General features: G+C 54.5%; 87 protein-coding genes, 3 tRNA genes and 1 other RNA gene (1 of these 91 running past the window's edge). 37 read left to right on the forward strand and 54 right to left on the reverse strand.

Features of this window, described 5'->3' with window-relative positions:
* Positions 1–325: 325 nt before the first annotated feature.
* The 5 genes from VGL38_09335 to aqpZ form a co-directional block, all read right to left on the reverse strand.
* Positions 326–544: a hypothetical protein gene (locus tag VGL38_09335; GenBank protein HEY3295632.1), complete on the reverse strand. Its 219-nt coding sequence runs from the start codon at positions 542–544 to the stop codon at positions 326–328.
* 360 nt (positions 545–904) lie between these two features.
* Positions 905–1,078, reverse strand: a complete 174-nt coding sequence (locus VGL38_09340) for a DUF1508 domain-containing protein (protein HEY3295633.1) — start codon at positions 1,076–1,078, stop codon at positions 905–907.
* 136 nt (positions 1,079–1,214) lie between these two features.
* Complete coding sequence (locus VGL38_09345; GenBank protein HEY3295634.1) at positions 1,215–2,678, reverse strand: helicase HerA-like domain-containing protein; 1,464 nt, start codon at positions 2,676–2,678, stop codon at positions 1,215–1,217.
* 120 nt (positions 2,679–2,798) lie between these two features.
* On the reverse strand, positions 2,799–3,155 hold the full coding sequence (locus tag VGL38_09350) for a YidB family protein (protein ID HEY3295635.1): 357 nt from the start codon (positions 3,153–3,155) through the stop codon (positions 2,799–2,801).
* Between the two features lie 205 nt (positions 3,156–3,360).
* Complete coding sequence (gene aqpZ, locus VGL38_09355; GenBank protein ID HEY3295636.1) at positions 3,361–4,059, reverse strand: aquaporin Z; 699 nt, start codon at positions 4,057–4,059, stop codon at positions 3,361–3,363.
* Between the two features lie 1,520 nt (positions 4,060–5,579).
* Here aqpZ and VGL38_09360 point away from each other — a divergent pair.
* Complete coding sequence (locus VGL38_09360) at positions 5,580–7,739, forward strand: hypothetical protein (GenBank protein ID HEY3295637.1); 2,160 nt, start codon at positions 5,580–5,582, stop codon at positions 7,737–7,739.
* Between the two features lie 568 nt (positions 7,740–8,307).
* Here VGL38_09360 and VGL38_09365 read toward each other — a convergent pair.
* Positions 8,308–14,547, reverse strand: coding sequence for a right-handed parallel beta-helix repeat-containing protein (locus tag VGL38_09365; GenBank protein HEY3295638.1), 6,240 nt, complete (start codon positions 14,545–14,547; stop codon positions 8,308–8,310).
* 36 nt (positions 14,548–14,583) lie between these two features.
* Entirely contained in the window at positions 14,584–16,128 is a 1,545-nt protein-coding gene (locus VGL38_09370) for an FG-GAP-like repeat-containing protein (GenBank protein ID HEY3295639.1), read from the reverse strand.
* 801 nt (positions 16,129–16,929) lie between these two features.
* On the opposite strand from VGL38_09370, the gene ssrA reads away from it, so the two are divergent.
* Positions 16,930–17,286, forward strand: a transfer-messenger RNA (tmRNA) gene (gene ssrA / locus VGL38_09375).
* A gap of 901 nt (positions 17,287–18,187) precedes the next feature.
* Here ssrA and VGL38_09380 read toward each other — a convergent pair.
* From VGL38_09380 to VGL38_09400, 5 genes are all read right to left on the reverse strand, one after another.
* Positions 18,188–18,739: an AAA family ATPase gene (locus VGL38_09380; GenBank protein HEY3295640.1), complete on the reverse strand. Its 552-nt coding sequence runs from the start codon at positions 18,737–18,739 to the stop codon at positions 18,188–18,190.
* A 579-nt stretch (positions 18,740–19,318) separates the two neighbouring features.
* Positions 19,319–20,320, reverse strand: coding sequence for a hypothetical protein (locus VGL38_09385; GenBank protein HEY3295641.1), 1,002 nt, complete (start codon positions 20,318–20,320; stop codon positions 19,319–19,321).
* Positions 20,321–20,387: 67 nt separating this feature from the next.
* A complete protein-coding gene (locus VGL38_09390; GenBank protein ID HEY3295642.1) occupies positions 20,388–20,822 on the reverse strand; it encodes a DUF4186 family protein in 435 nt (144 codons plus the stop codon).
* A gap of 172 nt (positions 20,823–20,994) precedes the next feature.
* The gene (locus tag VGL38_09395) at positions 20,995–22,455 is read right to left on the reverse strand and encodes an XRE family transcriptional regulator (GenBank protein ID HEY3295643.1); all 1,461 of its coding nucleotides are present in this window, start codon (positions 22,453–22,455) and stop codon (positions 20,995–20,997) included.
* A complete protein-coding gene (locus VGL38_09400) occupies positions 22,452–22,988 on the reverse strand; it encodes a hypothetical protein (protein ID HEY3295644.1) in 537 nt (178 codons plus the stop codon). Before VGL38_09400 ends, VGL38_09395 begins: the two co-directional genes overlap by 4 nt.
* 229 nt (positions 22,989–23,217) lie before the next feature.
* Between VGL38_09400 and VGL38_09405 the strand changes: the two genes are divergently transcribed.
* Entirely contained in the window at positions 23,218–23,352 is a 135-nt protein-coding gene (locus VGL38_09405) for a hypothetical protein (protein ID HEY3295645.1), read from the forward strand.
* Positions 23,353–23,398: 46 nt separating this feature from the next.
* On the opposite strand, the gene VGL38_09410 is transcribed toward VGL38_09405, so the two are convergent.
* The 9 genes from VGL38_09410 to VGL38_09450 form a co-directional block, all read right to left on the reverse strand.
* Positions 23,399–23,797, reverse strand: coding sequence for a hypothetical protein (locus VGL38_09410; protein ID HEY3295646.1), 399 nt, complete (start codon positions 23,795–23,797; stop codon positions 23,399–23,401).
* A gap of 55 nt (positions 23,798–23,852) precedes the next feature.
* Positions 23,853–24,488, reverse strand: coding sequence for a hypothetical protein (locus VGL38_09415; GenBank protein HEY3295647.1), 636 nt, complete (start codon positions 24,486–24,488; stop codon positions 23,853–23,855).
* A gap of 173 nt (positions 24,489–24,661) precedes the next feature.
* Positions 24,662–26,536 carry a 3'-5' exonuclease gene (locus tag VGL38_09420; protein HEY3295648.1) on the reverse strand — a complete coding sequence of 625 codons (1,875 nt, stop codon included), beginning with the start codon at positions 26,534–26,536 and terminating at the stop codon, positions 24,662–24,664.
* Positions 26,537–26,682: 146 nt separating this feature from the next.
* Positions 26,683–27,933: a hypothetical protein gene (locus VGL38_09425; protein HEY3295649.1), complete on the reverse strand. Its 1,251-nt coding sequence runs from the start codon at positions 27,931–27,933 to the stop codon at positions 26,683–26,685.
* Positions 27,934–28,144: 211 nt separating this feature from the next.
* Positions 28,145–28,471 (reverse strand): hypothetical protein, encoded by a 327-nt coding sequence (locus tag VGL38_09430; protein HEY3295650.1) that lies wholly within the window; start codon positions 28,469–28,471, stop codon positions 28,145–28,147.
* Positions 28,472–28,676: 205 nt separating this feature from the next.
* Entirely contained in the window at positions 28,677–29,360 is a 684-nt protein-coding gene (locus VGL38_09435) for a hypothetical protein (protein HEY3295651.1), read from the reverse strand.
* Between the two features lie 462 nt (positions 29,361–29,822).
* Complete coding sequence (locus tag VGL38_09440; GenBank protein HEY3295652.1) at positions 29,823–31,484, reverse strand: T9SS type A sorting domain-containing protein; 1,662 nt, start codon at positions 31,482–31,484, stop codon at positions 29,823–29,825.
* A 71-nt stretch (positions 31,485–31,555) separates the two neighbouring features.
* Positions 31,556–32,440 (reverse strand): hypothetical protein, encoded by an 885-nt coding sequence (locus VGL38_09445; protein HEY3295653.1) that lies wholly within the window; start codon positions 32,438–32,440, stop codon positions 31,556–31,558.
* A 37-nt stretch (positions 32,441–32,477) separates the two neighbouring features.
* On the reverse strand, positions 32,478–32,780 hold the full coding sequence (locus VGL38_09450) for a hypothetical protein (protein ID HEY3295654.1): 303 nt from the start codon (positions 32,778–32,780) through the stop codon (positions 32,478–32,480).
* Positions 32,781–33,921: 1,141 nt separating this feature from the next.
* Here VGL38_09450 and VGL38_09455 point away from each other — a divergent pair.
* Genes VGL38_09455 through VGL38_09465 form a run of 3 tightly spaced genes read left to right on the forward strand, consistent with a single transcriptional unit; the run spans position 33,922 to position 37,212 of the window.
* Complete coding sequence (locus tag VGL38_09455; GenBank protein HEY3295655.1) at positions 33,922–34,404, forward strand: hypothetical protein; 483 nt, start codon at positions 33,922–33,924, stop codon at positions 34,402–34,404.
* Positions 34,401–34,688, forward strand: coding sequence for a hypothetical protein (locus tag VGL38_09460; GenBank protein HEY3295656.1), 288 nt, complete (start codon positions 34,401–34,403; stop codon positions 34,686–34,688). Before VGL38_09455 ends, VGL38_09460 begins: the two co-directional genes overlap by 4 nt.
* On the forward strand, positions 34,636–37,212 hold the full coding sequence (locus VGL38_09465; protein ID HEY3295657.1) for a primase-helicase family protein: 2,577 nt from the start codon (positions 34,636–34,638) through the stop codon (positions 37,210–37,212). The genes VGL38_09460 and VGL38_09465 overlap by 53 nt, the downstream gene beginning before the upstream one ends.
* 627 nt (positions 37,213–37,839) lie before the next feature.
* Here the strand turns inward: VGL38_09465 and VGL38_09470 are convergent.
* The 19 genes from VGL38_09470 to VGL38_09560 form a co-directional block, all read right to left on the reverse strand.
* Positions 37,840–38,385: a toll/interleukin-1 receptor domain-containing protein gene (locus tag VGL38_09470; GenBank protein ID HEY3295658.1), complete on the reverse strand. Its 546-nt coding sequence runs from the start codon at positions 38,383–38,385 to the stop codon at positions 37,840–37,842.
* Positions 38,386–38,421: 36 nt separating this feature from the next.
* Positions 38,422–38,913 carry a TIR domain-containing protein gene (locus tag VGL38_09475; protein HEY3295659.1) on the reverse strand — a complete coding sequence of 164 codons (492 nt, stop codon included), beginning with the start codon at positions 38,911–38,913 and terminating at the stop codon, positions 38,422–38,424.
* A gap of 44 nt (positions 38,914–38,957) precedes the next feature.
* Entirely contained in the window at positions 38,958–40,415 is a 1,458-nt protein-coding gene (locus tag VGL38_09480; protein ID HEY3295660.1) for an SIR2 family protein, read from the reverse strand.
* Between the two features lie 641 nt (positions 40,416–41,056).
* Positions 41,057–41,773 carry a hypothetical protein gene (locus tag VGL38_09485; GenBank protein ID HEY3295661.1) on the reverse strand — a complete coding sequence of 239 codons (717 nt, stop codon included), beginning with the start codon at positions 41,771–41,773 and terminating at the stop codon, positions 41,057–41,059.
* A 48-nt stretch (positions 41,774–41,821) separates the two neighbouring features.
* Positions 41,822–43,330: a hypothetical protein gene (locus tag VGL38_09490; GenBank protein HEY3295662.1), complete on the reverse strand. Its 1,509-nt coding sequence runs from the start codon at positions 43,328–43,330 to the stop codon at positions 41,822–41,824.
* Positions 43,331–43,594: 264 nt separating this feature from the next.
* Positions 43,595–43,762 (reverse strand): hypothetical protein, encoded by a 168-nt coding sequence (locus VGL38_09495; protein ID HEY3295663.1) that lies wholly within the window; start codon positions 43,760–43,762, stop codon positions 43,595–43,597.
* A gap of 93 nt (positions 43,763–43,855) precedes the next feature.
* Positions 43,856–45,349 (reverse strand): SEC-C domain-containing protein, encoded by a 1,494-nt coding sequence (locus VGL38_09500; GenBank protein HEY3295664.1) that lies wholly within the window; start codon positions 45,347–45,349, stop codon positions 43,856–43,858.
* Between the two features lie 275 nt (positions 45,350–45,624).
* The gene (locus VGL38_09505) at positions 45,625–46,230 is read right to left on the reverse strand and encodes a hypothetical protein (protein HEY3295665.1); all 606 of its coding nucleotides are present in this window, start codon (positions 46,228–46,230) and stop codon (positions 45,625–45,627) included.
* A gap of 4 nt (positions 46,231–46,234) precedes the next feature.
* Positions 46,235–47,806, reverse strand: a complete 1,572-nt coding sequence (locus VGL38_09510; GenBank protein ID HEY3295666.1) for a hypothetical protein — start codon at positions 47,804–47,806, stop codon at positions 46,235–46,237.
* A gap of 96 nt (positions 47,807–47,902) precedes the next feature.
* Positions 47,903–48,274: a hypothetical protein gene (locus VGL38_09515; protein HEY3295667.1), complete on the reverse strand. Its 372-nt coding sequence runs from the start codon at positions 48,272–48,274 to the stop codon at positions 47,903–47,905.
* A 24-nt stretch (positions 48,275–48,298) separates the two neighbouring features.
* Positions 48,299–49,165, reverse strand: a complete 867-nt coding sequence (locus VGL38_09520) for a hypothetical protein (GenBank protein ID HEY3295668.1) — start codon at positions 49,163–49,165, stop codon at positions 48,299–48,301.
* Positions 49,166–49,696: 531 nt separating this feature from the next.
* Positions 49,697–54,913: a right-handed parallel beta-helix repeat-containing protein gene (locus tag VGL38_09525; GenBank protein HEY3295669.1), complete on the reverse strand. Its 5,217-nt coding sequence runs from the start codon at positions 54,911–54,913 to the stop codon at positions 49,697–49,699.
* A 965-nt stretch (positions 54,914–55,878) separates the two neighbouring features.
* A complete protein-coding gene (locus VGL38_09530; protein HEY3295670.1) occupies positions 55,879–57,405 on the reverse strand; it encodes a T9SS type A sorting domain-containing protein in 1,527 nt (508 codons plus the stop codon).
* Positions 57,406–57,886: 481 nt separating this feature from the next.
* Positions 57,887–58,129 (reverse strand): hypothetical protein, encoded by a 243-nt coding sequence (locus tag VGL38_09535; GenBank protein HEY3295671.1) that lies wholly within the window; start codon positions 58,127–58,129, stop codon positions 57,887–57,889.
* 3 nt (positions 58,130–58,132) lie between these two features.
* Complete coding sequence (locus tag VGL38_09540; GenBank protein ID HEY3295672.1) at positions 58,133–58,387, reverse strand: hypothetical protein; 255 nt, start codon at positions 58,385–58,387, stop codon at positions 58,133–58,135.
* A 12-nt stretch (positions 58,388–58,399) separates the two neighbouring features.
* Positions 58,400–59,056 carry a ThiF family adenylyltransferase gene (locus VGL38_09545; protein HEY3295673.1) on the reverse strand — a complete coding sequence of 219 codons (657 nt, stop codon included), beginning with the start codon at positions 59,054–59,056 and terminating at the stop codon, positions 58,400–58,402.
* Positions 59,056–59,781, reverse strand: coding sequence for a hypothetical protein (locus VGL38_09550; GenBank protein ID HEY3295674.1), 726 nt, complete (start codon positions 59,779–59,781; stop codon positions 59,056–59,058). Before VGL38_09550 ends, VGL38_09545 begins: the two co-directional genes overlap by 1 nt.
* Positions 59,750–60,889, reverse strand: a complete 1,140-nt coding sequence (locus VGL38_09555) for a hypothetical protein (protein ID HEY3295675.1) — start codon at positions 60,887–60,889, stop codon at positions 59,750–59,752. The genes VGL38_09550 and VGL38_09555 overlap by 32 nt, the downstream gene beginning before the upstream one ends.
* 101 nt (positions 60,890–60,990) lie before the next feature.
* Positions 60,991–61,200, reverse strand: coding sequence for a MoaD/ThiS family protein (locus tag VGL38_09560; protein ID HEY3295676.1), 210 nt, complete (start codon positions 61,198–61,200; stop codon positions 60,991–60,993).
* A gap of 115 nt (positions 61,201–61,315) precedes the next feature.
* Between VGL38_09560 and VGL38_09565 the strand changes: the two genes are divergently transcribed.
* The 5 genes from VGL38_09565 (at position 61,316) to VGL38_09585 (ending at position 67,407) form a co-directional block, all read left to right on the forward strand.
* A complete protein-coding gene (locus VGL38_09565; GenBank protein HEY3295677.1) occupies positions 61,316–63,340 on the forward strand; it encodes a hypothetical protein in 2,025 nt (674 codons plus the stop codon).
* 202 nt (positions 63,341–63,542) lie between these two features.
* Positions 63,543–64,118, forward strand: coding sequence for a hypothetical protein (locus VGL38_09570; protein ID HEY3295678.1), 576 nt, complete (start codon positions 63,543–63,545; stop codon positions 64,116–64,118).
* Positions 64,119–64,292: 174 nt separating this feature from the next.
* The gene (locus tag VGL38_09575) at positions 64,293–65,012 is read left to right on the forward strand and encodes a hypothetical protein (GenBank protein ID HEY3295679.1); all 720 of its coding nucleotides are present in this window, start codon (positions 64,293–64,295) and stop codon (positions 65,010–65,012) included.
* A 258-nt stretch (positions 65,013–65,270) separates the two neighbouring features.
* Positions 65,271–65,957, forward strand: coding sequence for a hypothetical protein (locus VGL38_09580; protein ID HEY3295680.1), 687 nt, complete (start codon positions 65,271–65,273; stop codon positions 65,955–65,957).
* A gap of 505 nt (positions 65,958–66,462) precedes the next feature.
* A complete protein-coding gene (locus tag VGL38_09585; GenBank protein HEY3295681.1) occupies positions 66,463–67,407 on the forward strand; it encodes a tyrosine-type recombinase/integrase in 945 nt (314 codons plus the stop codon).
* Positions 67,408–67,665: 258 nt separating this feature from the next.
* On the opposite strand, the gene VGL38_09590 is transcribed toward VGL38_09585, so the two are convergent.
* Positions 67,666–67,741 (reverse strand) — tRNA-Lys (locus VGL38_09590).
* Between the two features lie 102 nt (positions 67,742–67,843).
* The gene (locus VGL38_09595) at positions 67,844–69,166 is read right to left on the reverse strand and encodes a sigma-54 dependent transcriptional regulator (protein HEY3295682.1); all 1,323 of its coding nucleotides are present in this window, start codon (positions 69,164–69,166) and stop codon (positions 67,844–67,846) included.
* Positions 69,167–69,648: 482 nt separating this feature from the next.
* On the opposite strand from VGL38_09595, the gene VGL38_09600 reads away from it, so the two are divergent.
* Positions 69,649–71,025 carry a TIR domain-containing protein gene (locus VGL38_09600; GenBank protein ID HEY3295683.1) on the forward strand — a complete coding sequence of 459 codons (1,377 nt, stop codon included), beginning with the start codon at positions 69,649–69,651 and terminating at the stop codon, positions 71,023–71,025.
* 9 nt (positions 71,026–71,034) lie between these two features.
* Here the strand turns inward: VGL38_09600 and VGL38_09605 are convergent, their stop codons facing one another.
* Positions 71,035–71,604: a hypothetical protein gene (locus tag VGL38_09605; protein ID HEY3295684.1), complete on the reverse strand. Its 570-nt coding sequence runs from the start codon at positions 71,602–71,604 to the stop codon at positions 71,035–71,037.
* A 168-nt stretch (positions 71,605–71,772) separates the two neighbouring features.
* The gene (locus VGL38_09610) at positions 71,773–73,551 is read right to left on the reverse strand and encodes an ATP-binding protein (GenBank protein ID HEY3295685.1); all 1,779 of its coding nucleotides are present in this window, start codon (positions 73,549–73,551) and stop codon (positions 71,773–71,775) included.
* Positions 73,552–73,798: 247 nt separating this feature from the next.
* Here VGL38_09610 and VGL38_09615 point away from each other — a divergent pair, with 247 nt between their 5' ends.
* The 4 genes from VGL38_09615 to VGL38_09630 all read left to right on the forward strand — a co-directional run bounded on the left by VGL38_09615 (position 73,799) and on the right by VGL38_09630 (position 82,365).
* Positions 73,799–74,884, forward strand: a complete 1,086-nt coding sequence (locus tag VGL38_09615) for a 3-oxoacyl-[acyl-carrier-protein] synthase III C-terminal domain-containing protein (protein HEY3295686.1) — start codon at positions 73,799–73,801, stop codon at positions 74,882–74,884.
* A complete protein-coding gene (locus tag VGL38_09620) occupies positions 74,881–75,414 on the forward strand; it encodes an isoprenylcysteine carboxyl methyltransferase family protein (protein ID HEY3295687.1) in 534 nt (177 codons plus the stop codon). Before VGL38_09615 ends, VGL38_09620 begins: the two co-directional genes overlap by 4 nt.
* Positions 75,415–75,878: 464 nt before the next feature.
* Complete coding sequence (locus VGL38_09625) at positions 75,879–81,281, forward strand: carboxypeptidase regulatory-like domain-containing protein (protein HEY3295688.1); 5,403 nt, start codon at positions 75,879–75,881, stop codon at positions 81,279–81,281.
* A gap of 514 nt (positions 81,282–81,795) precedes the next feature.
* A complete protein-coding gene (locus VGL38_09630; GenBank protein HEY3295689.1) occupies positions 81,796–82,365 on the forward strand; it encodes a cytochrome c in 570 nt (189 codons plus the stop codon).
* Positions 82,366–82,443: 78 nt separating this feature from the next.
* Here VGL38_09630 and VGL38_09635 read toward each other — a convergent pair whose 3' ends face one another.
* The 4 genes from VGL38_09635 to VGL38_09650 are packed head-to-tail and all read right to left on the reverse strand — an operon-like array spanning position 82,444 to position 88,377.
* The gene (locus tag VGL38_09635) at positions 82,444–83,280 is read right to left on the reverse strand and encodes a permease-like cell division protein FtsX (GenBank protein ID HEY3295690.1); all 837 of its coding nucleotides are present in this window, start codon (positions 83,278–83,280) and stop codon (positions 82,444–82,446) included.
* Positions 83,277–83,939 carry an ATP-binding cassette domain-containing protein gene (locus VGL38_09640; GenBank protein ID HEY3295691.1) on the reverse strand — a complete coding sequence of 221 codons (663 nt, stop codon included), beginning with the start codon at positions 83,937–83,939 and terminating at the stop codon, positions 83,277–83,279. The genes VGL38_09635 and VGL38_09640 overlap by 4 nt, the downstream gene beginning before the upstream one ends.
* Positions 83,940–83,946: 7 nt before the next feature.
* Positions 83,947–86,505 (reverse strand): T9SS type A sorting domain-containing protein, encoded by a 2,559-nt coding sequence (locus VGL38_09645; protein ID HEY3295692.1) that lies wholly within the window; start codon positions 86,503–86,505, stop codon positions 83,947–83,949.
* Positions 86,506–86,538: 33 nt separating this feature from the next.
* On the reverse strand, positions 86,539–88,377 hold the full coding sequence (locus tag VGL38_09650; protein HEY3295693.1) for a T9SS type A sorting domain-containing protein: 1,839 nt from the start codon (positions 88,375–88,377) through the stop codon (positions 86,539–86,541).
* Between the two features lie 320 nt (positions 88,378–88,697).
* Here VGL38_09650 and VGL38_09655 point away from each other — a divergent pair, with 320 nt between their 5' ends.
* From VGL38_09655 to VGL38_09670, 4 genes are all read left to right on the forward strand, one after another.
* On the forward strand, positions 88,698–91,316 hold the full coding sequence (locus VGL38_09655) for a sodium-translocating pyrophosphatase (protein HEY3295694.1): 2,619 nt from the start codon (positions 88,698–88,700) through the stop codon (positions 91,314–91,316).
* A 284-nt stretch (positions 91,317–91,600) separates the two neighbouring features.
* Positions 91,601–92,959, forward strand: a complete 1,359-nt coding sequence (locus tag VGL38_09660) for a hypothetical protein (protein HEY3295695.1) — start codon at positions 91,601–91,603, stop codon at positions 92,957–92,959.
* Positions 92,960–92,971: 12 nt separating this feature from the next.
* Positions 92,972–93,349, forward strand: a complete 378-nt coding sequence (locus VGL38_09665; protein HEY3295696.1) for a hypothetical protein — start codon at positions 92,972–92,974, stop codon at positions 93,347–93,349.
* A gap of 1 nt (position 93,350) precedes the next feature.
* Positions 93,351–93,764, forward strand: a complete 414-nt coding sequence (locus tag VGL38_09670) for a hypothetical protein (protein HEY3295697.1) — start codon at positions 93,351–93,353, stop codon at positions 93,762–93,764.
* Positions 93,765–93,913: 149 nt separating this feature from the next.
* Here VGL38_09670 and VGL38_09675 read toward each other — a convergent pair whose 3' ends face one another.
* The 6 genes from VGL38_09675 to VGL38_09700 form a co-directional block, all read right to left on the reverse strand.
* Positions 93,914–95,212 (reverse strand): hypothetical protein, encoded by a 1,299-nt coding sequence (locus tag VGL38_09675; GenBank protein HEY3295698.1) that lies wholly within the window; start codon positions 95,210–95,212, stop codon positions 93,914–93,916.
* A gap of 81 nt (positions 95,213–95,293) precedes the next feature.
* A complete protein-coding gene (locus VGL38_09680; GenBank protein HEY3295699.1) occupies positions 95,294–96,613 on the reverse strand; it encodes a hypothetical protein in 1,320 nt (439 codons plus the stop codon).
* Positions 96,614–96,786: 173 nt separating this feature from the next.
* On the reverse strand, positions 96,787–97,596 hold the full coding sequence (locus VGL38_09685; protein HEY3295700.1) for a metal ABC transporter permease: 810 nt from the start codon (positions 97,594–97,596) through the stop codon (positions 96,787–96,789).
* Entirely contained in the window at positions 97,593–98,378 is a 786-nt protein-coding gene (locus VGL38_09690) for an ABC transporter ATP-binding protein (protein HEY3295701.1), read from the reverse strand. Before VGL38_09690 ends, VGL38_09685 begins: the two co-directional genes overlap by 4 nt.
* 7 nt (positions 98,379–98,385) lie before the next feature.
* On the reverse strand, positions 98,386–99,303 hold the full coding sequence (locus tag VGL38_09695) for a DMT family transporter (protein HEY3295702.1): 918 nt from the start codon (positions 99,301–99,303) through the stop codon (positions 98,386–98,388).
* Entirely contained in the window at positions 99,300–99,569 is a 270-nt protein-coding gene (locus VGL38_09700; GenBank protein ID HEY3295703.1) for a hypothetical protein, read from the reverse strand. The genes VGL38_09695 and VGL38_09700 overlap by 4 nt, the downstream gene beginning before the upstream one ends.
* Between VGL38_09700 and VGL38_09705 the strand changes: the two genes are divergently transcribed.
* From VGL38_09705 to egtD, 17 genes are all read left to right on the forward strand, one after another.
* Positions 99,568–100,812, forward strand: a complete 1,245-nt coding sequence (locus VGL38_09705) for a T9SS type A sorting domain-containing protein (GenBank protein ID HEY3295704.1) — start codon at positions 99,568–99,570, stop codon at positions 100,810–100,812. The genes VGL38_09700 and VGL38_09705 overlap by 2 nt on opposite strands.
* Before the next feature lie 80 nt (positions 100,813–100,892).
* Positions 100,893–101,135: a hypothetical protein gene (locus VGL38_09710; GenBank protein HEY3295705.1), complete on the forward strand. Its 243-nt coding sequence runs from the start codon at positions 100,893–100,895 to the stop codon at positions 101,133–101,135.
* Between the two features lie 50 nt (positions 101,136–101,185).
* Positions 101,186–102,421: a hypothetical protein gene (locus tag VGL38_09715; GenBank protein ID HEY3295706.1), complete on the forward strand. Its 1,236-nt coding sequence runs from the start codon at positions 101,186–101,188 to the stop codon at positions 102,419–102,421.
* Between the two features lie 20 nt (positions 102,422–102,441).
* A complete protein-coding gene (locus VGL38_09720; protein HEY3295707.1) occupies positions 102,442–103,935 on the forward strand; it encodes an OmpA family protein in 1,494 nt (497 codons plus the stop codon).
* Positions 103,936–104,104: 169 nt separating this feature from the next.
* Complete coding sequence (locus VGL38_09725) at positions 104,105–106,693, forward strand: S49 family peptidase (GenBank protein HEY3295708.1); 2,589 nt, start codon at positions 104,105–104,107, stop codon at positions 106,691–106,693.
* Between the two features lie 454 nt (positions 106,694–107,147).
* On the forward strand, positions 107,148–107,309 hold the full coding sequence (locus VGL38_09730) for a hypothetical protein (GenBank protein HEY3295709.1): 162 nt from the start codon (positions 107,148–107,150) through the stop codon (positions 107,307–107,309).
* Positions 107,300–107,374, forward strand: a tRNA-Val gene (locus VGL38_09735). The genes VGL38_09730 and VGL38_09735 overlap by 10 nt, the downstream gene beginning before the upstream one ends.
* 90 nt (positions 107,375–107,464) lie before the next feature.
* Positions 107,465–107,541 (forward strand) — tRNA-Asp (locus VGL38_09740).
* 135 nt (positions 107,542–107,676) lie between these two features.
* Entirely contained in the window at positions 107,677–108,606 is a 930-nt protein-coding gene (locus VGL38_09745) for a hypothetical protein (GenBank protein HEY3295710.1), read from the forward strand.
* 383 nt (positions 108,607–108,989) lie between these two features.
* On the forward strand, positions 108,990–110,024 hold the full coding sequence (locus tag VGL38_09750) for an aldo/keto reductase (GenBank protein HEY3295711.1): 1,035 nt from the start codon (positions 108,990–108,992) through the stop codon (positions 110,022–110,024).
* Between the two features lie 150 nt (positions 110,025–110,174).
* Positions 110,175–110,750 (forward strand): sigma-70 family RNA polymerase sigma factor, encoded by a 576-nt coding sequence (locus tag VGL38_09755; protein ID HEY3295712.1) that lies wholly within the window; start codon positions 110,175–110,177, stop codon positions 110,748–110,750.
* A gap of 26 nt (positions 110,751–110,776) precedes the next feature.
* On the forward strand, positions 110,777–111,115 hold the full coding sequence (locus VGL38_09760) for a hypothetical protein (GenBank protein ID HEY3295713.1): 339 nt from the start codon (positions 110,777–110,779) through the stop codon (positions 111,113–111,115).
* Positions 111,116–111,281: 166 nt separating this feature from the next.
* A complete protein-coding gene (locus VGL38_09765) occupies positions 111,282–111,536 on the forward strand; it encodes a type II toxin-antitoxin system HicA family toxin (GenBank protein HEY3295714.1) in 255 nt (84 codons plus the stop codon).
* A complete protein-coding gene (locus tag VGL38_09770) occupies positions 111,533–111,919 on the forward strand; it encodes a type II toxin-antitoxin system HicB family antitoxin (GenBank protein HEY3295715.1) in 387 nt (128 codons plus the stop codon). Before VGL38_09765 ends, VGL38_09770 begins: the two co-directional genes overlap by 4 nt.
* A 213-nt stretch (positions 111,920–112,132) precedes the next feature.
* Positions 112,133–113,377 carry a patatin-like phospholipase family protein gene (locus tag VGL38_09775; GenBank protein ID HEY3295716.1) on the forward strand — a complete coding sequence of 415 codons (1,245 nt, stop codon included), beginning with the start codon at positions 112,133–112,135 and terminating at the stop codon, positions 113,375–113,377.
* A 390-nt stretch (positions 113,378–113,767) separates the two neighbouring features.
* Positions 113,768–115,099: an ergothioneine biosynthesis protein EgtB gene (egtB, locus tag VGL38_09780; protein ID HEY3295717.1), complete on the forward strand. Its 1,332-nt coding sequence runs from the start codon at positions 113,768–113,770 to the stop codon at positions 115,097–115,099.
* Positions 115,100–115,118: 19 nt separating this feature from the next.
* Positions 115,119–115,343 carry the beginning of an L-histidine N(alpha)-methyltransferase gene (gene egtD, locus VGL38_09785; protein HEY3295718.1) on the forward strand. The gene runs 771 nt beyond the window's last position, so only the first 225 of its 996 coding nucleotides appear in the window; the start codon lies at positions 115,119–115,121; its stop codon lies off the right edge, out of view.

A 115,343-nucleotide genomic window follows, 5' to 3' on the forward strand; every position in this document is an offset into this window, starting at 1 on the left:
ACGGCGAGGGCAGCGATGACAGCAACTGTGCGTTTCATGGAGCGAATCTCCTCCCTGGAGAAAATATGGAAAAAGAGAGTTTCACCTGCCTAACTGTCTCGCAGCGCGACATCGGGGCAGGTTTCCGGTGTGCTTTGCTAATATGAACGTGTCCCAACCCGTGCCAGCGGCTCAGACAATCTGCTCCGTATCCGCGAGCTTAGATTCCGCGACCGGGCAGGGCTTAGTCTTTGATGGAGTATGCGGCCGTTATCGCTGGATCGAGGACACGCACCTCCCCCGGCGCAGGTGGCATATCGCCTCGCACTTGAGTGGACGTCAACTGCTAATGTTGGGTTGACACAGCGTCTTCCGATTCCACTGTCTTGCGCGACTTCCTCCACGCATGGATGAAGAATGCGAAAAACAATCCCGCCATGAAGAATGCTGCACAGACGCCGGCAACCTTTAGTGGTTTGAGCAGAAACAGTGCGCCCACACTGCCCACACCGACGCCGATCAACAAGACGCAAATCACAGCGTAAAAGAAGGACTTAAATCCCATCAAGGCTCCTGAAGAAATGTTAAGAGAGGTTTCTTCTTATTCCGGCTTCCTGGTTCAGTCATAATTTCCTGTAGAACATTCGCGATTACTCTCTGCATTCTCGCCCTGAATCCATAGGAAACCAGGCTTCTGATCGGACCGCGGCAATTCCGTTCCAACACAGCTTAGTCGCTACGCTCCCAGGTTGCCGCCTCCTCACCCGAAACGGCGACGTCCCGCTTCCGCCTCCGGTTCGGGACGACGAAAGCGGGACGGGGGGACTTCACGCCTTGTACCCAAAGTGCGGGCAGTTCGCGGAAGTCTGCGAATTCTGCACGAGGTGATCTTTGCCAACAACCATGAGTTGTATGGGCTGCGCTTTCAGTGGGTGGCCTCGACGGCAGGCGTCTGTTGGCGCTTGAAGTTGTCCACGCAATCTTGCTTGCTGGTGTACCCTTCGGATGAACTGCCAACAATATTGCCATTGGAAGCCTTGCGCCTCCAACGCCATTCACTCTTAGCGTCTTTGTAGTATTCGACAGTGTCTTGAGCCATGATCTTTTCACCTCCTCTCGCGGCTTGTACGCTAAACGAACCTCAGCATTCGTAAGGTGTGTCAGAGAACCTGATCTGCCCCCGGTTTCGGTACCAGGTGCAAGGTTATCGTTCACTCTTTCGTTGCCGCCCTTGACTACCGCCGTGAACGACGTCCACCCAGGAGTCCGCCCAGCAGTCCGCGCACCAGTTGTCCGCCGATTTGGGTCGCCGCGGCACGGGCTGTACTCTTGACAAGCGATTCAAGCAGGGTGTCACTGCGTCGGGCGGACGGGCGTGATTTGGCTTGGGCTGTCGTTGCCGCCGCACTTTGGGCCGCTTGTTCGGCACGTGCTTTCAGGACTTCGTAAGCGGATTCGCGGTCCACTGTCTTTTCATAATGCCCCGCAAGCAATGATGACGAGATGAGTTGCTGTCGCTCGGGCGGCGTTAGTGCGCCAATGCGGCTATGCGGCGGTATTACGTAGCCGCGTTCCACCATCGTTGGCGCCCCCTTTTCATCCAGCGTAGAGATCAGGGCCTCACCGATTTCGAGTTCGGTGATGACCTTCTCTGTGTCCAGTTTTGGATTAGCGCGAAAGGTCTGTGCCGCGGCCTTAACTGCCTTCTGATCGACAGGAGTGAACGCTCGCAATGCATGCTGCACGCGATTGCCCAATTGGCCGAGCACTTTGTCGGGTACGTCGAGCGGATTCTGAGTAATGAAGAACACGCCGACACCCTTCGAACGAATCAACCTCACCACTTGTTCGATCTTGTCCAGTAAGACATCCGGTGCATCATCGAAGAGCAAATGCGCCTCATCAAAAAAGAAGGCGAGCTTCGGCTTTTCAAGATCGCCCACTTCCGGCAACTGTTCGTGAAGCTCCGACAGCAACCAGAGCAAGGTCGTCGCATACATTTTCGGAGAGAGGATGAGCTTATCCGCAGCCAGCACATTCACTACTCCGGCCCCGTTGGCGCCGGTCTGCATCAGATCCGACAGATCGAGAGCGGGTTCACCGAAGAAATGATCCCCGCCTTGCTGCTCAAGAGTCAGCAGAGAGCGCTGAATCGCACCCACACTCGCTGCCGAGACGTTTCCATATTGTGTCTGAAGCTCTTTGCTGTGCTCACTGGTGTACTGCAGCAGCGCACGCAGGTCCTTCAAATCAAGCAGAAGCCATCCATTCGTGTCGGCAACTTCGAACACAATGCTCAAAACGCCGCCCTGCGTTTCATTCAGATTAAGCAAGCGGCCGAGCAGCAATGGCCCCATTTCGGAAACCGTAGTCCGCACCGGATGACCCTGCTCTCCATAGACGTCCCATAGAGTGGCCGGGCAGGCTGCGAAATCAAAATGGGCCATGCCGAGTCTTTGCAGTCGCTGCGCAACTTTCGGAGTGTCGACTCCGTCAGCCGCGATACCCGAAAGATCACCTTTGATATCGGCCACGAAAATTGGAACGCCGATCCTGCTCAGGCCTTCTGCAATCGTTTGCAAGGTGACGGTCTTGCCGGTTCCCGTCGCACCCGCGATCAGGCCGTGCCGGTTAGCCATGCGCGGCAAAAGGACCAGATCCTCCCGGCCGCGTGCAATTGTGACCGCAGAAGCGTTCATACTGAGAGTGTCATTGTAAAAGCGGCCAGTTTTCAATTCCGTGTGAGTAGATCGCGCCCTTCAGCGTAAGGAAGTCTCGCTTGCGCTGGGGGTCGGCCTGAGTGTGGGTGATCAAGTGTATTACTTCGCCGCGTCCGCAACCGATCCCGTGGGAGTCAGTTTGTCCACGACTTTCGGCAGAACTTCGCTCAGCTTGGCGGCCGCTTCATCTGTAGATATACCGAGCTTGGTCGCTATGCCTTCAACTTGATCCTTGCCGAGGGCTTGGGTGACTTGCGCAGGCGAAATCGGTTTATTCTCGCCGGTACCCACCCACGATGACACAGTTTCTCCCAGCCCCTTTGACTTGAACTGCTCGACAAGATCACCCAAACCACCAGCCTTGCTCTTGATCATCCCGAGCACCGATTCCGCCACACCGCCGTGAGCGCCGAACAGATCTCCGGCTTTCTCGGATAGTTTGTCTAAGATACTCATGATACGATCCTTCCGATTAGAAATGTTTTGCTTCCTGTCTAATAACCAGACTTCAGTATAGAATGTTTCAATTCGTAAGCCGGATGAGACTGCCGTCACTTGCTTTCCCGCGCGGAGGACCTCTATGGCTCCTGTCACGCGGCTATCGCTGTTGAACTCAGCATATCAAAGCTCCGGAGCCGAGACTCACTACAGGAGCGATCGCTCATCGCTCTGCCGGCGCCAGCCATTGGTACAGCCAACCGGCCAGAATTGCTCCGAGAATCGGTGCCAGCCAGAACAGCCAGAGCTGTGCCAGTGCCCAGTCGCCGACGAACAATGCCGGGGCCGTGCTGCGGGCCGGATTCACCGAGGTGTTCGTCACCGGAATGCCAATCAGATGGATCAGAGTCAAGGCAAGACCAATCGCAATCGGAGCAAATCCCTTTGGCGCGCGGGTATCCGTCGCGCCAAGGATGACGGTCAGGAAAAAGAACGTAAGCACCACTTCGGCCACAAAGCAAGAGAGCAAGGGATAGCCGCCCGGTGAATGTTCTCCGTAACCGTTGGATGCGAACCCATTGGCGAGGCTGAAGCCGGCGGAACCGCTTGCAATGATGTATAACACTGTGGCACCCAGGATTCCACCGATCACCTGAGCGATGATATACGGCAGTAACTCGGAGGCCGGAAAACGTTTGCCTGCCCAGAGTCCGAAGGACACGGCGGGATTCAAATGACAACCGGAAATGTGGCCTATCGCAAAAGCCATCGTGAGAACTGTCAACCCAAATGCGAGGGCCACGCCCAGAAACCCAATCCCCAAGTTCGGAAATGCGGCGGCCAGTACCGCGGCTCCACAACCTCCGAATACCAGCCAGAACGTGCCCATCAATTCTGCGGCGAAACGCTTGGAAAGAGACATCTGCGGATCCTTTCGATGACGCCCAACGCGGGCGGATCTTGTTTGTCTGTCGCCGACTTCTCGTCGTCATCAACGACCGTTGCATATGCGACAAGTGGTAAGGTGGCAGTGCACGGCAAATCAGTCTCCATGCACCAGGCTGCCAACGTTCATGAAGCGCTTGCGTTCATTCAGCTCGCGCCTGATAACGCGATTCGTACACGTCGATGGCTGCCTCGCGGAAACGGACATGGTTTCTTGTGAAGGCAATCTACGTGAACGGGCCGTTAGTGTCGGATGAGGATTTCGCTGCAGATTCCGTTTCGCTTCTTTCAACGCATGCTTGACTCACGCCGCATGCCCCTACGGCGTTGGGCATAAGCCCAAGAACGGTTGTGCGTCTGCGCTGCGGACTCAAAGTGGGTGGTTAGACGTGAACTGTCTCGAGCCATGCGAGCGGCGCTAACGACGGGTTGCAGGTAATGGTGCTGATGAGCACAGGATAGACCGCGCACTAAGGCGGGTCACGGCCGTAAGTGGTAGTTGACATAGCTACCCGAGTGGTAAGCCAATGGCCGGAAAGAACCCATCTCACATACCATTTATTATTCTATGCATAGCATTCTTTTAATCACATAATCATTGAATATAACAATTATGTTTTCAGAGTCAAGTGTAAGGCGAAAACGAACTGAAAGCAGCGGAAGAGGCGGTCCGATCCGGCATTTCAAGCTCGTGGCAACTCGTTTTTCGTTAAACTGATAGGCAACGCGGATGTTATGGAAAATGGAAAGTGGGAACCATGTACCGATTGCACCGCGGGTTTGCAACGGATTGCCGATCAGTGGTTTGCCATTGTTCTTACTCGACTCGGCGCGAAGGCCGAGACAGCCTTGTGACAGCCGCAATAGCTCTTTGGAGCACAGAAACGCCCCTTGGTTCCAAACGTGAGTAGATGCATCCGGATCGCCAAGATCGAATCATATCTGCCAGTCAAACAAAAAGCCCGTAAGTTCATCACTTACAGGCTTTTCTCTGGTGCACCCAGTAGGACTCGAACCTACAACCCGCTGATTAAGAGTCAGAAGTCGAGTTATGAAAAACAATAATTTGCGGAGATAGAATGACGGTTTAGGGACAGATTCGCGGGCTGACTGTCAGTCAGCACTTACATCGCCCCACTCTTCACTAATACTACGGGGTCAACTGTGCCAAGCCGCTTAGCTTGATCGACGAGGCGGACCGAATGGTCCGCAATTTTAATGGACCGCAAAACGGCTACATAGAAAAGTATCGAGCTATTTTGCCAGAGCAGGTAAATAAATCTGTTCAAATCGCTATGCCGAGGAAAAGCGTTCACGTGTTCGTATCTTTAAAGCTACAATTATCGACCGGGTTTGCAGCCAACCTCTACACTGTTCTTTGCGGCGAGGTCGCTTGACGGTGCACCGCAGGGATCCGATCCGTCCGTGCTGAAAGGCGGATCGGCATACTGAACCTGAACAGAATGAAAAATCTATCAGAGTAGGTAGGAGTTACTCATGAAGATCATTATGTGGGCGCCGCTTCTCGCTTGTGTTTTATTGACGGCAAATTTCGCCTTTGCCAATGGCGGGGACACATGTCCCGGGCCGCTGATTAACAGCATTCCGTATTTTGACAGTACGGGCAATACGACCAACATGAACGGAGACTATGCTCATTGTGGCGCGTTCGCCGCCAGTCGCGATGTTGTCTATTCGATGAATCTGAGTTGCGATTACACGGTGACGGCGTCGCTGTGCGGCTCGTCGCTCTCGAGCGTGCTCGAAGTGCGCACGACCGGGAGTTGTCCCGGCGATTCGTTGGTTGGGTGTAACAGCAACACGGTTTGCCCGACGGGAAACTCGCGCGGCGTGGTGACGTTTCATGCCACGGCGGGAGTCAACTACTACATCCTTGTCTACGGACGGTGCAGCCCCGTGATCGGCTGCTTTTTCGGCAATTACCAGTTGTTTGTAAACGGCACACCGGACGTGCCCGCTAACGACCAGTGCCCCGGTCCGCTGATTTCGTCCGTTCCGTACAACGATCAGGGTGGCACGTGCGGGGCGAACAGCGATTACGCCAATTGTGCCTATCCCACCTCGCCGGACGTGGTGTACACGCTGAATCTGCCGGAATGCCGGATTATCACGGTGTCGCTGTGTGGCAGCAATTTTGACACCCAGCTGACCGTGAATGCCGGCGGATCGTGTCCTGGCACGAATCCTGTCGTGTGCAGCGACGACACAATCTGCAACGGGGTTGCGAGCTTTCAGAGCGTGGTGCGTTTTCTTGCGCAGCGGAATGTCAATTATTACATTCTGGTCAGCGGCTTCGGCTTGGCAACCGGGCATTACATGCTGAACGTAGACGGGCCGCTGTATGTCACGCCGAACGATTTCTGTCCCGGCGCAACTATTCCCGACGTCGCCAATTTCGGCAACTATTTCGATGCCGGGATTACCACCTGCGCGCACCATGATTTTGATTTGACGACCGGGAGTTTCTGCTATACGACGACCTCGGGAGACGTGGTGTACAACTACACGCCTCCGACCTGCCAGTCTCTGACGGCCACGCTATGCGGATCGGGCTATGACACGGAATTGAACGTGCGCGCGGGCGGCGGCTGTCCGGGCGCAGTGTCCATCGCCTGCGACGACGATTACGTCTGTTCGGCCGGTCACACGTTGCAAAGCCAGGTGACGTTTGACGGCTATGCCGGGGTGACGTATTATGTCATCATCAGCGGGTATCAGGGAGCGGAAGGCGGCTATGTCTTTTCTCTGAATTACAACGGTCCGATGGCGACACCGGCGGCGGATGTTTGCCCGGGCGTGCTGATTCCGGCGCTGCCGTACACGGACATCGCGAGCACAAGCTGCATGGTGCACAACTACCACAACTTCCAGAATAACACCAGCCGCGACGCGATCTATAGTTATGCGTCCCCTTCCTGTCAAAATGTTTCCGTATCGTTATGCGGCAGCGGGTATGATACGGGGATCAGTGTGTACCGTGACGGTAGCTGTCCGGGAACGACGCTGGTCGCGGGCAACGATGACAGTTATTGCGGCGGCAATGCAACCGTGCAAAGCAACGTGGCGTTTCAGGCCAACCCAGGGATAACGTACTTCATTATCGTGCACGGCTTTTCGACCGCTTCCGGACCCTATGTGCTGAATATGACCGGTCAGCCGTGCAACGAGCTGGCGCGTGTAGATTCGCTGGTGATCCAATCGTTCTACCCACCCGATCCGGATGTGCAGATCAGTTGGGCCTCGCAGGGGCCGGCGTATTATTATTATGTCTACCGCTCCCCCGATTGGGGCAATTTGCTGAACCCGGCTAACCGCGTGGATTCGACCACCGATCCGTATTTTTACAATAGCGGCGTGCTGAATCTGCCTGGGATATCGATGTACTATGCAGTGACAGCGGCGCCGCTGCCTTCCTTGCTTGCACAGGGCGGCAATTCCGAAGGTACGGCGCAGATTGACAAAGCCACAGCGTCGCCAACTTCCGAAGCCGTCTTTGTTCAAACCTCGCTGTTGCGCGATGCGGAGATAGCGATGGAGAAGGCTCCCGCCCCGCCTGTCTACGAGTACTTCCCCGCTTTGACCAAGTACAACAGCACTTACACCCCCAACCCAAGCAAGAGTTCGCCGCTGAGGTAGCCTTCACTCGCGGTCGATAGCCGATCAGTTGGCGGCCACTGTTCTTGCTCAACCTCCGAAGTCGGAGAGACATTCAAGCCACAGTCATGGTGCGTGCGTGTAGCAGGAAGAATCTTCTTGAATCCCAATTAGTGTATATGAGTCATATGCACCAAAACAGAATCTTTTTGGTGGATCTAACTAACAAGCCCGTAAGTCATTGACATACGGGCTTTTACTTGTGCACCCAGTAGGACTCGAACCTACAACCCGCTGATTAAGAGAAAGTGGGCGAGCGTTGTAAAATAAGAGTTTACAAACGATGAGCGACGATTTAGCGACGGTTTCGACAAAATGCCTTCAGGGTAGGCAGAAGGAGCAGTACCACCCGCCATCGAACCATAGCCAACGTAGTGACCTGTGTCAGTGGCGTTAAGAATTCCGATGCCCTCGCGGCTGGGCGCTGGGTAGAGTGGGGAAGAGATGGACCATTCCACCAACGAGACTCTCGCACCAAACTGCGGCCTACATAAGCAGCAGGCCCCCCCAGTCTGAGGAGCCTGCCTGTGTTTGCGAGCAGTATTAGCTGTCAGCGAATGAGCATCATCTTTTTAGAGTCCACGAACTTCCCAGCCTTGAGCTGATAGATGTAGACGCCCGATGCTACGCTGTTGCCCGACGTCGTCTTGCTGTCCCACATGAACCGATAGGCTCCTGCTGGTCTGACCTCGTCAATCAGCTTTGCCACTTCCTGTCCGAGGATGTTGAAGATTTTCAGTTCCACCCGTACCGCGTCCGGCAAGTCAAAGCGGATCTCGGTGTTGGGATTGAAGGGATTGGGGTAGTTCTGGTACAAAGCGTACTTGGTCGGAATCGCCACACCCTTGCCTTTAACGGCCAGCGCCGGATTATCTAACATTCGCGTCAACTGAATCACTCGATGCACCAGTTCTCTGTGGCTGGCAGTTTTCACCTGATTGTTTCGTGGCTGGACGCTGTGGTCATGCTGGTTGAAGAAGTACACGCCCATCGCATCCATCAAAGCTCGAATAGAGTCTCGTGGTGTCGATGCAGTCTCCATTATCTCCTCCAAACCCGCAAGAGCTTCAACTGGCTTTCCTTCCCTTGCCTTAGCCACCAGAGACAGTCGCTGAGCCAACTTCCGCTGTTCTGGATCAACCAATGAACCTGCCTGCACTGATAGGAATTTGCTGACAGACTGGTCGGCGTCTCCCTTTCGTGCCAATCGAGACAAGTCAACCATAGCCGCAGGAGCCAGCTTTGAGCCCGGATGATCTCGTAGGAAAGTCATCGCGCTTTGAGTTGCCGCCTGTTTGTCACCACTCTTACACAACGCCTTGGCTTCACGCCATTGAGCAAGCTCCTGATGATGCAGCCTAAGCATCTCTGCACGATTCACCGTCTTCTCGGCCAGAGGCGAAATCGCTTTGGCCACAGGTCCTACGGCACTGGGAGCCTTGGTGACGGCTTGGCTGAACTTGCTGGCAGTAGGAGGCTGTACTGTTGAAAGACTGGTTGCGGTTTCAGCACCATCGTTCTTCGGATGATATGAATCCGTACCCGCATGGTCTTCGTTGCCGGGGATAATAAAATTGCTTCCACCGCCGAATGACATCGTGCCGCCTTGATCACAGCCGACGAATGTCGCAAGGGATGTGTCCACTAACCAGCGAGCGGAGTTTCTAGGCCAAAGGTGAGAATAGAAGGCTGTATCCGTTGGTGTGTATGGTGCCCATGTATTCAAGCCGATGTCCCAAGTGTCTGTCGTATCGCCGGACTTCAGGTAGTGTCCTGAGCCTGTAAGCAAGTTGAAGTTGTTTTCGCCGTCACCCAAGTCCACGAAAGAGGGATCGGCGGTGTAAAGGAGCGCACCGCTGCTATCAGAGAACTGGCTGTGTGCACCGACAAGATTCAAGGTAGAGGCGTCAACCCAAGCCTCGGCGAGCGTGTCTCCGTTACAGGACAGTTCGCAGCATTCCAACGATGCATCCGAACCATCCGAGACCACCATGCCGTAGCTTTTGCTGCCGTTCACGGTGGTGTTGCGCATGCTGATGCCAGACCCGTAGCACACCGCTACGCCGACTTCACCACCATGTTCAATGTGGCAGTTTTCCACAGTCAACTGGCCGTATTCCATTACGGTCAATGCAGCCGTGTAGCTATTCCATTGAGCAACGCCGCCTCCCAGGTCCGTAAACAAACAGTTGCGAATGTAGCTTGACGAATCCGTCACGTCACACGTAATGCCGTCGCCAAAAGAGCGGAAGACGCAAGAGTCTGCCTTGAAAACAGGAACATGCGGCCAGTCCCCTTGGCCTGTCGGGTTATTATCGAACACCGCCCAACCCGCGCCGCGAAGTTCAGCGTGTTTCAGTTCCATGTAGCCGCAGCGGGATTCGATATTCGTCCACGTGTTCGCCGTATCCCAGTTCAGGATTACGCGATTGTCCGGATCACCCAGAACATAGAGTTTGGCTGCGGGAGGGCCGGGAGAGTAGCTTGACCAGCCCTGCACCAGAATGCCTGCACCAGACGTAAAGTTTACTACGGGGTTATTGATCCCTGGATACGGCTTGATTACGAGCACGGCTCCTGGTTCAACCGTGATGGAGCTGTCAACCGTGCACGGCGCGTACATTACCACACTATCGGTGATGTCGTACCGTTTCCATTTAGTCAGCGAAGCAATGAGGGAGTTTATGCTATCCTGCACGGCGAGCCGTTCGGCAGTGGTAACACAGTCGGTGGTGTCCACAATCTGCCGGTAAAGGTCGAGGTTCAACATGGCGATTTTGGCTTCCACCTTTGCCGTATCGGTTTGACCACTATTCACCATGCCTTGCAGAATGCTTTGCGCGCTGTCAAGATCAGCAGAATGTGCCAGTGACCACGCTTGGGCGAACTTCGCTTCGGTTTTCAATTCACCATAGAAGGCTGAATCTGCGATGTCCTTGAAGTACTTTGTCGACTTGTCCGGATCCCCGGCCAATAGGTCTGTGCAAAGAATTCTCTGAAGTCCCGAGACCCCGTATCGTGTGCGGCTACCGGAGCCTACCGCTTCCCGGAAGCTGACCCGTGCCTCGTCAAAGCTGCCGTCGCTCAGTTCTGTTGCCCCGGCATCGTAGTCTTGTTCCCACGGCGTGGTAGAACCCGTGTCATTAGGAAAGGTAAAATCGCATCCGCTGGTGTCATTTAGGAACGGCGTGATCGTCACATCGCCCGGCAGGAATGTTAGGATGGTGGCCGTGTCCGTGCGGCCCCAGTAGTTGTTCCGCCAGTCTCGCATAACGGTCAGGATGTCCGTCCGTGGCGCAATAATCCACTTGCTGTCTGAGCTCGCGCTGTTAATAGTATTCCGGCCATTGCGGACAATCAGCGTAGAATGATCCGCTTGAATAAGCGGAGCCTCAGCGGTTCCGTCGTCAGAGATGATATTCCTTCCCCAGTGAGGTGTGGGGTTTCCAGGGTCTGCTAATCGAACCGTAGAATTGTAGACGTTAATCGCGCCCAGACGATTGTTACTGAGTACACAGCACCTAAACTCAATGTCGGCATCCGTTCCACTTACGGCACCTGTCAGGAAGGAAATCCATTCCCAGTCACGCATGGTTCCGCCATTGCGAATCAGTGTGTCCTGGATGAAGGTTCCCCATCCCCCGTTCATCTGAACACCGGCCACACGGTTATTCGAAACGGTTGATTTAACCAACTGCAACATGCTTTGGGCATCACAGCGAATTCCGCAGTCGTTATCAGTGAATTGGGAATGCGAGATCGAGTCCAGCGCAAAGGCGAACATGCTTAGTCCTGTAGCACAGCCCCGGAAGGTGCAGTGGTCAATCTTCACCCAGGGGGTTCGCCCCCAGTACCCCCAGTTGTCTATCCCGGCATTGAGCGTCAACCCAATCGGCGCACCTTGGATCGTCGCGTAATGGAATTCTACCTGGTCTTGCGTATTTTCGCTCACCACAATTCCATCCCAGCCGCTATCCGCGTTAGCGGGCTGGAAGCGCAGTTGCGTGGTTGGTGATCCCATTACATGCAGTTCCGCTCCTTGGAGATGATCTTCGAGTCGAATCCCCTTCCCCTTCCAGAACGTGACTGTCGCCACGCTATCGTAGACCGTACTATCATGATTGGCTACGCGAATGGTGCGGCGCAGTGCCGATGTGTCGGGCAATATCGTCAACGAACCGCCACTGTGGATGACGATATTCTTCATGAGGAACGCCGGTGCATGAAGCGTCTGAGCAGAGTTGATATGCCATGTTGCCGTGTCTGCCAAACTGAAATGTACCAGTTCGGCTTCACCCGGCTGAAGCGTGACCGTAATCACTTTGCCGTCGATACTCGCGTCATTCGCCGCAATGGTAGTCGTGTTTGCCAAGATCTGCTGCACAGCATATTGTGCGTTCTGATTGTAGACGTTGCTAATTCCCAGACTGATTCGCCTGGTCTCATTCACTAATGCGCGCCGATTGACAATCAGGAACCAGTAATCCTCCCCGCTTTCGCCCGGCGTCTTGAAACGTGTCACCTGCACATACCGTTCATTGGGTGCTTCCCAGTTCCACGCCATCGGCATGCCCGGCTTTTCTGTCTGGATGTACTCCACATAGCTTTCGGGATGCCCCGGCTCGTTTGGATACTGCTGCAGAAGATCCTCATGATGCGAGCTGATCCCTAGGTTATCAAGGGTGTCCGAATGCTGTCCGTAATTAACCTGAAAAACGCGGCTTGCGTACGTCTTGATAAAGTCAAGCGACTCCAGCAAAGGTGCTATCCGTAGAATTTCATGGTCCACCTTCTGAGCAGCGAAGTAGCGCTGTGTCCGATACGCATGCTTTGGCACAGTGAAGTTGTGACTGGTATCTATGTGTGAGGAATCCGTGCCCCAGTCAATCAACCCGCCTTGCTGTTGATAATGCGATGCGTCTACATACCCGCGCGGCCCCTGCATACCCCAGTACCACATGATTCCGTCTACGCCGCTTGATAGCGAGAGCCATGCATTCAATATGACTTCGTTCGGAGTCGGAAATCTGCTGACAGCCCTTCCATTCATCACATCATTGATGTCATAGTTGATCGCCTCTTGAGCACCACCTTGGATCAACGCCCAGAACTTGTCGCCGTGCTCGTGCACCCTTTGTGTCTGAGCGACGATCCCTGGAATCAGTGCCAAATCGGTTGAGTCACGCGGTGGCAAAGGGCGCTGGAAGCCTGCCGTCCATAGGAACGGTTCTGATCCCCACAGCCCTACATCAAGTCCGGCTTGAAGTGAGATCTTGCCGTTGTAACGAGTGAAATGCTGGTTTTCCTGTTCCGGCTGCGGACACGCTGTACAAACCTCGGTATCACTATAAGGCACATCTGAATTTGATGTTGTCCACATGCTTTCAGGCATTATTCCGAATTGACTGCTGGGCCAGCAGGTGCTATCCCCTCCATAGGGATAGAATTCGTACATCATTACCGGAATGTGTACGCCAAGCGTATCCAGCGTGTAGTACAGCTTGTGCCTGAAACCGCCACCATACTTGTCAAACCAGTGATCGTTTAAGATGAACGTCGGTAGGCCTGCATGCTGGAGTATCTGATTGGTTTTCGACCAGGCAGGAATAGCGTCCCATGTGAATTCGTCGTAATACCATGCGGCTAACTTTCCGTTGCTCTGAATGCGTTCGTCCGAGAAGGCTCTCGCAATGAGTGAATCGTAGTGCGCAATGGTATCTGTAGGTGCCCGAAACAAACGATGGAATCCTTCATCCCACACCTCAACGTCATAGACGTAAAGCGCGTGGTGGCCGGAAGACTCAATTTTCAGTCGGACATTATTTGACCCGCCCCAACTTGGATTGCCACCGAACGCAAAATAGATAGGATTGTTACAGCACCCCATTGTGTCATCTTGAAACCATCCGTCAATTGGTTGGAAGTCATCGCCGCAGGCGGTGTAAAGCGTATCGGTGAACCGCAAGGTGTCCGTGATTTGACGAAACAGACGATTATCCGGAACAATGACCTTATCAATGACGCTGAAATACGGATAGTCCGGATTCGGATTGAAGTCCGACTTATTAACTGTGATGCCTGGAAAGCGTCTCCACTTGGATCGACCAGTCCAAAAATCCTGCACGTACCAGTAGAGAGTTGCCACATGTTGTGTTGCATCGTTATCTGGGTCGATCTTCGCCCGCAATCTGAAGTGCATTGGCATGACATTCAGTGGCCATGAGCATCCTCTTTGGGCCCATCCGTTCCAATTGCCAACGCCATTTTCCCACAAGGTGGAATCAGTACTTGGGTCATTCGGTATCATGAGCACCGGCACGGAGTTGCCGCCAGGCTCAATCACCATCGAAGTGTCTTCCGCATCTAGACCCGCGCAACCTTCCCAATTGTATGGATCAGAGGGCAGACTAAATGGATGAGCTATGCGGATAGTTCGATCATATGCGTTCAAGTACTTGAAAGCGTCTGCAGGCCAGTCGTTATTCATGATTCGCAGCGAGTGGCTTGCGACCCCACTCCTGCCGTAATCGGCCTCTGGGTTCCAGTAAACGGATAGAATGTTGATCCCCAAGCTGTCCCACCACGAGAGCACTTGGTCATTTACCGCGGCTGCCTGATTTACCCATTGTGTCGTATCCCCATCTCCAAAGTCAGGTCCCCAGTGTTGTGCTGTTCGGACGTGGGATAGCGGGTCATAGTAGGTGCTGATGTCAAATGCGTACGCAATTCGCACCGCAGTGACGGAAAGTACGAAAGTGAGGGCTAGCAAGAAGCGAGGAACTTTCTGCATATGAGCCTCCTTAATAGATGCCTGAATAGAAACGTGCTATTTCAAAACGACCAATTTTTGCATTGTCTGCATGGATCCTGCACTTGCCCGAAGTAGGTAGATCCCGGAAGACATTGCCGTCGCATCCAAGGGGTAGTGTACCGAGCCAATCACGTTGCGCAATGTGCCTTCGTGGACAGCCTGCCCTAACAGATTGAACACCGTGAGCCTTACTACATCGCAAAACCGGGGAATTTCCAGCGAAACTGTAGCCTGGGCGTTAAAGGGATTGGGGTACACCGACATTGCGAGGTCGCGCGATACAAGAGATCGAGGACCCTCAGCGTTGACTGCAAGACCAGAGACAATGACTACGTGGCCTCGCAAACCAGTTGGATTGTTATCCCACGCGCCAACTGCGAAGTCTGCGAGACTGTCCCCGTTGATATCACCTAGTCCTGCAGCGCTCTTGATACCCATCAGATTGGTCGGTGCGGTATTTCCCAGAATTTCCAGCGCCGGGCTGGAGGATGGTGTAGGTCCACCGAAGTAAACACACAATTTCCCCCATGGGTCGTCATCGCAATAATCGGACAATACCGCGAAATCCTTGTAGCCGTCACGATTCAGGTCACCCACACTGGTAATGTTTAGCGGATATTCTGTGCAGCCTGGCCAAGATAGAACTGCATCCGGCGTCGGCGATATCGTCTGTGCGCCCCAGTGGATGTGGACTTCTGCACTGTTTGTTGACACCAGTTCAGCGCGACCATCGCCATTCAGATCGTTGATGATCCGGGCGGGGAAATCGGCGAAGGTGTTCCAAATTGCAGCCGGCGATGTATCTGGAAGCGCCGCCCCGTGGAAGATGTAGAGCATGTGCTGTGTCCAGACGGAATAGGACACGAAATCATCGAACCCATCTCCATTTAAGTCCCCGAAGGTTTGTGCATAAGGCAAGTAATCGTGACCGATACTACTGTTTACCGCCCAGTCAGGCAAGGTATCCATCGGGTTGCCACCGAAAAACACCAGTCCGCGATTCGGGTTACCGTGGACGTAGACATACAGGTCATCAAAACTATCACCATTGAAATCCCTCATAGGCAACAAGTATCCCAAGAGTAGCGAAGGGGCATGGAATATCAAGTTCGGTATTGTATCCATTCCGGGTCCACCATAGTAGATTTCCACAAGATTTGTGTCCCCATTCGCCCGAAGTTGTCGCTGCAGACACAGATCAATGTGACCGTCTCCATTGAGGTCCCCGCTTGCTCCGCCATATACCTCGTACTCGTTGCTTCGTGGACGAAATGTGAGATACGGCAGATTTGACGGCGGATTGCCTCCATGAAATAGTTCGACCCTAGGTTCGTTCGGGGTTCCCGATTGGCCCCATTGTCCGCCTACTATCACGCCCCAGTCCATATAACCGTCATCATCCTGATCCCCCATGGCGAAGACCGAAGCGCCATATAGCGAGCTATCGCCCGCGCCGTTCTGCTGCCAGATCACCTGTGGTGTCCACGGCTGAGCAGTTGCCATAATATCGGTCACGATAACGCATGTGCATAAAGTCAAGATGTGCAGTGCAGTCTTCATTGTTCTTCCTCTGGTCAAGCACGAGCCCATAAGAACAAAAAGCCAACCCTCTCCATACCGCCCAACCGATATCCGAGGATCAGCCATTTCGTCGTATGTATGCATCGTCTTTCGCGCCATCAATTCACGCCACAGTATCAATCTACTGCACAAAGGGCAAATTGTCAAGTGTGCGAATGCTCCACGTTCCGGAAAATCCGTGCGAATGCATGTGTCATAATGCCAATATATGCATGTAAGTGATATCGGTTGCGCGACTGCCTTCCATGCGACTACTTTTCCAGGCTTGTGAGCCTCCGCACAAGCTTGTTATGACCGTGAGCGACAGTGTTATCCTACTGATCAAGGATCAGTTGTCGCGAGTTGTTTCCGCTCAGCTTAGAAACGTAGTGGAGACGGTCTGGAGACACATACTATATCTTGTGGTTAATGTCCCCAAAACAGAGAGCTTCCCATTGCTGAGAAGCTCTCGGCACATTTAAGAGAAAGTGGCCTCGTCTTGGAAAACAATAACTTACGAACCGCGAGCGACGGTTTAGCGACGGTTACAACATGTGGTATGCCAAAAACTCGGCAAGCTGATGTTTTTCAGCGCCATAGTGGGGGAGAAGACGGTGAGCGACGGTCATTTTGTCACTCGTTCGCGTGTGCCAACGCGTCCGAATCCAACATGAAGTCCCTTCTGGCTTGACATCGTCTTCAAGACTGTCTATATTAAGCCTTGAAAACGACTCGGAACAAGTCACGTAGGTTCTGTCGTTGAAGAAGTGATTGGCTGTTACGGTCAAACCGTCTTTCCATGGGGACGACATGGTTTCGACGGGATTCGCGATGGCATTGGGTGCAGGCGGAGGCTGGGACATCCTCCTAAATCATGGCCCAAATCTATAACTGCCAATAACAGTTATGCCCTGGCTGCCTAATTAATTAGCCAGCCATGCTCCCCGGTTGTGCGCGGAACCGCTGCCGGACTGAGCACCAACCCTGTTCCGCTGGTTCTCTGTCTGCCGTGTGCAGAGAGCGAGACCCCGATGCGGCTGGCTGATTGCAGGTTTGTCTATGGCCCTGCACCCAGCAAGAAACAACCATAGTCTATGCCTGTAGTACCCGGTGTGGTCTGTTTCTCGGACGTGGGTTCAATCCCCACCGTCTCCACACAAAAGCCCTTGTTAACTACGATGTTGACAGGGGCTTTATCATTGGTATCCTTCCATAATCATAAGAACGGGTCTTGGATGGTTTAACATCATCTAAGCGCGTAGACTTGCTAAGGTATTCGCTTTGATTTCCAGCTCGAAACAGCACACATTTCAGCCAAGTTCCATCCTGCCGCAGTACAGAATGGTGTCTTGAAATCATCGTGAAATGCTTCATCGAGTCTACTCGAATTCTTCAAGCCATAGGAGACGAAATGCGAACGCTACTTACGGCCAAACAAGCAGCCGAGTACTTAAACGTGCGGCTGAGCACTATTCGGAAGTGGACTCATCTCGGTTTCATTCCCCGCATCAAATTCAGAGGAGCTGTTCGCTACGACCAAGCGAAGCTCGACACATGGATTGACAACCGCTCTTCGGCTGGGCGTACGAAGATCCGCGATTTATCGTCTCAAGTGAGAGATAAGCGCATGCAGGTGTGACGCTACAAGCAACTGCATTCGAGCAGGAATCAAAGGTAGCCCCGTGATGTCATCATCGCGGGGTTACTCTCTCCTCGATTGAGTGATGCCACGAAGCCTTTATATTTCCACGCTGCCTGCCCTGTGGCGCTCTCTTCACGCGCCGACCCGACAGAATTCCCATTCGCTTGCAGCATCGCCTGTATGGCCGTAGAATGGCTCGTAGGGGAGTTCTGCTAATTCTTAATGCTAACTTTAGTCCTAAAGTTAGTTGGTCTGACGTTGACTCCGCCACTAACTCTGTGGATGGTGTTAATAACCCATCCGTAGCCAGGTTACTTTTTCGGGGGATTGTCTGTTCCACCCCCTGACTTGGGCCCTGCAACCGCACTCGGCTTCCCTCCTGGGCATTTTTTTCCTTTGCTATCGTTGTGCCCACTGTCATGCAGATGCGTCCTGCTTCTTGAGCCAGTCCATTACCTGTTCCACGCAGGTGTCTATCGGCAAGGTGGTATCAATGGTGACATCGGCGTGTTGTCTCAGTATTCCATGCGACTGAGCTTCTGCCCTATGCTCGCCTTCGCCATCGGACCATTCAGTATCACCCCTGAGCCTCCGCCTCTCCATTCTCACTTCCTCTGGCAGCTCTGTAAGCACTAAGAAGACCGAACCAGGATTTGTGAGTTCTCTCAACGCCTGAAGGATTTCAAGGTGACGAATGGCCTCGATAACCAGTGAATCTCCAGGACGCCATTCAGCATGCTGAAGAAGCGATCTTGCGAATCCCGTCACGTCAGTATCAACCCAGGTTTGTCCCAAGTCCTGAAGTTGCGCACGAGTGGGCTGAACGATGCCACGGCTCACAAGTTCTGCTCGCAGCAGTTCCACAAATGTGACCCGTTTCCATCCCAGCCGCTCGGCCACGGCGCGAGACAAGGCACTCTTCCCACTACCGATTTCGCCTCCGAACGTCAGCAATGTGGGCTTATTCATCAGCATGACTCCCTGAATTGTCTGTAAAGAGGTTTACCCAACCGCGTCGATCCTTCTTGGCGATCCTAATCGGTCTCAGTTCCCGCACCGTCGAGATCATCATCAAGGTTACGTAATTTGCCCTTGACTTCGATTCCCAGAATTCGGGGTCGTCAGCACAAATCCGCTTTGCGAATGTTCTCCGGATGTCATCTATGCTATTTCCGGTCAACTGATAGTGCCACACGCGATGCACCGTACAGATTCCGCAGACAGGACCGGAAACCTCCTTCAAAACCAGAAGATCGCCGTTACACACTGTGCCATAAGGAGCAATTCGATTGACCGAGAATCTACTTTCAACAGTCTTTCGTTTCTGAAGGATGTAGGTGAGAAAAGGCTCTACGAACACACCCAGATGAATGGAACGAGTTCTGTCCTTGCCATGACACTCGTCAAGCAGCGGTGTCCATAGCTCGTCATCCCGAAGCTGTTTCCGGATTGCCATCCACAGTTCACGTGACCAATCTGGGTGTGGCTTCTGCTCCATATTCTGCTGCATAATACGTTTGCCGGAGAGTGCTTGATGTTCCTGCGGGATTAATTCCGTATTTGGTGACTATAGATGGGTGCGGATCGCTGGTCGAAGGTAAAGCGGTCCGTGAGCTCATCCATCCAAGCCGCTGCAACGTCCATTTGGAGAAGGAGCGCTTTCTCCTGCTCACTTCCCATGCGGCGTCCAGTGGGTGTCCATCGTTGAATCTTCAGCGGTACGGTTCGCAACGGGAAGAGGGGATGCACCTCTTGGAGCTTGTCTACGAAACCTCGCACTTTCGATTGGATGTGATCATGCCGATCCGTGGTAAAGGTGGCATAGCCGTAGACATCGAAGCCCTGGGCGACGAGGCGTTTCATGAGCTCAAATTGCCGAGCAAACTCTTGAGGTGCCGCTCTCGTATTGAATGAGAATGAAGACTCGTCGAACCCTTTGAAGCAGCCCACACGTCCGTAATTGGTGTATCTGCTTAGGCGATCAATCTCCTCCGGCGCGAGATACTTCCATAGGTAATCGTTGCTCAGATTGTCATCCGTCCATAGATAGGTTGTTGTGTGCAAGCCACGATGGTGCATCGCATCGGCAAACCACAGTGTCCACTCCGGAATCAAGTCTGGCTGCCCTCCTGACAGGACGATCACTTGTGGTCGGTTGGCTTCCAATTGGTATGAGTCGAGGAGTTCGTCTGGGCTTTTGAAAGCGGTGTACAAGGGATGTCCGCTCAGGACCTCCGAATCGACAAAGCAATACCAGCATCTCCAGGTGCAAACGGCGCTTTGGAACAACTGCACCCGGAGTATGTTGGCTGGCGGAGCGCCGAGCCAATGGAGCGCAGGGTCAATAGGCAAGGGGTTTTCCGGCCAGGATTCACCATAATCGCGTTGAAAGTGGCGTATCCGACCAAAACCGCCACAATTTGGCGGCTCTTTCAGGTCGTTGGCTTGGAGTGTCTTTTCAAAGGATGCGTGGAGAACCTTTCGGTTGGCGAGATCCAGCCCTTTTCTGCGCATGATAGCCGACAGCTTCTCCGTATCTACGTAGGACATGTTTCTACCCGGTGAGTTCGATTGTCATCTCTTTCGTTACTGCGAGGTCCTTGGCGCACGAATCTGTCTATTTAGCCTTGTTGCCCTTGCGAATAGACGGTACGGGAATCCCTTGTTCAGCCAAATCAGGCATACGCAGGTCAATGTACTTCATCACCAGCGCAGTAAGGTAGCCGAGTTCATCCTCAGATAGTGTTCGATCTTGGGGAATAGCGTGCCAGTATTCTACACACTTGCGGCAGCAGGTCGCCGTGGCGTGTTGAGCATAATAGATGATATTGCCTTCCTTGGGCGTCTGACGACCATCCCAAGCATCGGGTTCCTTCCCGATGTTTTGTCTAAGGATCTCATGCGCTCGTGCCTCAATTTGAACCCGCCCCTTGCGTCGTGCATAGTTCACCGCGTGTTGATCAATGTCCTTGTGCCACCAATCATGCCGCCAGCATTCTGTCTGCAATGAGGCAAAGGTATGGTCAACGTCGGCCACTTCACGCTTGTGCACACGTCTCCAATCTACTAAGTCAGCACCACAGTCGCGGCATTTCCCCACCGGATAGGGGCTGTTCTTGCGCCCAGCGGCTCCGTAATAGTGGAGTCCAATCTCGCACCGCGTAGACGAACAGGACAATTCGAGTTTGGGCAGAACCTTTGGTCGCGCCATACTCTTTTCCTCCCTAAGCTTCGGATAAAGCTCTAATGAAGACATCTTCGTTTGATTCATCCATGCAGGAAGATCGCAAGTTCCTGAGTAGGACTGACCGAACCGTGCTCCAAGGATTGATGTCCGTAACCTGGAGAGCATTAGCGGTGGGCCACCAGTTAGTTCCTTGCTGCGACAAGCGGTAAGCCAAGTAGTTTGCCAGCACTCCAACATCAACCTGGTTGCGTTCAGCGACCTGTGGCACGGCCCGCTTCAGCCACGGCACTTGCCCTCTCGCTTCAGTAACGCATTCCTGGAGAAGTTCTTCGGGACGTCCATTAAGCATTACGGCTACGGCAAACCACGTGGCATCGGCCTCTTCTTCAGACTCAGGTGTCTCGCCTGGCATGAGAATATCTTGCTGCTCTATTACCGCAACATCGGGCTCATCCGTATGGCTTGCTGCATGGTAGTACTCATGAAGGAGATCGATCATCCATCGTGAAGCGGAGACGACATTTTGCTTTACGACAGCGATATCACGCCCATCAATCCTCCAATACGCACCGTGGAAGTATCCGGCATCTTTCAGCGGCAGAACAGCTAACCCACAATCCCAAACGTACTCTGTAATCGATGCTAAGTCCAGGACTCCGTACCGCGCCAGAATGCTCTCATGAACTTCTACCGGATCCAACGACCTTGTCGCTATCGGCGTACTATCTGTGCACTGAAGAGCGAGCATCGCCAGATAGTGGGCGTAGACAGTATACAGGCTTACTTGCTGCTCCGTGACATTGGACGCCTTCTTATACTTCGTTCCGAAGGATAACGCGAGTTGAGGTTGCAGTGGCCTGTTACTGAAAATATCCTCTGAAGTCCAGTTGAAGATTCTACTGAGCCAAGATGCGAATTCATGGGCAACCGTATCGGGCTGTGCCTTTAGCCGCGCTGCATCGCTAATCTGGTTTTGGAGCCAGTTAGGAAGGAGCTTATCGACGACAAAGGATTTGCTCAGTCCAAGTTCACTCAACCGTTTGAAGACGAACCCCACAGATGCATGCGGCGCGGGCAGCAAAAGCTTCTTTTCTATTTTTATTCCGAGAGCGTCGACTACTTGCTGGATGCGTTCAAGGTTTGCCCCTGCATAGTCCGTGGCTTCGTACCTCTGGACTTGTTGCTCTTTGATTCCCAAACGGTCAGCAAGTTCTTGTTGACTCAGGCCGGATGCAATCCTGGCCTTGATCAGCGCTTGCGGCAATTCATCGAACGAATGGACTTCGATTACGCCTGGACTGGCGGCCTTCAGCGCCTCGTATTCAGCCACTTCCTCTCTAAGCTCTTCAATTTGATCTCGAAACGACTCGTTCTCTAAGCTTGTCAGCCAGCTCGGTTTCGGGCCTTCCGTCTGAGCCTGCGCGTTTGCTTTCAGAGCGTCTTCAAACTTAGCCAGTTCAGACTTTGTTATTCTGTATTGACGATCATTCTTGATCATGACAAATCTCCCAAATTCAGCTTTACGATTCCCTTCCGGTTGCCAGTGTTTCGGTCTTGCTGGAAGAAATCGAGGTATCGGTTTCCGGCGATATCTGCTGTTGCGGATGAAGGAAATATCTCTCCACCGAAGCGGGTCTTTTGATTAATTCGTCGCGGACCCGGATCCAGAATTTCAGGAGCGAGCTTCCTCAGAACGTCCGGGTCCACGCCAGTTGGATCAAAGCAAGCATCGAAATCCCTTGGAAACTCCTTAGAAGTCACGTAACTTCCGTCTACACATATGGATGTGCCGCCAGCTTGCGCCAAAGCCGCCCCAAGCTGTTTCAGACCGTCAAGTTGCTTCCGGCGGTGATCATTGTAACCGAACCTCTCCGTGAATTCAGCCCATGTAGCGGCGTGAATCCCTGGCGGAAGGTTCCCATTATCTTCAAAATCAGGTATTTGATTCGGCATGCGGATCGCATATCGCTGTTGATTGGAGGAGTCTACTGAGACAACAATATAGTTGTGTTGCTGCAAAAAGTCAAGCACCTGCTGCCGCTATCGGATGCCAAGTCATGCATTGGGTGGCAGCATAAAATACGTTTCGAAACTGAACAGGCTGACACTTTAGTCAGCCTGTACGGAAGTGTGCAAGACCTGATACTATGTTGATACATACGCGTCAAGCAGCAATCATAACGAACGCCAAGTAATTCAGCAGGCTGTCAATTTACTTCTTCGGCGGATTGTTATCTCGCCCACCACCTGACGGCTTCCCTTGATTTCCACTTGGGAAGCCCGCAGACCCTTTGCCACCGCCTCCACCGCTGCTGCCTTTTCCACCTCCACCTCCGCCTTTGCCACCACCACTTCCCTTGCCCATTGTTTTCTCCTCGATTTTGTGATTACCTGATCATGTCTGGGCTTGCACTAAATCCTACATGAATGCCGCTATAACGTTAATGCGTTCTTCCATGCCGCGCATGATGTCTTTGCGGATGCTGCGCATGCCTTCTGGCCGCTGCTTCAGCATTCTCCAGTTTATCTTTCGCCTTTGCGGCTTCCTTGGTCTGAATCTGAAGATTGGAAATATCATTTGTGCCGCCGTTCTCCAGAGCGACGATATGATCCACAACGTAGTTGTGACGCTGAGACCACGGAACGCCTGCACGACGAAAGGCCTCTCTCTTCTCGGCAGTTGTAACGCTTCGTTCAGTATGGTAGGCGGAGTCCCGGTGATGAACGGCGTGGGCGCTGTGGTGGGTGTAGCTGCGCGAGGAGTAGTGGTGCCCGCCTCTGGCGAGAACATCGCTTGATGAAAGCACCGTGATGCACAGGAGAATCGAGAGCAGCCTCATTGTGGTCCACCTTTCTCCATGATAGCCCATTGCGTCTTGCTCTTCTGACCTTCTTTTATGAAGTGCTCGGCCACTGCCCAGTACGAATCTTCTTATAGCCTTCCGCAGAAATACAGTATATTATGTCTTGGTTCAGCTCCGCGTTTACAGCCCTGACTATCTCATTGATCGAGCCCCCAGCAATCCACTTCCGATATAGACGCATATTTATGTCAATCGCATCTGCAACGCCTAGATCGTCCTTTGGTCCGATAAGCCCAAAAAATGGATAAGTGGTATCCCCTATCGAAACGGATTTGACAGCATGAATGCCTCTACACGTAGTCATGTTCAGAATAAGACTGCCTGACATCAATTCGTTCATTGGAACCAGCGCCTTTCGAAGCTCACTCCAAGTCAGGAAGTCGAATTCACCGATTCCGATACCGTCCTCGCTCCCGTGACCAACAACATGAATGAAGAACTTCTCGCTCTGCGCTGAACACGTCAGTCGGCTAACGGCATTCTCAAATGCGCTAATGTTCGCGCAGTCAAAACGTCTACACGAGATTGATTCGTGTTCAAAGAGAGACTTGATCATTCCGCTCAAATCGAACCGCTCGCGGTCCTCATCCGGAAGAAGATCAATAATAGCTACGAAATCATATTCGACATCAAGCGCTGGTTGGTCATAGCTGAAATCACTGGTCATAACACTTGCCACGGTTGGTGTACGGTGGTACATGTACTTCGAAGGTCATTAGACCGGAAGGCGCGTATTCGATGCAACGAAGCTTGGGGACTCTTTGCCGTCGAGATTCCACATGAAGCAGCCGCATTCAAGGATGTTTCAATGCATGGTCACAGGATCTGAGGGTATCCAGATTAGAGTAGCTGCCGAATCTCGTCCACGAATGGGGACAAGCGGACGTACGGAATGTGCAGATACTCCTGCGCCCTCGTCATTGCCACATAAGCCAGCCGTCTTTCAGTCTCGACGTTTCGGTTGTTCCGGGGCATGGTATCCAATCCGACGAAGAAGACTACCTTGAACTCAAGCCCTTTGCTGGATTCGATAGTGCACATCTTCGCGCACGGCGAGGTCACGTCCATATTGTGTCGTGATTCGTCGTTCTGATTAACCCAATAGAGTCGGTCCGTCTCCTCGAAATTGAACCGCTTGTAGAATGCTGCGTTGAAGGCCATCGGGAACTCTTCATACTTGTTGGCATACAGAATCCCGATATCAGACCAAGCGCAGGCTCCAGTTCGCACATAGCGATGAATCTCATCCATGATATACTTGCACAGTTCGGTCTCGTCAGCCAACTGGCGCATCACAGGTCGTGCCCCGTGTCTATTAACGCTCTTCGGCACCAGGACCGCTTCGAGGGATATTGCCTGCTGGGCCGGGATCTTCGAGAACTTGGAAGCGAGATCTATAATTTCGGAAGTGCTCCGGTAGCTCGTGTTTAGTTCAATAGGTCGTTTTCCCTGTACTTTCAGCCCCGCATCCTTCCACCGGGGAGTCTCCCGTCCGAAGACGTTCTGCGAAGGATCGTAGCAGAAGAGCAGGCTATCCGTTTCTTCATTCAGCAGAGAAACGAGACTTCGAACCATGCCAACAGTGAAGTCCTGTCCTTCGTCGATGAGAATGGCATCGTACCTGCCGATGTTGCGATCATCATCGGTGTGAGCACTGGCTAACCCTAAACTGCTGACTTCTTCGAGATAACCAGTAATCCGTTCTTCCCACTTGTCAAAGGGCTCATCCCACGCCCTGCGAAGATCGGTGTTCACGACGCTCTTCACAAGGCCAGTGAAGTGAAAGACATCTATGTTTGAGACATCAGACAGCCCTCCCGTAACTTCTACCAGCTTCCGGAGGTACTTCGAAAGGGAAGTATTGTAACACACCAGCAGAATTCGCCAATCGGGATGGCACTGCTTCAGGTACTTGGCACGAGCGGCAACCACCAAAGTCTTCCCGCTGCCAGCAACACCTTTCAGAATGCGATGACCGGAACCAATGCTCTTGGCCACGCGCTCCTGGTCGTAGTCCAAGGTACGCAAATCCACTGATGCTGATGGGGCACCAGTGGTGCGGACATCGTTAATTCGGACCTCCGGAAAGATCGCATGGCGAAGGATCTTGAGATCCTTTTGCTCTAGGGGCTCTCCCTTGAACTGAACCGTAATGTTGAAACTCGGCTTCAGTCTCTGGATGAATGCCTGCTGTTGGGACTTCTCAGTGGGGTCGAAGGATATCTCGTCGGCGAACAGGCATTGGAGTGGCGGCAGTGCTTCGGTGATACCCGCTTTGACCGCCGCGTCCCGTGTGATTTCCGAAAACACGGCGCAATAGCCTATCGGAAATCGTGGCTGCCCTTTATGGTTACCATCCGGATGAAGGAGCGAAGGATACTTCTTGACCTTATCCATCAACTCGCGGTACGCTTTTCGTGCCTGCGTGAGAGGGCTATCGCATTTCTGAATGTTACCGGAAAGGTCAACCAGAAACTTGTCCGGGTTCGCCTCCTTGATCTGCCGCAGGGTCCAGTCCTTGACCTCGATGATTAAGAGTCCAAGATACTGACCATAGACAATGAAGTCCGGGTGTTTGCTGCCGACAGTGAGGTCATACCAGACAATAAAATCATCGTCCGGCTGGAGCGCCTCTCGCAATATGTGAAACAAGTGCTTCTCACCCTTCGTGGCGCTGGCACTTGCACTGATACTTTCGGGAATCATTTCAGCCATTCGGGCTCGATAGCTCCTTAAGGACAACCACTCAACTCACCCTCTTACAGTTTTCTTCGTAAGCTTCTGGCTATGCATCAAATGGGTCTGAGATCTGGACGCTGATGAGCGGAGTGTAGGGCCAAGCTCAGGAGCGATACGCAATCTCATACCGATTCAAGGCTCTTGGAGGCTTGTCCAATGACTTTCAGCATGCTTGCTTTGAACTTTTCCAGTTGCTCGATTGCCATCTCCACACTGCTCAGACGATACTCATCAGCGATGAAACTCTCCATGAACTGACCGTCCGCTTCAATCCTGCTGATGGCCCGATCCAGATCCTCGGCACTCCTTTGTACCTTCATGGCAAAGAAGAAGGAGGCGAAAATCGCGACCAAGAACAGTGCCAGGAAGGACTCCACCATAGAAACAATCTGAGAGAGCATTCCAACCGGGGTGATCTCTGGAATCGAACGAAACAGTAAGCCGTTGAAGCTGTAGTAAAAGAAACTGTACAGTGAGCCGCTCGATGTCATTTGAAACTGCTGGTGCTCACACTTGTAGAGCCCAAGGTTGATCGCAGCGAAAGCTAAGGATGCCATGACGATGAGAACCATCGCACTGGTGACGTGGGACGCTATGTGGATTCCGCTATTGTGATACTCCCGCAAACGCTTCGCAGTAAGCAAGCAGAGGCGGTTTAGGAGAACCAGCATTTGGAGATTCGATGTCCATTTCTCAACCTTCTTCTTGTCACATGTGTCTATCGCTTCGGTTTGTATGCCGTCCTCCGGCTTAAACTGCGACACAAAGTGCTGCCGCAGGTAGGTGAACGCCTCAACATGAGCCCCGAACTCATTGACAGGTTTCAGAATATGCACAAACCGATGAACCATCGTCGTTAGGAGTAGAATCAGGATTGCCGCTGTCGCGGGCCAGAGAATAATCCCGTTATCCGAACTCAGGATCAAGACAAAGGCGATAACGAATAGACATGATACCACGAACTTGAATTTGAACGAGCGAAAGAGAGAGATAGTCATGTTGACGAGCGCTATTGCAAGCGTCCAACTCTTCTCTCTGTAGACAAACGCAGGCACTTTCCAAAAAATGACGACCAAGGGGAAGAACAGGGTGTAGAAGGTCCACCCAAGGATGTGCCTGCTTTTCGTAAGAACACACAGCAGGGCTGCCGTACCAATCAATAGCAGGAACTTGTAGTGCAGAACCCAGAGCCACGAAGGCGCGAATCTATCTGCCAAGAAGGTATCAATGTCAAAGACGAAGAGCTTAATCGGGACATAGAGCCAAAACATCATAGCAATCAGGTCTCTGGCTACCCGAAAGATCGACGACGCCAGCGAGTGATTGGTAGCGCGAATTGATGCCTTGGGACTGGAGACAATGGATTCTGTCATGTGTCGGAGTATGATTGCTGAAAGAACCGCAAGCCCATATCAAGTTCAGTTCTGCGAGCCAACAACGGAATATGCGTTCGATGATTGATCGCGGGAAGCGATTCGTGCATGACTCTCGCTTGCGAAAACATATAAATGGTGATCACAAGTCATCACTATGCCACTCTGTATCGGGGCACATCGCCATCGCGATTCGTAGGCCATGACGTGGTTAAAGCACAGTCACGAGCACCTTGGATTGCTTCAAAGCCAGCAAAGTGAATGACCTTTCCACAATGGCATAGCCATCGTCTGCCACCAGGGTAAGACCTGTGTTTCCCAATTTCAATTGAACTTCGCCTTCAAGAATGTGAACAAACACATGCTTGGTGCTCGGAGCATGGGTCCACACTTGTCCCGTGTCAATTGCATACGCGGTTACAGATGTTCCTTCGTGGTCGATGTAGATTTTTGTGCCAATGGAATTCTGCTTGTACGCGAGGGCTTGGCGGATTTGAATCACTTCTTCCTGAGAGTGGGGACTTCCGACTCCGGTCATGATAGTAACCTCTACTGAATGTTATGACGGCATGATATTTAGGTGCATTGGCAGGCGCGCACCAGTGGGATAGCGGAGAGTTGTGGTTCCTATACTGTTCCCTGCGGTGGGGCTGAAGGTTGGGATTGCGGCTGCGGGGCTATGGCTGGTTTTGACGGTTCGATTAGCTGGCGGAGGCGGTCAAGGAAACAGGTCATGTCAAGGTCTACACGGCTTTGCCTTCTTGCTTGCCCGGTGCGGTGAAGGCGCGCTTCACCTTCTCCAGAAGCGGTGCATAATGCGGCGCAAGTCTTTCGTCGAGAGGGATCTGCTTTACGTGTAGGATGGGGAAAAGAGGTACACCTTGTGCGGTCAACCTGCTTCCACAGATCTTCAGAAAGGGAGACGTTCCTTTCGAGGCATAAATGCCTTTCGCGGCATCCTTTTGCCGTGGTTCGGCACCAGCCAGATACTCAGCCACCGCCTCGCAAAAGCCCAGCTTCTGAAGCCAGTAGTTCACCTGCTGCGACATCGCAAAGATGGACTCGAACTGATGTTGGGCGACAACTCCTTTGAGGGCATCTACGCCGCGCAACGCACAGTCTTCCGGAATGTAAACGACCTTGCCTTTATTGTCGGACGTTCGCCTCAGACGTTCATTGCAGAGGTTCGTGACGTAGATGTCTTCCGGTTTGTATCTGCCGTTGCTCAGGCAGTAGATGTAATCGTACATGGCCTTGGCAAGGTCATACTTTGCCCGTTCCGATCCGGAAGCTGGAAGGGGGCCAAAGTACATGTCCGCAAAGAAGGCGTAAGATGCCTGCGTCGCCGATCCTTGCAGAGCGGGATCGTGCCCGATCACTAAAGCTTTGGCCGTGTCCAACGGGCCGAAGGGAAGAGTCGCTGTCATGGGTGCCTCCATTCAACACTCAAAAGATTAGCCTTGGCATGCTCATAATTTGCATAATCACAGGGAAATAGTCAAGGTAATTTAGGGACATTTGAAAGGCCGTTAAAGTTCCCAGAGTGTATCCGAGACTGGATGGCAAAACCGAGTGAAAGATGTGGATGCCGGAAGCTTCCTTCGCCAGCACTAATAGGGCTGCGGTTGTCAGCCATAAGTGGTTATTTATTATTGCCGTAACCAGAGACATGATCTCGTAGGCATTACTCCATAACTCTCCACTTTTTATCCTAATTCGTGGTCCGGCGAGGCGCTCCAATTTGAACGAATCGCCTTAATGTCTCTGGCACGTAGTTGCACGATGACAAGTTAGCATCCAGAACGTCAAATCTTGACGAACTGGCTGCTTTGTAGGTAAAGAAAAAGCCGGGTGGAGTGCCCGGCTTTTCTCGTGTCTGCCGAAAAATCCTACTTCAGAAGGAGTAGCTTCGTCGAATGGGTTGTAGCAGCGGTTTTCATCTGCGCCACATACACGCCGGACGGCAGCTGTGCACCGTCAAATGTCACGCGGTGAATGCCTGCTGCAAAAAGCCCGTCTGCAACATCACATACGCGTCTTCCTGCCACATCGTAGATAGTAACCTGCACGTGCTCTGCTATGGGCAAGGAGAAAGTGATCGTCGTGGCCGGGTTGAACGGATTCGGGTAAGCGGCCAGGCTATAGCTGGTGGGAATGCCATTGTCTGCGCGAACGGTTGCGGATCGCGTCAGGTCCTTGTGTTCGGTCCGGTTCCCTGAAATGTCCACATCGGCAAGGTAGTACCAGTAGGTCTGCTCGCCAGTAACGGCGCGATCCGTGAAGTCGTAGCTGTGCGGGGTCGCGGAATTCCCTTGCGAGGCGATAGCGGTGAGTAGGGAGAAATTGCTGTTCGGCGTGGTGCTCCTCCAGATTTCAAAACGATCATTATCGGTTTCCGAAGCGAGAGTGAAGGAAAGGCGAATGTTGCTCGATGCTGGCACCGCAGAAAATGAAGTCAATTCGACAGGCAACGTGGAATCCGATGCAGCTCGCTTCCACACTTGGATCGTAAGCCCGCCCGAATTGTCCCAGTAAGAGTCTGGGTCGCTGAATGAGAACACCTCCGCCTCACCCGTGCCAATGAAGGGATAGTAGTAGACATGATCCGGAGTATAGACATCCGGTGTCGGGCGCACATGCCAATTGTTGTTCCACATCCAACACCATGTGGGGTCACCGTATTGATCCGAGGCCAAGGGAGGTGTGCAGATCCCCCAACAGTAGGCCGCATCGAGCCAAGACCACCCATGTGCGATCCCGTAGTTGCCTATGACCTTCAGATAATACGGTTTGCCGGATTCCAACGGCACACTCTGCACTTCAGAGTACTGGGTCATCGAGAGGCTGTACTCTCCAATCAACAAATCGGTGGTCGAATCGGGTAATGCCACACTACACTGCGCATCCACATTGTCTATCCAGTGCCACGAGTGGCAATTACCACCTCCCGCGCTGAATACGAAGACGCCGTGACTGAATTCCACAGGCAAAGTTGCGGATAGCAATAAGGTGTCGTTGACGAAAACGGAAGTGGATCCGTTCTGAAAGCGTACTCGGACATGATGCCATTCAGCATCCCCCATCTGCGGATACGAACAGGAAGCAACCTCATTACCGACCCCGTGCGTGACAATCGCCAAAGTGCCGGACAGGGTATGGAATTTTATCCCCTGACCGATAACGTCGGACCAGGCCCAACCGAGTTGATAACCGCCATAGCCTCCTACAGGACCCGGAAAACTCAGATCCGGATACCACCAAAAGACCATACCGTCGCCGGGGCACCTGTCAGGAATCGGAACTGATCGAAAATCGAATGAAGCTTCAAAGTCCGTGACATCGAACGAGGTCAGGCACGCAATCCGACCAATACCTCCAATCCGGAAAGCGCTGTCCAGATGTGCGGCATGGTCGTCGACACTCTCGATGCTGTACGCCGAAGAGTCAAAGCCGCTGCCAAAATCTTCCTGCCACTGTGTTGGCGTAGTCGTTGTTGCTGCGAAGACACTACTGGCTATCGCCAGCATCAAAATCACGAGAAGTCTGTTCATCCCCATGTCCTTTTTTGTGTAATGCGGTTTCTGCATTTCTATTCTTGAATCGGGATTTCCTGTGGAAGCGATCATTGCGCTGAGACCAGCAGTTTGCGCGTGACAGCCAGACGAACGCTGTCCGATTGCAACTCAAGCTGCTCGTATTGCAGGATAGATTCCGCTTCATGCATAGCTCTGTCGAAAGCGTTCAGCTTGTCTTCCGCAGAAGCGACCCGATCTCCGGCCATGCGTATCATGCCCTCATAACCCAGAGTCTGAAGGGAAATGGGGCTAAGAACGATGTCTCCGTCGGTCACGTCTACGACGGCATTGTCCAGTGTGCTCATGGCCTCGGAGAGCTTCTTGTGGGTGCCTTGAAAGTAGCCCCATGACTTGCCGGACCACTGACGTTCCACGTCACCGAGGCTGTCCGCAAGCATTTGGTAAGGAAGTGAGGGACCTGGCCGCTTTCCCAGCCTTCTGCTGATAATGCCGACGAGGTCCAGTCGGGAAAAACCGTTTATCAGATTGCAGAATTTTCTCACATGGTTGGCATAGTAGTTGGCAAGCGATTTGGTTGAGGTGTAATCGAAGTCGAAGCGTGCGGAAAGGTCATTGATGTGGCGCAGCACAATTTCGCCTGCTACCTTGGAGTTAGGTGCTTTGGAAAGTATGGTAGCGGAATCGCCCACAGCATACAGAGATTCGCAGGCCGCCTCACAGTAGACCGACTTAGGGAATGAATCCAGCACCATGATGAAACTGGACGTCTGCCGCCGCCGAAGGAGTTCCAGTGCCAGGGAATCTTGTGCCTGCTTCACAAGAATGATGCAGTCGGCCTCTTGGTAGCGTGGCTCGTGCGTCAGTCTTCCGTACTGGCGGTTTTGGAAAAGCTCCAGTGCGGCCTCACGTCGACTTTGGCAGCCGATTAATAGCAAGGAGAGGAGGAGAAGGGGTGGGAAAAGTGCTCGCATTGGCATATTCCGGTTTGGTGAAGAATTCCATGCTGCCTTACTCGGATTGTGATTTGAGAATATCCTGCTTTGCAGCTTCTATCTTAGTGCGTTTGGCTTCTCTCTTGATTTCTTTCTTTGCAGCTCGTTTTATGCTGTTATCTCGTGCTGCGTCTCTGAGGTTAGCCATTGCGTCGGCATTCTCCTGCGATCCGAAAAGGAAGGTGCTCTTCAATTCGCGTCTCTGTGCCACTCTTTGTGCAGAGTTCTTGGTGGTCGGCTGATTAAGTGCTTTCCAAGCAACACGAACCAGAGTACCGATTAAACCCGCAATGAACACCGTGATCATAAGTCCGAACATAGTTATCTCCTTTTAGCCTCTTATGCCAGGAACACGTGTTGATGATATGGCGCTATCGCGGAAACTGCGAGATTCAGATCGGCTGATTCGAGAGCAAAAAAGAGCCCTCGATTATGCCGTTTCTGACAGCGCTCTGCTTGTCCTACCAAGCGGGAGTTACTGAAAGACGTACAACAACCGAGGGCCTCAATCCAAAAGTGGAGAGAGGCCATCAGTAACGGCATATGTCTTTCAGAAGTTAGATAACTTCCGCTTGGTAGGATGTGTGAATATAGCTTTGAAGATGCACTTAGTCAAGGCTTGAAATAGGTCGTTTGCATTATTTTGTGGATGGCAGTAGGGATGGTTCGTGGACGGTGAAAAATACGGTGAATTGGATGAGCTGGGAGGGGCGATCTCCATCGGGAGAGCCGGAGAGGCTGGGAGGAGGGGTGAGAGTTAAGGGTCTGAGAAAGCGGGAGTTACCCAACTCGCGGGGGCTAACTCTTTGATGGTAAGCCACACATAAACAGCAACTTACGCTAACTCCGGGAGGGTCGCCCTAAGGGGTTCCGGGCACCCGCCTAATTTTAGGGCCACCAGGCTAACTTTGGAAGTTAGCGATTATCGCGTTTTTCGATTACTTCGCTTAAAAGCAGATTACGTCGGGAACTTTTGTCGTGGTTGTGCGTTTAACAGGTGTAGTGGGAGCAAGTGGGCGTGGCCCCCGATTTTTCGAAGCGTTCCGGACCGAAAATGCTGGAAAACGCGATGTTCAAGTCAATCGTCCCCCACCTGTTTCACCAATAGTGAACGACACAAATCCGACTTGACAGTTTTCGATTATTGCTTATATTATTAACATGACACGACACGATTTACTGACTTAGCGGGGTCTGACCTCGCAAACCCGTCGCTTCGGCGACGCCCACAAAAACTAAATGCGGGATTTGATCCCGCAGTAGAGTTTATCACCGTTAACCCGGACAGCGTATTGGAATAATTATCGAACGAACTGGCGAACAAACCACCATCACACGACGACTATTCTATATGCGCAGGGCTACGGGTCCGCGCTTTTTTATTGCGCGAAATTCGGGTTCTCTGCTTTTCAACCCAAGATCAAAAAGCAGAACAGTATCGATTTATGAAAGGACTTATCATGGCCCACAAATTATTTTCTGGCCGGGATGGACATCGGGCAGAAGATATCTACAACTACTTCCTCAGCCAAGGCGGGATCATTTACTCCATCCAACCGATCCCTCCCAAAGGCGAACCTATTGAACAGCACACCTGCTTTATCTGGTTGGACACTTTCAGTTTTGAGGTGACGGACTATGACCGAATTTGCACCTGGCTTAAATACCTAGGGCTGATTTCCCCCCGATGGTGGTGGGACATCCGAATCACAAAATTCTTTCTGGAAGGGCTTCTGGACAAAGCTCGCCACCGAATCATAGTCGTCAACCCAGCAAAGGAATTGGCGGCCTTCGATCTTCACCAGGGCTATATGCGTTGGTGCGACCCCAAGGAATTCGCCTACAGACGCGGAATGCGCGCAAAGAATGCCGCCCAGCCTTATGTGCAGGCAATCCTGAACGCAAAATCAACGACAACGAAAGGACAAAAACAATGTTCATGACCAAAGACTTCGGACTTATTGTAACACTGAACACTCTCGGCTACCAGTACACCGATTACCAGGTAGACCAGTGGGGCAGAATCTTCTTCCGCTATCCCGATGACCCCGAAATCATAGCCATCGAAGAAGGGTTTTTTAGAAATACCGTGTCGGTGCCAGTTCAGGATTTCCTGAACGCCCACATGAAAATGAAGACACTCGTCTTCAAGATTAAAGAAAAGGAAATGGCAAATGGGAATAAATCATTCGGCAGCCGTACTGCCACTACAAATTGCACAAGATAGTCACGTCAGCAATACTCAAGATATTAATTTTGATTTTACGTTATCGGTATCACCACTACAAATCTTTACTAAAGCGGACGGCAGATTCGTCGTCTATTTCGAAAGCAAGACTTTCAATTCAGCCGACACAGACGCGCTGAACGAACTTTTCACAACACACTGCTATTCAGCAAACAGCTGGTATGGCACGTGTGCCAGCGAACACTACGCAGGGATGACAGGCGTTGTCTTAGATATTGACGGTGGCCTGGCCATCGAAGAAGCGAAGATTCGCTTCCAAGAATACAACTACATTTTACACACCAGCACATCGCATCAGGCGAAAGAACCGCTTTCGGACCGTTTCCGCGTATTTCTTCCCTTTGCGGCTTCTGTGCCGCGCTTCACTTCGGAAACGGAACATCAGAAGGTGTACTGGAAGGTGCTGAAGGAAAATCCGGAAGCTGATTCTGCCTGCGGTGATGCGGGCCGTAAATTCTTCCCACATAGTGAAGAATTAGGTTCGCCATTTGTTGTGCATGTAAACAACACTGGGAAATACTTCGACGTTGATATTAGTGATGTGCCGGATTCTGTGCTAAAGCCGAAGCGGATGGATTGTCTTCCATCCGGTGAATTAGGCACCAAAGAAGAATTGGCACGGGTCATCAAGTTCTGCCCGTTCATCCAATGGTGCATAGCAAATGCAGCTAAGGGACTACCAGAACCCCTATGGTATGCTATGATTTCTAACCTATGCCGCTTTGAAGGCGGCAGGGATCTAATTCATCACATCAGCAGCCAAGACCCCATTCCAGGCCGTTATGATTTCGACGATACCGAAGACAAAATTCAAAAGGCTTTGGTTAGCAGTAACCCTATTGGCTACGAAACTATCGTTGGCTGGGAATGGCCGGGTAAGGCACCCGAAAGACCCTATTCACCAGCTGGGTGGGGGAAGCTGGGCCAAGTTCGTGGGCGTAAGGGATTGGGTGAAGATGGGGAAGTCCCGGTCACCTATGACGACCACCTGATCGTAAACCTTGACGGACACTGGCAGGTCACCAATTTAGAAGCGGTGAAGAACGACCTTCTTGCCCGTCAGCGGGAAATCCGGGCCGTTTGCCCGTTCTGTGACTGCGATGATGCAGTGTTCAGCGAAAACGTCTATTGCTTCGCCAAGTTGGAATGTCCAAAGTGTCAGAAGACCTACTTCGAACACCCGCTGGCACCCAACATCTTTTCCTATAAGAATCAGGTAATGCGGATCGAACAGCGGTATGGCAAGTTCAGCAGCATGGAAATGCTTAAAGAAGATAACTTCCGCAACGACGCTGCATACTGCTTTGTTCACAAGGTGCTGGTGAACAGCCGGAATCGTCGTTTTTTGGACGATAACTTCCAAATCCGCAAGATGGGCAGCGGCGACTTTGAAAAGTTAAGTTATGAATTCCGGATCGAAGAAAACGCCGTGCAGTACCACTACCCCGCGTTACCGCCGAAGATCCAGGATAACGCCTTCATTGACGCATTCTTGGACCGGATGTTTGGGCTGTATTCGGGATTTATCAAGGATTGGATGGCACTGTACAGTTACACCAATTACATTGGGCTCCCGGTGATCGTGCTTACAGGTCCACGCGGATGTGGCAAAGGCACCTTCGCACAGATGATGGCGGCGATCTTTCCGTCTTTGGCCGGACTCTGGGACGGTGACTCGAATCACTTCAACGAAAACTACACCAGCAAACTTTTGTTCGTAGATGAAAATCCGAATGCAGACAAGGCTTCGCAGTACACGGAAATCAAGAAGATCACTGGCAACAAAACGATCATGATCAACGGGAAGTACAAGCCGGAATATTACGTGCCGAATAACATCAAGATTATTATTGCGACTAACGATCCCAGGCCAATGTTCTTGAAAGCTAGGGAAGAACCGAAATCCGAAAACAACAACAACTTTTTTATCTTCGAATGCCCGGACGTGGATCCATCACAGCTAAATAATCAGTTGGGGCAGCAACTGGAAGATAGGCTGGGCTACTATGTACGTACAGCACTGAAGGCGAGATATCAGAGATTGGCCGTCAGTTTCAGCACGAATGCTCGGTATACGCTGCCAACACCCATTACGAACTTTGCCAAGGAACTGTTCTGTTCAGCGAAGACATTGATCGAAACTGAAGCAGACGAACTGGCAAGGTACATCGTCCTGGGAATAGACATGAAGGATCCGTACAACCCGTCAGGACCTGTCATAACTTTGGATCGAACCCCCAACGGCACTGAATGGTACGTCCAGCAGAAGGACATTCGGCGGCTGATCGAAAGGCTGCGCTTCAAAGGTAACTCGAACCCGAAAGCGTACATCAACGAACTGCAGAACATGGGTGTGATTAGTCATAAGGACGACTATCGAAACAGCTTGGAACGTCTGGGTTACCGGATTCTCCGCGATAAGTCCCACTATGACAATGAACAAGACAACACCAATGAAGAACCGAAATCCAATGCATCATTGGATCCTGCGGATAGCGATTAGGCTTGACGGCCTCGAAGACTAACCGACTTCGAATGACAAATTTGACAAAATGGGCGGTGGCATTTCGAAAAATGTCATCGCCCAACCCTACACTTTTACAAATACTTAGAATGCTTTATGACAAAATGACAAAAATGACACTGACTTCAAAAACAGATTTCAAAGGAACCAAGACCGCTGGAAGGAACTGGCTCAGGGAAAAACGAAAGTAGATCGGCTGTCATTTCCGTCATTTTGTCATTAGTGTCACAGCAAGAGGCGCTCCCGAAAACCCAAGCCACTACTTCTATACTGGCGTGTCGTCCACCAAACTTCTCGAAAGGAACATTATGATACCCAACCACTTAATGCAAAGCTTACGCAAGCTAAGAAGATCCGATCCCGAATTCGTGGCCCTTTTCAAGCCACAGGTGGCCCGAAAGGATCCAACCAACTACAACAGTGCCGCAATCCAGCTGAAACGCGATCTCTGCCTATTTGATGATCCCGTCGAACGTAAGGCCCCAACCGCAGCCCAGATCTTCTGGGATGATATTATGCGGATGTTTTGAAAACAGAAAGCCCAGGGGTGAGACTCCTGGGCTTCTGAGTGTCCACTTCTAATACCTCCCCAAACTCGTCACGCGACTAATAGCCTCTTGCCGCCCTTTGCCGCAACCAATCCCCAGCCCCGGGACTGTAACTACTCCCCGCAGCAAACATGCTGATAACTCCAAGCTGGGAGATTTGAATCGACGGGTAGAGCAGGATGTATTCGCTTCCATGAGTCTTCCCGTATGCATCATCGACGGGGACTACGAAGATATTTTCGCGTGCCTTGAAACCGTCCGCTATTCCGAGTTCCCACGGGACCCAACGTGATGCTAATCCGTTCTGAGTGGCTAACAGCATGAAGTATCCGCACTCGCGGATCTTTCCTTTGATTTTGTCCGCTGTTGCTGCCGTAGGCGGCGGGGTCATCTCGTGATCCTTCCAGTCGATGTACAAATCAACGCCTTGCGAAGCAAGAAAGTTCTTAAGGCCCTCCGCCAGCTGATGGTCCTTGTGGCTATGCGAAAGTAATAGAGAGATCCTTGCCGAAGCTGCAAAGGACTTCTCGAACCTGCTTGCTGTAACCCGTATCGAAGGATCAGCAGCATAGGTTCGCAATTGATTCTCAGAAAGAAATGCCATGTTTTACGGTCTACTTTGGCTGCTGAAGTTGAGGCACTAGTTGTCATTACGAACAGTGATTGCGTTCTCAACCCAGCTTGCGAGATTGTCCTTGATATGGTCGTACACGTACGTACTGGTTGAGTACGGCGGATCGTAAACAGGCACTAGGCTGTACAGGGATTTGCCGTCAACCGTTAAGCCCCAGAATGGACTCGATCCTTTGGTGCATTGATCGCCACCCTGGTTCTTCAGATTATGGACATAGATTCCAAGCACACCTTTGCCGTCTCTCCATGCTTTCTCGATTTCGTACTTAACCCATGGTCGCCCAGACGTGTTAGTGCCGATCAGGACAACTGCACACGAGCGACCTGACATCTGCTCGTCGATCCACTTCTTAATAGCGGCATCGCCCTTTTTTGTGACGGTTTCCCAATCATTGTCGGAAACCGGAGTGTTGCCTTCGACTACTCCAGCATTTCTGACTTGACTAGCACGCCAGCAATCTGGTTTGTAATGGAAGCTGAAAAATACTCGTCTTGCCACGATCAAATCTCCTGTCTCTTGTAACTACTGTCTATTGTGAGTCCTCAACGGCTTCGTGCTACTTTTACCTTCTCTGCAACGGAGAAGACCGCTTTCAGCAATTCCTGATCTGACAACTTGGCATCACCCAGCGCCTGAAGTTCAGTACTGACGTTCGCGTTGCCGTAGAATCTGGCTTGGTCACCTCTTACTTCATCCCAAATCTTCCGCGCAGCCCAGCCCGTCGCTCCGATAGGAATTGGCACCGCTGTGAACGCCTGATTCTTAGCGATGTCAAATTCCTCGATGACGCCATCAGCCATTATCACTTGGGCCTTGGAGTCTCGCTTGTTTCCCGCCAAAAAGATCGAAAAACCTGCTTGGGAAATCATAGACTGTCGCCATTCGGTGAAGACTTGTTTGCGCTTAGCCGGATCAATAGTAATCGGAAATGGCCGCAACATGAGTCGCTCTTTTAGATGTGAAGGAGAAGTGTAAGCTTTCTCAAGAGCGCCTGCGAGAATGTCGCTCCCGATGCCGAGGCCGTAACCAGAAATAATGTTGTAACCTTTATCAATGATCGCTGTGCCAAGCTTTCGCGCAAATAATTCCAATCGAGCCTTGTCAAAATCTGCGACGCCTTCTTCTGCGCTGCCGGAGACAAAGATATTCTTGGCAAACGCGCTCTCGTTGATTTGCCGAAGGATCTCCGTGACCTCCGAATAGTCGTCAATAAGTACTGTTTGGATTCCAAATCTCTTAAGGTCATCGATCCGCAAGGCAAGTTTGGTTCTAGCGTAGTCGTACTTCGCAATTTCTTCTGCCGATGGCTGTGCTGGCAGTTGTGGGGCTCGCATGAGACAATAGTGCGGAGGAACATCCTTTTCAAGCAGCAAGCGCACACGACTCAGTATATATTCAATGTTGGGGTCATCGAAGCTGAATCCCAAAAACAGAAACGTCTGAGTGATCAAATCACTTCTCAGCCTAATTGAATATGCGCCGCGAGTTTGTTCATATCTTTCATAGTCATCCTTCGTGAGCACTGCTTCATTGGGAAGCAAAACGTCGCCATGCATCTTGTATATGGTTACGTCTGTGCCGGGCAGATAGGTCGCCAGACTTTTCGCCGTGATCTTGGCGTCAACCTGCTTTTCCTCGCGCTTGAAAGCCTCTTCAAGCAAGTGGTCATAGTTGGTTGTCCACACTGTCCGCACAGGCAGTCGGGCAATCAGCGTGTGGTTATCGTTCGCCGCAGCGTTCTTCGTAAACTCGTGAAGCAGTTTTTCGTTAAGTTTGGCTCGACTTCGCTTTCGATTTTCGTGATACTGTGCCACAGCTACGAGGTCGTGCTCAATGTCAACGTCAAGACCCAAGTCGTCAGCAACCTCTCGCAGCAGGTCGCGCCAATTTACGTAGCCTACCGAGCACGACATACCTGCACCGATGAAGAGCGCTGCTGTACCGTCGGCGAGCCTTCGACTGTATTCGCGGAGGAATTCACGTTTAGGTGTGGGGGACATGATATTGGTTTATCAGGTGTTTGAGGACACGAAAATCAACACAAGATTAGTACCAGAGTAATGTACAAGTAAGATTGTAAAATGTCAAGTTGGATGATGTGTGCGCAGGTTTACCAGATTGTCAGCCAAATCTGGTAAACTGCACCTGTAAGATGCTGTAATGTAATAGGTAAGGGATGCGGTAATTCGATAGGTCATCGAAACGCGATTTCTGATAACGAGTTAGTTACCTCGCTCAATGAATGTCTCTCATACGTGCTTGTTCCACGCTCCATAATGGCCCCTTCCCTGCGATTGGCATCAAAAAAGCATTCTTCCCCCAAACGGCAGTCCTTCAACTAAACCCTGCCAGTATCCCCTACACAACTGATTCAAAGGGTCCTTTCGAAACCTAGGCAGGAAACGCCTTCGTAAATTTTTTTTGGGAATTTTGGAAGGTCACTGAATACAGGATCGTCTCAATACTGGGTGCTACCAGCCATGAAGCCTTGATATTCGCAACTCGCTGACATGCATTTGAAAATTTCTCAGTTCTGCCAGAATGACTCAAAGATGGCTGTCATTGTGGCATATACCTATAGAAGAAGCCCGCGTGAACGGGCTTTTACATTCTTGTGGAGATACTGTCATGGGTTACTTCTTCACCGTAGCTTGGTCATCTCGATCAGATCGCAGATCTGTTTTGCCGTGGATTCGAACAGTGCCGGAGTGTAGGGATGCCCACCATGTACTTGATCGCCGGGATGACGGGTTGCAATTAGACGGCACGGCTTGCCATCAAGAGTTATCTTCGCGAGATCAATAACTATGGACTGGCCGTAGTCGGGTCTATTCCATTTCTTCGCGAAGGGCGCAGTCATACCAGCGTCAGATAGCACTTCGCTAACTCTCTTCACTGGTTCCTTTCCGAAGATGATCACCCACCGAGGGTGAAAGAGTCGAAAGAGGTCAAGCAGGATCTTTCGACATTTCTGCTCGACTTGGTAAGGAAGTTGTTTCGCTGAGTCCTTATCCAGCCCTGGATAGCAATATGCGTTGGTTTCGAGTACCGACGCTCCCCCCGTCGAAATAGACAGGCTGCGGGTCAGCTCTTCAAAGCGGCCTCTGGAGGTTGATGATGCGCCGATCAGTTGCTTTAATTTCAAGTAGTCGTAGCACGATTTCGCGACCTCTTCGAGCGGAGTAACTTCAGGAATCGGGTTCTTCGGACTAAAGCCTACGTAGAAAATCCCGATGTTATTGATGTCCCCTTCGCAGGTGAAAGGCCGAAAGAAGGTCCGGTCTGGTGCAACGGGACGGCACCAGCCAAGAAGAGTTTCGAACGAGATGGGCAGTTGAACTGAAGGCGTCACGGACATTCGGCGAATCCTCTCGTAAGGTTCCAGATGTAGGCACTTTCAGGAGCATTAGGCGAAAAACGATACAACGAACACGATGATAGCCGCCGTTGATCCGATCAGGATCCCGATATGGTCCAGCACCTTCATGTCATCGCGGCGCATTGCTCCTAGCAACCGAATGATGAAGTTGTGAACCCACTTAGGGATGAATCTAACAATAAGCGCAGGGAATGTTGCAACTATTGCAGCCATGGTAGAAAGTGTGGATCCGACGACGAGCCAAGCCATAAACCGTCCAGCAAGGGGGTCGAATATCAACGGTGACAAGTACCAGATTACTAAGCCGAAAGATGAGAGCCAGAGTAAAACTAACCCAGTTCCAACGTGCCCCAGTACCTCCGTGATCTTCTGCAGACGCTGACGATTGAGGCGAAGGATTGTCTTGGCAACGAAATAGATGACCGGACTGCTCTCTTTCAGCTTTGCCCCAGCTTCTGCTATTCGTGTAGGTGTAAGCGTTGTTGAACCAGTGCGCCCTTTGCGAAACCCATGTGTGATTGCCTTGCTCTCGCCGTCTACGGCAGTATCTTCTACAGTCTGCAGAACGTCAGCGGAATCGTCTTTATGGGACTTAGCCACTTCGATGATCATATGTAGCATAGACCCTAACGCAGCGAGAACGATCAGCGCGGCAAAGACGAAGAACACGAGCATTAACAATAGCGGCAAATAGAACGGAAATAGGTTCAGGCGGACCGTCTCAATAACACTTGCGAACCTGCCCGACGTCAGCGCCATGATGAAGAACGGGATCCACAAAAGTATTGGATATCCCATCAGCTTGCTAAACTTTCGAAGCGCTGCAGGTATGGGTTTCATGTCGATCACAGGGCGAGTGATTAGCCACGTAAGCGTACCGAATAGTAAGACATCGAACGCGCTGTTCAGCAAGCCGATCATGGGATCCCGCATGAACCAGAAGTAAACGCTCTTCGCGACAATCCAGATGACAGCCGCCAGAGTCACAACTCCCACTGACAGCGTAATCGTGAGGAAGCCCGCGTTTCTCGCAGTCCTGGCGACTCCGATCAGGAAGAGGGTCGCGAGAAGGGAGTAAAGATCCAGCAGCGTTAGCTCAATCGTAGCACCGCCAATTTGCCAAATGCTTGGACTTATGCGGAGTGCATGGACGTATCCTTCGCTCCAGAACGTTGAAGGCACTTGGGCGAGGTTGACCTCACGGTAAATCGGCATCAAGTAGGCACCATCAATCGAAAAATAGCCCGTGGCTTGAGAAAGCGTTAACGCATGCAGCAGTACGAAACAGAGAACCAAGGTCGGCAAGGCGTAGCGCTTCGCGATGAGCATTATGAAAGATGCAAATAACCGCCGATACACTGTCTGAAGAACTTCAACCAGCCCTTTCGAGACCAATGAATCGTGCCCATGCGCTATGACCTGTCGAAGACTCGCGTCTCTGTCGGCATACACCAGCCCCAAGTACTTCAGTGTACCGACGACGAACCCGAACACTATGACGGCCAATTCCAAATGTGGCAATAATTGGTTTATCATAACAACCGCTGAAGAGCAATCCGCCAAGGATAGTATGAACACGCATTGAATCGCTTTGCATCTAATTTATGCATTCAGAGCGATAGAGTCAACAAGAGAACCACTTAAGCCTCACAACTCATTGCCCATACGAAGTTTAGTCGGTTAGCACCAGCGAAGTCTTTGCTCGTTCGCAATTAGTTAAAAAGCTCGTCAGGGATTCCTGCGAGCTCTTTTCTTGATCCCATGCGGCTTTCTGATCTAATTCCGCAGGTCGAGAATCCGTCATCCAACAATCGCAGGCGTCCGAGCCAGCATCATGCTGATTAGACGCAGCACAGCGATCAAACCATGTAGGTAAGCCCGCAATGCAGCCCACAGTGCTGGCAGTTCAAGAATTCGCTCACGCAGATATCCGATGAAGCTTTGAATTCCGGCAAGTATTTTCTTCAATAGAAGTCTCCTGGTAAATGATAGGCGGGCCGACCTGTCATCTTATGCCAGAGAATCGGAGCCGTACCCTATTAAAACCAGGCAATCTCGCCGTCAGCCATTCTCCCGTTTCAGGCGAGCGAAATATGCTGCGGGATAATTCTGATTTGCGTAAAGAGCCTCTTTGCGTCGTATCCGCCCTGCATTGATCGCCGCTGAACATCCCAGTGCCCCCAGCCACAAGATGTTACCGCTCACAATAGTTTGTGTTATAGATGCCACAATCTCTCTGCCGAGCGTGGCGAGGCCACTGACCTGTATGCGTCGCCACTCCTCTTCTGCATGGCGCATGGTGTCCGTAAGCTCCTCAGCCAAAAGCTTTGCGTTGGCATTACTCATGACGTTGTCTGAGCGGCTCTGGTGCCAGAGCTTCCGCAAGAATTGTCTAACATCCCGCAAGCGTTCATCCTTACGAACCTGAAGCGCTGAATCGAGAGAGACATTATTCAAGAACTTGAACTCTGTGGCTTGAAAAGCCTTTGCCACAGGTTCCCAATCATCTCCCGAAAGGTCATTATGCTTTCGGTCTAACTCAATCTCCTTCCACCGGATCGCAGAGTCAGTAACAAGATGTGAACCTGTAAGGGCACACATGACTTTTGCAACTTCGTGGTTGGTTCCTGTGGTTGTAATAATGAATTCACTCCAGGATTTCGGGCTTTCACCGTTGGGCTCAGGCAGAGCAGTGCAATAAGGGTGTGCATCTCGCAGCCTTCGGCACCCCTGCAAATACTCTTCAACTTTGGCTACGTCGAAATGAGGGTGCATCTCTTTGATCTGCCTACGTAGGCTGCTATCGGGCACTCTGAGAAACAGGAATTGCCGATACTGCTCGAAGACCTCGCTGTTCTTTGTTTCATCAAGCAATTGGGCTCGTAATGCCAACAATTCCGGTTCTGTCTGATAACGTTTCTCTTCGACGTCAATACTCTGGCAGAATAGCTGATAGTCAAAGTCGCTGGGTGTTCTGACGAACTTGATGATGTTCGCTGCAATCCACGGCTGAAGCTTTATCCATAACCAGAGATTCATCAAGGTATTTGAGACATACTTCTCCGGATACTGGAGCGGATTGAGTTCTGGACTGACGCCCATTACATAAGGGAAAGGGTCTACAAGCAAGATGCTCTCGTCATATAGGCTATGGCGCGTTATCCCCCTCAGAATGGCCTCCGGATTGTACGTTCCAACATATAGTCCAGATGCTCCACGCTTTTCCCGCTCCAAGCAATGCACGAGATCTTCCTTGTCGGGCCACAATTTCGAAATCATGTAATGTATCTGCTGTACAATCTTGGGCGTACAGGCTTTCTTGATCGCAGGCCAAGGAATTCCCTTATCAAACCGATCCAACTGAAACAGACTACCGACAAAGTCAAGGAATTTCAGATTCTTCCCGCGCACTGAGAGACTTCGGACGTAGACATCATCGCTCGCGACACCGGACAGAATCGAAGGCCAATCGATATTGCCTTCACAGCAGACATTGTATTTGTCCCCGCTGCCGCACGGACACAGTTCATTTCGGCCAACGTGTGGTTGCGCCAAGTTTACGCTCCTCATATTACCGTCCACCACTTCACGAACCACAGCAGAGCCCCTGCGGCTCGCTGAATCCAAAATAGGCTCTCACACTGGCAGTTCAAGATGTCGCGCAATTGCCTTACCCCCAGGGCTGTTGATGAGGGATAGGCTTGCACCTCGAACCGAACTCCCAGTGAATACGACTACGTTCTTCTTTCCGGCCAGCTTCTGCACACCCCACTCTTTGCATTTGCGAATCGCGATCAGTAGTGCTTCGCCGCGCAGGGCTTTCGGGACGACTACTTCGTGCACGTATTGAACCGCGAGCCTATTCGATTCCAGTTCATCGGCCAAGCTTCGCGGAAATTGCAATGACGGGCCGTGATACGGCCAGTATTGAATGACCGCCAACCGCTTGGAGAGAATGCTAAGTGCCTCCCAATAACTGATGCCACGACTCCCCTCAATTCGATGTAGGATCTCCGTTGCTTTCCTTCCCAGAAACGGAATCCGCCATGAAACGCAAATGCCGGATTCAACCAGATGAACGGGTAAGCCCGGTCCAAACGCTGTTGCCGTAAGTTGCATTCCAATGCTGATTGCAAAGCTGCATCATGCTCTTCAGCGTAGTAATCCGCAGCACTCAGTCCGGGATTCATCATCAGAACGAAGATATCCGCACGGCTGAGATCGCCCATGTAGGGCGTCGGTATCAAGCCCAAATGTGCCGTGTGATCACTTTCCTGCCCAAAGGCATCGCTGCGAATGTACTCGTCAAACGACGTGCAGGTGGTCACGCAGCGGTCATACTGAAGGTCTAGAAGCACGCTATCTTGCGGGAGGAGAAATGGCGCGCTGGTCAATGGGCATTGACGCCAAGCGTATACAAGCTGGTGAACAGGCACGGCGTCAGTCTCCGACCTTCGAGGAGTCCGCAGGCAGAAAGTGATTCGACAGCGCTTCCAAGAGCCATATTGTACGTCGTAGAATCATTGCAAACGCCTTCGTAAAGCCAATCTCGTCCACCTTGAAGTATGCAGCACCCCGTGCGTATCTCTCGCCTTTTCGATGCCCTGCGCCATCTCGCAGATCTTGCATATTGCGAAGAACCTTCACTATTTCGACTCTATCCGCCGCTCCATTGGATTCAAGGAACTGATCGAGCACGCTGATCGTCGCGCTCTTGGGCTTCAATTTAACCCTCTCCCCAATCGCCGCGACATTGATGGACTCGATCAGGCACTTTGCCAGCGACATGACCTGTTCGTCGAACGCTTTTTGGTTATTGTGCAGCGGGATCGTCAACGAATCCAGATTATGCGCGTCTTCCGAGCCAAGTGGTTTGAAAAGTGGCCAACCGTACGCTTCCGTCCAACGACTGCCGAATAACCGCAACCGCTGCTTAAACAACAGATCGGGCTGCTCTGGATTGGTGAATTCCGCCATGATTGCCCGCTTGAAGGTAACCGGGCTGATCCCACCGTCGTGAGCAATATTGAAGCTGCGCCAATATGCACGTTCAGATGCAGGGAGGTACTTTCCCAAATCGCCCAAGAAAACGACTACGAAGTCAGGGTGGTTGTTATCAATGCGCAAACTCCATAGGCTTCCACAAATGATTTGGCCATCTTCCACGGTATACCGTTGAGTGTCTGCCAAGTACTTCGTGAGCACTTCACGACGGAAGAAGACGGGAGCAAAAGCGTTCGGTGAATCAGGTGTGCAGGGGAGCAGGATCGGTCTGCTGTCGGCATCGGTTCCGACGATGAACTCTTGCTCTCCTTCCCATAGATCTCCATTCAACGCAGATCGGAATGTTGGAGGAGCAGTTATGAATCGCTTTCCGCAGAGCCTGGCCCTGGACTTATGCGTGACAGACGAGTCAACTGGCCAGATGTCAAGACAATAGCACCATTGCTCATTGGAGACGACATCATTGCTCGGTCTTAGATTCAACTCATCGAGAGATTTTCCAGAGCGTCGGTGTTCATCGAAGTACAAGATCAGGGTGAATTGCTTGGCGGCCAGAAACTCCTTCAGGCAATCCGCTCGTACAAGAACGCGGTCTTCCGCGATGCGAGCGACGGTTTGTTCGGTCCCGTCATCCAGGAAAGTGACATACTCTCCGCGCCGTGAGTCAAACCACAGGTTGTAGAAGAGCCGAAATTCCTCGCATAACTCGATCCACGGTTCTCGCAATTCGTTGTAATCCCAAACGATGACCAAGGGCTCCAAACCTAATTTGCCGCCATTCCGATTGTATGCCTGATATCCGGCTCTCCAATCTTCGACATTGGGCAAGCCAGTTTCCGTGTGCGTGTCCCAGGAACAATCGCCGATCAGCAGCGGAACGACGCTATTCGGCGCGAGGATACAGGTGAACCCGTTTGGGGAGTAGACGGTGATCCATTTCTCGCTCTCGATGCCTTTCTCAAGGTGTGCGATAACATCGGAACAATCTAATGGCGGCTCATTCTTCATTTCGGGAGTCATGATTCGGTGAAAGGTTGATGTTCCAGTGGTGCGCAATGGACGTCGTGACGTCGCAGTGCAATAAGTGCTTTGCGGGGTCACCTCTTATGGTTGCTTCAAGAAGAAGTCCATCGCAGTAAGCTTAGACCAGGCCGTAGCCTTAATTATCAGACACGATGCATAGTGTTTTGCCAGCCTGGTAGGCACGCTTTTCTTGGGAGCCTTGCGCGGTGGCTTCATTATGTTCGGTTTTCGAGGACCACCCGTCGCTTGACTGGTAAACAGGAGATAGTCACCGTCCAGATCGCGAACCCAGCCACTGGAAAAGCGTCCTAAATATCTTCCAGAATACGCATAAACACATTGGCGGTCCTTATCGAAGCATGCAACAACCTGTCCGTCGTAGAGAAAGATGTTTTCACCGTCTTCGCAATAGGCGATAGCATCACCGTTCTGGTCGTAGAATGAGAGTTCCATGCGTTTCCCGATTTGTGCAGCGGCTTACCAGACCGCAGGATTTGCTTGGAAATATAAAATGAGCTGGTAGACTCGGCTTATATATTCGGGAAACACCCGGAGGTTGAGGAAGACATCGTCGCTGCTGATATTGCCCAGTAATTCGGGATGCCCGGCGGCATTCCGGTGCCTGCGGATCAGTTGAAACAGCCCTGGAAGTTCACCTTTCACGATCTCGGCGAGAGCCTTGTCGAGCTTCTTTGCGGCAACCATCTTCAGGAGACGATCATGCAACTCTGCAAAGTGAGAGAGAATTGTCCAGTTTGTCGCTTTCTCGAAGTTCGCCTTTTCTGCCGCTAATGTAATCGCATTCAGAAAAGTGTCGTACAGAACGAGAATCGCTTTCTCCGAGGCAGCTCCCACCATCACCGCCGTCGATTTTGGGCAGTTGGCATTGAAAGCGACAACGGCCTCAGTAACGTAGTCCAGAATCACGGGGTCCACGTTTGGATTCTTCGTCAAGAAATCTCGTAAGAACCCGTCTGGATCGTACGGCTGCGGTCCTCCTTGACCGACAACGAACTCTCCATATTCCGTGAGCGTGTAGAAGGGCCAATTCTGGTTGTCTTGATCCTTGCCGAAAACAATGATTCCTTGAATTAGTAATCGCCACATAACGTGCCGAATCAACTCAGGTATGCGTTGCTGGTCCTCTGGCTTGAGCAGAAGTTTGAGTTCGATCACAGGACCTGCATACCTTGTGGTAGGGGCGGGATATAGGCGCTTGGCAACAGCCAACTGGATTACTTCAACTACCGCCTTTTCAAATCTGCGATCTTCCATATTGGGTTTCGTTGAGAGGTACTCCAGTAGAAGCGAACGTAGCATTTGCGTTGAAAGAGGTGCAGCCATTGATTTGCTTTCCTTTAATGTCACACTGACAACCATACCTGCGGTGTCAGCAGGTGGTAAGAAGTCTGCCGTTGAACTGTAACTACCAATATACGACTTACGCTTGCAATGTCAACGGTGATCGGCAATAACTGATGAAACTCGTCTTGACTCATCAATATGCGAGTTTGATCTAAGCGCCAAATAGTCAATGTCTTAGTGACATCGCCTTGGGCATGCGACAGTTTGGCAATCGCTTACGCCACTGATGCCGTAGCGGCACAAAGGAGTCCGTTCGTAGTTAGCGTAATGTCAGGTCAAAAAGAAGCCCGCATTCCACTATTTCCGAAAACTACGCCATCTTCGGCCACTCTCGCGAAGCACCAAAGAGGAACTCGGTTGGCTTGAAGGAGAATTTGCATGCCTCGAAGAGGCTGAAGATAGTGTTCTCTGCTGATTTGGGCGTAGCGGCGAAACACCTGCCAATTGGAGGAAAAGAAGCCTGAGCAATCGCCCAGGCTTCTCTTTTGGGTTTCGACCATAAACGCCTTACTATCGAATGAGCATCATCTTCTTGGCGTCGGTGAACTTTCCAGCCTTGAGCTGGTAGATGTAAACGCCGGAAGCTACCGTCGTACCCGCTGTGGTCTTGCTATCCCACATCACGCGGTAAGCTCCGGCTGGCCGTACTTCGTCCACGAGCTTGGCCACTTCCTGACCCAGAATGTTGAACACCTTTAGTTCCACTCGTACCGCATCAGGCAGATCGAATCGAATTTCGGTATTGGGGTTAAAGGGATTGGGGTAGTTCTGGTACAGAGCATAAGTCAACGGCACTGCCGGGCCTTTGTTCTTCGCGATCAGGGCCGGATTGTCGATCATGCGGGAGATCTGGGTCACCCGCTGAACCAGCGAACGAATGTCCGCACACCGGACTGCTTCATTTCTTGGACGCACGGATCGATCATGCCGATTGAAGAAACACACGCCCATTGCATCCGCCAAAGCCCGAAGTGAATCTCGCGGGGTCTGCGCCGTTTCCATCATTTCCTCTAGGCCCGAAAGCGCTTCGGAAGGCTTCCCTTCTGCGGCCTTGGCGACAAAGGAGAGTCTCTTGGCAAGCTTCTTCTGCGACGGTTCAATCAACGAATTCGATTGCGCCATCAGAAACTTGCTGACGGTCTGATCCGCATCACCTTTACGTGCCATGCGCGTTAGATTCACCATCGCTGCTGGAACGAACTTCGAGCCGGGGAATTGCCGCACGAAGTTCATGGTCGCTTGGGCTGCTGCAACCTTGTCCTGATTCTTAGTTAGAACCTTGACGGAGCGCCACTGGTTCAGTTCCTGATGATGCATCCTTAGCATCTCCGCACGGTCCGGTGCTGCCTTTGCAAGCGATGGCGTCTTGGTGGCTGATAGGTTGGCGGAGTTCACTTTCGTAGCACTCGCCGTCATACCAGTGGAGGAAAGCTTGGTCGCCTCAATAGGCACGGTGCTGGAAACAGCGATTACATCGGCTCCGGCGGGTCCGCTTCCATGCCACGAGTCTTCTCCCGCACGGTCATTATCCCCAGGGATCAGTAGATTAATCGCGCCGCCTCCGACAGACATGGTGCCGCCTTGATCACAGCCCACGAACGTCACGAGGGATGTATCCACCAACCAGCGACCAGGAGTATGCGGCCATAAGTGCGAATAGAAAGCCGTGTCTAAAGGTGTAAACGGCGTCCATGTGTTCATGCTGATATCCCACGTATCCGTCGTATCGCCGGACTTCAAATAATACCCGGTTCCACCACCCAGCTTGAGGTAATTCTCGCCGTCGCCCAAATCCACCATTGAAGGATCGGCAGCGTAAATCACCACACCACCCGTATCGGATAATTCCGTGTGGCCGCCGACAAGATTCACCGTACCGTCCTCTACCCATACGTCTGCCGTTGTGTCTCCATTGATAGATACGTCGCTGCATTCCAGAGACAGGTCTCCGGTCTCCCAATTCAGGATACCATAATTCTTGTTGCCGCTGATGCTGCTATGCGCAATGTCCATATCGGAGTAGTAGTAGTTGAATACGCCTACCCCGCCACCATTGATGATTTGGCAGTTATCCAGCCGCATAGTGCTGTATTCCATATTGGTCAAGGCAGTCCCAAAGCCATTGTATGAGACATCGCCGCCTGCACCCATATTCTCCAGCAGACAGTTGCTCAGATAGCTGGTGGTGTCGTTCCGTCCCCAAAACCAGAGTCCCTCGGAGAAACTCCTGAAGGTACACGAATCGGCTCGGAAGATCGGAAAGCGATCAGGGTTGTCCATTGGATTATCGTTGCAACTTACCCAGCCTGCTCCTTCGAGAACGGCATGTGAGAGAACTATTTGGCCGCAGGTGGACTCGATATTGGCCCAACTCGATGTGGTGTCCCAGTGCAGCGTCACCGGACTATCGGCTTCGCCCTGGACATAGAGTCTGCCGCGTGGGGTCGGCGTGTTAAAGCCTTCCACCCAGATATCCGCGCCGGGCTTGAAGGTCACCACCGCTGGCTTGATGCCAGGCGTTGGTTTGATCACTAGCACTGCACCCTCGTGAATGTCTATTGCACTGTCCACGGTGCAGGGAGCATACATTACGACGCTATCCGTGATGGAGTAGCGCGTCCATTTAGATAGTGAAGCGATCAGGTAGTTGATGCTGTCCTGCGTGGCGACCAGGTCCAGGGCGGCAACCGAATCGGTGGGACTGCTGGCTTTGCTCATCAGGCCGAGATTCAGCAGTTCGATTTGCGCTTCCACCTTCTCTGTGTCTGTCAGCGCGCTGCTCAGCATCGTTTGCATCCGATCATTCGCCTTGTCCAGATCACCCGAAAACGCCAGTGACCATGCATCTCCATACATAGCAGCTCTGTACATTTGCCTTGACGTCGCGGTATCTGCGATGGACTCGAAGTACCCCACGGAGCTTGCAGACTGGTGCGCCAGAATATCTGTGGCAATGAGGTCATGGCTGACCGATTGCGTATACTGGCATGGACCGCTGTTTACAATCACGGCTTGGTACTGACTTCTTGCGGTAGCGAATTGGCTGGATAGCTCCGCCGATTTGCCATCCACATAATTGCCTTCAACGGCGCACGCGGCTTCGCCTTGCGAAGAGGATTGGCAACCACTCCAAGTGTTCAGCGGATAACGCAAGGTTACGCCGGAGGGCAAGTGGTTATGGATACTGCCTGTGTCCGTCAGCACCCAGTAGTTTTGCCGCCACACGTGCGGGCAGTTGGCCACATTGGGGTAATAGATCCATTGCAAATTGCTGGGCTGAGTCAAGCCACTGATACGATTTTGTCCATTGTCCATGATAAGCGCCGAGGAGGGAGCACTGATTTGGAGACTGTCTCCGGCGTTGAACTCGACGCGATTCCAGCCCCAGCGAGGGGTCGGCTGGCCGGGGTCAGCCATGCCAACCGTCGAATTATAGGCTCCGATACCGCAGCGGTGATTATATACTACGTTGCAGCATTTCAACCATACGCTTGCGCCCCAGGCCGTGATACCTCCGGCGACGGTCCAGTTTCCGATGCCTACCTCGGCATTGCCCGCGATAGAATCTTGGGTTAAGTAGCAAATCGCATTGCTGACCGCATAGACACCCGCGCCCTTATTGTTCAGCACTTGCGAGTGATTCAGTTGCAGCGTACTGCCAGTGTTGGAAACGCCATAGGAAGTATTGGTGGCGAAGGTCGAATAGTCCGCGTGGACATTAGCTCGACTTCCCAGAGCCAGGCCAATGCCGCAGTTACGGAAAGAGCAATGATCCACCACGGCATACGGCGTATCCCAATAGCCGTTTCTTACGCCTCCTGTGATCGCCAGTCCTGCAACGGGAGCATTCTGGATATCTACGTACCGGAACTCAATGTTGCCCCGGATCGCTTCAATCGCCTGCACTCCCGCCCAGCCAGCATTCGCATCAGCAGCCTGCAAACGTATGTGTGTGGTATCACTGCCGAGAATGTGTAGCCCCGCAAGGCTGTCCGAGCTGTGCTGGACTGTACGAATGCCTTTCCCTCGCCAAAACGTGACCGCGGCCACGCTGTCGTAGCGGTATTGCCATGTGCTGCCGACCAGGAAGCTGTCGCGGAGCGCCGACATCCTGGGCCCAATGGTAAGGTTGCCATTTCCCTGTACGATGATATTGCGATGGAAATAGGCGGGTGCGTAGATCGTTGTATCAGTCGTGATTACCAAATCCGTCGTGTCGGCCCGGTAGAAATGGAGTAGGTCTCCCTCGCCGGGGCCGAGAGTAACCGCGATTCGGCGTTCCGAACTGCCGCCTGCGGGAATGAACGCTGCCCGTGCACTTTCCGCCAGCATTGCTTCATAGAAGTACGGTTCGCTGGGATGGCGCACATTGTCAATCGTAAGCCATGCGATGCGATTCTCGTCGTGAAGTGCCCGTCGGTTGACCACGAGAAACCAGTAGTCCTCCGCCAAGGGGTCAGCGCCTGCGGCCATGAAGCGACTGACTTGGATATAGGTGCTGTCCGCATCTTCAAGATCGTCGTCTAAGTGACTCGGCGGAACGTGATCGTCCGTCTGGATCTGGGAGATAGTCGAAGGGTTGGTCTGGCTAGCGATTAGCGTGTCGCGTGGATTGTCCATCGAGCCGTAATTCTGCTCGTAGCGCCGACTGGCATAGGTCTTGACATAGCGCAAGGGCTCCAGCACCGGAGCAATTCGTAGCACCTCCGAATCAGCGTGCGCTGCTGCCCAGTAATTCGGAGTGCGCTGAAGGTTGACAGGGTTTCTGCACAGCGCGCCGTTCCAGCAATTTGCACAAAGCGAATCCCAAACCAGAGTGCTTCCGCCGGGTCCAAAGGGGTAATAGATGATCCCATCGGCATCGCACGCTACTGATAGCCACACTCCAAGCTTAACTTCGCCAGGGACCGGAGTACGAATTGGCGCAAAATACCCCCCTGCTCCTGTCGAATCGGTGTTATCCACGGCTGTCGCCACCATGCCCCATGATCTGTTTCCGTGCTGGTGATCAAAGCGAATTTGGTAATCCAAAGCAAACCATGAGGAATCAGCCCATAGCACGTCGGCGGGTATGTCCTCAATAAGATGATCGGAAGAACCTGTGGGGTAGCGCCTGTAAACTGGACCATCGCCCCATATGTTAACATCTAATGCGCACTGGAGCGATTTGTGCCCCTCCCAGCGGGCAATAGAGGCGCCTTGGTAGTTGCAAAAATCTGCAAAGTTCACGTCAATATATGCACCGTTTGACGTCGAGTCCGTTTTCAAGAACTCGACCGAGCTTCCCCCGCAGACAGAAGGTTGAACTGTGCCGTTTCCCGTGAAATAGAATTCATTCATCTGGATCGGCATGCTAACATTCTGCAGGGCCATCTCCCGGTAGAGATCATCGCGTGCGAGTGTCCAGTAAGGGCGAGGATTGGTTGGGCTGTGCGGGTTCCCATTCATAAATATTGTGGGCAATTCCTGCGCCTGAATAATCTTGTTCACCTTCACGATGGAGCGAACCTGAGTATCTATGTGATGCGAGTCTCCCGACGGCCACTCATCGTAATACCAGCCCGCCACCGTGCCTTGAGAGCTGTCCCAATTCGCTTGAAAGGCCTGCCCGATGGCGTTCTGCACGGCGGCGGAGTCGGGAGACACCATCATGCGCCAATAGCCTTCATCGTAGACGTCAACCTTACGGATATAAACATCGTGCGCACCGTAATAGTGGATCTTCATGCATACTTCGCGAAACCCGTCAAAGCGATGTATGAAGGTACTGTCGAACATTGCCGTATTGCAGTCGTAATTCCAGAAAGTGTGTGCTTGACTGGTTGCAGGATCAATAGTGAACTCGCGATTCTCAAAATCGTTACCGAGTGATGAGAAGTCGCTGAGGCGAACTACGCATTCAGGATAGCTCCAGAACCCGTCTTGGTTGTGCCGCTTATCGGAGACATACCATGTTACCCCCAGAATCGGGTCGTTTGAAGATCCGCCGTGCTGCGTGGCGTCACACCACACGCGAATATGCCAACGCATGTTGGCGCTGTCGGGGTTTGGCGACAGTAATCCGTCCCGGTCAGCCCAGCCCCGAAACCCGCCCAGTTTCATCGTCGGAACCCACATGTCGTGGGCGTTTCCGGTTGAACCCTGGACAAATGGCCCGCTTGCGAGAACAGCAACATCGTGCCAATTGGGATTTTGAGTGTACTGTCCCCACCCAAAGTGCTCCGGTGCCACCCATTGGTCGGCAACATCGCCAACGAAGATTTCGCGGTAGCCGGACTCAAGATACTTGAAGGTCTCGCTGGGCCAGTTCCAGTTCACGAGCTTCATGTCCCCCGTATAGGCGGCGTGGTTAGCGAAATCGTGGTAATCCTGCACGTAAGGATAGTTTACCATGATGTGCGACACGCCCATGTCTCGCAACCAGCTAAGTGCTTGAGTCTCATTACCGATGCGACTGATCGTCAAACGGCTTCGGTCGTACTGAGACATGTTGGACGGGTAGTTCGGGCAATTCCAATACTCTGATAACCGAACAATCTCTGAACGCGGGTCGTACGATACCATGATGTCAAAGGACAGGGCACACTGCACACAAAACACGAACACGAATGCGAAAGCAAATGACATACGTGCAAAAAGAGCTGGACCAAATCTCATCGCCAATCCTTTCTGCAAGACTTTGTAAAGATCTGTTACCGAAGTACCATGAGTTTCTGCGTGGTTTGCGCTGCACCGGCTTCAGCGCGGAGAAAGTACACGCCTGTCGTAAGTGGCGTGGCAGTGCGCTGTGAATCGAAGTGATAGGTCAGGGCTTCACCGAAGGCCGGGAGCGTGGTCTGGAAGGCCACTTGCCCCAGCACGTTGTACAAGGTCAACGTGACTTCCCGCGCCGAGGGAGGAACCTGTAGGGCAATGTTGGCTTCCGAATTAAAGGGGTTGGGGTACACTATCACTTGAAGCAGCTGCGGAATCGCCGCATGCGGCTGAGCAGCGTCGGCCCGCCACGCACTATCGCCTCGGAGAATCAACGCTCTTCCCCGCCAGCCGACATACGCGAGGTCATCCCACGCTCCGATACCTAAATCGTCAATGCTGTCTCCATTGACATCGCCCAGATTGGCTGCCGTCTGAACGCTGATGAGGTTGAACGGCGGGCTGTCCCCATAGATCGAGAAGGCCGGTTCCGAGTAAATCCACGGATGCCCTAAGTACAACGACAAAATGCCGTTGGGAGAATTGTCGCAGTAGGAGCGGATCTGCACGAAGTCCTGATAGCGGTCATGGTTGAAATCCCCGGCGCTGATCACCTCTGTCGCTCCGCTGCTGCACGGGAAGTTGACGGTAACGTCCGGTGTGGAATGCAAGACCGGCCCGCCGAAGTGAATCTCCGCGCCGCCGATTGTCGTCACAATCAGTTCGTCGCTGCCATCGCCGTTCAAGTCCTTGACAATCCCGCGTGGCGGGTACAGCATATTCGGCCACGTGTATGCGGGAACCGTATCGGGATGCGCTCCTCCGACAAAAATATAAGCCGCATCTGTGAGGTATGAGTAGCCTACAAAGTCCGCACAATGATCACCGTTGAGATCACCGAAAGAAAGAGGGATCACTTGCTGCGGTTGCCCTACGGGGCTGCGGTGCGTCCAGTTCGGCATAATGTCAGGTGGATTTCCGCCATAGAAAACATCCAGTGCGTCCGCGAAGTAATGATACCAATACAGATCGCTATAGCCATCCCCGTTGAAATCGCCTACCGTGCCGAAGTAATCCGCCCACGGGATGCGCCAGGTGAGAGCAGCAGTGGTGTCCGCGTTAGGGCCGCCCAAATACACATTGACGCGGAAGAAGCCTGTGGTGTCATACAACTTGATAAACCAGTCGGTGTAGCCATCTCCATTCACGTCACCCAGGTCTCCAACTTGTCCCCAATGAGCGAAAATGCCCTGCTGGGTAAGATAGGGCAGCATTGAGGGTGGATTGCCTCCGTGAAAGAACTCTAAATGGCACTGAGAGGTGTCGTGCCCAGCACCAGCCGACAGCACAGCCCAATCGTCGAAGCCGTCATTATTCTGATCTCCTAATGGCAGAAGGGCGTACCCGTATCGGCTGCTGTCCGCTGCACCTACACGGCTCCAGATTAAGTGCAGAGAATCGGGCTGGGCCTGAATTGCAGCCGATAGACTTAACACTGCCATCAGCGCCATCGTAAGGGATTTCATCTGCCGCTCCAAACATTAAAGCCCTGCTTCGGACAAGTCAAAGCAAGGCGGCTAAGTATCTCGGACGTAGGAATCGAATCAGAATCAAAGTGGTGATGACAGCCCAGTCCCATGACAGTCTTCACTTACCGCTGAACGATACCGAAGTTCTTACTAATCTTCTATTTCCCTTCCCACTCAATATATACTAGTTCGGATAACATTGTCAACGGCAAGGTCGGGATTATTTTAAGTAAGGTGAAACATCAGCTTAGAATTCAGTGTACCAGTTTTGGGTCGAAATTAGGTACAGTGAGCTATCTTAGAATATTACATTTACGCATGCTCGTCCAAAACTCGTGTCAGAATGCGTTTCCGCGCATATTGGTGAACCGAAGCGGTCCAAGCCTCTGTGGATAAGTCTTAATAACGAATAGGGTTGCATTTCAAAGATCACGGGCCAAATGATCTAAAAGGAAAGCCCGGAAGGCTCTCCTTAGCGTCATCGCCTGAGTAGTCGCCTCAACCTGCGTTCACTCTCGATTACCTTCCCAAAGTCTTCATCCGTCACACGAACAACGCGGTGGATTTCCTGCCGTGGAGAACGCTCTCGAAGCTCGCAGGTGTGATATTCAGCGTCTCCAGAGAGAATCCGCTTCATGGCGTCTTCTGGGTTGTCAGCTTCTGCGCGGTAGTGAACACCATATTCCCATCGTTCAATCGTCTCGATCTCGAAGGTCGGCATCGGCTAATCCTCCACACGCTGGCAAATGCACAGGGCAGTTGAATGCCCACATGCAGGACAGCGTTCATCCGCTTCAATGCGGTCCAACTTCACCTGGCCGACAATCAAGTCAACGAGGTAATCCTTCGGGGATCGCTTCAGAAAGTGTTGCAAAGCCTTCTGGGCTTCGTCTTCGGTTACGTCACCTGGCTTCTTGCAAGCACTCTTGAAGTCAACGCGAATTCCGAATGGCTGGAAGAACGCTGTATATTTAGGCATCAGCGTTCTCCATCACGTCATCAATGTGAAAGTCGCCAGATCCAGCACGATCCGTTGCGGAATCTGCTCTTCATTCACGTATCTTTTCACTAGGTTGCAGAGCACAGCAGCAGCCATCAAAGGCGTGTAGCACACCGTCCTTGCCGTACACGGTTCAGCGAGTGAATCGGCATCTGTATGCAGCGAATCCCAATACCGACTCCTCTCTTCACGGACTTGAGGATGCATAGTGTACACGATAAGAGTATCAAGTCCCATGCGCGCATCCAGGTACAATTTCACTGCTGGCTGACCGCGTACGGCACGAAAGATCGTGTTCCGAGAAACCATCGAATCCACAGCCGAAATGACTACTTCGGTTAGTGGCTGGTCTTCATACTTGGCAGCAATTGCATTGGGAGTGTGTCCACCGAACTGCTGCATGACTTCCGACAAAGCTGTGCATTTCAGTTTGCCGATGTCTTCATCGCGGTAGAGTTGGTTCGACCAGTTATGTTCTTCAACGTAATCCGAGTCGTAGATCGTAAGGCCGCAGGCACCCATCTTGCCCAGGAACACAGCCGTGGTGCTTCCGATTGCACCTGCACCGATGAGGGTGATGCCGAGTCCGGTAAGACGGGACATGTTGACCGCGTCTTGCTGGCGAAGGTGGCGAAGATCGTTGTCCATCAGAACGGCCTTTCCAGTTCATCTGCTTCTCCGGGGTAAAACCAGTCCATTTCTTCTTGAAGCTCTTCCATCGTCAACGCGCCTCGGTCATGTGCGGCCCGGAGGTCAGTCACATGGTCTTGCGTGTCACGAGCCAATTGACGATGCCCGTTGAAGCCATGCGCTTCTTCCAGCACCTTGGCTTTGAATTCGGTGAGACATTGTTCGGCCAATCCGTCAATCAAGGGGTAATGCACCTCCCAGACTACGTCCGTTAAGAATAAATGTGCCGGATGATACTGGTCAAGCCGCATCATCGAATCGCGCTTCCTGTTGACCACAAGGCTGAGTAGATAATCACCGTTAGCCAGGCCCGCGATTGTATCATCGTCTGTTCCTGACCAAAATACCGACATATTTGCGTGAGAATGTGCGAACATTCTTAACTTACGGCTGTCGATGCCCTGAGCTTCGAGATCAAGCATCAGCTGTGCTACTGCCGCCGGATCCATCGTTGTCTCATCAGCTGAACACCTCTGCTTCAAGAGGAAGAATTCTGTTACTAGCAGGGTCGATACTGCGCCAGAGTTGGCGTCGAGGATTTCCTCGACCAAACCCAAAGCCGAGACTTCACCCTTGGCAATGTCAACCCACGCCCAGAACTTCGCCATTGCCACGGCTTCCACCTCTACACGGATTGACAATTGCACGGGATCACGCCGCGACTTGTTCTGCCACTGATTCATGGGTGACCTCCTCGGTTGTATCTTTCGGACGGTTAGGACAGTCTTCTTCGTCGTGGTCTACGTATTCATTGCAGTGATCGCACCACCAGCAGCTATCACACTCGCTTATCGTATGACCATAGTCGTCGCAGTAGCTGCAATAAGGCTCTTCATCATCGCTGGGTTCTTCGTAGTCAGGATCCCAGCGTTCAATCTTTTGGTAAGGATCAGCGCTGTTGTACGAGGAAAGAAATTGGTGCACCAATTGGAATAGACCAAATAAGTCAAGCTCTCCGGACAATCGGCTTACAAGATGGCCGCAGTTGCCCCAACAGATGTTTGATGGCTCGTCTGTCACATGCGGATGCACATAACCGTTTATGTTTGTTCCGCCTGATATCCGAGTCTTCCCTTGTCGAAGGTTTACCTCGACCTCATAGGGGTCGAATCTGTAGTCGTAACCGTCATACGAAATCACGATCTCATGCGTGACACCAACCAGTGACTCGTCTTCGATTCTGAAGCTGGCGTAAGTGCTCGGTACGAGCTTCATCAGATCTACGAATGTGTGGTTTGCCCGGCGTCTTATCCACTCCGGGTCGTGTCGGAACATCTCCAACAACTGCCTATCCGTTTCCAGCTTGCGGGAGAGCTGCATGACTTGTAAGGACAGGCGCTCTAACTCGTATGAGTCTTCGCGTATGGACGCTTGTAGTTCGCGCTTACGATCCGACACGCAGCCAGCGATGCTCTCGATCAATGCGTCCTTCTGCTGATGGCGATACGCTCTACAGAGCTTCGGTAAATGCTGATCAATCAGCTTACGAACGAACGACAACGCAGACGGATTCTTCGGCCAGATCAGAAATACGAGCCACTGCTTTCCGATTCGAGCCACAGGAACATCGTCGCACACAATGAGATCACCCGGCAGAAATTTGGCAAAGCCCGGTTCGTGTAGCACTACCATATCTGAGACGTGTTTCGTCGTCGAGACGTTGCCTGGCAATGCAACCGCCAACCCAGTGCGGTCCCAACTTTCTGCTTGCCAACTGTCCGTCAGGTCGACAATTGGGCAGTGATACTTCTGCGCATAGAAGCGTAAGAGATCCTGAATCTGTTGAATCATAGATTGTTTCCTCCGGAGGAAGAAGAGCCCTGACAGATTACTCCATCAGGGCTCCTCTTATGTCTGGTAGCGGTGTAGGACGGACCGCCAACAGATCCTCCTTAGATTCCGCCTTTGACCTGCGGCACCAGCGTCAAAACGCTGCCGTCGGTCAGCACGTCCGAATCGAACGCGGGCGAGCCGTTGACGTGGCGCGTATAGCTCGAATCCTTCGGGAAGCCAGCCTGCTGAATGGCGGCTTCGACGGTGGTGCCTTCTTCAATTTGGATCTCATTTGCGGATCGTCCTAAGCACAAAACCTTGACTTTCATGAGTTTTTCTCCTAACTTGTGTGAAGCATGCCATCTACACATTCACTGGTCTTAGTTCTTATTCCCGATACTGTTCTGTCTGAACCTGTGTAGAGTTTCAACACACAAAGATAAAATGCCATATCGTGAACGTACGTCGCAGACTGAGGCGCTGCCTTCGGTTGATTTCGTAGATTTACAGACTGCCCTGCATGAAATTGAACTGCATCTGGAAGGCGGTGCTCCGCCTACAGGGTTTGGTCATCCTGCATCAGTCCTGACGAGTTCGTTTGCAGGCTACCTTCCGAAACTCCTTCGTCTCCTGTGCGCCACTGATGATAGACACCGAGCTCTAAAATTTGCGGACGGTTTGCGCCGTGTTCGCGATCAACTCCTGACTCGGAGATGCACGTACAGTCTTGCAGTGCTCTACGTCAAACTCTTGAGGCAGGTGGCTCATTACATATACGAATCCGACGCTGAATTCAGCAAAGCTGTGGCCGACCAGTCAGCTGATACACTCGGCACGTTGCTACCCGCTTACGTTCCCGCTGTTCGTCAATTATGCGCCCAATTGCGTCACACAGACGCCGCAAAGGATGCTTTCAAGACGCTTCATCTCGGAGCACTTATCCTGCAAGAGCTCGACTATCCAGTCTCAATCATGTCCCCTCGAGAGCAACAGACCGTGGCTAAGCTCAGAGCAGACACAGAAAAGATTTTGACTCCATGCCTATTGGAGTGCGAACGACAAGCTGGAAAGGCCGTCGTCAAATTCTATATTGCTACAGAGAAAGGTCGCCATGAGGACTTGACAAACTTACGCGATGAGATTGAATCCCTTGAACACATGCTGAGCCAGTACGGATTTCTGTTTCATTCCAAACACGTTCAGGTGCACACCAGCAGATTGCGCTGCGCACGACTTGCCATTCAAATGACGTATGGCCTCTGGCCAAGTAAGTGGCTCCTCTCGAATGATAGAGCTGATGACGGTATCATTACGAGACGAAATCTGGATCGTCTTGATGGGCGGATGGGCGCAGAGCACTTACAGAAGATTGCGGAATCAGTGAACCAGTTGCTCGCACTTCACGAAAAGGAATTAGGCGACTTCTACCATGCGAAGGAAATTTGTTTGTTGAGGAGCTTCTTCAATTCGCTGGCACCATTCCGGAATGTCATCCAACTGAAGTTTGTCGCTGATTTTACCCTGGCTGCGCATCTTAATTATTTGGTGAGAAGGTCGAAGGGGACTCTGGAAGAGTTCCTGTCGGCATATAGCGGCGATATCCGGGCCGTAAGTGAAATGCTGGCGAGCATTAGAGATGAGGATATCACGGACTTCGCACTGTACGTCGCGAACAATAAGGAATCTGTGGGCACTATGCAATTCGGAACACTGGTTGCCGTGTTGCTCCGGCCCCGAATCGACGAGGAGCTTCCCTCAGCGGTTAAGTCGGCGATCAACCACTTGGCTCAAGGTCTGTCACAGACAGCAACTGCCATGCCCAAGGTTGACCTCTTGGACAACTTGCGGCGTGCCCTATGCAGTTATGTGCAGTCGCACCTCGCAAATAGAGGTTATTGGGCGAAGACTAATGCGCCGATACGACAGGACAAGCAGGATTTGGATAGCTATCCGGCAGAGGCTCGCTTCAATTCGAAGGACAAGGAACGTGATTTTTTCAAAGCTGTAGCGCGGTTGCGAGAACAGTCCTCGCAGAAGTGGATCGAAACAATAGAAGATGTCGTCAGGAAAGCAGAGAAGTTAGCGCAACAGCTACTTGACCTTCATCGAGGAGCCGAGGAGAAGGGTTGGGACACCAAGAAGGTAGTAATCACAATGCGGAAGTCAGTTCTTAACGGGCACAAGACCGTGCGCGATTATATTGATAAGGAGCTGACCGAGTCATCCCCGCATGAGAAGAAGGGATTCTCCTATCTCGTTGGGCGGTACGCTGTGCTGAAGCTAGCTACCGTCATTAACAACGACTCGTCGCTCGCGGTCTACTTTGGGCTCGTGGACGAGTTTTGTGAACCGGAAGGACTGTTCAAGTATCTAAACCTCCTCGGCCTACTACGGGACGACATCTTCGGTGATCATCGGTTCCAGCGGCTGAGTCAGCGCGAAAAGAAGTTCTTGGGGCTTGAAGTTTGACCTAACTCCTGCCTCATCCCGATTCTCACACTGTCCCAGGCAATGGCCTGGGATTTTTTTGTCTCTGGATCGGCCAAATCATTCTCGTTCCCTGGGGTGGCAAAGGAATGGGATAGCCCTATCTTAGTGGTTACAAATTGCACACGTAGGGCATAACATCGGCAACGCAGCGTTTCTGCGGACACAAGCGAAGGAGAACAATATGAGAAAGGCTGACGATGCACCTAGGCGTTGGTGTCTGCTTGCAGACGGTGCCAAGGCGCTGGGTCTGAAACTTACGGACGAAGCTCAAGACTTGGCAACACAACATAAAGCCATTAAGATGGTAGATGGCGTGTTCCTCGTAAACGTTGAGAAGATCCGCAAGGCGCTGGAAAAAGCGGCGAGCAGCCGAGGGGCTAAGGGAGGGCGACGTGGCGGGGGCTTCAATCCCTTCCGGAAGCATGTTGGGCGGATCGAAGGCACCATGCGGCGTAATAAATCCGCACTGGCAACTGCTGAGGCGAAGATTTCGGGTTTACAGGCTCGGCTGGCTGACCGCTCTCTGACCTTTTATGATCAGGAGACGGTGCTCTTGGCTATCAAGAAGCTTGAAACTGAAGTTGTGCATCGTCGCAAGCGTGTCGACGAGGACCAAGCCGAGATCTCGACGCTAAAGAACCTCGATACTGCGGGTCGGCAAGCGTGGCTCGCTGAGAATGCCAAATCGAAGGGCGCGGCAGCCGACGCCGATAAGGCTACCAATATCTCTTCGGAAGATTCTTCGGTCAGCAAGTGAATGGACAACCTCCTATGCAAGTGTCGCGTTCTCCGCCCTGATGAACGTGGCTTTTGTGACAACTCAAGCCCCAGCGCCACCGCGTGCACGACACGAACGTGGACGGAAGACAGGGTGGCGCGGGGCAATCCTTCACGAGCAGAAGCCCAAAACTTAACCTTGAGGAAGTTACACATGACAGACCTTCTCACTCCTTCTGATTCCGACGATACCGAGAACATTGGTATCTTTCCGCTCAACATCGACGATGAGGACGAGTTGGCGACCATATTTGACCGCCCAGCACCTAACGACTATATGGTGGTATTGACGTTACTCTGCCTTGATCCTGATGCCGAAGGCTTTGCCCGTGATTGGTTAAAACGTGTTCTGGACGATTCGAAGAGCAACGTACCGAAAGTCCAGCTTCCTGCTGGAACTCATACTCTGATGGCCGTCGAAAAGGTGCCGAGTTACCTCGATGATGTGATGAGCGAGGGACAGAAGAAATGGATTTTCAAGGGGGTCTATGTCCAGTGTGGGTTCGTCAGACACGCGCTGATTTATGAACCGCATCTGGTGCGGGGAATCATGGTGGCGATGTCCTGGTACGATGCTCGCGTCGAATTACTTGGATCGTTAGATCCCAGTGAGATGAAGCCCACCGGATTCCTGGGCGAATACGAAGGCGACCCCATTCCTCGCACGATTGCGCGGACATTTCGGCTTACGGTGAATGACCTCTACCGCGAGGGCGTGGGCGTCTGGTGCCGTGACTTGATTAACATCAGAAATGAGATTCTCATCAAGTACCGCGCATCTCTTACGGGAACTGATCCGGAAACCGAATGGAAGCGTTTCCAGTCGGCGCGTATGAAGTACTTCCTCGACACCGCTTATCTCGATCTTCCGTAGGCAACGGATTGCGTGGTGCCGGATCGGGATGACATTTGTGCGAGAGGTCAAACCTATTCACATAGTCGAATCCCTTCCCCGATAGAAACTACGATGTTTTTCCCGTCCGGTGCAGCGCTTAATCTCATAACGCATGACTGAATCGACTATGATGAACGAAGAGTCGGCGGGGCTGATTCAGCCGTTCTACACGGCGTCGACTAAAGAGCGCGAACCGAATCACTTCAAACCATAAACCACTAACAGAAGGAACTCCCTTTGAAGAAACTCTCACCGAAGAACGGGCTGCTGATGCCCTTAAACTTGCCAACCATGGCCGACTATGCAACCGAATACCGTCGGCTGTTGCCTGATCCGCTGCACGTTTCGCTTATCTTTTGCCGCATGCCTGACAAATGCGCGCACTGCGCTATCGAACAGTACGAGAAGGTCCATGACGGGCTCCTCGCACTGGCGACTGATGTGCCGACCATGGCACAAAGTCGAGGGATCACTGCCGCCGTCATCGTGGATCACGGACTCGACCAAGATTCTGATTGTGGATGGCTTATGGATATTCCTTGGGGACGGGACTGGGCGGTGGATGGCCTTTACGCCCAGGTCGTCACTCGCAAATACCGGGATGACGCCCCTGAGTCAGAGATTGCTGGGGGACTCGCAGCCATGCACAACATTGACATGCATATGGCAGCAACCAGCTCCTACGAACCCAACGCGCACAAGCCCTTTCCTGCGGATTCTGAACTCGTTGTCGAGTTCTCCACCACAGTTGGGGATATGTATCTCAATGGTCGTGGGGTGTGGTCGGAAAGTCTCGTCGGCTTTCGCACCGCAACCCTGATAAAGATGCGCGCCCTCCTACTCGACCTTGACCCTGATAGCGAGTATGATCGCTTCGTGAAGGTCGGCGGAGGATTGCCTGTGGATTATCTGACGATGAAATAGCATTTGACACCGATTTGGTCGATAGCGATTGCAGTGGTGCCGAGGTGCACATCGGCACTGCTGGGTCCTCGTGACAATCTATCCCCCAAGAATCCTCACCTTAGTATCGGGTATAAGTAAGTAGTGGAAGACGAAGACGGAATCTTGAGAGAAATCATGTCAATACTGCAAGAGATTCGTAACGGCCAGAACACTGTGCGGAAAGTGTGGCTGTCGCCGGACAATGCCGCCCTGTACTTAGGTGTGTCAGTTACTCGGATCTACCAATACATTCGCGCTGATGGGATTCCGTTTCATCGGTTGCCAGACTCGAACTTAGTCCGGATTCACGTCGACGAGCTAGATGAATGGGTGCGAAAGTCAGAAAAGTCAACGCGAGGCGCAGCAATGGAAGCGCTCAGGAGGTTGTGAGAACAGGATGTCAGTAATTATTCGCTCAAGGAAGGGACGAAAGGGCGAGACCATCATCTACTTGGACATTTACCACGCGGGGAAGCGCAGGCGAATGAACCTCAAGACGAAAGACATGCGTGAGGCAAGGCGAGTAAGAGCTGAAGTAGAACAGAAATTGATGGCGGAAGGGTGGAGCAAAGAGAAGAGTTCGTCGGTCATGCTGGATGATCTGGCTCGGAACTACGTCGAATACGCCGAAGCCACGAAAGCACCTAAAACGGCGAAGATGGACCGCGACACGCTGAGAGACTTCATGCGGGTCATCGGGAACATGAAGCTCGGTTCCGTTACGTCAGAGCATGTCGAGAAGTTCCGGCTCGAACGGCTGAAAGAAGTCTCGCCTGTTTCGGTCAACATTGGGCTTCGACACCTCAAGGCGGCATTTAACTGGGCAGTCGAACACAAGCTGCTTAGAATCAGCCCTGCGGCCAAAGTGCGCCTGAACCGCGTTCCGAAGAACATGCATCCCCGGTTTCTCACCGAGGAAGAGATTCAACGGTTGCGGGAGGAAATCGAGGGGGATATTGCTCTTTCCCAAGTAGTAGATGCAGCTCTTTGGACTGGAATGCGGCGGAACGAAATCGTAACGCTGCAATGGTCCGACGTGGACTTGGTCAGGAACGTGCTCACGGTGCAGAACAAGGTTGGCTTTCGGACGAAGTCCAGAAGATCGAGAAGTATCCCTATTAATGGACCGTTGCGGGAAATGTTGCTGGCGATGAAGCCTGCCACGTCGAGACCCGACGACAACGTGTTCAGTGTTACCTATTGGACCCTAGGCAAGAAGTTCTTGCGGGCTACAAGGGCGGCGAAACTACACGGCGATGTTACCTTTCATACCCTGCGGCATACTTTTGCAAGCCATCTGGTGATGCAGGGCGTGGATCTTCGTTCAATTCAAGAGATCTTGGGTCACTTCGATGTAACTGTCACGCAAATATACACCCATTTATCCCCAGAACACCTTGCGAAGACCACAGGGAAGCTGCCTTACTGACAGGGAGCCCGGAATGTCCGGCTCCCTTTCTTTTGCATAGATTCCTGATGTAGAGGCTGTCCAGGCCACTGCGTCTGGTACTACTTCCAGAACAGTGAATCAGTGGGATGAGATATTGGGATGTGCGACAAAATGTGCGACAAATGAGCGACAAAATTGGTGCAGCAACTTGCAGAAATCTACACTTACATCGGAACATCAGTTCAAAGTCAGGCCAAAGAAAATCCCCGTAAACCAAGTGTTTACAGGGATCTTAAGTGGTGCACCCAGTAGGACTCGAACCTACAACCCGCTGATTAAGAGTCAGCTGCTCTACCAATTGAGCCATGGGTGCTCGTGTCGCGTGGAAACCTTAATAAAAGGCTTTTGAACAACTTTGTCAAGCCGACCCGCCAAGTCCGCCAGCGGTGGCAAAGTGTTCATGCTGCCTTACATATCATAATATAATGTGATAATCATCCATTTTTTTGCGCAACGTGGGGCGGGTAATGCCCAGGACCTCACAGGCTTTGCCGAGGTTTCCTCCAACGGCGGCCAGCACGGAGATGATATGCTCCTTCTCGACCTCATCTAAGGAGCGCAAATCATGGCGGGCGGGCTCAAGCGAGGGGCTATCCTGCACGAAATCCAGATTGAGGGTATCGCCTGCGGCTCGCAGCACGGCCTGAGTCAGCACATTCTCCAGTTCGCGCACATTGCCCGGCCAGGGGTTTTGCGTGAGCCGCTTCATCACGCGATCCGGAACGCGCGTCACATTGCGGTGCAGTTCGCGGTTGATTTTCTCCAGAAGATAATGCACCAGGTCGGGAAGATCCTCGCGCCGTTCCCGCAGTGGCGGCAGGGTGATGCCCAGCACAGCCAGGCGGAAGTACAGATCCTCGCGGAACTGCCCGGCTTTGATCATTTCGCCCAGGCCGCGATTGGTGGCGGCAATCACCCGCGCTTCAAAGGGGATGGACGCCGTACCGCCCACGCGTTCGAAGCAGCGCTCCTGCAGCACACGCAGCAGCCGGGTTTGCAGATCGAGACTCATGTCGCCGATCTCATCGAGAAACAGCGTGCCCCTTCCTGCGACCTCGAGTTTGCCGATCTTCCGCTGATGCGCGCCGGTAAACGAGCCGCGCTCATGGCCGAACATCTCCGATTCCATCAGCGTGGAAACGATGGCCGAGCAATTGACCGCCACAAACGGCTCCCCCGGCGTGGTGTTTTCATGGATCGCCCGCGCCACCAGTTCCTTGCCTGTGCCGCTCTCACCTGTGATCAGCACATTGACGCGCGATTTGGACGCGAGCCCGATCTGCTTATGGATCTCCAGAATGGCGCGGCTCTTTCCCGCAATGCGCCCCGGTTTCCAGTCGTCGATGACCGGCGTCGCGTCCGACCGCCGCCGGGCGCGCACCTGCTCGGCGGCCTTCTGCACGATGATATCCAGCTCATCGATATCCAGCGGCTTATGGATATAGTTCAGCGCGCCGCTTTTCATAGCGGCAATCGCGTACTCCATGTCATGATGTCCCGTGATCATGATCACCAGCGCCTGCGAACCGCTCGTGATCTGTTCATCGAGCAGCTTGGTGCCGTCGCCATCGGGCAGTTTCAGATCGAGAATCACCATGTCCGGATCATGCCGGTTCCACAGCGTCCGCCCCGAGGCAATGGTGTCCGCGCTGAACAGTTCGAAATGCTGCTCAGAAAGATGCAACTCCAGCGTCCGCCGGATAGCATCGTCGTCGTCAATGATGAGAATAGATTCCATGCTCTTAAAAAATTGCTGAAAATCTGCAAGGCTGAAATTGGATGGTAGACGCGCGATTTATCGCGCCAGCTTAACAGAAAAATGTATTTTGACCAAACGAACTGGCTTACCCGCTAAAAATATTCGGCTTGGACCATGGGCGACGTGATGGTGCAAGCGTAACGGCCACTGCAAACCGTCTTATGTTGGATGATGCGGTGGTTGTGTTGATGTTTCACTTGAAGGGGTCAGTTAGGTTCGCCTGTTTGCTCCCGGACCACTTCTAATATATGAACGAATGTACAGGAAATCAAGAGCAAAGGAAATCACAAAAACAACATCTTGCGACAAAGGATACAGTTGAGAGGAGCGGTAGTCGCCAGCAGTTTACCTCAACGTTCGAGCCCTATTCGTCGGCACATCATGAAATGTGTTGCATGTATGACGTTCAATGGGTAAATTCCACCACAAATTCTCCCGGCATCGCTTTGCAAAGGTGGCTTATGGATCAACTGTTCGCGTACGATGTCTTCATCAGTTATAGTCACTTGGACAAGGACATCGTTCACCCACTGGTGTTTCGACTAAAGCAGGATGGAGTACGCGTGTGGATGGACGATTTGGAGATTCAACCAGGCGACTCGATTCCCAGCCGTGTTCAGGAAGGCATCCAGACCTCCCGTGTGCTACTGCTTTTTATGTCGAGGAATGCTCTGGAATCCAAATACGTTGAGATGGAGCGGGCGTCTGCGCAATTCCGGGACCCGATCAATAACGACCGCCGCTTTGTTCCGGTTCGCCTTGATAATTGCACCATCCCGGACACTCTTAGTCACTACTTGTATGTTGACTGGCGTTTGAATTCAGAAGAGCAGTACGGTAAGTTACTCGCGGCTTCCCGTTGCGCGCCCGACCTTGACTTGGATGGTGAGGAACGCGCACCGGTTGCAGAATCAGTCCTGACTGGACACAAAGGTACCGTGCTGTGCGTATCGATGACTCCAAATGGGAGATGGGCTGTTTCTGGTGGCAAGGACAGAACTGTCCGAAGTTGGGATCTTGTCCACCGTATCTCTACAGGAGTTTTGCAAGGACATGCCGATGACATCTTGTCGGTCGTGATTACGAAGGATGGGCGTCGCGCAGTATCCGGATCGGCAGACGGAACGGTTCGCGTGTGGGATCTCGAGTCCAGGCGGTCTCAAGTATTGTATAAGGGGCAATGCCCAGTGTCATCTATAAGCGCGACGCCGAGTGGTGACCGGGTATTGACGGGTGACGCGGAAGGCATGATACGGCTATGGCATCTCGATGCAGATCCGCCGAAAGCGATGCTCAATCTCGGCCCCTGCAAATCATGGGTGTGGACGCTCGCGATGTCGGCTGACGCTTGTTGGGCTGTGTCCGGAGGACGCGAGCGAGACGCTCACGTCTGGGATTTGAGGAAGGCCAAACATATGAAAGTGCTCAAAGGTCATTCGTCCTGGATATGGTCCGTCGCGTTGACTGCCAATGGGGGAACTGCTGTGACGGGATCGGCCGACCGCTTGATCCGCTGCTGGGACATGAGAACCGGGACATGCGTCAAAGCCTTGAAGGAACATACCAGTGACGTTTTGGGCGTCGCTACGACAGCCAGTGGTTCAGGCGTGGTTTCAGGGAGTGCGGACCGTACCGTTCGATTTTGGAATCCCCAAGGGAGCTTGGGTCCGAAGTCGAGAGTGGGCCATACGGCCGAAATCACGTCGGTTGCCTTGGCAGAGAGACAAGGTGCGCACTTGGCCGTAAGCGCATCGCGAGATGGAACCTTGCGCGTTTGGAATGCGAACACAACCGGAATGTCAACTCCGGATCCACAAGGAACAGACCTTGAAAGGTGAACTTGTGCGTTACGCGTATTTCACCCGCAAGCGCTTGCGCAAGACGTAATAAGGCAACTCCAGCACGACCCACCCCCACACCAGCACATGGGAAGCAATCACATATCGGTTTTCGTAGACGGTCATCGGTAAGTATGCCACTAGCGCACTAAATAGCGGCAGTATTACTGCCCACGCGCCAATCGGAAGCAAAAATCGCTTCTTAGGATTCGAAAGAATATCGATGTGATATCCCCGCAGTTTCGCCAGTAACGTACTGCGTACGGCCATCGATGCTACCAATACGAAGATCGAAATCTGACACATCTCGTAGATCCCTACGCTCATTATGTTCCAGAACGCCCAGCCGGTGCCACTCATCTGAATCTCCGGCATGATCCGGTAAATCATCGTCGTCACGACCATGATGAGGATCGTCATAATTGTTGCCTTGTTGAGTTCCCCAGAAAGTGCGAGAACCCACGCCACTACGGCAAACCCATGCGTCACCATCAACCAACGAGCGTCCCATCCCGAAAAGAGTCCACACATGAGGCAAATGTCGAACGTCATGTCCGCCAACATCGGAAAGCATGCCATTCGCCCAACCTTCGGGGCGAGAGCTATATGCGACCTCGGTCTGCAAGGCCATTGAAGGGCTATAGCCAAGACGAATGCTATGTAGTAAATGAAATCTAATGTGTGCATCTGTGCATTTGCGGGTAAGGATTGAGGTAGGGTGAGTGCTGGTGGCTTTTGCCACCTCATTCATTTTTGCCTATCAGATTCTACATTTGGCAGCGGAGTTTCAATCCAAGCATCCGTACCATTGTTCAGCCTGCTTCTAATCTGGATTCTGCCGCCGTGGGACTCGACGATTTTGCGGGCGTTGGGGAGGCCGAGGCCGGTGCCGTTTTTGCGGGTGGTGAAGAAGGGTTCGAAGATGTGTTTCAGGTTTTCTTCGGAAATGCCCTGGCCATTGTCGCGCACCGAGATGCGCAGTGCATGATCGGCTTGCTCGGCGGTGATGGTAATGGTGCCGCCGCCGTTCACGGCCTGACGAGCATTCAGGAGCAGATTCAAAAGCACTTGGGCCAGACGCTCGCGGTCGGCATTCATGGGGGGAAGATTGGGCGGCAGTTCGGTGGTGACGCTTATGCCGTCGGGTAAGTCAGACTTGAAATGGGCGAGAGCATCCTCGATGACGGCCTGCGCACTCACGGGGCGGCGATTGAGGGTGACAGGCTTGGAATAGTCGAGCAGCTCGGTGAGCATGGACTCAAGGCGCTCGGTCTGGGTGCGGGCGAGGGCGAAATGCTCGGCAACGATGGGATCGGTGGCGCACTTGGATTCGAGGATCCGCAGATTCATCTTGATGGCCGAGAGCGGATTGCGGACCTCATGCACCACACTGGCGACGAGTTCTCCGATGGCGGCGAGCCGCGCCGACTGCACCAGTTGCCGCTGCGATTCGCGCAGGGAGTTGACCATCAGATTGAACCGCTGCGCCAGATCTCCCAGCTCATTGTTGAGACGCACGGCGACGGTGCGGTCGAAGTTGCCACGGGAGACATCGAGGCTGGCATCGGCCAGCTTTTGAATGGGCAGACTGATGGAGCGCGAGACCCACGCCACCACAATCAGAATCGCGCCCATGGTGAGCAGCGCGACGATAATCGCATTGCGGCGCAGTGCGGCGAGAGGGGCAAAGGCTTCATCGGCATTCATCTCGGCGATGAGCGCCCAGTCCTGCCTGGGCAAATAGGCCCACGCGCCCAGCACCTGCTGGCCCTCGAAACTGCCGTGGGCGCTGTGGCCTTCAAAGCCCTTGTAGACTCCCGCACCGCTGGCTCCGGCAAGGGCGCGGCGAATGCCTTCGGTGTCCATCGTATGCGAGAGCGGGGCGGGATGATTCATGAACCGCGAGGGCGTGAGCATGACCTTGTTCCTGTCCACAAGGTACGCCTGGCCTGTCTGCCCGAGGCCGGTGGTGTCGAGGATGATGGGATTCAGAGAATTGGAGAGGGCAACCGTAGCGTATAGACGTCCAATTCGACGTCCATCGGAGTCGTGTATGAAGCGAGCGAGTTCCACAACGGCGCCATAAGGTGCTCTAAGGTGAATATGGCTAATCCAGAATTCGACGTCCGGTAATGCTCGCGTCATCTCCTGTTTGGAATCTTGTGTGTCATCACCCGGTGGAACCATGAACCACCTGCGATTTACATCCGCCCGGATCCATACGTACGACGGCGACTTTTCATGTACCGCCTTGAGCAGAGCAACGACGGCGGCGCTGTCAACGGGAAGCGTGGTGAGCAGAGGGTCCGCGGCGAGGATGTTCATGTCTTGCTCGCGCTCCTCAAACCACTGTTCGATGGCAAGCTGCTTGGAATGCGCGACGGTCTCCATGTGGCGCATGACCTCCTGCTCCACCGCGCGGCGCGCAAAGTAGTAGCCCTGATAGCCCATGAAGAGCAGCGGAATAAGGGCGACGAGCAGAAACCAGCCCAACAGCCGCCGTCCGATTTTGCCGAAAAGCCTCATGCCTCTCGCCTGTAGTGTCTTGGATAGTGTATCATCGCATCAAGGTACCATAGTTTGACTTAAATGTCAAGCCGCTGTATTTCATGTTAATAGGCTGAGAGCGGCAGAAAATGAAGTTCCCGGGAGTTATACTCACCGTATCATCGAAAGGTGCCCATGTGCGATAATGCGCGGTTGTTTTTGTTGAATCTCCGCCTATATTACTCTTCATTCATCCGCAGAGTAGTTACCGCGAAAGGACACGCACGTGCCACGCATATTATCGATTGGGACTTTCGACCCGCCCCATCTGATCTCACAGGAAATTGCCGTTGCCAAGGCCAAGGAGCATTTTCAGGCGGGCTTTACGGATGTGGCGCGGCTGCTCTCCATCTTTCGCAATACGGAAATTGCCTCGCGGCATTTTTCGGTGCCGCTGGAGTGGTTTCTGGTGGATCACTCGCTGCAGGACCGCAATGATACCTATATCAGGCTGGCCACCGACTTCAGTATCGAAGCGATCCACGCCTGCTTGCAGAGCGAATTTTTTCTAAGGGAGGAGATTCCCTGCCAGGCAATAGATGCCATCTTCTTTATGTCGACGACGGGGATGTCGACGCCGAGCATTGAGGCGCGGGTGATGAACCGGCTGCCGTTCTCTTCTCATACCAAGCGGATCCCGGTGTGGGGGCTGGGCTGTGCGGGGGGAGTGGCGGGGCTGGCGCGAGCCAATGAGTACTGCACGGCCTTTCCGAAAGCGCGGGTGCTGGTGATCAATCTGGAACTGTGCAGCCTGACCTTTCAGAAGCAGGACCTGTCCAAGAGTAATCTTGTGGGGGCATCCATCTTTGCCGATGGAGTGGCATGCACGCTGGTGACGGGAGATGAGGCAAGAGTGGAGAGCAGACTGGATGCCGTGCCGGTGATGATGGCCCATCAGACCACCTTGATGCCCGATTCAGAGCAGGTGATGGGGTGGGATGTGAAGGACGGCGGGCTGTTTGTGGTGTTCTCGAAGGATATTCCTACCATCATCCGCACGTGGCTGCGGGGGAACGTGGAAGAATTTCTGGCGGAGAACGGCATGGCGCTGTCGGCCATGCAGCACTTCATTGCGCATCCGGGAGGGCGGAAGGTGCTGGAAGCTTACCGCGACGCTTTGGGGATCTCCGAAGAGATGACCGCTATTCCGCACCGGGTCTTGCAGGAGCATGGCAATATGTCGTCGCCGTCGGTGATCTACGTGCTGAAGGAGTTCCTGCAGAAGCCTGTCGGAGCGGGGGAGACGGGGTTGCTGACGGCATTGGGTCCGGGGTTCAGCTCGGAACTGATGCTGCTGCGGTGGGTAGCGTGAGCGGCTTCTGGTGGCTGCTGGGCTTTGTGGTCTGCCAGCGGCTGGCGGAGCTGTGGATTGCCCGGCGCAACGCGGCGTGGATGAAAGAGCGTGGCGCCGTGGAATCGGGACAACGGCACTATCCGTTGGCTGTGGCCTTGCACACGGCCTTTTTTGTGTCCCTGACCCTTGAGGTCCTGGCACTGCACCGCCAGCCGGCGTGGTGGTGGCCGGCGCCGTTTGCGCTGTTTGTGCTGGCTCAGGCGCTACGCTATTGGTGCATCCTGACGTTGGGCCGGTTCTGGAATACCCGCATCCTCGTTTTACCGGGAGCCCCGCTCATCCGGCGGGGGCCATATCGCCTGTTGCGTCATCCGAATTATCTGGCGGTGGCTCTCGAACTTCTCACCATCCCGCTGATTTTCCACGCCTATTTCACAGCCCTCCTGTTTTCTCTCCTGAATCTGGTGTTTTTGGCCATACGTATCTCGCGTGAAGAACAGGCACTTTCTGCCGGGGTCAATAATTCCGAATTTATTCATCTCAAATAGAACAGTTTAGACAGCTTCTCCAGTTCTTTCCTAAACGCAGTGTTCTACTTGGGATAAAATTCGTGACCTCCGTAGGAGAACTGCCTCGGTGTGCACAGTGCATAGTGGCAGTGCGCACCATTTGCTTTAAGTCTATCTAACTATATCAAACAGGACCTTTGTGTAAAAAGGTGCAGAATTGTGCTAAAGTTGATCCAACTCCATGACGATATGGACGGGGATCGAATCAGAGGAAATGCCTCGGATCAAGCTGCGTGGGTATGCACCTTTTGCGCGCGAGAATGTTACAGATTCTTAAAAACAAGGAGATAAATCCTTCATATCGATTTTGACTTGTTTTAAAAAGAGCCAGCGCAGTCTTGCGCCGGTCAATCGTAAAGATATACATTAATGCCTGTGCGGTTAATTACGTATATGCGAGTCTATCAGGTCAAGGGAACAGTCAAAGATGAGGTGACTTGTCCATGAAAGCAAGGATCAGTATTCTGTTGGTCATGTTGCTCCTCGGGGCGGGATTATTCGGGCCGAAGCTTATGGCGGCCGAATTCTCGCCGACGTTGGAGTATGAGCTGTCCAAAGCCCATAATACGGACTTTGTCAGCGCGATTGTGATTTTGGAGAGCCCGATTGACATTCGTGCGCTGGATGAGCGGTTGCACGTGGAGAAGGCGAGCAAGCTGAAGCGGCACACGGACGTGCTGGCGGCGTTGCATTATAATGCCGAATCCACGCAGCCGAAGATCCGCGCGGAGTTCGACCAGGCGATCAGTGACGGCGTCATGCAAGGGTACACGCCGTACTGGATTGAGAACGCCTTTATTGTTTATGCGACCCGGGACTTCATTGAAGGCCTGCGGACCCGTGGCGACATCAAATATGTCACGGAGAACTTCCGCCCCGTCCTGATCGATCCCATTCGTCCGGCCCCGAACGCCAAGCAGGATGACAGCCAGCGCCACGGGCGCAATCCGCTGGACACCCGTACGTTGGCGGTGGGTATTCAGGAAGTCGGCGCCCTTCGTGTGAACGAAGAATTGGGCATCACCGGTAACGGCGTGCTCATCGGCGACTGCGATACCGGCACGGATGGCACGCACCCGGCGCTCGCGTCGCGGTGGCGCGGTAACTTCGCTCCCTGGTGGCAGTGCTGGAAGGACAATATCAACCACAACACGACGTTCCCGACCGATAACGGCAGCCACGGTACGCACACGATGGGTACCATGACCGGCCGCGGCGTTGTGGGTACGGACACGACGTGGGTGGGTTGCGCGCCGAATGCGCGGTGGATTTCCAACAACGCCATCAATATGAGCGTTGGCCGGACGCTGGACAACGAAATTTTCGCCAGCTTCCAGTGGTTTACCGATCCCGATACCGTCGCCCATTCGCTGGCCGCGGTTCCGGACGTGATCAACAATAGCTGGGGCGTCTACGCCAACATCGGCGGCGACCCTGTCTATACGCAGTGCTTTGATTACTGGAATACGGTGATTCTGAACGCGGAAGCGGCTGGCATCGTTGTGATCTTCGCCGCCGGCAACGAGGCCTCCAGTGGTCTTCGCAGCCCGGCGATCTATTCGATGAACGCCACGCAGATCTTCTCGGTGGCGGCTGTCGACGGCACCACCAATCCGGTGGCTCCGTATCCGCTGGCCAGCTTCTCCAGCACGGGCCCGACGCCCTGTACGCCGGCCAATCCGAACAACATCAAGCCGGAAATTGCCGGGCCTGGTGTCAACGTATTGTCCTCGGTCCCCGGTGGCACCTATCAGAACACGTGGAGCGGCACGTCGATGGCCACGCCGCACATTTCGGGTATCGTTGCCCTGATGCGTGAAGCGTGCCCCAATTGCGATCCGCAGACCATTAAGCAGGCGCTCCTCAACACGGCCATCCGCACGGGCTATGTGACGCCGCCGGCCACGGAGAACAATCAGTTCGGTAACGGTTTCGTGGACGGCTACGCCGCCGTCGTCTCCGTGTCCAACCTCGGACACGTGGTCGGCTTGGTGCGCGACGCGTCCAACAACCCGATCGTGGGTGCGACGGTCAGCAACGCCAACGGCGTGCAGAGCGTCCAGACCGATGCGACGGGCCATTATGACCTGCCGCTGTCGGCCGGCACGTATACCCTGCACTTCGCCAAGTTTGCGTATGTCGCGCAGAACATCCCCGGCGTGGTGGTGGTGACGGGCCAGAATACGACCCAGAACGCCACGCTGCAGCTTGCCCCCGCGGGCATCGTGCAGGGTACGGTCACCAGTTGCAACGGCGGCCCGGCTGTCGGCGCCACGGTGACGATTCTGAACACCCCGATTACTCCTGCCACCACCGACGCTGCCGGTCACTATTCGATCAGCGCGGTTCCGCAGGGCACGTATGACATGAGCGCGGCGGGCGCCGGTTGCGGCCCGCAGACGGTGAACGGCGTCGTGATTGGCGCGAACACCACCCAGAACTTCACGCTCACGGTCGATCCGATGTATATGTGCAGCACCCCGGATGCGGACAACTATATCGCCTGTGAAAACGGCGATCAGAACGGTCCGACCTACAACTGGGTTGAAATTTCCCCGAATGCGGCCGGTCCCGGTACGCTGGTCACCGGGTTGTCGGATGACAACTTCGTCGGCCCGTTCACCCTGCCGTTCACGTTCCGCTTCTACGATCGTAACTTCACGCAGTTCTATATTGGCTCGAACGGTTATCTGACCTTTGACTTCGGCTACGGCGGTATCGGCCCGTTCACGCTGCCCTCGGCGTTCCTTGGCCATTCGATTCAGATGTTCTCGCGCGACCTTTATCCGCCGATTGGTGGAGACGTCAGCACGTATTATCTGGCGGCGCAGAATGCCTTCATCATCGAGTATCACCAGATTCAGCACTACTCGAGCGGCAGTCCCGAGACGTTCCAGGTGTGGCTGTACAACTTTGCCACCAACCCGGCTCCCAACGGCAACAGCCAGCTCCTGTTGCAGTACAACACGGTATCCGACGCCTCCAACTGCGGCGTGGGTATCCAGGACAGCACGCGTGCCTATGTGCACAAGTACAACACGACGTATGATCCTCATGCTCAGCCGCTCGTGAGCGGCCGCGCGATCTGCTTCGGCGGTTGCACGCCTCCGGTGACCGGCACGATGGCCGGCACGATTACGAACTGCACGGGCGGCCCGGCGGCCAACGCCACGGTGTCCTTCCCCGGTTCGTTCTATCCGTCCATCACGGCGGATGCCAATGGCCATTATTCGATCAACATGGTCGCGGGAACGTACAACGTCCGCGGCGACAAGGTGGGTTGCACGTTTGCCGAGCAGGACAACAACGTGGTCAATAACAACCAGACCACCACGGTGAACCTGACGCTGCGCGCTCCGACAGGCCTCCAGGGTACAGTGACCAATTGCACAGGCGGCCCGGCTGTCGGCGCGATTGTGACCTTCCCGACGTCGACGCTGGCTCCGTGCACGACGGATGCGTCCGGCCATTATCTGCGCTACAGCGATGCCGGCACCTTCACGGTGCATGCGGCCAGCAGCAGCTGCTCGGATGTCGATTCCCCGAACCACGTGGTGGCTCTGCTTCAGATGGTCACGGTCAACGTGACCCTGAACGCGGCCGGCACGCTGTCCGGCACGGTGACGTCCTGCAACGGCGGCCCGGCAGTAGGCGCCGTCCTTACACTTATCGGTACCGGCCGTCCGACCGCCACGACCAACGCGTCGGGCTTCTACTCCTTCACGGGTCTTCCGGCTGCCACGTACAACGTCGCGACGGCGTTTACCGGCTGCTGGCCTGACACCGGTCTGGGGATCGTGGTCACGTCCGGAAACACGACTACGCGTAACATCACGTTGATCAGCAATCCGGCTCTGCAGTGCTCGCCCGCCGACGCCTATGGCTATGTGGCTTGCGAAAACGTAGATCCCAACGGTCCCGTCTACAACTGGCGCGGAATTTCCCCGTCAGAAGGCGGCCCCGGCACACAGGTTACGGGTCTGGCCGATGACAACTTCGTCGGTCCGTTTACGGCTCCGTTTACGATGCGAGTGTACGGCGTGGACTACACGCAGTATTTCGTCGGTTCCAACGGCTACATGACCTTCGGCACGGGCTACGGCAGCATTCCGGGCGGCACGATCCCTGTGCCCGGCTATCCGGCGGGTTACTATCCGTTCGGCGCTGACATGTATCCTCCGGGTGGCGGCCAGGTGGCGACGTATTACGATGCCGCCCAGCACGTCTTCATCCTCGAGTACTATCAGACCAACCATTGCTGCAACTCGACGACTCCGGAGACTTTCGAAATCATCGTCTATGATCCGCTGTACTATCCGACGGCCACCGGCGACTGCGATGTGGTCTTCCAGTACAATGCTCTGACTCAGCCGACGTTCCCGAGCCAGGTTGGTGTCCAGAACAGCACCGGCACTGTTGGTAACAACTACCAGCATTTGTCGACGCTGCCGACTACCAGCATGGGTATCGCTACGGGCCGCGCGGTGCGCTTCAGCACGGGTGTCGGCTGCCAGGGTTCGCCCACGGCAGTGATCACGCCGAGCAGCATCACCAAGAGCGTTCCGTTGAATGGAACGGCTACGGATTCGGTGCACATTTGCAACACGGGCATCTGCCCGCTCAACTGGACGATGGCCTACCACCAGATTACCCCCGCCTTGACCCTGTTGGACGTTCAGCCGAACGCTTCGCCCAACATGTCGAAGGATATGGCGGAAGGCCGCTTCACGATGGCTGTGAAGGCCGACAAGACCCACGTTTCCGAGGGTGCTCGCGGCCGTAATCAGCTCGATGCACAGGGTGGACCGGACGTCTTCGGTTATCGCTGGATCGACTCCGCCGAGCCGGGTGGACCGACCTTCAACTGGGTGGAAATCAATGCCACCGGTATCAACACCGGTCTGCATGCGGATGACGCCGGAACGGCCCTAACCCTGCCGTGGCAGTTCAACTTCTACGGCACGGCGTACAGCTCGGTCTGGGTATGCACCAATGGCTTCCTTCAGATGGGAACCACGGGCGTAACGCCATGGGGCAACACAACCATCCCCAGTGCGTCGGCCCCGCTGACCATGCTTGCCCCGTTCTGGGAAGACCTGAATTCTTCCACCTCGGGTAACATCTGGTACTACAATGACGTCGCCAACAACCGCTTCATCGTGGAGTGGGACGCGGTCCCGCACTATGACGGAACCGGCAACGTGACGTTCGAAGCCATCCTCTATCCGGACGGCCATTGGGTTGTGCAGTTTATGTCGATGAACGGCACCAACAATGGTTGCACCGTTGGTCAGCAGAACGCGACCGGTACGGACGGCTTGCAGGTTGTCTACAATGCGGCGTATGTTCAGAACAACCTCGCGGTTCGGTTCGCGGCTGTGCCGCCGGTTCCGCAGTGGCTGAGCATCACTCCGCCGACCGCCGGTCAGGTCATGCCGAACACCTGCGCGTGGGTTCACCTGAACTTCAACTCTGCAGGTCTGACGGCCGGCCAGTACTTGGGCACCTTGACGGTCGCCTCCAACGACGTCGCTCACAATCCTGTGACGATTCCGTTGACCTTCATCGTGGGCGTGTTGAATCCGCCGACGCAGTTGACCCTGGCGTACGATCCCGCTCTCAACCAGCTCATCCTCCGTTGGGCCGGCACGGGCGCTCCGTCGTACAGAGTCTACTCTCGATCCGTATGGGGCGGTGCGACTACCCTCGTGGGTTCGACCGCCAACGGCACCTTGAGCATTCCGTTCAATACGGCAAATGCCAAGTTGTTCTACGAAGTCACGTCCTGGGACGGCACGTTGGCAGAGTCTGCCCCGTCTCAGCCGGTTCGTCTCGGCGCCCGCTGAGCCGAGAGCTATCCATTTGGATGCAGAACGCCCCGCGAAAGCGGGGCGTTCTGTTATCCGGCCTGACCTGTCTTACTCCAACACCCTGCGCGCGAAGGAACGCTGGAAACGCGAGCATCGACACGGGAACATGAAGCGGGCGGTTCGCGTCCTCAGAACGGATGCTGGTTTACAGGAAGGCGGGGCCGGACTTGCGATCCGTTTTGCTATCTATGTCTATCCTGCGCCCCGGTTGAATGGGACTCAGTTGACAAGTACGAACGAATTTGTTATCTATAGTCCGACATCCGGCCCGTCGGCCATGCGCACCTCTCTTATGCCAACGTCTACTCCTCAAGAGGGTCACCATGCCAAACGGTCTCGATGCCAGCCGCCGGGCAAAGAAGCGGAAACTGCGCACTATCCTCCGCGAAGGGCGGCGATCCCAAACCGCGCAATACACATCTTACGGATAATCGTGGCCGAATAGCCGTCGGGGCTTGCCTGTCATTCGGCCTTTCCACATGGAAGACTTATGAGAACATTTATTGTCGTGCTCGTGGTGGTGGTGGCTGCCGCAGCGGTGGCGTTTTACGCGCTGCATTCGGGACTTTACGATGTATCGGCCCTGCGCCCGCACAGCCGGATGTTTGTAAGGATGGCGCACATTGCCGCGGACAACTCTGTCCGGCGTCAAGCCAAACAGATCACGGTGCCGCCGCTGGGCAGCACGGCGCAGCTTGCCAACGGGTTTCTGCACTTCCATGAGATGTGCGTGGTTTGCCACGGCGCGCCGGGAATTATGCGGTCGGAAATCGGAGAAGGGCTCTATCCGCCGCCGCCGGACTTGAAAGAAGCCATTGCCGACTGGACGCCGGCGGAACTCTACTGGATCATCAAGACGGGTTTCAAGGACACGGGAATGCCGGCCTTTGGACCCACCCATTCGGATCAGGATTTGTGGGCGATGACCGCCTTCGCGCTGCGGCTGCCGAATATGACTCCTTCGCAATATGATTCTCTGCGGGTGCTGGCGGGACTTCCCAAGCCCGGCGAGCATGAAGACGACGACCACGGCGATGGCGGCCACGGCGAGCATGAATAGCGGTGGATGGAAGGATTGTGAAATAAGCGAAAGGGCGCCGTTGTGGCGCCCTTTTCGCATAGTTCTGTGTGTCGCCGCTTACACGCGGCGCACGGAGAAGATTCCGGCCAGGAGACCTGAAAGCACGGCGGCCAGCCAAGCCATGCCATAGAAGCTCAAGGGCAAACTTACCTCCCGCAGAAACAGCCAGCCATAGATTGCGGTCAGGCCGTAGAGCAGGGCGGAGGCGGCAATTCCGGCAAGGGCTCCGGCCAGCGCGCCCTGCACGAAGACCGACAGCCGCAGCGTGCTGCCGGATGCTCCGGACAGGCGCAGGAATTCCCACGTAGCGGCGCGGTTGCGCACCTGAGCATGCAGACAGAGCCCGACAAGGCCGATGGCGGCAAGAATGAAGCCCATTGCGGCCAGTCCCAGCCCGCCCTGAAAACGTTCGATGAAGCGGTCCACATCCTGCCACAGGCTGCGGGGATAGACCACCTGCGAGACTTCCGGCCAACGCCTGGCGGCCTCGGTGAGGCTGTCTACCTGCGCCAGCGTGATGCGGCCAAAACGCACGCGGACCATCGGCGGAAACGGATTGCCGCCGAAGAGCGAGACCAGATCCTCGCCGGTCTCTTTCTGAACATCATGCAGCGTCTGCTCGGCAGGAATGTACTGTACGAATTCCGAGGACGGCCAGGCGTCGGCGCGGGACATCACGGCATCGCGCATGGCGTCGGAATCGCTCACCAGATCCAGTTCCACCGACAGGGCGGAGAGAAAGTCCCGCTGCAGGCCGTGCAGCAGATAGACCGTGCCCCACAGTCCGGCGGCCACCGCCGCACCGAGGGAGATCAGAATCACCGCGAGCATGGTGAGGGCCAGGCGCGAACGCAGGGTGCCCCAGCCCAATTGAAAGGCGAGCCGCAGGTTCATACTAAAATGCCGCCTTCCAGCCGCACGCGGCGGGCGTGTTCGGCCAGCCGTGTAGGACGGTGAGTGGTGATCACCAGCGTCGCGCCGCGGCGGTGCGCGGTTTCCAAAAGGTCCTCGGCGGCTTCGGCGGAATCGGGATCGAGATGGGCGAACGGTTCGTCGGCCAGCAGCAGATAGGGACGGTGAATCAGGGCGCGGGCAATCTGCAACCGGGCCTGTTCTCCGCCCGAAAGCTGCGCGGGCCGTTTGCGCGCGCTGTTGTGCAGGGCGGTATCGAGCAGCGCGCGCGCGCCGTCCGTGCGGCAGCGCCGCGCCCTTTCTCCGGCAATAGCCAGCGGCAGCGAGACGTTGGTGAGCACGGTCTCCTGATCGAGAAAGCGGGGAATCTGAAACACGACGCCGATTTTGCGCCGCAGGGCGGTGAGATCATCCTTGGCGGCGCGGGCGAGGTCGGTATTCAGCACGTGGGCATAGCCGGAGCGCACGGGCAGCGCACCCAGCAGCAAGCGGATGAGCGTGGTTTTGCCCGCGCCGGTGGCGCCTTCGATAATCACGGCTTCGCCCTTGGTGACCTTGAGCGTCACCCCTTGCAGCACGGCCCGCTCGTCGAACCCCGTAAACACATTGACCAGATCTATGACTGGCGACTGATCATCCATTCGAAACTCATTTCAGCAACATGATTTTCTGCGTCTGCGTTTGGCGGGCAGAGCGCAGCGTAACAAAATAAATTCCGGAGGCCATTCCCTGCGCGTCCCAGCGAACCGAGTGCGCGCCCGCTTCCGTCATTCCATCGTGCAGCACCGCCACTTCCCGACCTAAAAGATCGAACACCTTCACCTCAACATGGCCGCTCGTGGGCAGTTCGTACGTCAGCATGACGGTGCTGTTGAAGGGATTCGGGAAACAGGAAAGGCTAAGCGCTAAGGGATAAGGGCTAACTGAGCGTCTCGCATTATCAGGAATCGTATCGCCGGGAAGGGCATAGCAGAGGATGAAGCCATATTCCTCATCATCGCCGGGCCAAGGGTACTGTCGAATCAACGCATTCGGAGTGGTTGGCAAGTCATTGCTTTTGGTGACTCCGCAGAGCCAGACTCCCCGCCCCGGTTCCCACAAAAAGCCGCAGGGACGGGTGTGGTTGCTGCCGCCAAGGAAGGTGCTGTATTCAAGACGGCGCAGATCGCGGCTCATGCGGCTGACGGAGATCTCGCGGAAGCTGCGGACCTCGGCATCGGGCGTGACCGGAAAGTTCGCGTCTTCCGGGCGTCCGGCTACCAGCACCGAGCCGTGCCGATCCAGTGCGAACCCGTGGGGCGTTGTCCAATCGCCTCCAAGGAAGGTCGAGCGGACCAAGGTGTTCGGCAGCGCGAGCATCGTCAAGAAGATTTTGGGATGGTCTGACACCGGGGCAACGGTATCAAAAGCGTCGGACGTGAACGGAAAATCGGCACAGGAGGTCATGCCGCCCACGATGATCGTGTCCCCGCCTAAAGGCAGTACTCTGCACGCCAGCTCGTTGCCATAGCTGGGTGATGATCCACCGAGGTAAGAGCTGTAGACGAGGCTATCTGCCTGCAGGTCGATCAGGGCAACGAAGGCATCCTGATCTCCGACCAACTCTCCTTGAAAGGCGTTATCCGTAATCGGGATGCCACCGTGCCACGAATTACCGCAGAGCCACACCCGACGATTGTTCCCCAAAGTTAGCCCGCTTGCAGACGCTGAACCATCCGGACCTGCGGGGAAAAGGGTAGAGTAACGCAGCGTCGAACTCCGGGGGTCAAAGACCGCCAAGAAGCCATTTCCCCCGCCCAAGCCCTGAGGATAAAGAGCGTCGGGCGTCACCGGAAAGCCTGTTGGGCTGGCATTCCCGCAGAGGTAAACGTCTCCTGTGGAGTCCATCGCCAAGTCCCGGACATAATCGCGGTCTGAACCACCGATGTACGAACTGAACTCGAGAGACGTGCCGTCGGCAGAAAAACGGGAGAAGAATCCTTCCCCCAGACCGACGGCCGTGGTGTCAAAGGCATCTGCGGTCAGGGGCACGGAACCGCCGTAGGAAAGATCGGCATCACCCGCCACGTAAACCGACCCTTGAGCATCGCCGATCACACAATAGCTCCATTGCTCTACACCGCCCAGGAAGGTGGAAAACAGCAGACTATCCCCGGCGGCATTGAATTTGGAAAGGGCTCCCACGCCGTATTCTCCGGCGATGGTCTGGTAGGCTCCGGGAGTGATCGGATAGCCATCATTGCCAAAATACAGATACACTGCTACCAGCTTATGATGCTGAGGGTCCTCGCCGATGGCATAGACCTCGTCTAAGCTCCCTCCACCCCAATAGCTGCAATACACCAGTGGATCAATCACCACCTCCCGTGTCATATCATACGAGCCCAAAACGAAGTGATAGCCGCCCTCAGCGGTCAGTTCGTAGCGGCAAGGGATTTCGATTTGGGCGTGGTTGATGTTCTGGTAGGCAAAGGGCGCCTGTTCCTTGACGGTGCCCAGCGAGGTAGACAAGAGCAAACTGCCGTTTGCATCTACGGTGATTGCGCCATCCTGCCCTTCGTAGCGCAGTTGAATCAGGGATGCATCGGCACTGGGGTGGACGTGGTAGACGGTTTCGACCCCTTGGGCGGCGATGCGGTATTGGACGTCAATCCCCGGCCAGACATCCTGGGCGGTGACGGTGCGGTAGTGGCCCACACGGGATCGCCAACGGCAGCTATCCTTGGACAGGAAGTAGTTGCTGTAGCTGGGGAGTTTGTCTTCGCCGGTTAAGATGGGGGTGGGGTTGGCGCTGACATACGAGAGCTTCAGGACGTGGCCTTTTACTGTGCGTGGTAGCGGCGAGTCCCCGAGAGATCCTGCATCTCGCAGACGGGCTGCAGGATGACAAGTGAAAGGGTAACGGGCTGCAGGTCGTAGACTCCGGTGGAGTCCACGGACTCTAACGAGATGACAATCTAAGGGGGCGGTGCGGGGCTCGGGGGAATGCAGGTCCAGCGTCAGGCCGGATGAGTTCAGGAAGTAGGTGGCGCCGGGGGCGTCGTATTTGAAAGAGAATGCGCCGTCCCACTGGCCTTCATTTTGGACAAAGAAAGCTGTCTGCGTCAGGGGTGTGGTTGCCCACACGGGAAGCGTGGCAACGATGATTGCAGCACACCCAATGGCCCATGCTCTGATCCACGTGCTCGCTATGCGTGACAGTCTCATGTAAGTTGCTGGCCTATGTCTGTTCACGATCATTTACTTTAAGAGCATCATCTTCTGCACCCGCGTGGCCGATTCAGTCCACAGTGCGGCAAAGTACACGCCCGAGGACAGATCCGAACCGTCAAACCGCTGCCGGTGTTCTCCGGCAATCATTCGCCCCAAGTTCTGGCGATAGACACTACGGCCCAGCACATCAAACACTTCCACGGTGACCACCGAAGCCGCCGGCAATTCAAAGCGCAGCGTAGCCGTGCTATTGAAAGGATTCGGAAATGCCGAAAGACTGAAGGCTGAAGGATGAGGGATGAAGGAACCCTTCTGGGCTGCAAGGAAACCGCTGGAATCCCAGTGCAGGGGATAGCGCGGCATAAGGGGTGTGGTGGCGATGGAATCCACCGGGACGCGCTGATAGATGAAATCATTCAGCGTGGCCACGCCTTCGCTGTATGACACGGCACCTGCATCCCGGTCCAGCACATAGGACAGATGCAAAGCCCCATCGCTCACGGTTTCGGCCACAGTCGGCTCGCGTTCGGACAAGCATTCTCCGGACGGAGTGGGAATGAGTGCGGGCCGTGTGCGGGTGACGTTGGTGCCGGTGCTCCATGCGATGCCGTTATCGGTGGAGACGGAGATCCAAACATCGGAGTTGAAGTATCCGCCTTCGGAGACCTGCGCGGTGTCATAGCGCGCGTACGAGCAGTAAAGATAACCGTTGGAAGGATCAACGGCTAACGATGGACGGCAGACCATCCTTTGCCATGCACCGGGAAGGTTCGGAGCGGCGGCGATCCACCCATCCGCCACGAGGCTGAATTGGCCGGTGGCTTCGGACCAGTGCCAGATAAGGCCTTCACTGGCGCTGTAGCGCCCCTGCGAATGCCCTGACGCCCATGTCCAGTAGCCCGTCGTGGTGAACGCCGCGTGCAGGCCGTTGGTGCGGTCGAACAGCAGGCTCAGATCCGCATGTGCCCAGAGAGTGTCCCGATTGCAGTGAAGGGTATCGTGAGTCGCCGCGAGACACGCCGTATCGCCGGGCGTAAACTGGGTGATATTCAGACGCGGCCCCCATGTCTCTCCACCGTCGCCGGACAAGCTCAGTTCCACATCTTTCCATTCTGTCTGATAGTCTGCCGCCGGATCTCGATAGTAGGCGCGCAGCCATCCCATTGCCACGCGCGGTGACGTGCGGGATGCGGCAATAACATAGGATGCCACGCCGAGCGTGTCTATGGACTGCAACACGGAACCGCCATTCACCGGTTGCCATGTGTACTCGCAGAATGAACTGTCAGGAGCGGGCGCACCCTGTGCATAATAGAATTCGTAATTGAATCCGAGGAAGCTGTCATCCCGGTTGGCAAGCACATGGACATGGTTGTTTACATCCACCACGACCTTGGGCCATACCAGCCAGCCATTCCGGGGGTTGGGAAGCAGGGTTATATCATCGCAGCCGATCCGGCACAGGGCCACGTGAAAAGCTGTGCCGCTGGAGTCCGTCATCACGCCGTGAAAGGCGGCGAGGGGATAGCCTTCGCGATCCAATGTCAGGTTCACGTAGCCACCACGGCGGAACGTATCCACCTGCAGGCCGGAATCGTAGGCGAAGCGGGTAAATTGCGGCCCCCAACGATTGTAGTAAACATGCCGCGGGCCGTAATAGTCAGACGTCAGACCGTTCGTCCAGACAACGTGGACATTACCGCTGTCATCCACGGCAATCATTCTGCCGCAGGAAGCATTTTGCTGAGTGTCCCACCATGTGGTCCCCGCCACGTGGGTTTCGCCAATGGGCTGCGCCTGCGAAGGGCCGCTTTTTGCAAGCAGGAGGACAAGGGCGCAGATGGCATAGCATATGCGGTAATTCACGGATGGCCTCCTTGACGAAGGGGTGAAAAATGTGCGATGAGGGATGAATGGAACATCCAAATCAGCAATCCCGTTGAAAGAAGATCGGCACCGTGAAAGCCAAAGTGAGCCCTTTGACCCTCACCCGCTTGAAGGCCATTATGTGTGATTGTTGTAAATTATGCTTTTGTGAAAACAATCACACTTGACCTTCAGGGAGAGATTGCTTATATTCTAAGCTTGTCAGACGTCAATATATTGTAAAACGTGGGTATCCGAACTCGGATCGGCAGAATCCGGTTACAAGTAACCGAATTTGCCCCACAAAATCAAGGAGGAGTATGCGCACAGCCAAATCTGCCTTCCGTGCCGGCCGCGCGAAGCGGAAAGTTAAGACTTGGTTTCTCAGCCTGATGGTCATCGCTCTGGCCGGTCTCATGTTTGCCGGACCGCGCCTGTTTGCGCAGGCCCCCAGCACCACCACACCGCCGCAGGCAACGGCCGCTGTGGGTGGTGAGCATGGTGGAGAGGCGATTCAACTTCCCTTTGGCGATGAAGCCTGGCTGCCGCTGTTCATTGTGCTCGGTGGCGCGCTTGTGGCCCTGGCCTTTGGTGCCTACTGGTGGCAGAAGACCATGAAGGCCAGTCCCGGCAGCGACCGCATGCAGGGTGTCGCCTCCGCTGTTCAGGAAGGCGCAATGGCCTATCTTGCCCGTCAGGTCAAGACCATGGCTCCCGTGGTGGCAGTGCTGGGCATCGGACTGTTCTTCCTTTACAAGAATCAGTATGCCTTTATGGAGGCGGCGGAACCGGGGATCTCGACGACCCTCGGTCTCGGCGTCGCCATCGCCTTTTTGCTGGGCGTCACGGCCTCCTATCTGGCCGGTTACGTGGGCATGGGTGTGGCCGTGCGCGGTAACGTGCGCGTTGCCAACGCCGCTCTTTCCAGCTTCAAGAATGCCCTCGAAATTGCCTTTCAGGCCGGCGCGGTGAGCGGTATGTTCACCGTGGGTCTGGGTCTTTTGGGTGCGACGATTACCTTTATGGTCTTCCAGCAGAACGCGATGTTCGTGCTGGTGGGCTTCGGCTTCGGCGGGTCGCTGGCCGCGCTCTTTATGCGCGTCGGCGGCGGTATCTTCACCAAGGCCGCGGACGTAGGCGCCGACCTTGTAGGCAAGGTGGAAGCCGGTATTCCCGAAGATGATCCCCGCAACGCCGCGACCATTGCCGACAACGTCGGTGATAACGTGGGCGACTGCGCCGGTATGGCCGCGGACGTGTTCGAGTCCTATGAAGTGACTCTGGTGGCCGCGATCATTCTGGCGGCGGCGGTGGGCAAGACCCTCAGCAACGCCGGGTTCGGCGGAGTGCTGGCGGCGGGCTCCTTCACCAGCATCTTTACGCTGAAGCTTGTCATTTACGCGCTGCTCGTGCGCGCCGTGGGCGTGGTGGCTTCGATTATCGGCGTGATGGCCGTGCGTGGCAAGGACGATCCCAATATGAACCCGATGACGCCAATCAACACCGGCTTCTATGTGTCGGCAATTATTGCCTCGCTGGGTTTCCTGGCGGTGTCCTACTGGGTCTTCGCCGGGCAGCCGGTGCCGATGTCGCCGCCCGATCCGTCCGCGTCCAACATCAGAGATTTCTCGTTGATTCGCGGCGTCATTGAAAACTTCTGGATTCTGGCGTTCTTCGCAACCTTCTTCGGCATCGTGCTGACGCAGATCATCGGCAAGATCACCGAATATTTTACGGCGGTGGAGCACAAGCCCGTTACCGAAATTGCGTCCTCGGCCCGCACAGGCCCGGCGACGCTGATTCTGGCAGGTCTGTCCGAAGGTCTGGAATCGTCCGTGTGGGGCATCTGTGCCATTGCGGCCACCATTTACGGCGCCTTTATTCTCTTTCCCGAACCGGCGATGGCGGCCTATGCCATTGCGCTGGCGGGTCTCGGTCTGCTGGCGACGACCGGCTATGTGCTGGCGATGGACACCTACGGTCCGATTTCCGATAACGCCAACGGCATTTTCGAAATGTCGGGCGCGCTGAAGAATAAGGACGGCAGCGAAAACAAGGCCGCGCACAATATCGTCTCGCGCCTCGACATGGTGGGCAACACCACAAAAGCTCTTACAAAGGGCTTTGCGATTGCCACGGCGGTGATTGCGGCGGTGTCGCTCTACCGTTCGTTCCTCGATACCGTGGCGGTCAAGGATCCGGATATTCTCTTCAAGAATATTCAGGTCAATTTGCCCGACGTGTTCATCGGCCTGCTGATCGGCGGCGCAGTGCCGTTCCTGTTCTCCAGCTTTGCCATCCGCGCGGTCTCCCGTGCGGCGGTGCAGCTTGTGGAAGAGGTGCGCCACCAGTTCCGCACCATTCCCGGCATCTGGGAATATACCGGAGTAGGGGAGAAGGGCAAGCCCAACTATGCCAAGTGTGTGGAAATTTCCACCGCCGCGGCGCAGAAGGAACTGCTTGGACCCGGCCTGCTGGCGGTGTTCTCGCCGATTTTGGTCGGCTTCTGGCTTGGCCCGTACGCGCTGGGTGGTTTCCTGGCGGGTGCAATTCTGGCCGGACAGCTTATGGCTGTGTTCATGTCCAACACCGGCGGCGCGTGGGACAATGCCAAGAAGAAGATCGAAGACGGTTTCCTCGGCGGCAAGGGCAGTGAAGCCCACAAGGCCGGTGTGATCGGCGACACGGTGGGCGATCCGCTGAAGGATACCGCCGGTCCCGCCTTGAACCCGATGATCAAGGTGATGAACCTCGTCGCGATTCTGGTGGCCCCGAGCACCGTGATGCTTCACGGCACGGCGGGCGGCTGGGTGATGACCTTCATCGCGCTGGCCATCTTAGCCGGTGCGGTCCTGTTCTCCAAGCGCGGCGGCGTCCAAGCCGGCAGCGACGCGGAAAGCTCGACCGTGCAGCGCGCACCGCAAAAGACGGCGATGTGAAGCAAGGATGAAGGCGGAAGGATGAAGCACAGACCTCATCCCGCTCTTAGATCGGAATGACTAACGACGACGAAAGAAGGCGGCTCCGTTTGGGGCCGCCTTTTCTTGATGGCCGCGACCACCAATTCTGAGGTGAGAACCACGCCCCCCCCAATTATCCGGTAGTCGAGTAACTTGTTGAAAGATGCATGAGGTATTGACTCTGAACACATAGATTATTATACTTATCCTTTGTGGTTCTCGGGTCATCTATGAACCTTACCTTGAAACACTTTGGTTGACTTATGACTTTGGTACGGCCTCGCCTCACAGACTGCTTTAAGATTCCAATCACTCAAGACGAGGCCGATTTTGCTATCCCGTTCCTTGACGAGGACATTCCGCTTTGCGTTGATCCATTCTTGCTCTACAAATCACCGTCGCAGCAGGAAAACGCTTTGCATTCACTCATCGTTAATTCATTCAATCACCTTGGGCACACGTTCAGCACTGATAGCAAGGACAAAGCAATTGACCTTCTGATCAATTGCTCTGAGTGCGATGAAGCCGGTCTCGGCAACTCAAAGACTCGTCGAGGTGTACGAATTGGACGTGATCTTGCAATAGATATTCTTTCACTTTTCAAGATCATTCCTCAAATCAAGAAGTTCGGATTTGTGCATGTGGAAGAGATTCAGCTTCTCGTTGACCAAGTCTCGCGTGATCGCATAAGTGACATTACATGTAACCTTGCGAAATCTTTCTTGGTCGATTACACGCTGTACCAGTCTACCAAGGTAGGATTACCGGACCAAAAGGCGAAGGTGCAAGTTTATGACGACAGGACACTCAGCTTTAAGGAAGAGGAAATCAACCTTCCATATAACCCGGAATCCAACCAACCTGTAATTCTTGTCCCCAAACGATGGCTGCGGCGGCTTCCGTGGATCAACCCGGAAGAATACCGGATACGCCTGCCAGAAGATATCCGCGTGTCGAATCCGGCCCGCCTTGCGATTCTGAACTACAGTCGATTAAACTATGGTGCGGTAAAAAATTATGTTGAAGTCAAAGAACGTAGGCAGGCTGACTGCGTAAACGACCCGCTATTCGAGCCCATCCCGGTGCTGTCGGCCAAGCGCAAACTAGCGACTATTCAAAAAATACCTTCTGGAAAGGCCGGAAATGCCGACAAGATCTATGAGGACGCGATTTGTCAATTGATGGCGTCGCTACTGTATCCCCACTTAGACTTTGCAGCGGAACAGGTTCGCACGGATTCTGGCGCTCAGATTCGAGACCTTATGTTCTACAACAATAGATCATACGATTTTCTTAGAGATATGTATGACACATACGAGTGCCGACAAGTCGTCTTCGAATTGAAGAACGTGGCCGCCTTGGAGCGCGAGCACATTAATCAGATCAATCGATACTTAGCTGACCAGTTCGGCCGTTTCGGAGTGATCGTTACCAGGAATCCGCCGCCCAAGCCGATAGTTCGAAACATCATTGATCTGTGGGCTGGTCAGCGAAAGTGTATCTTGGTTCTGGATGACTCCGATATTGCTCTCATGTGTCAAGTATTCGATAACAAGCAGAGGTTGCCCATCGAGGTCATCAAGAAGAAGCATGCTGAATTTGTCAGGGCTTGCCCCTCATAAGAGGTGAACATCATGAATCCGAACGATGCGGAGTGTTTCAATGCGGCACATGCGCAACTGCATGCGCTTCACGACGAGATATCGATACTTGCCAAGAAGTCGCCTAATGACTTGATGAACAAGTTCAAGATCTCGTATGTCAATCAGGTGCTTTCTACCTGCAACGAGATCCTTGGCGCGGAGCAAAGACCATTTGTAGGCTTCACATCATTTGACGCGGACGTATTACCATCTACTAGCGATGTCGTAATGATGCTGTCTCAGTATTGCGCTGCCATGGACAGGATTCACACGGAGAACGTCAAGTGGAACGAGACTCAGCAGAGTTGGGTGTGGTTGGTGGATGGCAAACTGTCCAAAATCAAAACTCATCGACCAAAACGGAAATGAAATGCCATCCAAAAAAAGCATAAAGGCGGCGCTGCCATCGAACCACGATACCGAGAGGTTTGATGTTCTCTACCCTTTGCTGCAGCAGCAGCTTTTGGAGATTCGTGAACTGTCGAAACGGAAACAAGATGTGCAACTGAACAAGCTAAAGGTTGACATGATCAACCGTGTATTATCAGAGTTGAAAACTTTGCTGGCAGGACAGCCGATGGATGAGTTTCTCGCCCTTCTTGATTCGGAAACGCTTCCGACTAATAGCGATGCTGTGCTAGTGCTGGCACAATTCCTGACCGCATCGCAGCAGTGTAAGAGCACTTATTACAGATTCGACGAAGAACAACACGAGTGGCGATGGTCTACCAAAGAGAATCCAATTAGAAAGCTCGGCAACGCATGGTCACCTTCCGATGATTGACTCTTTTGAACGCTCCTACATCGGTAGAAGCTAATCTGGAAATAAACCGCTTCGATTTTTTGATTGCAGCACTGTAAGTGGGCTACCAAGATACGAACACACAAAAGGGCGACCGTAAGGCCGCCCTTTGCTATGGGACAAATTGTACTCTATTGGACGAATTGCCGCGTGTGCGGTAGCGGGGAAGACACTTCCGCGCGGCTCAAGGGCAGGTCTGCGGTCACGGCGCGCGCGTAGCTGTAAGATCCATACTCGGTGCGCGACGCATCGCCCGAAAGGCTGTAAAGCGCAGGAAGATAATTCTCCCAGCCACTCACGTCATCGTAGTTGATGATGCCGATCTGGCCGGAGAAATGAGCCGCAGAGTCCGATCCCACCAGAGAGCGCAGCGATGAAGGCAATACGGGCCGGCGGATAGTGGCGGATGCGGGATCACAGTACACGGTCCACTGACTGGTCTTCCCTTCAGAAGTGATCCATCGCCAACTCCCCCACAACACATCCGCCTCGCCGTTGACGGTCACTGCCCGGTAGTCACTCGGCGTATAAAACGTGGCGCTGACGAAACTGGAAGGGATCTCCACCTGTGCAGGCACCTGAGAATAGGCCTTGTAGAACTGGAACTGCTCGTCCTGGCCATAGTAAGCGGCTTCAATGTTCCAGTTCGACACGGGGAAACCGGCCCACGGCATGGAGAATGCCGTGCGCCCGTCGCGGTCATACGCTTCCGATAGCGGATACCACGAACCGGACTGTGCGCGGTAGCCACGCAGATTCAGAATCTGAACCGGGCGTGACGTGGTGATCGCGCGCGGATTATATCCACCGTAGACGGAGACCGTATAGGAATTGTTCTGCTGCAACTGGAATGACTGGCGCGTGAGCCAGCCAAAAGCGGTTCCACTCTCGCCGGAGACTCTCACCAGCAGGCTGAAGCGATTGTCCCGCTCAAGATTGTAAACGTTGCGGAGCACGCGAGTCTGGGCCGTGTCCTGCGGCGAGAGGATGCCGCTCCACGTGGAGCCCGGCCAACTGATCCGGATCTGCGTGTAGTCTCCCCATTGGCGGGGCACCGTGACTTCGACCGTGCCCAGGGAGCTGCTTGCAGGCGCATGACTGAACTTCCACTTGCCGCCGCGCGTGTTGATGTAGGACGAGATGTGCCAGCCGTCACCGAGCGAATCCAGAAAGGTCACCGTGACATGGTCGCTGCTCACCGCGCCGAAGTCATACGATCCCTCATGGGTCACCTGCTGCACCCCCAACACGGAGTCACCGCTGAGGGTATGCAGCACAATCCAACGGTTCATCTGGTCCCAGCCACTGCCGGAATAATGCACGATGAAGGTATAGTTTCCGGTGCTGGAACTTGTCTCATCGGTTGAGCAGCCTGCAAGGATGAACAGCAAAGGCAGCAGCAAGGTGAGCAAAATGCGGGGAGATTTCATGTATCGTCCCGTGAATATACGGCTGGGCACGGCGCTGTGCCGCGTCTCGCAGCCTCTGTAGTTGCGTTTCTAATCAGTGGCCTATCCTCTGCCGGGCAGACTCCGGCGAACGGTATTGGGAGGAGCGGTCTGCTCGAAGCCCTGATACTGGCGCGCATAGCGGTACAGCCGGTTGCAGTCATACTTGCCCCACTCGGCGATCCGCGCGGAGCGCACAAAATCCTCCCAGCCATGCGCCTGATCTGAGTCTTCCAGTTCCAGCCAGTCTCCCGACAGAATACTTGAATCGTAATGCAGAGCCGACACGACCGAGTCCGGCAGGGTGGGGCGGAAGACCGCTCGATATTGTGGCGCCGCAAACACCGCCCAGTCGAAGAAGTTCCAGCCATTGTCGCCGCTCCACACCATAGCAATACAGTCAGCCTCGCCTTCCACGCTCAGGTGGGTAAAGCCGGGGAGCGCGCTGTCGTATATGCCGTTAACGCTGGCATCCGGAACCGCAAGGTCCGCCTGCAAATCGTTCATCCACCAGTCCACGTTGAAGTTCTCCGGGTACCATCCCCCCATTCCCGAGACATGATATTCCTCCTTGGGGAATCCCATAGCCTTCCACAGGGAGAAGGACAAACGCGGATAGATTCCGCCCGGATTATCGCGTTCCACTATCGGATAGGCGTCAGCGCGATTATTCCGCAGCACTTCTACGGTCTGCAACTGAATGGGTAACGATACGTGCAGTTCCGCCTTCTCGTCGCGGTGGTCCAGACTTATCGAGTAGCGGTTGACAGCGCCGGGTTCATAGGGCTGATCGAGGGTCCAGCCCACATAGCGCACGGTATCGCTCTGCAAAAAACTCAGGATGCTGACCTTCCGGTTATCATCCAGCCAGCGCGAGTCCAGATTCCACAGGTGAGTCGTCGGCACGGAATCGGAGTCGTACGTGAGCCACAGATTCCGCTGGTCCGAGCCGATCAGTTGATACCAACTCAAATCCGGCGGCACGGCGGGAAAGGTAACGGTGAGTTCAATCCTTCCGGTCGAGTCTGTCGCGGCCACCGTCCCGTTCCCCGCATCGAACACCCAATCCCCCACCGCCACGTCCATGTAGCTGACCATATAGCCGGTGTTGCTGGCAAAGGTGAGGGTGATCCTGTCCCGGCCCGGATCGGCAAACTCGAGGGTGCCTTCTCCCACCCGCCACTGGTAACTGATCGGCGCGCCGGTGTTGCGTTCGTGTACAATCACATAGGTGGTATGACCGCGCAGCGCCGTGCCTTTCAGCGTTACCGTGAAGGCGCGATCCGGCGGTGCCAGGCTGGAGTTGTGCCGTGCACATCCCGCCAGAGTCAAAGCGGCAACCATGATCAGCAGGGCTCGTGATGATAACTTTGGGAAAATCATGGATCTGCGGTCTGCCATCGGTGAACGTTCGTCAATTCATTCAAGGTAATACGGCTTCCCGACAAATGCAAGGGTCACACACCGATCTTCTCCAAACCGGACAACCATATCGGAATCTATCGGACAAAAAAGGCGGCTAAGTAGCCGCCTCTATCAGAGTCATTCTGCCGTGTCTATTTCCTGTACGGCCCCGCGATGCGTCCCACTAAGAAGATTACCATCAGGGCCAGAACAATCGTGGCTCCTGCCGGGGCATTCAGCATGATCGACAGCAGAATTCCCAGCAAGGCTCCCGAGAGGGCAAAGACCACGGACAGACCCGCGACGCGGCTCGGACTGGCGGACCAGAATCCGGCTGCTGTGGCCGGGATCACCAAAAAGGCTCCCACCAGCAGAATGCCGACAATCTTCATCGACACCGCCACAATCAGTGCCAGTCCCAGCAGCAGACTGTAACGGATGACTTCCACCGGATAGCCCGCCACCGCCGCGCCTTCAGGGTCAAAGGCAAACAGCAGCAGAATTCTCCACAGGGCAATCCCCATCACACTCAAAAACACCACCAGCGCGCCCAGCCCGTACAGATCCGCCGGCAGCACCGTCACCAGACTGCCGAACAGGTAGCCTTCCAGATTGGTGATATAGCCCTGTTTCAACGACACCAGCACCAGCCCAAAGGCCAGAAACGCCGATAGTGTGACGCCGATGGCGCTGTCTTCGGAGACCTGTCCGCGCCGCGTAATCCAACCCACACCCACACTCACAAACACGGCAATTGCCAGCGCCGGCCAGAACACGGGCCAGCCCAGCAGCACGCCGATGCCCACTCCGGCCACCATCGAGTGCGCCACGCCGTGACCCATAAAGGCCAGTTTGCGCTGCACCACAAAAAACGAGAGAATCCCGCAGCCAATGCCCAGCAGGGCCGCAGCTAAAATTGCGCGCTGAACAAACGGTTGAGCTAAGAGTTGACTAAGGTTCACGGGTGATGGTGTTCTCCCAGAACAATGTGCGGGAAGCCATGATTATGGAACAACACTTCCGCCGGGCAGCCATATGCAGCCTCAATTGCATCGCCGCTGAGCTTGTCCGGGCGGTCGTGGAAAAACAGCCGCGCGTTCAAACAGGCCAGCTTATCGGCCAGCGGGGCAATTACTCCCACGTCATGCGTTACCAGAATGATCGTAATTCCGCGCTCCTTTCTCCAGCGGGCAATCCACTCCAAAAGCAGGTCCTGCCCTTCGGCATCCACTCCCACCGTCGGCTCATCTAAGAACAACAATTCCGGTCTGGACACCAGAGCCCGTGCCACCAATACCCTCTGCTTTTGTCCGCCCGAAAGCTGCCAGAGTGGTTTGGCTGCATAAGGCGTCGCGCCCACAAGGGTCAAGGCTTCATCGACACGTACGGTACGCTCGGCATGGCCCAGCTTGGGCGCGCCGATAATACTCAGCCCCAAAGCCACCACTTCCCGTGCCGTAATCGGAAACCGTGGAGCCACGTCCCGGTGCTGCGGCACCACTCCCACCCGCCGCCGCCAGGCGTTCCCCGCCGAAGGAGTCTCGCCGAATACGCTCACCTTCCCTTGGTAGCCGCGCTCGAGCCCGAGCAGAATTCGCAGCAAGGTGGTCTTACCGCCGCCGTTGGGACCGATCACCCCGAGAAACTCGCCGCTTTCTACCCCAAAGCTCACATCCTGCAAAACAGGCTGCTCCCCATAGGAGAAGGACAGATGCTCAACGTCTAAGACATGGTGATGGGACATGGAAATCCTACGCCTCCTCCGGCACGACCGGAACGTCCCGTTCCAGTACAATCAGCAGAATGCAGCCGATAATCACCGCCCCGCCCACCAGGGTCCAGGGGGAAGGAAACTCATTTAAGAAAATCGCCGCCAGAATGGTCGCACCCACCGGCTCGCCCAGAATCGCCGCATTGACCACAAAGGCCCGCAGATGCCCCACGGCATAGGTCAGCAAAGAGTGCCCGACAAAGGTCGGCACCAGTCCCAGCAGAATCAACCCGAACCACGTCTGCGACGAGTAATACCCGACATTGGTTCCGGTGATCGCAATGATAATTCCTAAGAAAATTGAGCCGGACAGATGCACGATGCTCATATAGGGCACCAGCGGGGTGGTCTGTCGCAGTCTGCGCGCCGCGAGGGTATACAACGATGCCAGCAGGGCCGCCAGCAATGCCAGCAGATTGCCCCACAGCGCATGCGCATGCGGAGCGCCTTCGGAGGGCCGGGACAGGGTAATGATCCCCATGCCGAGAATCGCGCCGAAAATCGCCAGCCAACTGCGGGCGCTGACCTTCTCCCGAATCAGCATCCCGCCCAGCAGCGCGGTGAAGATCGGCTGTGTGCTGGTCAGAAAGGTGCTGGCCGCAACCGAGGTCAGACTCAGACTGGTGATAAAGCAGATCTGATGGGTGGCAATCACGGTGGTTGCCGCGGCAATCAGCCAGAATTGCCCGGCGGCTACCTCACGCAGTTGCCGGAAGTACTTGGGAATCAGAAGAATCGGCAGAAAAAGCAGCCCGGCAAGGGCTCCCCGCCAAAAGGCCGCTGCCAGCGGGGGCGCATCTCCCAGCGGAGCAATTGCAAAACGCACGAACAGCGATGCCGTCGATACCGAAATCACCGCCGGAAATAGAGATGCACGGGCACGGGCAGTGAGATTCACGGAATGATGTGCTCCGCTGAATAGGTAAAGTCAGAACCCTGCGGGAACGGCATTTGCTTTGATTGAAGGCGCGATCCGTTGGCTGCCGGGATGTGCTGGGAAATCATGTTCAATGTGTTCATGTGGATATGCAATATACAAAAAGCCGTTCTGCCAAGCAACCCACGGCCCTTAACAGTGAGCCTGATCCTCTTGCAAATGGCTAAATATTTTAGTAGTTTGCCCTGTCTAACCGTGGTGTTGGCACCGAAAGTGAAGGTTTTCATGACACGCATCGGCCTGGCCCTTTTCTGTCTGCTTCTCGCCCTTAGCCTGGCGCCGCAAACCGCGCCCGCCCAGAGTCTGTCCCTTCAAGGTTCCATTGAACTCCCAGCCTGCACAGCCGTCGATGCCGTGGGGCCGATGGTCTATACCGCATCGGCCAGCACCTTTGCCGTGATCGATGCATCCAATCCCGCCGCTCCGGTGGTGCGTGGCCAGGTTGCCAACAGCTATGGAACCTTCGCCCAGATCGCGGTCAGCGGCGGCTTTGCCTATTGCGCGGCTCATGGCAACGGTATGGTCGTCTATGACGTCTCCGATCCGGTGCATCCGACCTTTGCCACCCGGCTGGCCTACGCTAATTCCGTGGAGGGTGTCGCTGTGCGCGATACTCTGGCGGCCATGTCATCTGTCGCCAGCGTGGCGCTGCTGGGCATTCGCTCGCCCGACCATCCGCACATTCTGGCGACGCGTCCGATGCAAGGCGCGTGGGTGGAATTCGATCCCGCCGGTGGCCGCCTGCATGTCGGCAGTCCGGCCGGGGTATCGGATCTGACCATTGGGACCAGTGTGATCAACGGCGACACCGTTTTCAGTCTGGTCAATCACCATCACTACGGCACCGGCGTGGCAACACCCCTTGCCTTGGCAGGTGACTATCTCGATGCATCCACCGGCGCCTCCATCATCACCGTGCGTGCCAGTGATTATACTTATCTGTCGACTACGCCGGCGACGGCCTTCATCCGCGCGGTTACCGCCGTCCCCAATTTCCTGTTTCTTGGGATCGGCACAGGGACGGTCACCATGTATTCGCAGCGCCGCGGGTTGCCGGAATACCCCGTGTCGGTAGGAATTCCCGCCCAGCCCACCGGCCTTGCTCCCGGCCAGACAGACAGTCAGCATTTTCTGGCCGTCTCGCACAATGCCGGCCTGTCCATTGTCAACTATGACACTGCCGCGGTATCCGCCGGGCCTGTCCGGCCTTTGCCCGCGCAGTTTTCCCTGACCGTTTACCCGAATCCGTTCAATCCGGTGGCTACGCTGCAGATCATTCCGCCCGCCCCCGGACGCTATGTGCTGATGCTCTATGATGCTTTGGGCCGTGAACTGCAACGGGAAAATCTGACTCTTTCCGGCGAAATGAACCGGCGGCTGGATTTTTCGCAGCGCGCTCCCGGGCTGTATTTCGCGCGGCTCTCCCGCCCCGGTTTCTCTACCACCTCCAAACTCCTTTATTTACCCTGATGTCAGCAACTATTCTTCAGCTCATCACTGAAACTTTGTTGTACTACGTTGCGTGTATGATTGTAGCACGGAGTCGCGAAATGGCGCCCGGCTTCATCCGGGTGCTCATCACCGTGCTGATTCTGTCCTTCATTGCGGGCGGTGTCCATCTCGTCATTCACGGCCTCTGGAGTTCCGGCGTTCTGCTGTTCATCCTCGGCTTCTTTGTGCTCTGGATCGGATTGGGCATCGGCTTCTTCCGTACCATCATCGCCGCTCTGATAGTCTCGCTGCTGCATACCCTTCTGGAAAGAGTCTTCGCCAACGGTTCGTCGCTGGTGTGACGTCCGCCGCCTTCGTACCGACGGAGAAGAAGATACTCTCGGCTTTTCCTATGCCCACTAAGATCCTGCTCCTGCTTCTGCTGATTCCGTTGACAGCCTTGGCCGCCGAGCCGTGGCTGTTGCCGTTTCCCGATATTTCGACCGACTCATCCCATGTCTACTTCACCGGAGAACGCTGGACCGCGGTCTATGCTCCCCCGGCCAAGGGTCTGACCATTCGCGCGCGCGACGCTATCAAAAAACTGCCGTCGCCGCTGCGCAATGCCGACCATGTCTTCCTCGGTGGAATCAGCTATCGTGCTCAGGATAATACTCTGATCAGCAGCGTGGCGGGCGCGGGAGATACGGTGCGCACGCTTCCGGATCCCACCAGTGATGCGATTGCCTGTCTGTCCGCAAGCGGTGGGCCACGACCCAATCCGGCAGCCGTGCGAGAAGCCATCGGGCCGATTGGGGCAGGAGGTAACCGTGTCTGGTTCGGATTGACTCTGGGCGATGTGGGCCGGGGGTCCCTCGATGAGCATAGCACGGCGCGCGTGGTCGGCGGCATTGGCTGGTATGATCCCATCACCAACCGCTTTGGCAGAGTCTACAGCCCTGCGCTGCTCGATTACCGGCCGCAATGGGTCGGTGTCCGGCAGGACTCGGTCTATCTGCTGCTGTCCAAACCCGGTGAAGGCAAGACGTGGCACAGTAAATTCATGGCCTATGCCATTCGCGGCAGTGCGCTGGTGGAAGTCAATTTGCACCGTGCGGGTATTCCCGGTGACTATGTGCTGAATGCCGCCATGTGGGCCGACACGCTACTGCTCTCCACCAATCAATCGGTGGTGATGTGGAAGCCGCGCCGCAAGGCTCAAGTCTGGGAATCCCGTGCCTATCAGGCACCGGAGACTCAATGGCTCTATTTGAAAACATTCCCCGGCGGTGACGCTTCCGCATCGCCGCCCGTGGAGTTTATGCCGTTCAAGTCCAATTTGCCCCTTGAAGTCAAAGCCAAGGTCGGCGATTGGCTGCAGGTGGTTTCACCTATCGCGGTCGATGGGTACATCAAGCCGGAAGATTGGGAAAAGCACTCCGTGCTCTGGTCGCTGCATTCGTGGAACTGCGGCGACAATCTGTGCTTTGCCCGTGTCCGCGTGGAGATCGAGGACAAGCTGGTGGAGGCGGATTTTATGAATACCGCCTTCAAAGAGCAAGGCCGCGACCGCGACGGCGTGAAGGTTAATTTCCATGCCGGTTGGGCACGGGAAGAGGATTTGGTGCCGGTGATGCTGGCGCCCTAACTTGTAGAAAGTCCGTGATCATGACGAAATCTGTTTCCGCAAAACCCTCGCACATCCGCTCCGCATGTCTGTTTTCTGTTTTTTGCTTTCTGCTTTTCGCCCTGCCCGCTTTGGCCCAAACGGCCACCTCTTCGCCGGATCTGGATTCTCTGCTGGCCAAGACCGGTGCCGCACTGGCCGACGCGCGCAGTCAGGGACTGGATCTGCTCTCACCCCGCCATTTCGAGAAGGCTCAGGCCGCCTATGATGAAGCCCGCTCCCTGATTGCCAAGAAGAGTCAGGAAGACCTGACGCATATCCGCCTGAAACTGGCGCAGGATGAACTGGAAAGCGCGCGCACCACGGCGTCGTCGGCCCAGCAGAAACTGGGTGACGTGCTCGATGCGCGCTCCTCAGCACTTGCCGCCGGCGCAGATACTCTGAGTCAGGACCTGTGGCGCAAAGCTGATGACCGGTTCCGCGCCGCCGTTCGTGACTTTGAGAAGTCTCCTTCCGGCAACATCAAGGCGGGAGACCTGATCGGGTCCTATCGCAAGGCGCGGTTGGAAGCGTTGCGCAACGGAATTCTGAAGGGCGCGCGGGAAAAGCTCGCGCAGATGGACCATAAGCGCGCCGAAAAGGACGTACCCGTGATGGTGCTGCGTTCGCAGCAGGCCATGAGCCGCGCCGAAGCCGATGTGGCCAAGGACAACCTTGATGCCGCCCGCATCGATGCCCGCATCGCCGAGCGCGAAGCCACCCATGCGCTCTCTATGATCGACTATATCGAAAAGGTGCGCAAGACCAAGCAGCCGTGGGAAACCGCTGTGCTGCCCTATGATGATTTGCTGGACAGCGTTGCATCCTACCTCGGCGGCAGTATGGACTACTCTCGTGGCGTCGGGGTCTACAGTCTTTCCCAACTGATCTCACTCATCCGTTCCCGGCAGGACTCGCTTCAGGCCCTGACGACCCACCAGCAGCAGACGCTGAAGTCCCTCGAAGCATCTCTTTCCGATGCTCAGACCAAGCTGGCTGATGCCACCAACCGCATCAGCGAGATGCAGAGCCGCCTCGGTATGGCCACAACCCCCGCACAGGGAGCCGCCGCCACCGAACAGATGGCCCGGGCCCAGTCGGTTTTCCGCTCCGGGGAAGCATCCGTCCTGCAAGGGGAGAACGGCAGTGTGATTATCCGCCTGGCCGGCAGCCTGTTCCCCGCCGGTGCAACAAAGTTGGATAAGGCCCGTCAAAAGGTATTAGACAGGGCTGCGGACGCCATCAGCCTGTTCCCCGGCGCGGCTATCCGTGTCGAAGGTCATACCGATTCTGTCGGCACTGCCGAAAAGAATCAGACGGTTTCGACCGAACGCGCCCAGTCGGTGGCCAGCTATCTGGTGGCCAAACTCAAGGTGACGTCGGATCGCATCCCCGCGCAGGGCTACGGCAGCACCCGGCCCGTGGCACCCAATGCCACCCCCGAAGGCCGCGCCCGCAACCGCCGCGTCGACATCGTATTGACCGTCGCCAAATAGCGCTTCCTTATCAACGACCCCCTTGGTCCCCCCTTATTCTAAGGGGGGAGACTCTGATCCTTCCCCCTTTGAAAAAGGGGGAATAAGAAGGGAGTCGCTTTTCCCGAAGGCCTGTACCTTCTTACTATTGCTTTACCAGTTTATACCTATATGAACATGAGGTGCTCTCATGCAGCGTTTCTCAGCGGTCTTGGTGGCGTGTGTACTCACGCTCGGTCTGTGCCTGACGGCACTGGCTCAAGGTAACCGTTCGGACTTTCCCAATTACGGCGCGGGCAGTGAAGTCCTGAGCGCCACACCGTCCACACAGGGCGGTGCCGCCGCGGGGTTCTGGAATCCCGCCGCCTTTGCCGCCATGCAGAAGATGGAAGCTGCCTTCAGTTGGAATGACCAGCACTTTGTGCGCGGCCGTTTAAACAACTGGGGCCTTTTTTTAGGGGGCAGTGGCGTCGGCTTCAGTGTGCGCCGTAACGACTTCTTCGCGCCATCCAGCACGGCGCTGACCGGCCTCAGTGCCCAGCATGTGGATGATTACCAGATCGCCGTCGGTGGCGGAGACCCCGGGCAGTATTGGGGTCTTTCCTATAACTGGGCGCGCGGCGCGGGACGCCAGTTCGAATCGCGTGACGAGTTTTTCAGCCTCGGCAACATCTATCGTCCGTTCAATTTTTTGTCGATTGGCAATACCGGCTCCCTCGGCATTCATCACGGCGATTATCGCGGCATCAGTGACGTCGGCATCCGCCCGCTGATGAACCACCGCCTGACCGTCTTCGGCGACGCCGCCTATGCGCACCATGATACATGGAGAACCTTGCAGTGGGGCGCGGGCCTCGAACTGTGGCCGGTGAACGGCGTGCGGCTGGCCGGAAAAGTCAGCAAGCCTTTTGCCCATCAGCAGGACAAACTGTACACGCTGAGTGTCGGCCTGTCCCTGGACGGCATCGGCTTCCACGTCGTGCCCCATTATGTCCGCCAGACCAACACGGCGGCCAACGGCACCACCAGCAAGAAGACTGAACGCGCCTCCGTCGATTACATGCTCCGCCTTGGCCAGCAGGAACCCGGCCTCAATACGCAACGTCTCTTCGAGCGCAACAAGCGTGTCGTCTCGCTGCCACTCAAGGGCCGCATGACCTATCAGAGCTTCGTGCTGTTTGACAAGGAACGCTTTCCGCTGCTTGAGATGCAGACCATGATCGAGAAGGCCAAGCATGACAAGACCGTCAGCGGCATTGCCATGAATCTTTCCGGCTTCTCCGGCCCCTCCGAGATGCTGTGGGAAGTGCGCGAAAAGCTGCAGGATTTCAAGTCCAGCGGCAAGAAGGTCTACGTCTACTTCGACCGTGCCGGCATGGCCGAATATCAGTTTGCCTCCGTCGCCGACTATGTCTGGATGGATCCGCAGGGACAGATTGCCATCCCCGGCTACGTCGCCAGCCGCACCTACTATAAGGGCCTGCTGGAGAAGATCGGCCTCGGCGTGCAGGAATGGCGCTTTTTCGCCTACAAGTCCGCCTTCGAATCCTTCTCCCGCAAGAACATGTCCGAGAAGGACCGTGAGCAACGCCTGGCGCTGATTACCGACTTCTACAATCAGTGGCAGGGGGCCGTCGCCGAAAGCCGCCACCTGTCGCCCGAAGCTGTGCGCGCCAACGTCGATACCATGGTGGTCTTCTCCGCTCAGACCGCGCGCACTGCAGGGCTGATCGATACGGTGGGCCGCTGGGAAGATGCGTCGGATCTGGTTGAGAAAATCAGCGGCAAGAAGCCGGAGTTCGTGACCAAAGAGCAGGTCACGATGAAGCGTTTTGCCGACCAGGCGTGGGGCGAGCCGCCCAAGGTTGCCGTGGTGTATGCCATCGGTGACTGCGACATGGATATCGGCATCCGTGGGCGGTACACGTCCACTTTGCTGCACAAGCTGGCGACTCAGAAGGACATCAAGGCCGTTGTGCTGCGCGTCGATTCCCCCGGCGGCGATGCGTTGCCGTCCGATCTGGTTGCGCAGCAGATGAAAGAAGTCTCCAAGAAGAAGCCGATGATCGTTTCGCAGGGCTCAGTGGCTGCTTCCGGTGGTTACTGGCTCAGCATGAACGGCGACCGCATCTTTGCCTCACCGCGCACCATCACCGGTTCCATCGGCGTTATTGGCGGCTGGATCTGGAATGAAAAGTTCACCGACAAGACCGGCTTCACCGAAGATCACACTCAGATCGGCGAGCATGCTGACCTGACCGCCGGCGTCACGCTGCCCCTCATCGGTGCGACCATTCCCAACCGCAATCTGACCGATTACGAATTCGCCAAGATGAAGAAACTCATCGTCGACGAATATACCGAGTTTACGCAGAAGGTTGCCGATGGCCGCAAGCTGGAGCAGGCCTACGTGGATTCGATTGGGCAGGGGAGAGTCTGGTCCGGAACCCGCGCCCTCGATCTGAAGTTAGTGGATCAACTTGGCGGTCTGGATGATGCTCTGGTCTATGCCCGCACTCAAGCCCATCTGCCCGCGCGCGGTTCCAAGGTCAAGGTGGTGGAATTTCCCAAGCGCGGCCTGCTGAATCCGGCGGCCTTAGGCGGCGGTTCGCCCATGCCCATGCGGCTTCTGGCCCTGATTCTGGGAAAGGAACAGGCGATTGATTTGGCGACGTCGGATGATTATGAACTCAAAGTCCTGACCAAAATGGCTGAACACCCCGGCCAGGCCCTGTTCATGATCCCACCCGAAGACCTCCCCACCGAGTCCAAACGGTAGATCTAAACTTGCGCCGCTGCGCGGGGTGTCCTTACCCCGCGCGCATCGTGAGGCCGTCAGCCCGAAGGGCAGCGTGTGGTTGCCAAGAGACGGGAGCAGGGGCGGCACGGAAAATCTCGCATCCTCTCGGCGAGATTAGTGCTGAATTGTTTTTATTGCACTTCCGAAGTGGATCACCTACCCAAGGTGATCCACTTCGATCAGCAAGACCTTGACAAGCTTACAAATAATCGGTAGATTGGGATTCTAAACCTCGCCGTGGCGGGTCGTCAGATTTGCCCGGGAACGATTCGGGGAGATTACTATTTCGGTCAAGACCACACAGAAGCCTGGCCCCAAGGGGCCCGATCCGCGCGGCAGCAAACCGCGTGAGACCGCCAAGGGCCAGCGCTTTCAGATTCCGTTTACGCGGAAGAATTACCTTGCCTTTGCCGTCGCGATTGGGGTAACGGGCTTGGGCTTTATCTGTCTGGCGCAGCCGCCCGTGGATGGCTTTCTCAGCTTGACTTTGGCGCCGATCCTGCTGGTGATCGGGTACTGTGTTCTGTTCCCCTACGCCATCATGGCGCGGGAGCATCCCAAGCACGCGCCGGCGGCCGCACCTAAGGGCGATTAGCTCAGCTGGTCCAGAGCGCCTGCTTTACACGCAGGATGTCGGCGGTTCGAATCCGTCATCGCCCACGAAGGCGAAACTAAAAATGAAAAATGAAAAGAACCACTCTGGTTTTCTCATTTTTAGTTTTTGATTTTTCATTTTGAATTCTTTGGCGTGGGGTCGTAGTTCAGTTGGTTAGAACGCCAGCCTGTCACGTTGGAGGTCGCGGGTTCGAGCCCCGTCGGCCCCGCCAAAATTGTAAGCCCTTGTTGAGTAAGCTCGACAGGGGCTTTTTGTAGACGACACTGTGCCCACCTTAGGGCAAGCCGATGAGATCAAGTAGGGCAACTTGACTCAGTCGCATTAAACCAGTGGTACGAGGATCTTGATGTCAGCACTGCAGTTTCTACAATCGGGTGGAGTGGCCCAAGTGGGCGGCGACCTCCCCAATCCAGAGAAGGAGCGAATCAACAAAGCACTGACTCGGTTCGCACTTCACGTTAGAGATGAGGCCCGAGCGAGAGGAATCCCAGCAGAGCAACTCCGCGTGTTAAAGGGGAATTTTCTGTTTTCGGGAAAAGATTTGACTGCTTACCACGTGGTGCTGGTCGAGTCCGGAGGAATTACCGAAATTCGCTACTTGGACTTGACGAAGTACGGGAAGGTAGATACCAAAGATCTGGCGGAACAGATCAGGCAGGAGATTGGGCGTCCCGTTTTCTCTGCCCACTGGTCAACGAGCCTGTCAGACGAGCAGATGAATTCCGCTATGCAGGATCTTGCTCTTGGCTATCTGACCGAAATCCAAGCTTCGTTAGCCAAGTCCACATCTGCCTCGAGGGCAGACGGCTTCGCCCCCAACGAGATTCACGACGGAATATCGCGATTTCTGAGTGAACACGGAGGGCATCGCACGGCGTTTTTGATGATGAAGTTCACTAAGACCAAGTCCCATGAACAAATTGCGCGCATGCTCAAGGACACGCTTGCCGAAAAGGGGATCATCGGGCTTCGGGCAGATGACAAGCAGTACATGGACGAACTCTTTCCAAATATCAAAGTCTACATGCACGGTTGCAATTTCGGCATAGCGGTGTTTGAACAGATACAGGGGGACGAGTTCAACCCGAATGTGACACTTGAAGTCGGGTACATGCTCGGGATGGGGAAAGATGTCTTGCTGTTGAAGGACAACACTCTGAAAGACATGCCATCCGACTTGATCGGGAGATTATATCGGCCTTTTGATACGCGTGAAATCGAACAGACCTTGCCACCACAGGTCCGGTCATGGCTGTTGGACAAAGGGCTTCAATAAACTCTGTACACAAATAGGACGTGCACGTGCCCTGTATGGTTCATGCTGGGACGCCATGATTACGAAGTGCCTTCGGTGCTGTCCGCCGTGTACTTTGACTCACTGAAGGCTCCGCAGAAGTCATTGTGTTGGTTCGAGAATTCCTCGCATCTGCCAAATACGGAGGAGCGCAACCTGTTTAATCAGATACTGATTGAGAAGGTATTGCCCCTTGTTCGCGAAACGTCGAGCCCCGTCGGCACCGCTCAATTCTAAGGCCCCTGTTAAGTTCAATCTTGACAGGGATTTTTCTTTGTCGGAACACTTCCCGCAAATAGCGGTTGACATGTTCACAGAGAACTGTTACATTCACGGTTAATAAATCGTATTACAAGGGACATACAATGCAATATCGTCAACTGGGTAAGTCCGGGCTGCTGGTGTCCGAACTCTGTTTCGGCGCTATGACCTTTGGCGGACAGGGATTTTGGAAAGTCATCGGAGAACTCGAGTACCAGAGCGCCAAGCGCCTGATCGACATCTCCCTTGAAGGCGGCATCAATTTCTTCGACACCGCCGATGTCTATTCCTACGGCATGGCCGAAGACATGCTCGGCAGGGCGCTGGGTGAAAAGCGCAAGGATGTCATTCTGGCCACCAAAGTTCGTGGCCGTATGAGTGCCGAAATCAATGACGTTGGCCTCAGCCGTCATCACATCCTCAACAGTTGCAACAACAGCTTGCGCCGTCTCGGCACCGACTGGATCGATCTCTACATCGTCCACAGCTTCGATTTCATCACTCCCCTCGAAGAGACGCTGCGCGCGCTGGATGATCTCGTCCGCGTTGGCAAAGTGCGCTATCTCGGAGTCTCGAATTTCGCCGCCTGGCAACTGATGAAAGCCCTGGCCATTTCCGAGCAGCACAATCTGGAGAAGTTTGTCTCACTGCAAGCCTACTATTCTCTGGTATCCCGCGATGTCGAGACGGAACTGGTGCCGCTCTGCATGGACCAGGGCCTTGGCATCACGCCGTGGTCGCCCCTTGCCGGTGGTTTCCTCACCGGAAAATATCAGCGTGGAGAGCGCGGCCCGCAGGGTGCCCGTCGCGCTAAAGAGGAGCAGAATTTCATCCCCATCGACTATGACAAAGGCTTCCCCATTGTCGATGAATTGCGCCGCATTGCCGAAAGCCACAAGGCCACTCCCGCTCAGGCCGCGCTCAATTACCTGCTTCGCAAACCGGGTGTCAGCTCCGTTATCATCGGCGCCAACAAGACCGAGCAGCTCGAAGACAATCTGAAGGCGGTGGAATGGACAATGACCGACGAAGAGGTCGCCCGCCTCGATGATCTGAGCAAGCCCTACCGTCCCTATCCGCATTGGATGCATGACATCGTCCGCCACGACCGCACTGTGCCCAGGATGCGCGGCGAGTAACGTTAATACCAGCATGGCGAGGTTGCCGAAAACCGGGGCATCTGCTCCGGTTTTTGTGCAGCAATGGGCGGCACCCCTTGACTTCGGCGCTTAGGATAAGTACATTTGTTCAGTAAAGTAATTTCGTCGGTCGTTCGTCTCTCTGCAGGTATGGATCAAGCAACTATGGCGGCTTTCAGCGCACGGCGCGAACAGAGAATCTCTGAGGCCATCCGCAGCTACGGCAAGCGGCTTTCCGGCTTCATCCGCCGCCGTGTGCCCAGCGATGAAGATGCGGAAGACATCCTGCAGGATGTCTGGCTGCAACTGTCCAGCGTGGTGGACCTCGATCCCATCCAGCGCCTGAGTGCCTGGCTGTTCCGCGTCGCCCGCAACCGCATTGCCGACAAGCACCGCAAGAAGAAAGCCCTGCCCGTCAGTGCGGTCTCCCATGATGCAGACGACGACATCCCCGCCGAAGAGTCGCTTTTCATCGATCCGCAAACACCCGAAGATGAGGTTCTGCGCCGGCTCTTCTATGAAGAACTGAACCGCGCCCTCGAAGAACTTCCCGCACCGCAGCGGCAGGTCTTCATCCTGAACGAAATCGAAGGCCTGACCTTCGAAGAAATTTCCCAGCGTACGGGCGAGAACATCAAGACCCTGATCTCCCGCAAGCGTTACGCGGTGAAGAAACTTCGGGCGCGGCTGTCCGATCTGAACGACGACCTTTCCGGCGATTCGTAAAACAACACACTCTTGAGGTATAACTCATGCGCAGACGTTTCTTCTTCTTTCCACTCATCGGCATCGCCATCGTCGCGCTGGCCAGCGCCGCCGTGATGCTGCTGTGGAATGCCCTGCTGCCGCCGCTGCTGAACGCCGGCCCGGTAACCTATTGGCAGGCGCTCGGTCTGCTTGTGCTTGCCCGGCTGCTTTTCGGCGGCATGCACCACGGCTGGCGCCATCATCACCGCCACCCGCACATGTCCCGCGAGCGCTGGATGCAGCTCTCCGAGGAGGAGCGGCAACATCTCCGCGAGCATTGGCACAACCGCTGTGGCTGCGGCTGGCACAAGGCTCCCACCGAGCCGCCCACTACCCCCGCCTGACCGCACTTCGCGCCTCATCGCATCATCAAAAAGCCGGGCTTCACGTCCGGCTTTTTTGTGCGACCGTGGGTCCTAACGCGTGAGTCGTTAGGAATTCTTCCCGGAGCCCTTGACTTCGGTGTTTTTTGTAACTATATTTAGTTACATTATAGGGAAGGGTAGGTCCATGCCTCAAAAGGATAAGCTTCTTAAGAAGCTCTGCGGGAATCCCCGGGATTTCACCTGGGATGAACTGGAATCACTGCTGCGGTTGCTAGGATATAAGAAAGAGAAACCGGGAAAGACCGCAGGCTCGCGCCGGCGGTTCACTCATGCGCAGTATGCTCCGATCATTCTGCATCAGCCGCATCCGCAGAACAGTCTGAAGAAGTATCAGGTAGACATGGTTATCGAAGCTCTTGAGAAGGAGAACGCAGTATGAAATCCGCAAAGCCGCCTCTCGAATACAAGGGGTATACAGGAACCGTCGAGTACAGCCCGGAAGACAAAGTGTTCTGGGGCAAGTTGGACGGTATACGGGCTACAGTAACCTATGAAGGACACGATCCGGAATCGTTAGAGTCTGCCTTTCGAGAGTCTGTAGAAGACTATCTTGATCTATGCGCGACCAAAGGCATATCACCCGAGAAGCCATACAAAGGTACGTTCAATGTAAGGATTTCGCCAGACTTGCATCGAGCCCTTGTGCACTATGCGCAGACGGAGGACACCAATCTAAACAGTGTGGCCAAACAAGCCTTTGAACATTTCCTGCAATCTCAACATCTACACAGATCAGCCACAAGAAAGCGGCCACCCCATTGATGAGTAGAGTCATAAGAGCGTCTTAGGACTTTTTGTTCGTGGCAATTCTGCAAGTCATTCGCATTATGAATCGGCGAGTCCAGTCGTAATAGAAACATGGCCGTCAAGACTTGACAGGAAGGGCGTCCGTGCATATATTGACCATCTCAAGCACGGTCGGAAGTTTGCCCGAAAGGCATTCAACACTAAGTGACTCAGGAAGGCGACAACCGGATGGCAATTCTCCCCCTTCCCCAACCAAACGTTGACATGGTCGAGCAGCCGGGCGCAGCGCAGCGGCGCATTGGGCTTGCGCTCTCGGGGGGTGGTGTTCGCGCCGCCGCCTTTCATCTCGGCGTTCTGGAAAAACTGCATGAGTTCGGAATTCTTGATAACCTCGATATCGTGTCGTCCGTATCCGGTGGATCCATCATTGCCGCCAAATACGCGCTCGATGGCACGCGTGACTTCCCGAAGTTTTTCGACGAGATGAAATCCGCCCTCGGCAAATCGCTGGAACTTCGCACCATCAGCCACTGGACATTCCTTGCCGCGGTGGTCCTGCCCTTCTACAGCCGCACGGATGCTCTGGCGGCCACCTACGACCGGCTCTATTACCACAAACGCACCCTTGGGGACCTTCCCGCCAGGCCGGAATTCGTCATCAATGCCACCAATGTGAACACCGGGAAGAACTGGAAATTCCGGCGCGAAGACATGGGCGATTATGTCACGGGAATGTCGAAGAAGGCCAGCAGCTTTCCGGTGTCGCGCGCCGTTGCGGCATCCAGCGCGGCTCCGCCGCTGCTGTACCCCGTCCGCCTGCGCGCTCATAAGTATTTCGCGAAGCCTCGCTATCCGGTGACGACCATCTCCCTCAGTGACGGCGGCCTCTATGACAATCAGGGCACTTTCGCCCTGCTTCCCAGCGGCGCAAAGGCGGCCAAGTGCACTCACATTATCTGTAGTGACGCGGCGTTCCCCTTCGACAAACAGAAGAAGTGTGTCTGGAGCTTCCTGCCCATCGCCGCGCTCCGCAATGTCGACATCCTGATGAGCCAGATTCGCAACCTGCAATATCGCAATCTGCTGTACGGGCAGTATGCCGAGTCGATCAAGACCGCGTTCTTTGCCATCAACTGGACTCTTCCCGAAATCCTGCTGAGCATCAAGCGGAACACGCCGTCAGGGGCCGACCCGCAACTGCTGGGCATGCTCGACACGATCCCCAAAGACCTGCTGGAGTCCCTGGACCAGACCGACTGCGAGGCCGAACTGATTCGCATTCGCGAGCAGCTTGCCAAAGATCTGAACATTCCCGAACTGGCCAACACTCTCACCAAACGCGAAATCGCCAAAGTTGCCGCCATCGGCACTCGGCTGCGCTCTCTGAGCAATGAGGAGCGGACCCGCCTCTGCCAGCATGGCGCCTCGCTCTGTGCCATGCAAGTCCGCGCCTACTGCAACGACTTGCTGTAAACGCCGCGCCGCATCTCGCCACCCCCACCCATCGCCGCGCGGGGTGTCCCTACCCCGCGCGCTTCTTAACCTTTCTTCTTGTACCCTTCATGCCGACTACTATCCTGACGCCGCAGGCGTCGTCGGAGGGGCCGATCTAAGATCGGCCCGCCCATCCCCAACCGCCCATCCCCGACCCACAACGCCTCGCATTCCCCATGTTCTTTGTGCATTTGTGCCGTCCTCGCCTTCAAATGAAAAGGAATAAGCCCGGTTCGTTTGGTCAAAAGTTCGTCTCGCCTCTTCAAGAGCCACCCCCAAGGTGGAACTTTCTCTTTAGGCATGACGTAGAATTAAACATGATAAGATTAGTCATATTTTGTATGGAATTCATATAGGAAGAGATGAGTGATGTCCATAACCGTGATCACTGATGCACCGCGACGCGAGGCCGTCCAGTCCCAGGGAGTGGAGCGGCAGACCCTGCTCGAGGCCTACCGCGACACCCGCGCCCAGACCGAGAGGCTCTGTGCCCCGCTGGAGATTGAGGACTTTGTCATCCAGACCAGTCCCGATGTCAGCCCCGCCAAGTGGCATCTGGCCCATACCACCTGGTTCTTCGAGACCTTTTTGCTCTCCAGCTTTGTGCCGGCTTACCGGCCTGTCCGCGAGGAGTACCGCTATCTCTTCAATTCCTATTATCAGGCCGTAGGACCGCGCCACGCGCGCCCGCAGCGGGGCTTCATCTCGAGGCCTACGGTCAAGGAAATCTTCACCTACCGCGCCGAAATCGACCAGCGAATGCCCGACCTGCTGAACAGCATTCCCGAGGCGAAATGGGGCGACGTCGCCGCCTTGACCACGCTGGGCATTCACCACGAGCAGCAGCATCAGGAGTTGCTTCTTACCGATCTAAAACATAACTTCTGGACTAACCCGCTGAAGCCCGCCTATCGCACCTCGGCAGAGGGCGCGGAGCAGAGCGCAGGAGCGGCGGGGATCATGGGCTGGATTCCGTTTGCGGGGGGAGTGCACGCGGTAGGGCATCATGGGTCCGGCTTCTGCTTCGACAATGAGCTGCCCCAGCACCGCGTATACCTTGAAGACTTTGAGCTGGCCGACAGGCTTGTCACCAACGGCGAGTACCTCGAGTTCATGGACGCGGGAGGCTACCGCGAACCGAAGTACTGGCTCTCCGACGGTTGGGACTGGGTGCAGCGGGAGATGATCAGTGCGCCCCTGCACTGGACCGATGAGCGCGGAAGTTGGCACGTGTTCACGCTGGACGGATTGAAGGAACTGAATCCATCCGAGCCCGTGTGCCATGTGAGCTACTACGAGGCAGAGGCCTATGCCGCATGGCGCAGCCGCCGTCTGCCCACCGAAGCGGAGTGGGAAGTGGCCGCGCTGACCGTGGAGCAATCGCGCGCGCAGGGCAATCTGCTGGAGAGCAGCGCACTGCATCCGCTGCCCATGAGCCATCCAAGCGGCGCGGTGGGACCGTTTCAGATGTTCGGCGATGTGTGGGAATGGACCAACAGCGCCTATCTGCCGTATCCCGGTTACAAAGCGGCGCCGGGCGCGCTGGGCGAATACAACGGCAAGTTCATGTCGGGGCAGATGGTGCTGAAGGGCGGGTCCTGCGCAACGCCGCGCGAACACATCCGCGCCAGCTACCGCAACTTCTTTCAGCCTGACAAAAGATGGCAGTTCACCGGAATCCGCCTCGCGGCAGATCTATAACGCGAAGGGGGAAATTCCAGTGGCCGCTGTACTGCATATTCTGACGGATGGACACGTCGCGCCTGTGCTGGCTCCCGAAGAGGAGTTTGCGCGCGATATCCGCGAAGGCCTGACGCGCACGCACAAGCGGATTCCTTCCAAATACTTTTATGATGAGCGCGGGAGCCGGCTCTTTCAGCAGATCATGGCGCTCGATGAGTACTATCTCACCCGCTGCGAGTATGAGATTCTCAAGACCCATGCG

It is taken from the genome of bacterium, from assembly GCA_036504735.1.
Classification (GTDB): domain Bacteria; phylum Electryoneota; class RPQS01; order RPQS01; family RPQS01; genus DASXUQ01.

Bases quoted from the DNA above. Each gene is read 5' to 3' on its own strand.
- VGL38_09610 (HEY3295685.1), bottom strand. From the start codon at position 73,551: ATGAGGCTTTTCGGCAAAATCGGACGGCGGCTGTTGGGCTGGTTTCTG.
- VGL38_09570 (HEY3295678.1), top strand. From the start codon at position 63,543: ATGAGAAAGGCTGACGATGCACCTAGGCGTTGGTGTCTGCTTGCAGAC.
- VGL38_09485 (HEY3295661.1), bottom strand. From the start codon at position 41,773: ATGTCCGTGACGCCTTCAGTTCAACTGCCCATCTCGTTCGAAACTCTT.
- VGL38_09345 (HEY3295634.1), bottom strand. From the start codon at position 2,678: ATGAACGCTTCTGCGGTCACAATTGCACGCGGCCGGGAGGATCTGGTC.
- VGL38_09670 (HEY3295697.1), top strand. From the start codon at position 93,351: ATGCCATCCAAAAAAAGCATAAAGGCGGCGCTGCCATCGAACCACGAT.
- VGL38_09655 (HEY3295694.1), top strand. From the start codon at position 88,698: ATGCGCACAGCCAAATCTGCCTTCCGTGCCGGCCGCGCGAAGCGGAAA.
- VGL38_09420 (HEY3295648.1), bottom strand. From the start codon at position 26,536: ATGGCTGAAATGATTCCCGAAAGTATCAGTGCAAGTGCCAGCGCCACG.
- VGL38_09435 (HEY3295651.1), bottom strand. From the start codon at position 29,360: ATGACAGCGACTCTTCCCTTCGGCCCGTTGGACACGGCCAAAGCTTTA.
- VGL38_09675 (HEY3295698.1), bottom strand. From the start codon at position 95,212: ATGAAATCTCCCCGCATTTTGCTCACCTTGCTGCTGCCTTTGCTGTTC.
- VGL38_09380 (HEY3295640.1), bottom strand. From the start codon at position 18,739: ATGAATAAGCCCACATTGCTGACGTTCGGAGGCGAAATCGGTAGTGGG.
- VGL38_09450 (HEY3295654.1), bottom strand. From the start codon at position 32,780: ATGTTCGGACTTATGATCACGGTGTTCATTGCGGGTTTAATCGGTACT.
- VGL38_09635 (HEY3295690.1), bottom strand. From the start codon at position 83,280: ATGAACCTGCGGCTCGCCTTTCAATTGGGCTGGGGCACCCTGCGTTCG.
- VGL38_09700 (HEY3295703.1), bottom strand. From the start codon at position 99,569: ATGAAAACCTTCACTTTCGGTGCCAACACCACGGTTAGACAGGGCAAA.
- VGL38_09385 (HEY3295641.1), bottom strand. From the start codon at position 20,320: ATGTCCTACGTAGATACGGAGAAGCTGTCGGCTATCATGCGCAGAAAA.
- VGL38_09555 (HEY3295675.1), bottom strand. From the start codon at position 60,889: ATGATTCAACAGATTCAGGATCTCTTACGCTTCTATGCGCAGAAGTAT.
- VGL38_09540 (HEY3295672.1), bottom strand. From the start codon at position 58,387: ATGCCTAAATATACAGCGTTCTTCCAGCCATTCGGAATTCGCGTTGAC.
- VGL38_09415 (HEY3295647.1), bottom strand. From the start codon at position 24,488: ATGACCAGTGATTTCAGCTATGACCAACCAGCGCTTGATGTCGAATAT.
- VGL38_09550 (HEY3295674.1), bottom strand. From the start codon at position 59,781: ATGAATCAGTGGCAGAACAAGTCGCGGCGTGATCCCGTGCAATTGTCA.
- egtB (HEY3295717.1), top strand. From the start codon at position 113,768: ATGTCCATAACCGTGATCACTGATGCACCGCGACGCGAGGCCGTCCAG.
- VGL38_09365 (HEY3295638.1), bottom strand. From the start codon at position 14,547: ATGCAGAAAGTTCCTCGCTTCTTGCTAGCCCTCACTTTCGTACTTTCC.
- VGL38_09340 (HEY3295633.1), bottom strand. From the start codon at position 1,078: ATGGCTCAAGACACTGTCGAATACTACAAAGACGCTAAGAGTGAATGG.
- VGL38_09750 (HEY3295711.1), top strand. From the start codon at position 108,990: ATGCAATATCGTCAACTGGGTAAGTCCGGGCTGCTGGTGTCCGAACTC.
- VGL38_09690 (HEY3295701.1), bottom strand. From the start codon at position 98,378: ATGTCCCATCACCATGTCTTAGACGTTGAGCATCTGTCCTTCTCCTAT.
- VGL38_09710 (HEY3295705.1), top strand. From the start codon at position 100,893: ATGGCGCCCGGCTTCATCCGGGTGCTCATCACCGTGCTGATTCTGTCC.
- VGL38_09765 (HEY3295714.1), top strand. From the start codon at position 111,282: ATGCCTCAAAAGGATAAGCTTCTTAAGAAGCTCTGCGGGAATCCCCGG.
- aqpZ (HEY3295636.1), bottom strand. From the start codon at position 4,059: ATGTCTCTTTCCAAGCGTTTCGCCGCAGAATTGATGGGCACGTTCTGG.
- VGL38_09530 (HEY3295670.1), bottom strand. From the start codon at position 57,405: ATGAAATCCCTTACGATGGCGCTGATGGCAGTGTTAAGTCTATCGGCT.
- VGL38_09715 (HEY3295706.1), top strand. From the start codon at position 101,186: ATGCCCACTAAGATCCTGCTCCTGCTTCTGCTGATTCCGTTGACAGCC.
- VGL38_09525 (HEY3295669.1), bottom strand. From the start codon at position 54,913: ATGAAGATCCACTATTACGGTGCGCACGATGTTTATATCCGTAAGGTT.
- VGL38_09490 (HEY3295662.1), bottom strand. From the start codon at position 43,330: ATGATAAACCAATTATTGCCACATTTGGAATTGGCCGTCATAGTGTTC.
- VGL38_09515 (HEY3295667.1), bottom strand. From the start codon at position 48,274: ATGGAACTCTCATTCTACGACCAGAACGGTGATGCTATCGCCTATTGC.
- VGL38_09350 (HEY3295635.1), bottom strand. From the start codon at position 3,155: ATGAGTATCTTAGACAAACTATCCGAGAAAGCCGGAGATCTGTTCGGC.
- VGL38_09470 (HEY3295658.1), bottom strand. From the start codon at position 38,385: ATGGCATTTCTTTCTGAGAATCAATTGCGAACCTATGCTGCTGATCCT.
- VGL38_09755 (HEY3295712.1), top strand. From the start codon at position 110,175: ATGGATCAAGCAACTATGGCGGCTTTCAGCGCACGGCGCGAACAGAGA.
- VGL38_09770 (HEY3295715.1), top strand. From the start codon at position 111,533: ATGAAATCCGCAAAGCCGCCTCTCGAATACAAGGGGTATACAGGAACC.
- VGL38_09425 (HEY3295649.1), bottom strand. From the start codon at position 27,933: ATGACAGAATCCATTGTCTCCAGTCCCAAGGCATCAATTCGCGCTACC.
- VGL38_09760 (HEY3295713.1), top strand. From the start codon at position 110,777: ATGCGCAGACGTTTCTTCTTCTTTCCACTCATCGGCATCGCCATCGTC.
- VGL38_09510 (HEY3295666.1), bottom strand. From the start codon at position 47,806: ATGAAGAATGAGCCGCCATTAGATTGTTCCGATGTTATCGCACACCTT.
- VGL38_09605 (HEY3295684.1), bottom strand. From the start codon at position 71,604: ATGGCATGCTTTCCGATGTTGGCGGACATGACGTTCGACATTTGCCTC.
- VGL38_09480 (HEY3295660.1), bottom strand. From the start codon at position 40,415: ATGTCCCCCACACCTAAACGTGAATTCCTCCGCGAATACAGTCGAAGG.
- VGL38_09440 (HEY3295652.1), bottom strand. From the start codon at position 31,484: ATGAACAGACTTCTCGTGATTTTGATGCTGGCGATAGCCAGTAGTGTC.
- VGL38_09560 (HEY3295676.1), bottom strand. From the start codon at position 61,200: ATGAAAGTCAAGGTTTTGTGCTTAGGACGATCCGCAAATGAGATCCAA.
- VGL38_09600 (HEY3295683.1), top strand. From the start codon at position 69,649: ATGGATCAACTGTTCGCGTACGATGTCTTCATCAGTTATAGTCACTTG.
- VGL38_09565 (HEY3295677.1), top strand. From the start codon at position 61,316: ATGCCATATCGTGAACGTACGTCGCAGACTGAGGCGCTGCCTTCGGTT.
- VGL38_09535 (HEY3295671.1), bottom strand. From the start codon at position 58,129: ATGCCGACCTTCGAGATCGAGACGATTGAACGATGGGAATATGGTGTT.
- VGL38_09705 (HEY3295704.1), top strand. From the start codon at position 99,568: ATGACACGCATCGGCCTGGCCCTTTTCTGTCTGCTTCTCGCCCTTAGC.
- VGL38_09545 (HEY3295673.1), bottom strand. From the start codon at position 59,056: ATGGACAACGATCTTCGCCACCTTCGCCAGCAAGACGCGGTCAACATG.
- VGL38_09640 (HEY3295691.1), bottom strand. From the start codon at position 83,939: ATGGATGATCAGTCGCCAGTCATAGATCTGGTCAATGTGTTTACGGGG.
- VGL38_09585 (HEY3295681.1), top strand. From the start codon at position 66,463: ATGAACCTCAAGACGAAAGACATGCGTGAGGCAAGGCGAGTAAGAGCT.
- VGL38_09720 (HEY3295707.1), top strand. From the start codon at position 102,442: ATGACGAAATCTGTTTCCGCAAAACCCTCGCACATCCGCTCCGCATGT.
- VGL38_09665 (HEY3295696.1), top strand. From the start codon at position 92,972: ATGAATCCGAACGATGCGGAGTGTTTCAATGCGGCACATGCGCAACTG.
- VGL38_09625 (HEY3295688.1), top strand. From the start codon at position 75,879: ATGAAAGCAAGGATCAGTATTCTGTTGGTCATGTTGCTCCTCGGGGCG.
- VGL38_09630 (HEY3295689.1), top strand. From the start codon at position 81,796: ATGAGAACATTTATTGTCGTGCTCGTGGTGGTGGTGGCTGCCGCAGCG.
- VGL38_09430 (HEY3295650.1), bottom strand. From the start codon at position 28,471: ATGACCGGAGTCGGAAGTCCCCACTCTCAGGAAGAAGTGATTCAAATC.
- VGL38_09455 (HEY3295655.1), top strand. From the start codon at position 33,922: ATGGCCCACAAATTATTTTCTGGCCGGGATGGACATCGGGCAGAAGAT.
- VGL38_09460 (HEY3295656.1), top strand. From the start codon at position 34,401: ATGACCAAAGACTTCGGACTTATTGTAACACTGAACACTCTCGGCTAC.
- VGL38_09465 (HEY3295657.1), top strand. From the start codon at position 34,636: ATGGGAATAAATCATTCGGCAGCCGTACTGCCACTACAAATTGCACAA.
- VGL38_09645 (HEY3295692.1), bottom strand. From the start codon at position 86,505: ATGAGACTGTCACGCATAGCGAGCACGTGGATCAGAGCATGGGCCATT.
- VGL38_09410 (HEY3295646.1), bottom strand. From the start codon at position 23,797: ATGAGGCTGCTCTCGATTCTCCTGTGCATCACGGTGCTTTCATCAAGC.
- VGL38_09660 (HEY3295695.1), top strand. From the start codon at position 91,601: ATGACTTTGGTACGGCCTCGCCTCACAGACTGCTTTAAGATTCCAATC.
- VGL38_09680 (HEY3295699.1), bottom strand. From the start codon at position 96,613: ATGATTTTCCCAAAGTTATCATCACGAGCCCTGCTGATCATGGTTGCC.
- VGL38_09575 (HEY3295679.1), top strand. From the start codon at position 64,293: ATGACAGACCTTCTCACTCCTTCTGATTCCGACGATACCGAGAACATT.
- VGL38_09335 (HEY3295632.1), bottom strand. From the start codon at position 544: ATGGGATTTAAGTCCTTCTTTTACGCTGTGATTTGCGTCTTGTTGATC.
- VGL38_09520 (HEY3295668.1), bottom strand. From the start codon at position 49,165: ATGGCTGCACCTCTTTCAACGCAAATGCTACGTTCGCTTCTACTGGAG.
- VGL38_09445 (HEY3295653.1), bottom strand. From the start codon at position 32,440: ATGCGAGCACTTTTCCCACCCCTTCTCCTCCTCTCCTTGCTATTAATC.
- VGL38_09595 (HEY3295682.1), bottom strand. From the start codon at position 69,166: ATGGAATCTATTCTCATCATTGACGACGACGATGCTATCCGGCGGACG.
- VGL38_09370 (HEY3295639.1), bottom strand. From the start codon at position 16,128: ATGAAGACTGCACTGCACATCTTGACTTTATGCACATGCGTTATCGTG.
- VGL38_09725 (HEY3295708.1), top strand. From the start codon at position 104,105: ATGCAGCGTTTCTCAGCGGTCTTGGTGGCGTGTGTACTCACGCTCGGT.
- VGL38_09395 (HEY3295643.1), bottom strand. From the start codon at position 22,455: ATGATCAAGAATGATCGTCAATACAGAATAACAAAGTCTGAACTGGCT.
- VGL38_09360 (HEY3295637.1), top strand. From the start codon at position 5,580: ATGAAGATCATTATGTGGGCGCCGCTTCTCGCTTGTGTTTTATTGACG.
- VGL38_09745 (HEY3295710.1), top strand. From the start codon at position 107,677: ATGTCAGCACTGCAGTTTCTACAATCGGGTGGAGTGGCCCAAGTGGGC.
- VGL38_09775 (HEY3295716.1), top strand. From the start codon at position 112,133: ATGGCAATTCTCCCCCTTCCCCAACCAAACGTTGACATGGTCGAGCAG.